The organism is Lysinibacillus sp. FSL M8-0216 (assembly GCF_038595555.1).
Taxonomy (GTDB): Bacteria; Bacillota; Bacilli; order Bacillales_A; family Planococcaceae; genus Lysinibacillus; species Lysinibacillus fusiformis.
On the sequence record NZ_CP152007.1, the window covers coordinates 1,095,243 to 1,210,585 of the forward strand.

General features: G+C 37.9%; 115 protein-coding genes (2 of these 115 cut by a window edge). 110 read left to right on the forward strand and 5 right to left on the reverse strand.

The window, feature by feature from the left end; all coding sequences use genetic code 11:
* The 73 genes from sucD to MKX57_RS05410 all read left to right on the forward strand — a co-directional run.
* Nucleotides 1–389, forward strand: the final stretch of a protein-coding gene (sucD, locus tag MKX57_RS05050) for a succinate--CoA ligase subunit alpha (protein ID WP_008181281.1). The gene continues 514 nt to the left of window position 1, outside the view; only the last 389 of its 903 coding nucleotides appear in the window; the start codon falls outside the window, past its left edge; the stop codon is at nucleotides 387–389.
* 169 nt (nucleotides 390–558) lie between these two features.
* Nucleotides 559–1,455: a DNA-processing protein DprA gene (gene dprA / locus MKX57_RS05055; protein ID WP_089985325.1), complete on the forward strand. Its 897-nt coding sequence runs from the start codon at nucleotides 559–561 to the stop codon at nucleotides 1,453–1,455.
* 91 nt (nucleotides 1,456–1,546) lie between these two features.
* Nucleotides 1,547–3,625, forward strand: coding sequence for a type I DNA topoisomerase (topA, locus tag MKX57_RS05060; protein ID WP_008181277.1), 2,079 nt, complete (start codon nucleotides 1,547–1,549; stop codon nucleotides 3,623–3,625).
* 18 nt (nucleotides 3,626–3,643) lie between these two features.
* Nucleotides 3,644–4,957, forward strand: a complete 1,314-nt coding sequence (gene trmFO / locus MKX57_RS05065; RefSeq protein ID WP_008181275.1) for an FADH(2)-oxidizing methylenetetrahydrofolate--tRNA-(uracil(54)-C(5))-methyltransferase TrmFO — start codon at nucleotides 3,644–3,646, stop codon at nucleotides 4,955–4,957.
* Nucleotides 4,958–5,242: 285 nt separating this feature from the next.
* A complete protein-coding gene (gene xerC / locus MKX57_RS05070; protein ID WP_008181273.1) occupies nucleotides 5,243–6,142 on the forward strand; it encodes a tyrosine recombinase XerC in 900 nt (299 codons plus the stop codon).
* 21 nt (nucleotides 6,143–6,163) lie between these two features.
* Nucleotides 6,164–6,709, forward strand: a complete 546-nt coding sequence (gene hslV / locus MKX57_RS05075; RefSeq protein WP_008181271.1) for an ATP-dependent protease subunit HslV — start codon at nucleotides 6,164–6,166, stop codon at nucleotides 6,707–6,709.
* Nucleotides 6,709–8,109: an ATP-dependent protease ATPase subunit HslU gene (gene hslU / locus MKX57_RS05080; protein WP_008181269.1), complete on the forward strand. Its 1,401-nt coding sequence runs from the start codon at nucleotides 6,709–6,711 to the stop codon at nucleotides 8,107–8,109. The genes hslV and hslU overlap by 1 nt, the downstream gene beginning before the upstream one ends.
* Before the next feature lie 87 nt (nucleotides 8,110–8,196).
* Nucleotides 8,197–8,976, forward strand: a complete 780-nt coding sequence (codY, locus tag MKX57_RS05085) for a GTP-sensing pleiotropic transcriptional regulator CodY (RefSeq protein WP_025113928.1) — start codon at nucleotides 8,197–8,199, stop codon at nucleotides 8,974–8,976.
* Nucleotides 8,977–9,556: 580 nt separating this feature from the next.
* Entirely contained in the window at nucleotides 9,557–9,949 is a 393-nt protein-coding gene (gene flgB, locus MKX57_RS05090) for a flagellar basal body rod protein FlgB (protein ID WP_008180790.1), read from the forward strand.
* Nucleotides 9,950–9,952: 3 nt separating this feature from the next.
* Nucleotides 9,953–10,414, forward strand: a complete 462-nt coding sequence (gene flgC / locus MKX57_RS05095) for a flagellar basal body rod protein FlgC (protein WP_008180788.1) — start codon at nucleotides 9,953–9,955, stop codon at nucleotides 10,412–10,414.
* A 23-nt stretch (nucleotides 10,415–10,437) separates the two neighbouring features.
* On the forward strand, nucleotides 10,438–10,743 hold the full coding sequence (gene fliE, locus MKX57_RS05100) for a flagellar hook-basal body complex protein FliE (protein ID WP_025113930.1): 306 nt from the start codon (nucleotides 10,438–10,440) through the stop codon (nucleotides 10,741–10,743).
* A gap of 119 nt (nucleotides 10,744–10,862) precedes the next feature.
* Complete coding sequence (gene fliF / locus MKX57_RS05105) at nucleotides 10,863–12,458, forward strand: flagellar basal-body MS-ring/collar protein FliF (RefSeq protein ID WP_036123974.1); 1,596 nt, start codon at nucleotides 10,863–10,865, stop codon at nucleotides 12,456–12,458.
* Nucleotides 12,459–12,473: 15 nt separating this feature from the next.
* Nucleotides 12,474–13,487: a flagellar motor switch protein FliG gene (fliG, locus tag MKX57_RS05110; RefSeq protein ID WP_008180783.1), complete on the forward strand. Its 1,014-nt coding sequence runs from the start codon at nucleotides 12,474–12,476 to the stop codon at nucleotides 13,485–13,487.
* Entirely contained in the window at nucleotides 13,480–14,271 is a 792-nt protein-coding gene (fliH, locus tag MKX57_RS05115; protein WP_043990755.1) for a flagellar assembly protein FliH, read from the forward strand. Before fliG ends, fliH begins: the two co-directional genes overlap by 8 nt.
* Nucleotides 14,272–14,276: 5 nt before the next feature.
* The gene (gene fliI, locus MKX57_RS05120) at nucleotides 14,277–15,602 is read left to right on the forward strand and encodes a flagellar protein export ATPase FliI (protein WP_342550826.1); all 1,326 of its coding nucleotides are present in this window, start codon (nucleotides 14,277–14,279) and stop codon (nucleotides 15,600–15,602) included.
* The gene (gene fliJ, locus MKX57_RS05125; RefSeq protein ID WP_089985328.1) at nucleotides 15,603–16,052 is read left to right on the forward strand and encodes a flagellar export protein FliJ; all 450 of its coding nucleotides are present in this window, start codon (nucleotides 15,603–15,605) and stop codon (nucleotides 16,050–16,052) included. It abuts the gene before it with no gap.
* Between the two features lie 4 nt (nucleotides 16,053–16,056).
* The gene (locus tag MKX57_RS05130) at nucleotides 16,057–16,665 is read left to right on the forward strand and encodes a hypothetical protein (RefSeq protein ID WP_008180774.1); all 609 of its coding nucleotides are present in this window, start codon (nucleotides 16,057–16,059) and stop codon (nucleotides 16,663–16,665) included.
* 24 nt (nucleotides 16,666–16,689) lie between these two features.
* Nucleotides 16,690–17,952, forward strand: coding sequence for a flagellar hook-length control protein FliK (locus tag MKX57_RS05135; protein ID WP_089985329.1), 1,263 nt, complete (start codon nucleotides 16,690–16,692; stop codon nucleotides 17,950–17,952).
* 3 nt (nucleotides 17,953–17,955) lie between these two features.
* Nucleotides 17,956–18,642 carry a flagellar hook assembly protein FlgD gene (gene flgD / locus MKX57_RS05140; protein ID WP_043990753.1) on the forward strand — a complete coding sequence of 229 codons (687 nt, stop codon included), beginning with the start codon at nucleotides 17,956–17,958 and terminating at the stop codon, nucleotides 18,640–18,642.
* Between the two features lie 15 nt (nucleotides 18,643–18,657).
* A complete protein-coding gene (locus MKX57_RS05145) occupies nucleotides 18,658–19,026 on the forward strand; it encodes a TIGR02530 family flagellar biosynthesis protein (RefSeq protein WP_008180768.1) in 369 nt (122 codons plus the stop codon).
* An 86-nt stretch (nucleotides 19,027–19,112) separates the two neighbouring features.
* Nucleotides 19,113–20,081, forward strand: coding sequence for a flagellar basal body rod protein FlgG (flgG, locus tag MKX57_RS05150; RefSeq protein ID WP_043990752.1), 969 nt, complete (start codon nucleotides 19,113–19,115; stop codon nucleotides 20,079–20,081).
* Nucleotides 20,082–20,182: 101 nt separating this feature from the next.
* Nucleotides 20,183–20,404 carry a flagellar FlbD family protein gene (locus tag MKX57_RS05155; RefSeq protein ID WP_008180764.1) on the forward strand — a complete coding sequence of 74 codons (222 nt, stop codon included), beginning with the start codon at nucleotides 20,183–20,185 and terminating at the stop codon, nucleotides 20,402–20,404.
* Nucleotides 20,394–20,822 carry a flagellar basal body-associated protein FliL gene (gene fliL, locus MKX57_RS05160; RefSeq protein WP_008180761.1) on the forward strand — a complete coding sequence of 143 codons (429 nt, stop codon included), beginning with the start codon at nucleotides 20,394–20,396 and terminating at the stop codon, nucleotides 20,820–20,822. The genes MKX57_RS05155 and fliL overlap by 11 nt, the downstream gene beginning before the upstream one ends.
* Before the next feature lie 31 nt (nucleotides 20,823–20,853).
* Nucleotides 20,854–21,849: a flagellar motor switch protein FliM gene (fliM, locus tag MKX57_RS05165; RefSeq protein ID WP_008180759.1), complete on the forward strand. Its 996-nt coding sequence runs from the start codon at nucleotides 20,854–20,856 to the stop codon at nucleotides 21,847–21,849.
* A complete protein-coding gene (fliY, locus tag MKX57_RS05170) occupies nucleotides 21,842–23,065 on the forward strand; it encodes a flagellar motor switch phosphatase FliY (RefSeq protein ID WP_008180757.1) in 1,224 nt (407 codons plus the stop codon). The genes fliM and fliY overlap by 8 nt, the downstream gene beginning before the upstream one ends.
* Before the next feature lie 21 nt (nucleotides 23,066–23,086).
* Nucleotides 23,087–23,449 carry a response regulator gene (locus MKX57_RS05175; protein ID WP_008180756.1) on the forward strand — a complete coding sequence of 121 codons (363 nt, stop codon included), beginning with the start codon at nucleotides 23,087–23,089 and terminating at the stop codon, nucleotides 23,447–23,449.
* 10 nt (nucleotides 23,450–23,459) lie between these two features.
* Nucleotides 23,460–24,134: a flagellar biosynthetic protein FliO gene (locus tag MKX57_RS05180; RefSeq protein ID WP_237068723.1), complete on the forward strand. Its 675-nt coding sequence runs from the start codon at nucleotides 23,460–23,462 to the stop codon at nucleotides 24,132–24,134.
* Nucleotides 24,131–24,796 (forward strand): flagellar type III secretion system pore protein FliP, encoded by a 666-nt coding sequence (gene fliP / locus MKX57_RS05185; protein WP_008180752.1) that lies wholly within the window; start codon nucleotides 24,131–24,133, stop codon nucleotides 24,794–24,796. Before MKX57_RS05180 ends, fliP begins: the two co-directional genes overlap by 4 nt.
* Nucleotides 24,797–24,809: 13 nt before the next feature.
* The gene (gene fliQ / locus MKX57_RS05190; protein ID WP_008180750.1) at nucleotides 24,810–25,079 is read left to right on the forward strand and encodes a flagellar biosynthesis protein FliQ; all 270 of its coding nucleotides are present in this window, start codon (nucleotides 24,810–24,812) and stop codon (nucleotides 25,077–25,079) included.
* Between the two features lie 4 nt (nucleotides 25,080–25,083).
* A complete protein-coding gene (fliR, locus tag MKX57_RS05195) occupies nucleotides 25,084–25,857 on the forward strand; it encodes a flagellar biosynthetic protein FliR (RefSeq protein WP_008180748.1) in 774 nt (257 codons plus the stop codon).
* 1 nt (nucleotide 25,858) lies between these two features.
* Entirely contained in the window at nucleotides 25,859–26,947 is a 1,089-nt protein-coding gene (gene flhB, locus MKX57_RS05200; protein WP_036123995.1) for a flagellar biosynthesis protein FlhB, read from the forward strand.
* A 24-nt stretch (nucleotides 26,948–26,971) separates the two neighbouring features.
* Nucleotides 26,972–29,002 carry a flagellar biosynthesis protein FlhA gene (flhA, locus tag MKX57_RS05205; RefSeq protein ID WP_008180742.1) on the forward strand — a complete coding sequence of 677 codons (2,031 nt, stop codon included), beginning with the start codon at nucleotides 26,972–26,974 and terminating at the stop codon, nucleotides 29,000–29,002.
* Entirely contained in the window at nucleotides 29,002–30,198 is a 1,197-nt protein-coding gene (gene flhF / locus MKX57_RS05210; protein ID WP_342550827.1) for a flagellar biosynthesis protein FlhF, read from the forward strand. The genes flhA and flhF overlap by 1 nt, the downstream gene beginning before the upstream one ends.
* On the forward strand, nucleotides 30,195–31,070 hold the full coding sequence (locus tag MKX57_RS05215) for a MinD/ParA family protein (RefSeq protein ID WP_008180739.1): 876 nt from the start codon (nucleotides 30,195–30,197) through the stop codon (nucleotides 31,068–31,070). Before flhF ends, MKX57_RS05215 begins: the two co-directional genes overlap by 4 nt.
* Nucleotides 31,071–32,225 carry a chemotaxis response regulator protein-glutamate methylesterase gene (locus MKX57_RS05220; protein ID WP_008180738.1) on the forward strand — a complete coding sequence of 385 codons (1,155 nt, stop codon included), beginning with the start codon at nucleotides 31,071–31,073 and terminating at the stop codon, nucleotides 32,223–32,225.
* Between the two features lie 15 nt (nucleotides 32,226–32,240).
* A complete protein-coding gene (locus MKX57_RS05225; protein ID WP_008180736.1) occupies nucleotides 32,241–34,313 on the forward strand; it encodes a chemotaxis protein CheA in 2,073 nt (690 codons plus the stop codon).
* A 27-nt stretch (nucleotides 34,314–34,340) separates the two neighbouring features.
* Nucleotides 34,341–34,787 carry a chemotaxis protein CheW gene (locus MKX57_RS05230; RefSeq protein ID WP_008180734.1) on the forward strand — a complete coding sequence of 149 codons (447 nt, stop codon included), beginning with the start codon at nucleotides 34,341–34,343 and terminating at the stop codon, nucleotides 34,785–34,787.
* A gap of 9 nt (nucleotides 34,788–34,796) precedes the next feature.
* Entirely contained in the window at nucleotides 34,797–35,429 is a 633-nt protein-coding gene (locus tag MKX57_RS05235) for a chemotaxis protein CheC (protein WP_008180732.1), read from the forward strand.
* 2 nt (nucleotides 35,430–35,431) lie between these two features.
* The gene (locus MKX57_RS05240; RefSeq protein ID WP_025113952.1) at nucleotides 35,432–35,935 is read left to right on the forward strand and encodes a chemotaxis protein CheD; all 504 of its coding nucleotides are present in this window, start codon (nucleotides 35,432–35,434) and stop codon (nucleotides 35,933–35,935) included.
* Nucleotides 35,935–36,306 carry a hypothetical protein gene (locus MKX57_RS05245; RefSeq protein ID WP_089985334.1) on the forward strand — a complete coding sequence of 124 codons (372 nt, stop codon included), beginning with the start codon at nucleotides 35,935–35,937 and terminating at the stop codon, nucleotides 36,304–36,306. Before MKX57_RS05240 ends, MKX57_RS05245 begins: the two co-directional genes overlap by 1 nt.
* Nucleotides 36,307–36,736: 430 nt before the next feature.
* Nucleotides 36,737–37,135: a nucleoside deaminase gene (locus tag MKX57_RS05250; RefSeq protein WP_089985336.1), complete on the forward strand. Its 399-nt coding sequence runs from the start codon at nucleotides 36,737–36,739 to the stop codon at nucleotides 37,133–37,135.
* A 14-nt stretch (nucleotides 37,136–37,149) separates the two neighbouring features.
* Nucleotides 37,150–38,373, forward strand: coding sequence for an amidohydrolase (locus MKX57_RS05255; RefSeq protein ID WP_089985338.1), 1,224 nt, complete (start codon nucleotides 37,150–37,152; stop codon nucleotides 38,371–38,373).
* A 28-nt stretch (nucleotides 38,374–38,401) separates the two neighbouring features.
* Nucleotides 38,402–39,622 carry an amidohydrolase gene (locus MKX57_RS05260; RefSeq protein ID WP_342551111.1) on the forward strand — a complete coding sequence of 407 codons (1,221 nt, stop codon included), beginning with the start codon at nucleotides 38,402–38,404 and terminating at the stop codon, nucleotides 39,620–39,622.
* Nucleotides 39,623–40,203: 581 nt separating this feature from the next.
* Nucleotides 40,204–40,974 (forward strand): FliA/WhiG family RNA polymerase sigma factor, encoded by a 771-nt coding sequence (locus tag MKX57_RS05265; protein ID WP_008180720.1) that lies wholly within the window; start codon nucleotides 40,204–40,206, stop codon nucleotides 40,972–40,974.
* A gap of 23 nt (nucleotides 40,975–40,997) precedes the next feature.
* Nucleotides 40,998–41,306, forward strand: coding sequence for a hypothetical protein (locus tag MKX57_RS05270; RefSeq protein ID WP_008180718.1), 309 nt, complete (start codon nucleotides 40,998–41,000; stop codon nucleotides 41,304–41,306).
* A gap of 9 nt (nucleotides 41,307–41,315) precedes the next feature.
* Nucleotides 41,316–41,891 carry a hypothetical protein gene (locus tag MKX57_RS05275; protein WP_008180716.1) on the forward strand — a complete coding sequence of 192 codons (576 nt, stop codon included), beginning with the start codon at nucleotides 41,316–41,318 and terminating at the stop codon, nucleotides 41,889–41,891.
* 156 nt (nucleotides 41,892–42,047) lie between these two features.
* Entirely contained in the window at nucleotides 42,048–42,767 is a 720-nt protein-coding gene (gene rpsB, locus MKX57_RS05280; protein WP_004269262.1) for a 30S ribosomal protein S2, read from the forward strand.
* 102 nt (nucleotides 42,768–42,869) lie between these two features.
* A complete protein-coding gene (tsf, locus tag MKX57_RS05285) occupies nucleotides 42,870–43,757 on the forward strand; it encodes a translation elongation factor Ts (protein ID WP_008181406.1) in 888 nt (295 codons plus the stop codon).
* A gap of 214 nt (nucleotides 43,758–43,971) precedes the next feature.
* Nucleotides 43,972–44,697, forward strand: coding sequence for a UMP kinase (gene pyrH, locus MKX57_RS05290; protein ID WP_008181404.1), 726 nt, complete (start codon nucleotides 43,972–43,974; stop codon nucleotides 44,695–44,697).
* The gene (frr, locus tag MKX57_RS05295; protein ID WP_089985339.1) at nucleotides 44,697–45,254 is read left to right on the forward strand and encodes a ribosome recycling factor; all 558 of its coding nucleotides are present in this window, start codon (nucleotides 44,697–44,699) and stop codon (nucleotides 45,252–45,254) included. Before pyrH ends, frr begins: the two co-directional genes overlap by 1 nt.
* 315 nt (nucleotides 45,255–45,569) lie before the next feature.
* Nucleotides 45,570–46,364, forward strand: a complete 795-nt coding sequence (locus MKX57_RS05300; protein WP_008181400.1) for an isoprenyl transferase — start codon at nucleotides 45,570–45,572, stop codon at nucleotides 46,362–46,364.
* Nucleotides 46,361–47,161 (forward strand): phosphatidate cytidylyltransferase, encoded by an 801-nt coding sequence (locus MKX57_RS05305; protein ID WP_008181398.1) that lies wholly within the window; start codon nucleotides 46,361–46,363, stop codon nucleotides 47,159–47,161. The genes MKX57_RS05300 and MKX57_RS05305 overlap by 4 nt, the downstream gene beginning before the upstream one ends.
* A 62-nt stretch (nucleotides 47,162–47,223) precedes the next feature.
* Nucleotides 47,224–48,369, forward strand: coding sequence for a 1-deoxy-D-xylulose-5-phosphate reductoisomerase (gene dxr / locus MKX57_RS05310; protein WP_089985343.1), 1,146 nt, complete (start codon nucleotides 47,224–47,226; stop codon nucleotides 48,367–48,369).
* A gap of 46 nt (nucleotides 48,370–48,415) precedes the next feature.
* A complete protein-coding gene (rseP, locus tag MKX57_RS05315; RefSeq protein ID WP_008181395.1) occupies nucleotides 48,416–49,678 on the forward strand; it encodes an RIP metalloprotease RseP in 1,263 nt (420 codons plus the stop codon).
* A 148-nt stretch (nucleotides 49,679–49,826) separates the two neighbouring features.
* Nucleotides 49,827–51,533, forward strand: coding sequence for a proline--tRNA ligase (locus tag MKX57_RS05320; protein ID WP_342550828.1), 1,707 nt, complete (start codon nucleotides 49,827–49,829; stop codon nucleotides 51,531–51,533).
* 272 nt (nucleotides 51,534–51,805) lie between these two features.
* Entirely contained in the window at nucleotides 51,806–56,137 is a 4,332-nt protein-coding gene (locus MKX57_RS05325) for a PolC-type DNA polymerase III (protein WP_342550829.1), read from the forward strand.
* 340 nt (nucleotides 56,138–56,477) lie between these two features.
* Nucleotides 56,478–56,948, forward strand: a complete 471-nt coding sequence (gene rimP, locus MKX57_RS05330; protein WP_025113965.1) for a ribosome maturation factor RimP — start codon at nucleotides 56,478–56,480, stop codon at nucleotides 56,946–56,948.
* A gap of 30 nt (nucleotides 56,949–56,978) precedes the next feature.
* Nucleotides 56,979–58,118 (forward strand): transcription termination factor NusA, encoded by a 1,140-nt coding sequence (gene nusA / locus MKX57_RS05335; RefSeq protein ID WP_008179001.1) that lies wholly within the window; start codon nucleotides 56,979–56,981, stop codon nucleotides 58,116–58,118.
* 137 nt (nucleotides 58,119–58,255) lie between these two features.
* On the forward strand, nucleotides 58,256–58,534 hold the full coding sequence (locus MKX57_RS05340) for a YlxR family protein (RefSeq protein ID WP_025113966.1): 279 nt from the start codon (nucleotides 58,256–58,258) through the stop codon (nucleotides 58,532–58,534).
* Nucleotides 58,531–58,839 (forward strand): YlxQ family RNA-binding protein, encoded by a 309-nt coding sequence (locus MKX57_RS05345; RefSeq protein ID WP_008178997.1) that lies wholly within the window; start codon nucleotides 58,531–58,533, stop codon nucleotides 58,837–58,839. Before MKX57_RS05340 ends, MKX57_RS05345 begins: the two co-directional genes overlap by 4 nt.
* A 14-nt stretch (nucleotides 58,840–58,853) precedes the next feature.
* Complete coding sequence (infB, locus tag MKX57_RS05350; protein ID WP_144787213.1) at nucleotides 58,854–61,136, forward strand: translation initiation factor IF-2; 2,283 nt, start codon at nucleotides 58,854–58,856, stop codon at nucleotides 61,134–61,136.
* Nucleotides 61,136–61,414: a DUF503 domain-containing protein gene (locus tag MKX57_RS05355; RefSeq protein WP_008178987.1), complete on the forward strand. Its 279-nt coding sequence runs from the start codon at nucleotides 61,136–61,138 to the stop codon at nucleotides 61,412–61,414. Before infB ends, MKX57_RS05355 begins: the two co-directional genes overlap by 1 nt.
* Before the next feature lie 77 nt (nucleotides 61,415–61,491).
* Entirely contained in the window at nucleotides 61,492–61,833 is a 342-nt protein-coding gene (gene rbfA / locus MKX57_RS05360) for a 30S ribosome-binding factor RbfA (RefSeq protein ID WP_008178985.1), read from the forward strand.
* A gap of 122 nt (nucleotides 61,834–61,955) precedes the next feature.
* The gene (gene truB, locus MKX57_RS05365) at nucleotides 61,956–62,867 is read left to right on the forward strand and encodes a tRNA pseudouridine(55) synthase TruB (RefSeq protein ID WP_043990545.1); all 912 of its coding nucleotides are present in this window, start codon (nucleotides 61,956–61,958) and stop codon (nucleotides 62,865–62,867) included.
* A 12-nt stretch (nucleotides 62,868–62,879) separates the two neighbouring features.
* Complete coding sequence (gene ribF, locus MKX57_RS05370) at nucleotides 62,880–63,830, forward strand: riboflavin biosynthesis protein RibF (RefSeq protein WP_342550830.1); 951 nt, start codon at nucleotides 62,880–62,882, stop codon at nucleotides 63,828–63,830.
* A 153-nt stretch (nucleotides 63,831–63,983) separates the two neighbouring features.
* On the forward strand, nucleotides 63,984–64,253 hold the full coding sequence (gene rpsO / locus MKX57_RS05375; RefSeq protein ID WP_008178982.1) for a 30S ribosomal protein S15: 270 nt from the start codon (nucleotides 63,984–63,986) through the stop codon (nucleotides 64,251–64,253).
* A gap of 373 nt (nucleotides 64,254–64,626) precedes the next feature.
* Nucleotides 64,627–65,151 carry a DoxX family protein gene (locus MKX57_RS05380; RefSeq protein ID WP_008178975.1) on the forward strand — a complete coding sequence of 175 codons (525 nt, stop codon included), beginning with the start codon at nucleotides 64,627–64,629 and terminating at the stop codon, nucleotides 65,149–65,151.
* 449 nt (nucleotides 65,152–65,600) lie between these two features.
* On the forward strand, nucleotides 65,601–67,715 hold the full coding sequence (gene pnp / locus MKX57_RS05385; protein WP_008178973.1) for a polyribonucleotide nucleotidyltransferase: 2,115 nt from the start codon (nucleotides 65,601–65,603) through the stop codon (nucleotides 67,713–67,715).
* Nucleotides 67,716–67,797: 82 nt separating this feature from the next.
* Nucleotides 67,798–69,021 (forward strand): pitrilysin family protein, encoded by a 1,224-nt coding sequence (locus tag MKX57_RS05390; RefSeq protein WP_096363736.1) that lies wholly within the window; start codon nucleotides 67,798–67,800, stop codon nucleotides 69,019–69,021.
* 159 nt (nucleotides 69,022–69,180) lie between these two features.
* Entirely contained in the window at nucleotides 69,181–70,179 is a 999-nt protein-coding gene (locus MKX57_RS05395; protein ID WP_239354280.1) for an ABC transporter substrate-binding protein, read from the forward strand.
* Nucleotides 70,180–70,196: 17 nt separating this feature from the next.
* Nucleotides 70,197–71,189, forward strand: a complete 993-nt coding sequence (locus MKX57_RS05400; protein WP_008178967.1) for an iron ABC transporter permease — start codon at nucleotides 70,197–70,199, stop codon at nucleotides 71,187–71,189.
* A complete protein-coding gene (locus MKX57_RS05405; protein ID WP_089985355.1) occupies nucleotides 71,189–71,971 on the forward strand; it encodes an ABC transporter ATP-binding protein in 783 nt (260 codons plus the stop codon). The genes MKX57_RS05400 and MKX57_RS05405 overlap by 1 nt, the downstream gene beginning before the upstream one ends.
* A gap of 10 nt (nucleotides 71,972–71,981) precedes the next feature.
* Nucleotides 71,982–72,476: a heme iron utilization protein gene (locus MKX57_RS05410; RefSeq protein WP_342532315.1), complete on the forward strand. Its 495-nt coding sequence runs from the start codon at nucleotides 71,982–71,984 to the stop codon at nucleotides 72,474–72,476.
* A gap of 33 nt (nucleotides 72,477–72,509) precedes the next feature.
* Here MKX57_RS05410 and MKX57_RS05415 read toward each other — a convergent pair whose 3' ends face one another.
* The 5 genes from MKX57_RS05415 to MKX57_RS05435 are packed head-to-tail and all read right to left on the reverse strand — an operon-like array spanning nucleotide 72,510 to nucleotide 74,984.
* Entirely contained in the window at nucleotides 72,510–73,124 is a 615-nt protein-coding gene (locus MKX57_RS05415; RefSeq protein WP_008178964.1) for an ABC-2 transporter permease, read from the reverse strand.
* Nucleotides 73,125–73,134: 10 nt separating this feature from the next.
* The gene (locus MKX57_RS05420; protein ID WP_090001031.1) at nucleotides 73,135–73,761 is read right to left on the reverse strand and encodes an ABC-2 transporter permease; all 627 of its coding nucleotides are present in this window, start codon (nucleotides 73,759–73,761) and stop codon (nucleotides 73,135–73,137) included.
* Nucleotides 73,762–73,763: 2 nt separating this feature from the next.
* Nucleotides 73,764–74,372: an ABC transporter ATP-binding protein gene (locus MKX57_RS05425; RefSeq protein WP_342532316.1), complete on the reverse strand. Its 609-nt coding sequence runs from the start codon at nucleotides 74,370–74,372 to the stop codon at nucleotides 73,764–73,766.
* Between the two features lie 53 nt (nucleotides 74,373–74,425).
* Nucleotides 74,426–74,605, reverse strand: coding sequence for an ATP-binding cassette domain-containing protein (locus tag MKX57_RS05430; RefSeq protein ID WP_342532317.1), 180 nt, complete (start codon nucleotides 74,603–74,605; stop codon nucleotides 74,426–74,428).
* A 1-nt stretch (nucleotide 74,606) separates the two neighbouring features.
* A complete protein-coding gene (locus MKX57_RS05435; RefSeq protein WP_342532318.1) occupies nucleotides 74,607–74,984 on the reverse strand; it encodes a GntR family transcriptional regulator in 378 nt (125 codons plus the stop codon).
* Between the two features lie 141 nt (nucleotides 74,985–75,125).
* Here MKX57_RS05435 and MKX57_RS05440 point away from each other — a divergent pair, with 141 nt between their 5' ends.
* From MKX57_RS05440 to MKX57_RS05620, 37 genes are all read left to right on the forward strand, one after another.
* Nucleotides 75,126–75,389 carry a hypothetical protein gene (locus MKX57_RS05440; protein WP_004224966.1) on the forward strand — a complete coding sequence of 88 codons (264 nt, stop codon included), beginning with the start codon at nucleotides 75,126–75,128 and terminating at the stop codon, nucleotides 75,387–75,389.
* A 9-nt stretch (nucleotides 75,390–75,398) separates the two neighbouring features.
* A complete protein-coding gene (locus MKX57_RS05445; RefSeq protein ID WP_008178957.1) occupies nucleotides 75,399–76,178 on the forward strand; it encodes an NAD(P)-dependent oxidoreductase in 780 nt (259 codons plus the stop codon).
* The gene (locus MKX57_RS05450) at nucleotides 76,172–76,762 is read left to right on the forward strand and encodes a dipicolinate synthase subunit B (protein ID WP_008178956.1); all 591 of its coding nucleotides are present in this window, start codon (nucleotides 76,172–76,174) and stop codon (nucleotides 76,760–76,762) included. Before MKX57_RS05445 ends, MKX57_RS05450 begins: the two co-directional genes overlap by 7 nt.
* Nucleotides 76,763–76,844: 82 nt before the next feature.
* Nucleotides 76,845–77,882 carry an aspartate-semialdehyde dehydrogenase gene (locus MKX57_RS05455; RefSeq protein ID WP_008178955.1) on the forward strand — a complete coding sequence of 346 codons (1,038 nt, stop codon included), beginning with the start codon at nucleotides 76,845–76,847 and terminating at the stop codon, nucleotides 77,880–77,882.
* 13 nt (nucleotides 77,883–77,895) lie between these two features.
* Complete coding sequence (dapA, locus tag MKX57_RS05460) at nucleotides 77,896–78,795, forward strand: 4-hydroxy-tetrahydrodipicolinate synthase (protein ID WP_008178954.1); 900 nt, start codon at nucleotides 77,896–77,898, stop codon at nucleotides 78,793–78,795.
* An 895-nt stretch (nucleotides 78,796–79,690) separates the two neighbouring features.
* Nucleotides 79,691–81,358, forward strand: coding sequence for a ribonuclease J (locus tag MKX57_RS05465; protein WP_012293318.1), 1,668 nt, complete (start codon nucleotides 79,691–79,693; stop codon nucleotides 81,356–81,358).
* A 153-nt stretch (nucleotides 81,359–81,511) separates the two neighbouring features.
* Nucleotides 81,512–83,806 carry a DNA translocase FtsK gene (locus tag MKX57_RS05470; RefSeq protein WP_090001035.1) on the forward strand — a complete coding sequence of 765 codons (2,295 nt, stop codon included), beginning with the start codon at nucleotides 81,512–81,514 and terminating at the stop codon, nucleotides 83,804–83,806.
* Between the two features lie 188 nt (nucleotides 83,807–83,994).
* Nucleotides 83,995–84,723, forward strand: coding sequence for a GntR family transcriptional regulator (locus MKX57_RS05475; protein ID WP_008178950.1), 729 nt, complete (start codon nucleotides 83,995–83,997; stop codon nucleotides 84,721–84,723).
* Nucleotides 84,724–84,777: 54 nt separating this feature from the next.
* Complete coding sequence (locus MKX57_RS05480; RefSeq protein ID WP_008178948.1) at nucleotides 84,778–85,860, forward strand: BMP family protein; 1,083 nt, start codon at nucleotides 84,778–84,780, stop codon at nucleotides 85,858–85,860.
* Nucleotides 85,861–86,301: 441 nt separating this feature from the next.
* Nucleotides 86,302–87,849 carry an ABC transporter ATP-binding protein gene (locus MKX57_RS05485; protein WP_043990541.1) on the forward strand — a complete coding sequence of 516 codons (1,548 nt, stop codon included), beginning with the start codon at nucleotides 86,302–86,304 and terminating at the stop codon, nucleotides 87,847–87,849.
* On the forward strand, nucleotides 87,849–88,895 hold the full coding sequence (locus tag MKX57_RS05490) for an ABC transporter permease (RefSeq protein WP_008178943.1): 1,047 nt from the start codon (nucleotides 87,849–87,851) through the stop codon (nucleotides 88,893–88,895). Before MKX57_RS05485 ends, MKX57_RS05490 begins: the two co-directional genes overlap by 1 nt.
* Nucleotide 88,896: 1 nt before the next feature.
* Nucleotides 88,897–89,856, forward strand: a complete 960-nt coding sequence (locus MKX57_RS05495) for an ABC transporter permease (protein ID WP_008178940.1) — start codon at nucleotides 88,897–88,899, stop codon at nucleotides 89,854–89,856.
* Nucleotides 89,857–90,030: 174 nt separating this feature from the next.
* Nucleotides 90,031–91,302, forward strand: coding sequence for a pitrilysin family protein (locus tag MKX57_RS05500; RefSeq protein WP_008178938.1), 1,272 nt, complete (start codon nucleotides 90,031–90,033; stop codon nucleotides 91,300–91,302).
* A complete protein-coding gene (locus MKX57_RS05505; RefSeq protein WP_089985365.1) occupies nucleotides 91,299–92,597 on the forward strand; it encodes a pitrilysin family protein in 1,299 nt (432 codons plus the stop codon). The genes MKX57_RS05500 and MKX57_RS05505 overlap by 4 nt, the downstream gene beginning before the upstream one ends.
* A complete protein-coding gene (locus MKX57_RS05510; RefSeq protein ID WP_089985366.1) occupies nucleotides 92,597–93,325 on the forward strand; it encodes an SDR family oxidoreductase in 729 nt (242 codons plus the stop codon). Before MKX57_RS05505 ends, MKX57_RS05510 begins: the two co-directional genes overlap by 1 nt.
* A 44-nt stretch (nucleotides 93,326–93,369) precedes the next feature.
* On the forward strand, nucleotides 93,370–93,627 hold the full coding sequence (locus MKX57_RS05515) for a DUF3243 domain-containing protein (RefSeq protein WP_008178933.1): 258 nt from the start codon (nucleotides 93,370–93,372) through the stop codon (nucleotides 93,625–93,627).
* A gap of 226 nt (nucleotides 93,628–93,853) precedes the next feature.
* Nucleotides 93,854–94,639 (forward strand): DUF3388 domain-containing protein, encoded by a 786-nt coding sequence (locus MKX57_RS05520; protein WP_342551112.1) that lies wholly within the window; start codon nucleotides 93,854–93,856, stop codon nucleotides 94,637–94,639.
* A 16-nt stretch (nucleotides 94,640–94,655) separates the two neighbouring features.
* On the forward strand, nucleotides 94,656–95,585 hold the full coding sequence (locus MKX57_RS05525; protein WP_008178929.1) for a helix-turn-helix domain-containing protein: 930 nt from the start codon (nucleotides 94,656–94,658) through the stop codon (nucleotides 95,583–95,585).
* A gap of 47 nt (nucleotides 95,586–95,632) precedes the next feature.
* Nucleotides 95,633–96,211 carry a CDP-diacylglycerol--glycerol-3-phosphate 3-phosphatidyltransferase gene (gene pgsA / locus MKX57_RS05530; RefSeq protein ID WP_008178927.1) on the forward strand — a complete coding sequence of 193 codons (579 nt, stop codon included), beginning with the start codon at nucleotides 95,633–95,635 and terminating at the stop codon, nucleotides 96,209–96,211.
* A 17-nt stretch (nucleotides 96,212–96,228) separates the two neighbouring features.
* Entirely contained in the window at nucleotides 96,229–97,497 is a 1,269-nt protein-coding gene (locus MKX57_RS05535; RefSeq protein WP_342550831.1) for a competence/damage-inducible protein A, read from the forward strand.
* A 151-nt stretch (nucleotides 97,498–97,648) separates the two neighbouring features.
* The gene (gene recA / locus MKX57_RS05540) at nucleotides 97,649–98,710 is read left to right on the forward strand and encodes a recombinase RecA (protein WP_008178923.1); all 1,062 of its coding nucleotides are present in this window, start codon (nucleotides 97,649–97,651) and stop codon (nucleotides 98,708–98,710) included.
* A 523-nt stretch (nucleotides 98,711–99,233) separates the two neighbouring features.
* A complete protein-coding gene (gene rny, locus MKX57_RS05545; RefSeq protein ID WP_008178918.1) occupies nucleotides 99,234–100,793 on the forward strand; it encodes a ribonuclease Y in 1,560 nt (519 codons plus the stop codon).
* A 146-nt stretch (nucleotides 100,794–100,939) separates the two neighbouring features.
* Nucleotides 100,940–101,704 carry a CpsB/CapC family capsule biosynthesis tyrosine phosphatase gene (locus MKX57_RS05550; RefSeq protein WP_008178916.1) on the forward strand — a complete coding sequence of 255 codons (765 nt, stop codon included), beginning with the start codon at nucleotides 100,940–100,942 and terminating at the stop codon, nucleotides 101,702–101,704.
* A 31-nt stretch (nucleotides 101,705–101,735) separates the two neighbouring features.
* Nucleotides 101,736–102,893, forward strand: coding sequence for an O-antigen ligase family protein (locus tag MKX57_RS05555; RefSeq protein ID WP_089985369.1), 1,158 nt, complete (start codon nucleotides 101,736–101,738; stop codon nucleotides 102,891–102,893).
* A gap of 69 nt (nucleotides 102,894–102,962) precedes the next feature.
* Nucleotides 102,963–103,679, forward strand: a complete 717-nt coding sequence (locus MKX57_RS05560; protein WP_008178912.1) for a Wzz/FepE/Etk N-terminal domain-containing protein — start codon at nucleotides 102,963–102,965, stop codon at nucleotides 103,677–103,679.
* Complete coding sequence (locus tag MKX57_RS05565; protein ID WP_008178910.1) at nucleotides 103,679–104,377, forward strand: CpsD/CapB family tyrosine-protein kinase; 699 nt, start codon at nucleotides 103,679–103,681, stop codon at nucleotides 104,375–104,377. The genes MKX57_RS05560 and MKX57_RS05565 overlap by 1 nt, the downstream gene beginning before the upstream one ends.
* 8 nt (nucleotides 104,378–104,385) lie before the next feature.
* The gene (locus tag MKX57_RS05570) at nucleotides 104,386–105,471 is read left to right on the forward strand and encodes a glycosyltransferase (protein ID WP_089985371.1); all 1,086 of its coding nucleotides are present in this window, start codon (nucleotides 104,386–104,388) and stop codon (nucleotides 105,469–105,471) included.
* Nucleotides 105,472–105,538: 67 nt separating this feature from the next.
* Nucleotides 105,539–106,636, forward strand: coding sequence for a glycosyltransferase (locus MKX57_RS05575; protein ID WP_255250333.1), 1,098 nt, complete (start codon nucleotides 105,539–105,541; stop codon nucleotides 106,634–106,636).
* 15 nt (nucleotides 106,637–106,651) lie between these two features.
* Nucleotides 106,652–108,172: an oligosaccharide flippase family protein gene (locus tag MKX57_RS05580; RefSeq protein WP_342550832.1), complete on the forward strand. Its 1,521-nt coding sequence runs from the start codon at nucleotides 106,652–106,654 to the stop codon at nucleotides 108,170–108,172.
* Entirely contained in the window at nucleotides 108,163–109,152 is a 990-nt protein-coding gene (locus MKX57_RS05585) for a glycosyltransferase (protein WP_008178905.1), read from the forward strand. Before MKX57_RS05580 ends, MKX57_RS05585 begins: the two co-directional genes overlap by 10 nt.
* Before the next feature lie 126 nt (nucleotides 109,153–109,278).
* On the forward strand, nucleotides 109,279–110,076 hold the full coding sequence (locus MKX57_RS05590; RefSeq protein WP_008178904.1) for a TIGR00282 family metallophosphoesterase: 798 nt from the start codon (nucleotides 109,279–109,281) through the stop codon (nucleotides 110,074–110,076).
* Between the two features lie 178 nt (nucleotides 110,077–110,254).
* Complete coding sequence (locus MKX57_RS05595) at nucleotides 110,255–110,521, forward strand: stage V sporulation protein S (RefSeq protein ID WP_008178903.1); 267 nt, start codon at nucleotides 110,255–110,257, stop codon at nucleotides 110,519–110,521.
* A 262-nt stretch (nucleotides 110,522–110,783) separates the two neighbouring features.
* Nucleotides 110,784–112,523, forward strand: coding sequence for a 2-oxoacid:acceptor oxidoreductase subunit alpha (locus MKX57_RS05600; protein ID WP_008178902.1), 1,740 nt, complete (start codon nucleotides 110,784–110,786; stop codon nucleotides 112,521–112,523).
* Complete coding sequence (locus MKX57_RS05605) at nucleotides 112,523–113,389, forward strand: 2-oxoacid:ferredoxin oxidoreductase subunit beta (protein WP_008178901.1); 867 nt, start codon at nucleotides 112,523–112,525, stop codon at nucleotides 113,387–113,389. Before MKX57_RS05600 ends, MKX57_RS05605 begins: the two co-directional genes overlap by 1 nt.
* 206 nt (nucleotides 113,390–113,595) lie before the next feature.
* Nucleotides 113,596–113,973 carry a 2-oxoglutarate ferredoxin oxidoreductase subunit beta gene (locus MKX57_RS05610; protein WP_342532322.1) on the forward strand — a complete coding sequence of 126 codons (378 nt, stop codon included), beginning with the start codon at nucleotides 113,596–113,598 and terminating at the stop codon, nucleotides 113,971–113,973.
* A gap of 231 nt (nucleotides 113,974–114,204) precedes the next feature.
* The gene (locus MKX57_RS05615; protein WP_342550833.1) at nucleotides 114,205–115,293 is read left to right on the forward strand and encodes an extracellular solute-binding protein; all 1,089 of its coding nucleotides are present in this window, start codon (nucleotides 114,205–114,207) and stop codon (nucleotides 115,291–115,293) included.
* Nucleotides 115,283–115,343: the start of an alkaline phosphatase family protein gene (locus MKX57_RS05620; protein ID WP_342532324.1), read on the forward strand. 776 nt of this gene lie beyond the right edge of the window; only the first 61 of its 837 coding nucleotides appear in the window; the start codon lies at nucleotides 115,283–115,285; the stop codon falls past the right edge of the window. Before MKX57_RS05615 ends, MKX57_RS05620 begins: the two co-directional genes overlap by 11 nt.

Sequence of the window (115,343 nt, forward strand, 5' to 3'; positions counted from 1 at the left end):
AAACAACAGCTGTTGGGATCGGTGGAGACCCTGTAAATGGTACTAACTTCATCGATGTTCTTGAAGCGTTTAATAATGACCCAGAAACGTATGCAGTAGTTATGATTGGTGAAATCGGTGGTACAGCTGAGGAAGAAGCAGCTGCATGGATTCAAGCGAATATGACGAAACCTGTCGTTGGCTTTATTGGTGGACAAACTGCACCTCCAGGCAAACGTATGGGGCACGCAGGTGCTATCATTTCTGGTGGTAAAGGAACAGCTGCAGAGAAAATTAAAGCTATGAATGCGGCAGGCATTGAAGTAGCAGAAACACCATCTGTTATTGGTGAAACACTGATTAAAGTAATTAAAGAAAAAGGGCTATACGAAAAGTGTAAAACCCATTAAAATGGAAGATGTAGCACATAGTTGCTACATCTTTTTCCTTATTTATACACTGTTTATCTCCCTTCATTAAACAATTTCCTATTTACTGTATTGAAAATTACATCACGAAGTTGTGTTCAAATCATCATGCGGTCATTTACTTTCTTCTATTATAAAGGAGGTTTATAGAATGATCCTTGCAGTTGATACACAGAGATTACTAGCTTTGCATTATGTATATCCTTTACCTCTTCAAAAACTTCAACGATTATTGTCCCCAGTGAACGTTTTAAACACTTTTGAAGAAGCTCATTATGATGAAATCGCAAATTTTTTACAAATATCGTCACATAAAGCATTGCAAATTTCTCGAAGCTTTCGACAAATTATGACAATCCCATTTGAAGAGGCCTATGCACGGGCCAATATTTTCCCCATACCTTTTTATCATCCTTATTTCCCGGCGCAATTATTTGAAATATCCAGTCCTCCTACTGTATTGTATGTGAAAGGTCAGTATTCCCTGTTAACAAACAAGAAACAGATAGCTATTATAGGCTCTAGGAAGGCTACAGCGTATTCGAAAAGAGCATTAGACCTAATTGTCCCATCACTAGTTCAATGGGGGTATACGGTCGTAAGCGGGCTAGCTAGAGGCGCTGATACAATGGCACATAGGGCAACAATCGATATGGGTGGGCACACAATGGCTGTGCTTGGGCATGGTTTTAATTATCTCTATCCAAAAGAAAACCAAATATTGGCGAAGGAAATGGCTAATCAACAGTTATTAATAACTGAGTATCCTCCATATATGAAACCCGAAAAATGGCATTTCCCAATGCGTAATCGAATCATTAGTGGTTTAGCTCAAGCGTTAGTTGTGACAGAAGCAGCGTTAAAAAGTGGTACGCTTATTACAACAGAACTTGCATTAGAGCAAGGGAAGGATGTATTTGTAGTACCGGGACCTATTGATGCAACACAGTCCAAGGGGACCAATCAATTACTTGTGGATGGAGCAATTCCAGTAATAAATGGTCATCAAATCGTTGAAACACTGGACCTGTTTTCTAACAAAAATTGAAAAAAAGTTGCATTATCTTAAAATCTGTTATACATTTTGCAACAGGTAACTTAAAAATTTAGTAAAAGACCTCGCTAAGGGGGAGACATAGATGGCGGATTATTTAGTGATTGTAGAATCACCAGCAAAAGCAAAAACAATTGAACGTTATTTAGGCAAAAAATATAAGGTGAAAGCATCAGTTGGACATGTACGAGATCTTCCACGTAGCCAAATGGGTGTGAGTGCGGAAAATAACTTTGAACCTAAATACATTACGATTCGTGGTAAAGGACCTGTTTTACAGGAATTAAAATCTGCGGCTAAAAAAGTGAAGAAAGTCTATCTAGCGGCCGATCCAGACCGCGAGGGAGAAGCGATTGCTTGGCACCTTGCGACTGCATTAAATATCGATATTAACTCGGATTGTCGAGTTGTATTTAACGAAATTACGAAAGATGCGATTATTGAGTCTTTTAAAAACCCACGTCCTATTAACATGGATTTAGTAGATGCACAGCAAACAAGACGTATATTAGATAGACTTGTTGGCTATAACATTAGCCCAATTCTTTGGAAAAAGGTGAAGAAGGGTTTATCAGCAGGCCGTGTACAATCAGTAGCGCTGCGCATGATTATTGATCGAGAAAATGAAATTAAAAACTTCCAACCAGAAGAATATTGGACGATTGAAGGTACTTTTGAAAAAGGAAAAAAATCGTTTGATGCACTTTACTATGGAAATGGCAAAGAAAAAATTAAGCTAACAAATGAGGAACAAGTAAAGACCGTTTTAAAAGGTGTTAAAGGGACAAACTTTAATGTTGTTAATGTTTCTAAAAAAGAGCGTAAACGAAATGCTGCACCAGCCTTTACAACTTCTTCGTTACAACAAGAAGCAGCGCGAAAATTAAATTTCCGAGCAAAGAAGACGATGATGCTTGCACAGCAATTATATGAAGGTATTGATATTGGTAAAAAAGAGGGAACAGTCGGTTTAATCACTTATATGCGTACCGATTCCACACGTATTTCTGAAACGGCAAAAACAGAAGCGGTTTCTTTCATCGAGTCAAAGTATGGAAAAGAGTATATTGCAACAGAAATAAAGCAGACGAAAAAGGCTTCAAATGCGCAGGACGCCCATGAGGCAATTCGTCCAACAAGTACGATGAGATCACCAGAGGAATTAAAGGCAGTCCTTAGTCGTGATCAGTTACGTTTATATCGCTTGATTTGGGAGCGCTTTATTGCAAGTCAAATGGCTCCGGCTATACTTGATACTGTGGCGGTAGATCTTCAAAATGGTGATGTTTTATTCCGTGCGAACGGCTCACAAGTTAAATTTGCAGGTTTTATGAAGCTTTATATCGAAGGTACCGACGATCAAACAGAGGAAACGACAAAGCTTTTACCTGAGATGGAAATTGGTGATCAAGTAAAATCGCTTGAAATTGAACCTAAGCAGCATTTTACACAGCCACCACCACGCTATTCAGAGGCGCGACTTGTTAAAACGATGGAAGAATTAGGTATAGGTCGCCCATCCACATATGCACCGACCCTCGATACAATTCAGCGCCGTGGCTATGTTGTGTTAGATGCAAAACGCTTTATGCCAACAGAGCTAGGCGAAATCGTACACCAACTCGTACTAGAATTTTTCCCTGATATCATCAATATCGAATTCACTGCACAAATGGAACAAGATTTAGATGATATTGAAGAAGGTAGTCGTCAATGGAAGAATATTGTGGAAGAGTTTTATAAAGACTTTGAAGTCCATGTTAAACATGCAGACGAGGCAATGGAGAAAGTAGTAATAAAAGATGAGCCAGCTGGAGAAGATTGTGAGCTTTGTGGATCACCAATGGTCTATAAGCTAGGGCGATATGGTAAATTTATGGCTTGCTCGAATTTCCCGGATTGCAGAAATACAAAAGCTATTATGAAACCTATTGGTGTAAAATGTCCATCGTGTGAAACAGGCGAAATTGTGGAGCGTAAAAGTAAAACGAAGCGTCTATTCTACGGTTGTAATCAATATCCGGAATGTGAATTTGTGTCTTGGGACAAACCAATTAGTAGACCATGTCCGAAATGTAGTGCATTATTAGTAGAGAAAAAGATTAAAAAAGGTGTCCAAATTCAATGTACAAAATGTGACTATGAAGAAGCACCAACACAATGATAGGAAGATGGTAAAATCATGACTGAACAAGTAGTAAATGTAATAGGAGCGGGCCTGGCAGGTAGTGAAGCAGCTTGGCAAATAGCAAAACGCGGTGTGAAAGTAAGACTGTATGAAATGCGTCCCGTAAAGCAAACGCCTGCACACCATACAGATAAATTTGCAGAGCTTGTTTGTTCTAACTCGCTACGTGCAAATGGCTTAACAAATGCTGTAGGTGTTATTAAGGAAGAAATGCGTATTTTTGATTCTGTCATTTTAAAGGCAGCAGACCAATGTTCTGTACCAGCTGGAGGAGCATTAGCAGTAGACCGTCATGAGTTTGCAGGTTATGTGACAGAGGCAGTGAAAAATCATCCATTGGTGGAGGTTATTCACGGAGAAGTGACAGAAATTCCTGAAGGTATAACAGTTATTGCTACAGGTCCTTTAACTTCGAAAGCTTTGGCTGAAAAAATTCAAGGTTTAACAGGTCTGGATTATTTATACTTTTATGATGCTGCTGCACCAATTATTGAAAAAGATAGTATAGATATGGATAAGGTTTATTTAAAATCTCGTTATGATAAGGGAGAAGCAGCTTATTTAAACTGCCCAATGACGAAAGAGGAGTTTGATCGTTTCCGTCAAGCATTAATCGAAGCAGAAGTAGTGCCTTTAAAAGAATTCGAGAAAGAAATCTACTTTGAGGGCTGCATGCCAATCGAAGTTATGGCAGCTCGTGGAGAGAAAACAATGCTATTTGGCCCAATGAAGCCAGTCGGACTAGAAGATCCGAAAACAGGGAAACGTCCATATGCCGTAGTACAACTTCGCCAGGATGACGCTGCTGGTACTCTTTATAATATTGTTGGCTTCCAAACACATCTAAAATGGGGTCCTCAAAAAGAAGTATTGCAGCTAATTCCAGGATTAGAGAACGTGGAAATTGTACGTTATGGTGTTATGCACCGAAATACCTTTATTAATTCACCAAAAGTGTTAGAAAAAACATACCAACTTCGTGAACAAAAGAATATTTTCTTTGCCGGTCAAATGACAGGTGTTGAAGGGTATGTTGAATCAGCTGGAAGTGGATTAATAGCTGGAATAAATGCAGCTCGTTTAGCATTGGGACATGAGCCAATCATTTTCCCATTCGAAACGGCGTTAGGAAGTATGGCGCGTTATATAACAGAAGCGCAATCGAAAAACTTCCAGCCAATGAACGTTAACTTTGGTATTTTCCCTGAATTACCACCTGGTCGCCGTTCAAAACCAGAGCGCGCTGAAATGCATGCAACACGCGCAATAAGCACAATTCACAATTTTGTGAATTCACAAACAATTTAATTGCCAAAAGCCTCTAAAAGTTGTTATACTCTTAGAGGCTTTTTCTTTTTGTAGATAAAATGCTTGCTTAGACATGTTTTATTATTTTGTATGGAGATTTTCTCAAAATATAACTAATTACACTTGCTATCTTACAAAGATAGGTATAGTGTCAATATGTATGTTTATTAATGATGGTTTACGATACAAACTTGTAAGAGATGACAAAGAATTATTTATCCGTTATATTACAAGTGTCAGTCATTTGAGAAAATTATTAATAAATTATTGGTGGTGAATCTTTCTATGTTAGTTTCGTCCCAAGATGCACTCGAACAGTTCATGCTTTATATCCAAGTTGAAAAGAACTTCTCTGTTCATACAGTGCGAGAATATGAATCAGACCTGCTGGATTTTTTGGCCTTCTTACAAGGGGAAGGAATTCATGATTTAGCGAGTGTTGAATATATACATGCACGTCTTTATGTAACAAAGTTGTACGACGAAAAAAGAGCAAGGGCTTCTATTTCTAGAAAAATATCCTCAATACGCTCCTTCTTCCGCTTTCTAAATAGACAGTATGGATTTGATGATGGGGCATTTCGTTCTCTTTATCATCCAAAAAAAGAATCTCGTTTACCAAATTTCTTCTATGAAGAAGAATTGATGCAGTTATTTGATGCGAATACCGGGGATGATTTGAAATCATTGAGAAATATGGCTATATTAGAGCTGTTATATGCGACAGGTATTCGTGTAAGTGAGCTGACTTCCATTCAAGTTAAGGATGTAGATTTTCATTATTCCATCATACGAGTTATGGGAAAAGGTCGGAAAGAACGAATTATCCCATTCGGTCAATTTGCGAGTTTAGCAATGCTGGACTACATAGAGCAGGCTCGTCCTAGATTGATGAAAAAGACTAATCATCAGCAATTGTTTGTCAATATGCGAGGTGGGGAACTTACTCCACGAGGGGTACGTCATGTTTTAAACGAAATGATTGACAAGGCCTCACTCCATACGAAAATTTACCCACACATGCTTCGCCATACTTTTGCAACACATTTATTAAACAATGGCGCGGATTTGCGAACGGTGCAGGAGTTATTAGGCCATTCGCATTTATCTTCTACACAGGTTTACACACATGTAACAAAAGAGCACCTACGTCAAACATATATGAATGCTCATCCAAGGGCATAATAGAGTTAAGGAGGAAAGCAGATGGGACAAATTCATGCGACTACGATATTTGCAGTTCATCATAACGGAGGCTGTGCCATGGCTGGTGATGGTCAAGTAACTTTAGGAAATGCAGTTGTGATGAAAGGTACAGCGAAGAAGGTCAGACGTCTGTTTAATGGGCAGGTTCTGGCAGGCTTTGCAGGCTCTGTTGCAGATGCATTTACACTATTTGAGATGTTCGAAGGCAAATTGAATGAATATAACGGTAATTTACAACGTGCTGCAGTAGAGGTTGCCAAGCAATGGCGCGGAGATAAAATGCTGCGCCAATTAGAAGCGATGCTATTAGTCATGGATAAAACAACTTTGCTACTTGTTTCTGGTACTGGTGAAGTCATTGAACCTGATGATGGAATTTTAGCCATTGGTTCTGGTGGGAATTATGCTTTATCAGCGGGTAGAGCATTAAAAAAATATGCAGGTGAAACGATGACTGCTCGTGAAATTGCTGAAGCAGCATTAGAAACAGCTGCTGAAATCTGTGTATTTACGAATCATAATATTATCGTGGAGGCGCTGAGCTAATGACGCAAAAAAATTTAACGCCAAGACAAATTACTGAGCATTTAGATCGTTATATTGTTGGGCAAAATGAAGCTAAGCGAGCTGTAGCCATTGCGTTGCGAAACCGCTATCGTCGTTCATTGCTAAATGAAGATATGAAGGCAGAAGTTATTCCTAAAAATATCTTAATGATTGGGCCAACTGGTGTCGGAAAAACGGAAATTGCCAGAAGAATTGCGAAGCTTACAAATGCACCTTTTGTAAAAGTGGAAGCGACAAAATTTACTGAAGTAGGTTATGTAGGTCGTGATGTTGAATCAATGGTCCGTGACTTAGTAGAAGCTTCTCACCGTCTTGTAAAAGAAGAAATGATGGAATCTGTTAAGGAACAAGCAGAGCAATTAGCAAATGAAGCGATTGTGAAACTTTTAGTCCCGTCATTGCGTAAGAAACAGAGCATGCAAAATCCATTCGAAATGTTATTTGGTGGGAAAGAACAAACTTCAACGGACGATACGTCGTCTGAGGAAACAGAAGTACGCTCTAAACGTGCACAAATTGCTATTGATTTACGAAATGGTAAATTGGAAAATGAATGGATTACGGTTGAGGTAACAGAACAAACTCCATCCATTTTTGATGCATTACAAGGCACGGGAATGGATATGTCCGCCAATAATGGTATGCAAGATATGCTATCTAGCTTAATGCCTAAAAAACAGAAAAAACGCCGTGTGCAGGTAAAGGATGCACGTCGTATTTTAACAATAGAAGAAGCAAATAAGTTGATAGATGCAGATGAAGTGGCACAGGAGTCAATTGTTAGAGCGGAGCAAACTGGTATTATTTTTATTGATGAAATCGATAAAATAGCTAGTAAAGAAGGAAATTCTTCTGCCAATGTATCTCGTGAGGGTGTACAACGAGACATATTACCAATAGTAGAAGGTTCAACTGTAACTACGAAGTATGGTGCTGTGAAAACGGATTACATGCTATTTATAGCTGCAGGAGCGTTCCATATGTCGAAGCCTTCAGATTTGATTCCGGAATTGCAAGGTCGTTTCCCAATTCGTGTAGAGCTTGAAAAATTAACAAAACAAGATTTTGTCCGTATTTTACAAGAACCAGATCAATCGCTCATTTTGCAGTATAAGGCATTGCTAGAAACGGAAGGTGTGGAAATCAATTTCACATCTGATGCCATTGAACGTATTGCGGAAATAGCCACAGAGGTTAATCAGGAAACAGATAATATCGGAGCTCGCCGTTTGCACACGATTTTAGAACGTTTACTAGAAGAGCTGTCGTTTGAAGCAGCTGAAATTGCACCAGCGAGTATACCGATCAACGCAGCTTATGTAGATCAAAAACTCGCAGGTATTGTAAAAAACAAAGATTTGTCACAGTTTATATTGTAAGATAAAGCTGATCAGTATCATTCAGTAGTAAAAAACTTTAGAATATTAAGTGAATACTCTTCGGATTATTTATAGGAGGAACATATAATGAATTTATTAGGAAAAACACGTAAAATTAACTCAATGCTACAAGCTTCTGCTGGTAAGCCTGTAAACTTTAAGGAAATGGCTGATACACTAGGAGATATTATTGATAGTAATGTCTATATTTTAAGCCGTAAAGGTAAATTATTAGGTATTTCAATTCACCAACAAATTGAAAATGAGCGTATGAAAAAAATGTTTGAAGAGAGACAATTCCCTGAAGAATACACACATAGCTTATTTACAATCTCAGAAACATCTTCTAATTTAGATATCCATAACGAACATACTGCTTTCCCTGTGGAAAACAAAGATCTTTTCCAAAACGCATTAACAACAATTGTACCAATCGTTGGTGGTGGTGAACGTTTAGGAACATTAATCCTTGCACGTTTATCTTCTCAATTTGAAGATGATGATTTAATTCTTGCAGAGTATGGCGCAACAGTAGTTGGCATGGAGATTTTACGTGAAAAGTCTGAAGAAATCGAAGAGGAAGCTCGTAGCAAAGCGGTTGTGCAAATGGCCATAAACTCACTTTCTTACAGTGAATTAGAAGCTATTGAGCATATCTTTGAAGAGCTTGATGGTAACGAAGGTTTACTGGTTGCCTCTAAAATTGCAGACCGAGTGGGAATTACACGCTCAGTGATCGTCAATGCATTACGTAAACTGGAGTCAGCGGGTGTTATTGAGTCTCGCTCTCTAGGTATGAAAGGAACTTATATTAAAGTGTTAAATGATAAGTTCTTAAATGCATTAGCTGAAATTAAAATGAAATAATTCTTCTTGAAGAAGATAATGAAGGCGTCTAGGTAAAACTAGGCGCCTTTTTGTATGCATTTCACTAGATATTTAGCGATGTAATTGATTGTTATTTTTTGTATAAATACAAATTTGGAGAATATTGATGTTTTTTGTTTCTTTTATCCTAATGTCGTTCATAAAATTGTCACTACAATTAGCATATAAAAATGAAATATGTGATACTTTAGAATAATGGTGAATAAACTGTTAATTGTCTATATTAGAATATTCAGCCATTTGTCGAACTAGTAAAATGGAACCTTAAATTAATTTCATTTTAAAAGGCGATAAAGCTCATAAAAAGGCAAATTTAATACTAAAATCGTAAACACTGTCGAAATAGTGTAAAATAACTAGATGTTAACCAACCTTTCATGAAGCCTAGAGCTACAAGGGATGCAGAAGTATTGTCCCGGTTGAGACGTTAAAAAAATAGGGCGTATATACTATTAAAAAGTGACAAAAGACAATAGACACTAGGTAGCATCTTAATTACAATTGTATTATTGAATATATTAACAAGTACATAGAATTTAATAAATTGAGGTGAACAGTTTTGAATTTATTTGGAGGAACTATTAGTAGCTTGGAAAATGGACTTTCCTATGCGACTTTGAATCATAAAACAATCGCAAACAATATTGCGAATGTCGATACACCTAATTATAAGGCGAAAAATGTTAGTTTTAAGGATATGTTGGCGGAACAAAAGGATATCTCTATTTCTGCCTATCGAACTGACAATAGACATTATGATTTCACAATTCGACAATCTACACCTGGTGTCAATAATATAGAAAATCTACGATACCGAAATAATGGCAACGCAGTAGATATGGATGCTGAACAGGCAAAATTAGCAGAAAATCAAATTTACTACAATGCTTTAATTGATCGTGTAAACGGGAAATTAAACACATTAAACACAGTTATTAAAGGAGGTAAGTAATAGATGTCTATTTTCCATGGGATGAATACCACTGCCTCAGCTTTAACTGCACAACGCTTACGCATGGATGTTATTTCTTCTAATATGGCAAACATGGATACAACTCGAGCTCGTCAAGTTAATGGGGAGTGGGAGCCATATCGACGGAAGTCCGTAACGTTTACAGCACAAGAAGGACAATTTTCAAAGTTTATGAATGTAGCACTTGGGAAAGACGCCAAAAGCGGTGTTGGTAATGGTGTGAAAGTAACTCGTATTGCAGAAGACCGAGAAACACCTTTCAAACTTGTTTATGACCCAACTCATCCAGATGCAAATGCAGATGGTTATGTCAATTTGCCGAATGTCGACCCATTAAAAGAAATGGTAGATTTAATGTCAGCCACTCGTTCTTACGAGGCAAACGTAACAGTATTTAACGCAAATAAATCTATGCTTACAAAGGCATTAGAGATTGGTAAATAAATAAGAAGAAAGGAAGATACATAATGACAATTTCGTCCGTTTCGCTAATGACACCTACTCAGGTTGTAAATGAAACAAATAAACTTAATACGACACCTTATGAAGCCCAACAAAGCTTCGCGAACTCGTTAAAAGAGGCAATAGCCAAAGTTAATGACCAGCAAATCACATCCGATAATTTTACTCAAAAGCTAATTAAAGGTGAAAATGTGGAATTGCATGAGGTAATGATTGCTTCACAAAAGGCGAGCATTACATTAAACGCAACAATTGAAGTTCGCAATAAGGTGATTGAAGCTTACCAAGAAATAATGCGAATGAGCGTTTAATCTTTTATTGAGGGGGGAGAGCCCCTCTCAATGCAGATTAATGACTACCTAAATGGTGGGCTCTTGAAGTTCGCAAATTATTGATGGCTAGGTTATTCACTATAACCGGAGGATTCATAATGAATGAACGATTGACGAAAATAAAAAACGACACCAGTCAATTTTGGAAAAGTCGAAGTAAAAAGCAAAAAATAGTTATGATTGGCTCCTTGGTAGGCGTCATCGCTCTTGCTGCAATTGTAACGTTTTTCGCTTCAAAAACTACATATGTTCCACTTTATAAAGATTTATCTACAAGAGAAATTGGACAAGTAAAGGAAGCACTGGATTCACAAGGTGTAACATATCAAATTGCGCCAGGCGGAACATCTATTTTAGTGCCTGAGGAGCAAGTTGACTCCTTATTAGTGCAATTAGCATCAGAAGGATATCCACAAACGGGTACGATTGATTACTCATTTGCAAACAGTTCAGGGTTTGGGATGACAGATAACGAATTTAATCTATTAAAAAAAGCAGCCACTGAAACTGAAATTGCTAAGCTTTTTAGAAACCTTGAAGGCGTTAAAGATGCAAAGGTAATGATTACTGTCCCTGAAGAAGGGGTCTTCGTAACAGATGTGAAAGAGGATGCAACTGCATCTATCGTATTAAATACAGATCCAGGATATAAATTTACAGAGCAGCAAATTACAACTATGTATAATTTGGTGTCAAAAAGTATTCCGAATTTAAAAACTGAGAACATCGTAATCTCTAACCAATTCTCAGAGTACTTTGACTTGAATGCAGCCACAACAGATGGAACATCTACAGCAACGGCTGAAGGTCAATTACAAATGAAAAAGTTAGTCGAACGTGATCTACAACGTCAAGTGCAAAATATGCTTGGTACGTTGATGGGCCAAGATAAAGTAATGGTTTCTGTCACTACGGATATTGACTTCAAGAAGGAAAATCGCGAAGAAAATCTTGTGACACCTGTTGATGAAGAGAATATGGAAGGAATTGCCATTAGTGCTCAAAGAATTACTGAGCAATATTCTGGAACAGGGGCGGCAGCCGCTACTGGAACACCTGAAGCTGAAACAACTACTGATAACTTTACTACCTATAATGAAGGTACATCGGGTAACGGTGATTATGAACGTACAGAAGAAACTATTAACAATGACGTGAATCGTATACGTAAAGATATTCAAGAAGCACCTTATAAGGTGCAAGATATTGGAATTCAAGTGATTGTTGAACCACCAACAGCAACAGATGCAGCGTCATTACCAGACGGTGTTCGCGAAGATATTGAGAAAATTTTAAGCACGATCGTTCGTACAACGATTTCTAAAGACGTAGCAGCTGAGCTTACTCAAGAGCAAATTGATGAGAAAGTAGCCGTATCTGTACAGCCTCTATATGGTAAGGCCACACAGGTTGCTGATGAAAAACCAATGATTCCTTGGTGGGTTTGGGTTATTGGCGGTATCTTATTAGCTGTTATTGTATTGTTAGCATTCTTCATTATCCGTTCTCGTAAACGTGCGCAGGAAGAAGAAGAGCTAAGTATCCTAGAAGAACAAGAAGATTTAATGATTGACGATATTAATGAAGAAATTGAAACGGAAGCTACAATGCGTCGTAAGCAGCTAGAAAAAATGGCAAAAGATAAGCCAGACGATTTTGCGAAGTTACTGCGTAGTTGGATTGCTGAAGACTAACTAGGAGGTTCGGCTGTGTCCAAGAAAGATAAGGAATTAACCGGAAAACAAAAGGCCGCTCTCTTGTTAATTTCATTAGGACCTGAAGTTTCAGCTTCAGTCTATAAACATTTAACAGAGGAAGAAATCGAACGTTTAACATTAGAAATTTCAAGTGTTAAAAAAGTAGAATCAAACGTCAAGGAAGAGATTATAGAAGAATTCCACAATATTGCGCTAGCTCAAGACTATATCACGCAAGGTGGTATTGGTTATGCGAAAACAGTATTAGAAAAAGCGCTAGGTGTAGAACAAGCTCAGACGATCATTAATCGTCTGACATCTTCGTTACAAGTGCGACCGTTTGATTTTGCACGGAGAGCTGATCCGGCACAAATTTTTAACTTTATTCAAAATGAACATCCACAAACAATTGCCCTCATTCTTTCTTATTTAGAAGCAGGGCAAGCGGGAGTGATTTTATCTTCATTACCACAGGAAGTACAGGCTGACATTGCAAAACGTATAGCTGTTATGGAATCGACTTCACCAGAAGTAATTAGTGAAATTGAATCGGTGTTAGAGCGTAAATTATCATCTACAGTTACCCAAGATTACACTGAAACTGGTGGTATTGATGCAGTCGTTGAAGTACTGAATGGTGTTGATCGACAAACTGAGAAAACGATCCTTGATGCACTTGAAATTCAAGATCCAGAGCTTGCAGAAGAAATCAAAAAACGCATGTTTGTATTCGAAGATATCGTTACACTCGACAATCGTTCCATTCAACGTGTTATTCGTGATTGTGAGAACGAAGACTTACTGCTTTCAATGAAAGTGTCAAGCGAAGAAGTAAAAGATATTATTTTCCGCAATATGTCTCAACGTATGGCTGAAACATTTAAAGAAGAAATGGAAATTATGGGGCCTGTACGTTTACGTGACGTAGAGGAGGCCCAATCTCGAATTGTTGCTGTTATTCGCCGCCTAGAGGATGCTGGTGAAATCATTATTGCACGTGGTGGAGGAGATGACGTCATTGTCTAGAATCATCCGTTCAATTTACACTCAATCCGATAGCGATAATGTAAAAGAGATACAAATTCGCGATATGTTTGAAGGATTTGATTTGGAAGATGGTGATGATGCTTCATCCCAACATCAATTAACAATAGAAGAAATAATGGCTGAGCGAGATCGTTTGCTTGCAGAGGCTAGAGCTTCTTTACAAGCAGAACGTGAAGCATTTGAGCAAGAAAAGCACATGCACTATCAAGAGATTGAGCATTTGAAGTTAAGTTGGGAAGAAGAAAGACCGAATCGAGTTCAAGAAGCCTATGATGAAGGCTTTGGCCAAGGCTATGAAGACGGTGTGAACAAATCCACTGAAGCAATGGCCGAGTCACTTCAAACTGCGAATGAGGTCATTAATCAAGCAAAAGAAAACGCAAAAAAATATATTGATGATCAAGAAGCTGTGGTGCTAGAGCTTGGTCTAACGACAGCAGAACGAATAATTGGCACATCTTTAGAACGTGATCCCGATCTATTTGTGTCGATTGTTCGTAGAGGCTTAAAAGAAGCTAGAGAGATGAAAGAAATTAAAATTTATGTGTCGCCAACCTATCACGCTTTAATTACTGCTAATCGTGATGAATTAGCGGAAATGTTCCCGGTTGATGTACCATTCATGATTTTTGTTAATGAAGATTTGAACAATGAAACAGATTGCTATATCGAAACAAATCATGGACGTATAGTTGTGAGCATCGATGAGCAATTGAACGAACTAAGATTAAAGCTTCATGAAATATTAGAAAGTAGGGAATGATCTAGATGAAGACGGCTCAATTAATCGAACATATTCCTCATATGCCAACTTTTAAAAAGTTTGGTAGAGTCACTAGAGTTGTCGGCTTGATGATTGAGTCGCAAGGTCCAGATAGTTCCATAGGTGATGTTTGTAAAATTCATGTGGAAACTGTAAACAATGGTCACCAAATCATTTTAGCTGAAGTGGTGGGCTTTAAAGATGAAATTGTTGTTTTAATGCCTTTCACTTCTTTAAGAGAAATATCTATTGGCTGTCTTGTTGAAGGGACGGGGGCTCCACTAGAAGTAAAAGTGGGCCCAGAGCTAATAGGAAAAGTGTTGGATTCAATGGGAAATCCTATTGATGGCACCTTATTACCAAAAGGACTAATGACGGTTCCGACAGAGCAAGATCCGCCAAATCCACTAACACGTCCGCCAATTAATGATAGACTTGAGGTCGGCGTTAAAGCTATCGATGGAATGTTAACGGTTGGTAATGGCCAACGGGTCGGGATATTCGCTGGTTCAGGGGTCGGAAAAAGTACGCTTCTTGGAATGATTGCGAGAAATACGCAGGCAGATTTGAATGTAATTGCGCTGATTGGAGAACGTGGGCGTGAGGTTCGTGAATTTATTGAACGTGATTTAGGTCCTGAAGGTCTAAGTCGCTCTATTGTTGTTGCTGCTACTTCTGACCAACCAGCATTAATGAGGATAAAAGGGGCGTTTACTGCAACAGCAATTGCCGAGTATTTTAGAAATCGTGGATTAAATGTCATGTTGATGATGGACTCTGTAACACGTGTTGCCATGGCTCAACGTGAAATTGGACTGGCTACAGGTGAACCACCAGCACAGAAGGGGTATACACCATCTGTATTTGCGATTTTACCTAAATTATTAGAACGTACAGGTACTAATGAAAAGGGCTCTATCACGGCGTTTTATACGGTCCTAGTAGATGGTGATGATATGAATGAACCAATCGCTGATACGGTGCGAGGGATATTAGATGGTCATATTGTGCTTGATCGAAATTTAGCTAATAAAGGTCAATACCCTGCTATAAACGTTTTAAAAAGTGTTAGTCGTTTAATGAATCATGTAGCAGAGCCAGAGCATAAAAAAGCTGCAGAACGATTAAGAGAACTTTATTATACATACGACAAATCTGAGGATTTAATCAATATTGGCGCTTATAAACGAGGGACGTCTAGAGAAATTGATGAAGCTATTCATTATGAACCGCTTATTACTACTTATCTTAAACAGGGCTATTTGGACAAAGTGACCTTGGAAGAAAGTGTAAATGAGCTAATATCCTTATCGAACGGTGGTGTGAACTAGATGGTCAGCTATGTGTATCGTTTTGAAAAAGTATTAACAATTCGTGAGCAAGAAAAAAACGAAACTGAAATGGCCTATAAAGAATCTGTCCGATCTTTTGAGGAAGTGGCTACGAAGTTATATGACTTGCTTAAAAAGAAAGAAGATTTAATTGCCTTCCAGCAGGATCGTTTAACGGTTGGTTCATCTATTGATGAAATTCATCACTACGCACGTTTTATTGATAGTCTTGAAAAAACAATTGCAGATGTTCAGCAGAAAGTGATACAAGCTCGTGCAAAAATGAATTGGCACGAAGATAAATTATTAGAAAAAAACTTGGAAGTACGTAAATTTGAAAAAATGAGAGAAAAGGATTTTAAGCTTTTCAAACAAGAGCAGGATCGTATAGAAAGCCTTTTTTTAGATGAAATTTCATTATTAACGTATAACAAGAGAGAAATCAGGTGATTTCATGGTGAGAAAAGACAATCGATTGAAAGCGGAATTAGTAGAACAGCCGCCTAAGAAAAAAACGGGAGGCTTTCTAAAGTTTTTTACTTGGATCGTACTGCCACTTATGTTTGTCGTAGCAGTTTTACTTGTTGTGGCTACATTAATGAATACAAATGTTTTTGATTTAGGTAAAAAGGCAATTGGCAGTTTACCTTTTGTTCCGTCAGAAGAACAGCAAGCGAAAGATGCTGTCGTAAACAATGACTCGAAAATAGTTAATTTACAGGCAGAGATTCAAGAAAAAGAAGCAGAAATTACACAGCTGCAAAAAAAGTTAGATACGACAACAACTGAAAAAGAGAAGCTCACGATAGAAAAAGAGCAGCTTCAATTTGAAATTGAAAAATTAAATCGACAGCAAGATGATGTGAAGCGCGATTTCAACGATATTCTATCGACTTTCGATAAAATGTCTCCGAAATCTGCAGCACCTGTATTAATCAATATGAGTGATACAGAAGCACTGCGCATTTTAACCAATTTAAAACCTGATAAACTAGCAGCAATTTTAGAGAAAATGGACGCTAAAGATGCAGCAAAATATACGGAGCTCATGGCTAAACAATAGAGTTCATGAAAGGAGGTGAAAATAGTGGATATAGCGATGATGAAAATGATCACTCAATCAGTACCGACTAAAAATGCGGCAACAAAGCCAACAACAGCAGCTAGTAGTGCTGATGGGAAGATCAACGGAACTTCGAAACAGGATAATTTATCGAAATTCGGCTCTGTTTTTGGACAAGTCCTATCTTCCTCAGCTCAATCAAATCAAACTGCTCAAACTACGCCAAATAATGAGCTAGCTGATTTACAGCAGGTTTTAAACGCTGATTCATTGGAAGAGGTACTCGATTTATTAGGAATCCCCCACGATGATGGTTTGTTAATCCTTCAACTGGGAGAAGACGGTAAAGCAGTGTCTATGGACGAAATGCTGGATCTGGACAATATATTAAATGCATTAGGTATTGATGATGAACAGCTTCAAAAAATAGTCCAGCAGCTATTAGGAGAAGAAAAAGAAGCTAGTGATATTTGGGAGCTATTATCCTTAGTAGATGCCCAAGCGCCAATTCTTCAAGCGCAAATAGGTGCTGCATTACAAGGAGAAGGTCAAGTAACACCAAAAGAAGCAACGCAATTACTTCAAGTGTTAAAGCTAGCACAATTAGTAGGACAGAAATCGGACTTAACAGCTCCACAAGAAAATTTGTTAACAACCGTTAAAAGTCTTTTAACGACATTACAAACCCAAGTAGAAACAATACAAGTAACAACAACCAAATCAACAGGAACATTGTCATTACAAGGCTTCCAGCAAGTCCAAATGACGAAGCAAAGTGAGACAAGTTCTAATGAAATGGTAACACCACAAACGGTGCAAACCAAACCGGATACGTTCCAAGTAACATTACCGACTGCTAAACCTGCACAGTCAGAGGCTTTATTAAAAGAAATGCAAGCCATTATCAATAGAGCTCAAATTTCTAATGCACAGGGGATTACACGATTAACGATTAAGTTGTATCCAGAAAATTTAGGAACCATTCGTATAGAGCTTGTGCAAAATGATGGTGTATTGACAGCTCGTCTACTAGCTTCTACAGCTCATGGACGTGAAATGCTTGATAGTCAAGCACATCAGCTAAAGCAGGCGTTTGTGCAGCAGAACATTCAAGTAGACCGTCTTGATATTGCCCAATCATTACAGGATGCAGATCGTCAGCAACGTGATCAAAACTTCTTTAATAATTTCTTTAGACAACAACAGGATGAAGAACAGCAACAAAAAACTGAGGATGACGATGAAGAGATGTCATTTAGTGACTATTTATTAAACGAGGAGGTGTAATTGATGGCGGATGCAACATCTAAAGCAACCAATACATCCATAACGGACGATCTTTACTATTCTAATTATAGAAAACCAACCAAACAAACTGGGAATAGTGAACTTGGTAAGGATGCCTTTCTTCAACTGTTAATTACCCAATTACAGCATCAGGACCCAACAAATCCTATGAATGACCGAGAATTCATTTCTCAAATGGCGCAGTTTTCTTCTTTAGAACAAATGCAGAACATGACAAAGGCAGTAGAATCATTATTAGCATCACAGCAACAAACACAAATGATGAACTATGCAACCTTTGTTGGTAAAGAAGTCAAATGGCATGAAATTACAGATAAAACAGATGAAAAAGGAGATCCAGTTGTAAATGAAGGATCAGGTGTGATTGAATCCTTGAAATTTGTAGATGGTAGTGTTGTCTTCAAATTAGCAGATGGGAAGGAAATAACGCCTGGTAATATTTCTGGAATTCTTGGCTCTGGAACAAGTTCAAATGGAAATAATCCTGTGCAAGAAACGCCACTTGTTCAGGCGAGTAAATTGATAGGTAAAAAAGTTACATATCAAGATGGCGAGCAGGAACTACAAGGGAGAATCGTCTCTGTTTCCAATAAAGATGGCGTTATTTACTACGTATTAGATAATGATAAAAAACTTACGGATAAAGATTTTACAGTTATTAGCGAATAAAGGTAGGGAAAAGTGATGGATAAATTTTCAATTCATCGTGTACCCTTGCATCCATCTATTCGTGCAACTCAACCTACGTCCATTCATTCACAGCAATCCTTTAAAGCCCATTTACAGGAAGCATCAAAGCAAGAGCTGAAGGTGAGCAAACATGCGCATGAACGTATTATGGAGCGTAAAATTGACATCTCTGAACAAGAATGGCAGGTTGTCTCGGATAAGGTATTTGAAGCTCACTCAAAAGGTGTTAAACAGCCATTAGTCTTGATGGATCAAGCAGCTTTAATTGTCAGTGCTAAAAACGCTACTGTCATTACAGCAATGGATCGCACGGAAGCAAAACAACAATTATTTACAAATATTGATGGCACAATCGTTCTTTAAAGGCTGGACCTTCTTATGAAAGGAAGCCTTCGTGATGCTGATTGATAGAAGCACACAAATAAAAAATGAAGGGAGAACGAAAACTTATGTTACGTTCTATGTATTCAGGTATTTCAGGTCTTAAAAATTTCCAAACAAAGCTAGATGTTATTGGTAACAATATTGCAAATGTTAATACTGTTGGCTTTAAAAAAGGACGTGTTCTTTTTAAAGATTTAATGTCTCAAACACAAGCTGGTGCATCTGCAGCAACAGCTACACGAGGTGGTGTGAATCCACAACAAGTTGGTTTGGGTACACAATTAGCTGCCATTGATACGATTCATGGGGGCGGTTCCTTACAAAGTACAGGACGTGGTCTTGACTTAGCAATTGAGGGTGATGGCTTTTTCATGGTAGCTGATGCAAATGGTGCTCCTGATCCAGATAGTGGTTTCATAGACGAAGAAGGCTTCAACAATACTCTATTTACTCGTAATGGTGTTTTCTATATGGATAGCAATGGCTATTTAGTGAATGCTGACGGTAAATATTTAGTAGGTGTATCTGCTGGAGAGGATATCGTAATGGAAGCTGATGATGATGGTATCAATCCAGATGATGCACCAGTTGCTTCAGGGGATGAAGGCGCAAACTTATTTGATGATGATGGTGTACTAACACCTGATGATGGAACTGTAGGTCCAATTCGTATCCCTACGACTGCTAAAGAGATTAGCATCGGAGCTAATGGCACGATTGAATATGTAGACCTAAATGGTGAGCGCAAATGGGCTGGACAGCTGATTATGGCTAAATTCCCGAACGCTGGTGGTCTTGCTAAGAGTGGTGGGAACTACTATCAACAAACAGCGAACTCTGGTGCTGCATATGGACAAGTAGCAACTGTAGCAGGGATGGGGAAAGTAGTGCCTGGAGCTGTAGAAATGTCGAATGTTGACTTATCTGAAGAGTTTACAGAGATGATTGTTGCTCAACGTGGTTTCCAAGCGAATACTCGTATTATTACAACATCAGATGAAGTGTTACAAGAGCTAGTAAACTTAAAACGTTAATGATTGAATAGTCCTTTCATTCATAACGGACGTTTTAACAAACATATTTTCATATGAGGGAGGGTCGGGCCGGCTCTCATGCTAGACCCGGCCCTAATTCAATGATTGAACTAACACGTCTTAATGGCAAAGCATTTACATTAAATGCTTTATACATAGAAACAGTCGAATCATTTCCAGATACGACTATTACTTTAACAACTGGAACAAAATTAATTGTTTTAGAGAGTGAAGATGAGGTGCGACAAAAGGTAACTGCCTTTTATAACAATATACAAATACTATCCAACCCGCATCTAAGAGGTGAAAAAGATGAAGAATAATAAAATGTTAACAATGATTATTATTTTGCTAGTAGCAGTCATACTGATCGGGGTTATTTTGTTTGTATTGCTTACACAATTTAATAAACCGACAGGAGCTATTGAACCAACCATTGATGAAATTGTAGAGGCAACAGTGGAGATTCCGGAAATCACAACGAATCTTGCAGATAAAAGAGTAGTACGCTTGTCATTAAAAGTTCAAACGACAAGCAAAGATGCTGCTGCAGAATTAACAAAGCGTGTTTTCCAAGTGCAAAACATTGCTATACAAGAACTTTCTGAAATGGAGCAAAAAGATTTAGAAGGTAAGCAAGGAAAGCAAATTTTCCAAAAATCATTAAAAACTAGAGTAAATGAATTGATGCAAGAGGGAGAAGTCCAGGAAGTATATTTTACCTCCTTCATCACTCAATAAAATAGAAACTGCTTGAAATGGAGGTGGGCAAATGGCAGGAGATGTGTTATCTCAATCCGAGATAGATGCGCTGCTTTCCGCTATATCGACTGGGGAAATGTCAGCAGATGACATAAAAAAGGAGGATGAGGGACGCAAGGTTAAAGTTTATGACTTTAAACGAGCGCTTCGATTCTCAAAAGATCAAATCCGAAGTTTGACCCGAATACACGAAAATTTTGCACGACTATTGACAACCTTTTTCTCTGCACAGCTTAGAAGCTATGTGCAAATTACAGTTGCATCAGTAGACCAAATACCATTTGAAGAGTTCGTTCGTTCGATTCCGAATATGACGCTCATTAATGTGTTTGAAGTGCCACCATTAGATGGTAATATATTGATGGAAATAAATCCGAACATTGCCTATTCCATGCTAGATCGTTTAATGGGCGGTAGTGGGGCGAGTCATAGTAATGTAGATAATCTAACAGAAATTGAAACAAAAATTATGACAAACCTTTTTGAACGCTCATTCGACAATTTACGTGAGGCGTGGGAAAATGTAGCGGAAATTGATCCGATTTTAGTGGAGCTTGAAGTTAATCCACAATTTTTACAAATGATTTCACCTAATGAAACAGTAGTTGTCATTTCATTAAATACGATCATTGGTGAAACAAGCGGTATGATCAATATTTGTATTCCGCATGTTGTATTGGAGCCGATTGTTCCCAATCTTTCTGTTCGCTATTGGATGCAAACAAATACAAAAGAAATGTCTCCAGAGCAAACAAAAATGCTTGAAACACGCGTAAAACAAGCAAAATTACCGCTTTCGGTTGAATTAGGGCTAACGGATATCACGATCGAGGATTTCCTTACAATGCAAGTTGGTGATGTTATACAGCTAGAGCAAAAAATTAATGATCCACTTCTATTAAAGGTAGGGACATTACCAAAATTCACTGTTCAACCAGGTAAGCAAGGCAAAAAATTAGCAATCCAGATTATCGACCCTTTGAAAGGAGGAGACGAAGATGAGTGATGAAATGCTCTCCCAAGAAGAAATTGAAGCGCTATTAAGGGGCGAGACGTTGGAAGATAAAAACAGCGGCACTGAAGCTTCTTCAATTGATGAAACAAATGATATACGAGTAGAGGATTACCTTGATTCGTTTGCACAAGATGCACTAGGTGAGGTAGGCAATATTTCCTTTGGGAGCTCTGCCACTGCACTTTCGGCATTATTAGGACAAAAAGTAGATATTACTACCCCAAGTATATCAATGATTAATCGAAATAAATTAGAAGAGGAGTTTCCACATCCTTATGTAGCTGTACAAGTGGAATATACGATTGGCTTAACAGGTATGAATTTACTTGTTATTAAACAATCTGATGCTGCAATTATTGCAGACCTTATGTTAGGTGGCGATGGATTAAATCCGAAACCTGACTTAGGAGAAATTCAGTTAAGTGCTGTTCAAGAGGCCATGAATCAAATGATGGGCTCAGCGGCTACATCTATGTCGACAGTGTTCAACAAAAAAGTGGATATTTCGCCTCCGACAATTGATTTAATGAATATTTCTCAAAATGAAGGTCGAGAAAACATCCCTGAAGATGATTTGCTAGTCAAAGTATCTTTTAGATTAAGAATTGGTAATTTAATTGATTCGAATTTAATGCAATTATTACCGCTTAAATTTAGTCAAAACATCGTAAAATCTCTATTAGGTGAAACTGAATCAATAGAAGAACCTGTGGCTGCAACGATTGCACCTGAGGCACCGCCAATTGCAGCACCACCTGTTCAACAACAAGCGCCTGTTATGCCACCGCCTGCACAGCCTGTTTATCAGCAGCCGGAAGCAACTATGCAGCAACCGGTTTATCAGGAACCACAGCAGTTTGCGCAACCAGCGAGACCTGCACAGCCAGTGAATGTTCAACAAGCACAATTTGCTAGCTTTGATTCAAATGTAATCTCTCAATCTGAAGCTAGAAATTTAAATATGCTACTTGATATTCCATTGCAAGTTACTGTAGAGTTAGGACGTACGAAACGTTCTGTTAAAGAGATTTTAGAACTATCAAGTGGTTCGATTATTGAGTTAGATAAATTAGCAGGGGAGCCTGTTGATATATTAGTTAATAGTCGTTTAATCGCTAAAGGTGAAGTCGTTGTTATTGATGAAAACTTTGGTGTACGTATTACAGATGTTTTAAGTCAAGCAGAGCGTTTAAATAATTTAAGATAGTTTCAATTGGAGGAGTTAACCATGTCTAAAAGAATTTTGATTGTAGACGACGCTGCATTTATGCGTATGATGATCAAGGATATTTTGTCGAAAAATGGATTTGAGGTTGTTGGAGAAGCGGCAGATGGATTACAGGCTGTTGAAAAGTACAATGAATTAAAACCAGATTTAGTAACAATGGATATCACAATGCCAGAAATGGATGGTATTGCGGCTCTTAAAGCAATTAAGGGATCAGATCCAAGTGCAACTGTAATTATGTGTTCAGCAATGGGACAACAAGCAATGGTAATCGATGCAATTCAAGCTGGTGCGAAAGACTTTATTGTTAAGCCTTTCCAAGCAGATCGAGTAATTGAAGCGATCCAAAAAGCGCTAGGATGATTGCATGAAAATGTTAAAATCATTTCGTTTCACGATGATTTTTGCATTTCTTGTATCCTTCCTGTTTTTGTACCCGACACCAACTTCGGTCTATGCAGACTCTGATACGAATAGTGTGACAGATTGCATTAAAGACCCAGAAGCTTGTTATGGAGATACTACCGATCCAGCTGCTAAACAAGAACCAAGTGTATCAGCAGCTGGAGATATATCTGCATGGGAATACATAAAAATGGTTTTAGCGCTTATTTTTGTTGTAGCTTTGTTTTATGGTTTAATGAAGTTTTTAAATAAACGAAATTTAAACTTTCAACGTAATCAACTGATACAAAATTTAGGCGGTTTATCGTTAGGTGCACAAAAATCAGTACAGCTTTTACAAGTAGGGAAAACCATGTATTTAGTGGGGGTCGGTGAAGACGTTCAGCTATTACGTGAAATTACTGATCCTGAAGAAATAGAAGCACTGTTAGCACTTTATAACGAAAGGCAAGAACTTGCAGCAACATCACCGTATATCGCAGAAGTATTTTCTAAGTTTAAGAAAAAAGATAGAGTGAATTTGCAAAATGAACAAAAGCAAGAGACATTTGGCAAACTCTTTGAAAAAAAGATTTCCGAAATTAAACAGGAGCGCAGTGAAGAGATTGAGCGATGGAAGCAAAAGGAGAAGGATGATAAATGAATGATTTAGTCAATATTTTTTCCAATAGCGATCCAACCAACGTCTCAACATCCGTTAAGCTCTTACTACTATTAACCGTTTTATCACTGGCACCAAGTATTTTAATTTTAATGACATCCTTTGCTCGAATTGTCATTGTTTTATCCTTTGTGCGTACAGCACTGGCTACACAACAAATGCCACCTAATCAGGTGATTGTTGGTTTAGCCTTATTTTTAACGTTCTTTATCATGGCACCAACCTTTCAAGAGGTCAATAAAGAGGCTTTGCAACCACTATTTTCTGAAGAAATTGGTTTAGATGAAGCTTATGATCGGGCAAGCTTGCCATTTAAAGAATTTATGAGTAAGCATACAAGACAAAAAGATCTTGACTTGTTTTTATCGTACAATCAAGCAGAAAAACCAGCATCAGTGGAAGAAATCCCACTGACAATGCTTGTGCCAGCATTTGCTTTAAGTGAAATTAAAACAGCATTTCAAATAGGTTTTATGATTTTTATTCCATTCCTAGTGATCGATATGATTGTTGCGAGTACATTAATGTCGATGGGGATGATGATGTTACCGCCAGTAATGATTTCATTGCCATTCAAAATCTTATTGTTTGTTCTGGTCGATGGCTGGTATCTCGTCATGAAATCGCTACTACAAAGTTTTTAGGGGATGATACAGTATGACAGGTGAATTGGTTATTTCCGTTGCAGAACGTGCCATTATGATTATCCTTCTAACAAGCGGTCCGTTATTATTAGTAGCTTTAATCACTGGTTTGGCTGTAAGTATTTTTCAAGCTACCACTTCGATTCAAGAGCAAACTTTGGCATTTGTACCGAAAATTATCGCCGTCTTTGTGGCCATAGTGTTCTTTGGCCCATGGATGTTATCTCAAGTTACTAGCTATGCGAGAGACATTTTTGAGAATTTAACACGTTATATAGGGTGAGTCCATGAATGAATTAATTCCGCATTTAACGGTTTTCTTATTGGTGCTTGTGCGTGTTTCAGCATTTTTTGTTACGGTTCCTTTTTTTTCCTATAGAACCATACCACCACAAGTCAAAATTACTCTCGCACTGGTTTTAGCTTGGATGATGTATTATACAATTGATGTTGAGCCGTTTGCATTCAATGATGAATACATATTATTAGTGATGAAAGAAGCACTTGTTGGGCTGTTACTCGGTCTAGTAGGTTATATAATCATGTCTGCCATTCAAATTGCAGGGAGCTTTATTGATTTTCAAATGGGTTTTGCCATTGCCAATATTATTGATCCGCAAACAGGAGCTCAAAGTCCATTAATCGGTCAGTTTTTTAATATGTTAGCATTCCTTTTATTGTTAGCAATTAATGGCCATCATATGATTCTTGATGGAATTTACTATAGTTATCAGTTTTTGCCTATGGATCAATTCCCTAGTTTTACAAATGAGGGCTTTCCCCAATTTATCATCACAACATTTACAGCTGTTTTTGCTATTGCATTTCAGATGGCTGCACCTGTTGTGGCTACCTTATTTTTAGTCGATTTAGCTTTAGGAATAACTGCGAAAACAGTACCACAATTAAATATATTTGTTGTTGGTTTTCCTATTAAAATAGCCGTTAGTTTTTTAGTGTTATTTACAATGATGGCTGTAATGATTCAAGTCATTCAAAAGTTAATCACTATTATGATTTACGGCATGCGTGATTTAATGGCCATTTTAGGTGGTGGATAATATGAAACTACTACTGAATTTAGATATCCAGTTTTTTTCAGGTGAAAAGACTGAGAAGGCGACGCCAAAGAAACGTCAAGATGCTCGAAAAAAGGGACAAGTTATTAAGAGTCAAGATGTAACTAGTGCCATCGTTATGCTGATGGTCTTTATCTTCTTAATTTTCTTTGCAGGTTCTTTACGGGATGAGCTATTAGCGTTTTTTAGACAAACCTTTATCCATAACATACGCATCGAAACACTAACGATTGATAGTGTGATGCACTTATTTATAGAAACATTAATACAAATGGCTTTCATTATTGTACCGATTATGGCGATAGCAGTTGTTGGAGCACTTGCAGGTAACTTTTTGCAGTTTGGCTTTTTATTTACTTTGGAGCCAATGAAGTTTGATTTGAAAAAGATGGACCCTATCAAAGGGTTGAAAAGGATTTTTTCGGTTAAGGCAATTGTTGAGTTGCTGAAATCGGTGTTAAAGATTGGCTTTATCGGTAGTGTAACGACAATTATTATCTGGACAAACTTGCCAGAAGTTTTAGCTTTATCCTTTAAAAGTCCATGGATGACGCTCATTACTGTCGGAAAGCTAGTCGGCATTATGGGCATAGCAGCATCTTTAGTTTTACTTTGTGTATCCATTTTGGATTGGATGTATCAAAAATTTGATTATGAAAAAAATCTTAAAATGTCTAAGCAAGATATTAAAGATGAATATAAAAATAGTGAGGGTGACCCGCTCATAAAATCGAAAATCAAACAACGTCAGCGCGAAATGGCGATGCGTCGTATGATGTCAGAGATTCCAAGTGCAGATGTGGTAATTACCAACCCTACTCACTATGCGATTGCGCTCAAATATGACGAGGAAAATATGGATGCACCTCGCGTAATTGCAAAGGGTACAGACTTTATCGCTCAAAAAATAAAGCTGATTGCCAAAGAGCATGACGTCATTATGGTGGAAAATAGACCTTTAGCTCGCGCCATGTATGATCAAGTTGAAATTGGTGATCCCGTACCAGAAGAATTTTTCAAAGCAGTAGCAGAAATACTCGCTTATGTTTACCGTATTAAACGTAAAATTTAAAGCTTTTTAGTAGGAGGGACACAAATGAAAGTTCGCGATATTGGGGTTTTAGGTGCGGTTATTTTAATCGTTGCGATGCTCATCATCCCTCTTCCTCCGTGGATGTTAAGTTTCTTAATTGTCATTAATATTACATTAGGATTAATTGTACTGCTAACAGCAATGAGTATGAAGGAAGCATTAGACTTTTCTATTTTTCCTTCGGTTATTTTACTGTTAACCTTATTCCGATTAGGACTGAGTGTTTCCACAACCCGTGCGATCTTAGCAACTGGGGATGCGGGCTCTGTCGTAGAAACATTTGGTGATTTCGTAGTCGGGGGAAATATTCTCGTAGGTTTAGTTGTCTTTTTAATTCTAGTATTAATTCAGTTTATTGTTATTACAAAGGGTGCAGAGCGGGTAGCTGAAGTAGCAGCTCGTTTCACACTTGATGCGATGCCAGGTAAACAAATGAGTATTGATGCTGATTTAAATGCAGGAGTAATTTCCGAAAAGGAAGCACGCGAACGACGTGAAAAAGTAGCCGGTGAAGCGGACTTCTACGGAGCGATGGATGGTGCCACGAAATTCGTAAAAGGGGATGCCATTGCCTCAATGGTCATGGTTATTATCAACTTATTATTCGGAATCATCATCGGGGTAGTACAAATGGGACTCCCATTTGCTGAAGCAGCAACTCATTTTTCTAAGCTAACCGTTGGGGATGGTATAGTTTCGCAAATTCCTGCCTTGCTTATTTCAACAGCAACAGGGATTGTGGTAACTCGCGCCTCTTCTAAAGGAAGTCTTGGTCAAGATATAACAGGACAATTATTTGCTCAAGCAAAGTTACTCTATGTAGCTGGAGGTACCATAGTATTACTAGGGCTATTTACACCAATCCCTAACTGGGTAACACTTCCAATAGGTCTTTCCCTAATTGTTGGGGCTTATATGATGGAACGTAAGAAACCAGAGGATGAAGAGGAATTACTTGAAATTGAAGAAGAAGTGGCAACAGATGGCATGAAGAGCCCTGAAAATGTTGTGAATTTATTAAATGTGGACCCAATCGAATTTGAATTTGGTTATGGATTAATTCCGTTAGTCGATGCTGCTCAAGGTGGGGACTTATTAGATCGTGTCATTATGATTCGTCGACAGTTAGCACTAGAATTAGGAATTGTCATCCCAGTTGTTCGTATTCGAGATAATATTCAGCTTCAACCAAATGAGTATCGAATAAAAATAAAAGGGAACGAAATGGCAAGAGGCGAGCTTTTACTAGATCATTATTTAGCGATGAGCCCAGGTGATGATGATTCTATTGAAGGAATTGATACAGTGGAGCCATCATTTGGATTACCAGCTAAATGGATTACTGAGCAAGTGAAAGAGGATGCTGAAATTTATGGCTACACGGTTGTAGACCCACCAAGCGTGGTATCCACGCATTTAACTGAAATAATCCGTGCGAATGCTCACGAATTATTAGGTCGTCAAGAGACGAAGCAGTTAATAGATCACTTACGTGAAACCCATCCTATTTTAGTAGAAGAGCTGACACCGGCACCTTTATCAACTGGAGAAATCCAAAAGGTTCTTGGTAAACTACTACGAGAAAATGTTTCTGTTCGTAATTTACCCATTATTTTTGAAACGTTAGCAGACTATGCGAAGGTAACTAGCGATACAGATATTTTAACGGAGTATGTTCGTCAATCATTGGCTCGTCAAATTACTGCCCAATATGTGGGGGATAGTTCGGCATTAAAAGTTATTACAGTTTCAGGTAAAGTAGAAAAAATGGTTGCTGATAGTATTCAGCAAACAGATCACGGAAATTATTTAGCAATGGATCCTCAAGATTCTCAAACGGTACTAGAGACGATTGCAGCAGAAATAGAGCGTGTGTCCTTTATGGAACAATCCGCTATTATTTTATGTTCTCCGGCTGTGCGTATGTATTTACGACAACTGACGGAGCGTTATTTCCCGCAGATTCCAGTTCTTTCATATAATGAATTGGATGCTTCTATTGAAATTCAAAGTGTTGGGGTGGTGAATGTTTAATGAAAATGAAAAAATATTATGCATCCTCCATACCAGAGGCTATGAAGCAAGTGCGTGCAGAACTAGGTGAGGACGCTGTTATTTTGAATTCTAAAGTAGTCATCACGAAGAAATTTTTCGGTATGATTAAACAGAAAAGATTTGAGGTAGTTGCAGGAGTAGATGGAGTGGAGCCAAATCAAGTGGCTCCAGTACCAAAGCCCGTAGCATTACCTAACGCGACTAAGGAAAATGCGAGACTACAAGATATTACAAATGCGATTCAAGTGAAAATTCACCAAGATCAATCATCACATGATGTAGTTAAACATGAGGACACTGGCATTTCTGAAGAATTGAGGAAGGAAATTGCAGATTTAAAATCTTTAATGCAATCGATGCATAAAAAGACTACCCAAGCTCAATATCCCGATGAACTCTTCCCCTTCATTGAATACTTAAGACAGCAAGAGCTAAATGAAGAGCTCATCACAACGATAGGTGATGAGCTTTTTATGCATTTCAAAGAAGCGACAGAAATCAATTTCTCACAATGTAAAATGGTCACGAAAAATTTACTACGTAAGAGACTAGAAAGCCTACCTATCGGAGGATTGTCCTATGAAAGAAAATATATCAACGTATTAGGTCCTACAGGCGTGGGTAAAACAACGACGATCGCCAAAATGGCAGCTAGGGCAGTTTTAGAAAAGAAGAAGAAGATCGGATTTATTACGACAGATACGTACCGAATCGCAGCCATTGAACAGCTAAAAACGTATGCGGGCCTTTTACAGGCACCTGTTGAAATTGCTTACAACGCAACAGATTTCGAACAAGCTATCCAAAGATTATCGCATTTAGACTTAGTATTTATCGATACAGCTGGTCGAAATTATAAAGAGGTCAAGTATGTAGATGATCTCCAACGTCTCATAAAATTTGATGATCAAGCAGAATCCTATTTAGTACTCGCGATGACTACAAAAGAAAAGGATATGGCGAACATTATCGACCAATTTAATCAGCTACCAATTGAAAAATTTATCTTCACGAAAATTGATGAAACAAATTCTATTGGCACAATGCTCAATTTAATGATTAAATATAATAAAGGACTTGCTTACTATACGAATGGTCAAGAAGTACCAGAAGATATTGAAGAAGCTGATTTAGAAGCAGTGCTTAATTTGTTTTTTCAAGGTGAAGAGAAATGAGAGACCAAGCTGAAACATTACGCTTGAAAATGATGAGACAGCAAGGCGATTTAGGTCGAGCAATTGCGGTGGTCAGTGGCAAAGGCGGGGTTGGAAAAAGTAACTTCACGATGAATTTTGCCTTGTCTTTGGCCCAAAAGGGAAAAAAAGTTGTCATTGTAGATATGGATATTGGGATGGGAAATATCCATATTTTAATTGGGAAAAATGCTTCCAATAGTTTGAAAGATTACCTAGAAGGAAATAAACTACTAGATGAGGTAATATTTGAGGGACCCCATGGTTTAAGGTATATATCAGGTGGGTCGGGTATGACAAATATTTTTAATTGGTCAGAGATGATGTTTGAACAGCTTATTCATGCATTTGAACAGCTTCAGAAAAACTATGATTATATTTTATTTGATATGGGGGCGGGTGCGACAAATTGGTCGCTAGATTTACTCACATCAGTAGACGAAATTATCGTTATTTCAACGGCAGAGCCGACCGCAATTACGGATGCCTATTCGATGATGAAATATATTCATATGCGGGATGCTGATAAGCAATTTTATGTCCTTTGTAACCGTGCATTTAGTAAAGAAGAAGGCATCGAAACAAACGAGCGTTTAAAGTTAGCCATGAAACGTTTTTTAGACAAAGAAGTCACGATACTCGGTTCATTACCCGAAGATTCGATTGTGCGGAAGGCTGTGCGTGAGCAAGTCCCATTTTCACTTGCTTATCCAGACGCACTGATTTCTAAAACATTACAACTCATAGTGATTCGTTTTATGGAGCATCGTGTGGAGGAAATACATGCACATGATCAGACAGCAAAGAAATTTTTAACGAAACTAAGAAGTATTTTTTCGAAAGGGCGTGATTAATTGGACTTTTTACATAAAAGCAAGCTATTAGTTGTGGATGATTCTGCTTTTATGAGAAAGCTAATTAGTGACTTTTTTGTTGGCAACTCGAAGGTGGAAGTAGTTGGAACTGCACGTAATGGAAAAGATGCAATCAAAAAGATACAATCATTGAAGCCATCAGTTGTGACAATGGATATTGAGATGCCTGAAATGAATGGGCTAGATGCATTAAAAGAAATAATGATACAATGTCCAGTTCCTGTAATCATGCTCTCTAGTACCACTCAGCGTGGAACAGAAAATGCTATAGCAGCTATTGAAAGTGGCGCTGTAGATTTTGTCGCAAAGCCAAGCGGAACAATATCTCTTGATTTACATAAAATCCAAAGTGAGCTTGTCCATAAAGTAGAGCAAGCTGCAATGGTGCCAATATCCAAATTGAAAAAACCTTCTGGTAGTAAACGACAACAAGATTCAGTGACAAAAGTGAGTACCGTAATAAAGGATTTACAACAACATGGTCAAATACCGATTCCTGTGACTGCTACTGCTACTAAAGTAGCTGTAACAAAGGCGCAAACAGAATGGAATAAAGCAGGTAAAAAGATTGTGCTAATAGGTACATCTACAGGAGGACCTCGTGCGCTTCAGGAGGTCATTACAAAAATTCCTAAGTCTATTCAAGCCCCTATTCTCATTGTTCAGCATATGCCTGCTGGATTTACGAAATCACTCGCTACTCGTCTAGATCAGCTAAGTGAAATTGTTGTGAAGGAGGCTGAACAAGGCGATATTTTACAAAATGGGGTAGCCTATATTGCCCCAGGTGGCTATCACTTAAAGCTTAGGAAAGTAGGGACAACTTTTGGTATTGTTCTTGATAATCAAGAAGCACCAAGGTCAGGCCATAGACCATCTGTAGATGTGATGTTTGAAGATGTTAGTCAATATAAGGATTTTGATAAAGTAGCAGTGATTATGACAGGTATGGGGCATGATGGTTCAAATGGACTGAAAGCACTGAAAAAGACCGGTAATGTCATGGCCATAGCTGAGTCAGCAGAAACTTGCATTGTATATGGTATGCCAAAAGCAGCGGTAGAAACGCAACTAATTGATGAAGTTGCCGATGTAGATGATATAGCACTAACAATAATGAAATATTTGCCTTAAAAGGGGTGTCCTCTTATGGAAGTCAATCAATATTTAGAGATGTTTATCGAAGAAAGTAAAGAGCATTTACAAGCATGTAGTGAACATTTATTAGAATTAGAAAAAAATCCAGATGATTTGGCAATTGTTGGGGAAATATTCCGATCTGCCCATACTTTAAAAGGTATGTCTGCCACAATGGGTTTTGAAGATTTAGCCGATTTAACACATAAAATGGAAAATGTGTTAGATGCGATTCGTAATGAAAAAATCCACGTAACACCAGAAATTTTAGATGTGGTCTTTGAATCTGTTGACCATCTGGAAGAAATGGTTATGGATATTGCGAATGGTGGAGATGGCAAGCGTGATGTGTCAGCAACAGTCGCTCAACTTAAGCGCATAGAATTAGGTGAGGAAGCAGTACCTCAGGTGGCTGCAACCGTTGCAGAACCAGCAGCTGTGGAAAGTGTTTTAGAATATGATAGCTTTGAACAAACAGTTATCGCACAATCATCTGAACAAGGTTTCCAGGCCTATGAAATTTCAGTGAAATTACGAGAAGATTGTCTTTTAAAGGCTGCACGTGTATTTATGGTCTTCGAGATTTTAGAAAAAGACGGCGAAGTTATTAAATCGAGCCCATCTGTTGAAAAGCTAGAAGACGAACAATTTGATCAACAGTTTTATGTAGCCTATGTGACAAAAGAATCAGCAGAAGATATGCAGAAAAAGATCATGAAAGTTTCTGAGGTTGAAGAAGTTGTTGTCACAACAATAGACCAAAAGAAATTTAGTGAAAGAGAGTATGAATCACAGCAAGAAGTAGCTGCAACTGCATCGGCTGTAGCGGAAGTAGAGTCTACACCTGCTACTGTACCTTCTAAGCCTGAACCAGCCGCACAGCCTGCAAAAACAGCCGCACCTGCAAAGGCTGAAAAAAATCATGCGCCTGTTGGGAATAAAACGATTCGTGTCAATATTGAACGTCTTGATATTTTAATGAACTTGTTTGAAGAACTTGTTATTGACCGTGGTCGTTTACAATCTATTGCCACAGAAGTAAATCATGGTGAGCTAAACGAAACTGTGGAGCGAATGAGCCGTGTAATGGGTGACCTGCAAACTATCATTTTAACAATGCGCATGGTGCCAGTTGAAACAGTGTTCAACCGCTTCCCAAAAATGATTCGTCAGCTATCACGAGATTTAAATAAGAAAATTAATCTTGAAATCATTGGTGCTGAAACAGAACTAGATCGTACAGTTATCGATGAAATTGGTGATCCACTTGTTCACTTAATCCGAAATTCTGTGGACCATGGCATTGAAAATCCAACATCTCGTCGTGCAAAAGGCAAACCAGAAGAAGGAACGGTTGTCCTACGTGCTTACCATAGTGGAAACTATGTCTTTATTGAAATAGAAGACGATGGTGCAGGAATTAATCGTGATAAAGTACTAGCGAAAGCTATTGCAAAAGGCATTGTGACACAAGAACAGTCTTATTCAATGTCTGATAATCAAATCAATGAGCTTATTTTAGCTTCAGGCTTCTCGACTGCAGATGTCATTTCGGATGTATCTGGCCGTGGAGTAGGGTTAGATGTTGTTAAAACAACAATTGAATCACTTGGTGGTAATATTTCAATTGAATCCACACAAGATGTTGGTTCCATCTTCTCTATCCAATTACCACTAACATTATCGATTATTTCTGTGATGCTCGTGGAAATTGAAAAGGAAATTTATGCAATTCCATTATCATCTATTATTGAAACATCTATTATCCGTTCATCGGAGATTATGAATGCGCATAATCAAAAAGTAATCGACTTCCGTGGCAAGGTTGTACCATTGGTATTCTTAGAGGAAATCTTTGAAGTACCTCGTAAAGAGTCGCAAGATGAAGAATTCCATTCAGTAGTGATTGTTCGTAAAGGTGAAAAACTTGCTGGTTTAGTGGTAGATTCCTTCATCGGACAACAAGAAATTGTCTTGAAGTCTTTAGGAAATTACTTAACAAATATTTTTGCTATTTCAGGTGCAACTATTTTAGGAAATGGTAAAGTAGCCTTAATTGTAGATTGTAACGCATTAATAAAATAAGGTGAATGAATAAGAGAGGTGTAAAAGATGACAAACGCAGTGGAACAAGAAAGTATTAAAGTAATTGTATTTCAACTAGCGAATAAAGAATATGCTATTCCGGTGTCCCATGTTCAAGGTATAGAAAAGCTAATGCATATTACGCGCGTACCGAAAACGGCAAAATATGTAAAAGGTGTTATCAATCTTCGTGGTGTCGTAACGCCAATTGTGGATTTACGTGAACGTTTTGAATTACCTATTTCAGAACATGAGGAAACAACTCGCATTATCATTATCTCACTAGAAGATATGGAAGTAGGCTTTGTTGTTGATTCAGCAAACGATGTAATTGATATTCCTGCAAGTGCGATTGAACCACAACCAGAAGTTGTTGGCTCCCTTGAGGAAGAATTTATTTCAGGTGTTGCTAAAGTAGAAAAACGATTATTAATCTTATTACATTTAGAAAAAGTATTAAATCCACTAAAGTAGGGATCGATCATGACATTTAATCAAAAGATTACCTCGCTACATTTAGATGTATTAAAGGAAATTGGCAATATTGGTGCTGCGCATGCCGCGACAGCACTTTCCAATTTACTTGGGAAAAAAATTGATATGCGTGTCCCAAAGGTAGAAATGGTGTCCTTTAACGATATGATGGAATTGGCTGGGGGATCAGAAAATGTAGTTGTTGGTATTTACCTTCGCATTGAGGGTGATGCAGAAGGAAGTATGTTCTTTATACTACCTATTGAACAGGCAAACCGTTTTATCCGTCGTCTCATTTATGATGAAACATTTGATTTTAAAAAACGACCTGTTTCTGAACTAGGATTATCAGCTATGCAAGAAATGGGAAATATTTTATCAGGTTCCTATTTATCTGCCTTATCGGACTTTACTAATTTGAAAATTTATCCAACTGTACCGGGGCTAAGCGTTGATATGTTTGGTGCAATCATAAGTATTGGTTTAATAGAATTATCACATGTAAGTGATAATGTCATTGTTATAAATACATCCATTTTTGAAGAAGGTGTAGAAGACCATGAAACTGTGAGAGGTCATTTCTTCCTATTACCAGATCCCGACTCATTTGATGCTATTTTTAAAGCATTAGGGGTTTCCTAATGATGCTAAGCAGTAGTAGTGGGCAAGTGGTTAAAGTAGGAATTGCACAAATGGATGTAGTAAAGCTACCTAACACGATTCGAACTTCTGGTCTGGGTTCTTGTGTTGGCGTTATTTTATATGATGAGTCAAAAAAAATTGCTGGTTTAATCCATGTGATGTTACCAGATTCAAGCTTGGGAAGATCTGAGTCAATCAATGTAGCAAAATTTGCGGATTCTGGAATAGCAGCAATGATTGATCTATTAAAATTAGAGGGCGTTCAAAAGTTTAAACTAAAGGCAAAAATTGCTGGGGGCGCACAGATGTTTCAATTTACTTCGGATAAAGATTCGATGCGCATCGGTCCTCGTAATGTAGAAGCTGTCAAAAATGAATTGAAAAGGCATGGAATTCCTTTAGTAGCCGAGGATACTGGTGGAAACAGTGGTAGAACGATAGAATTTAATCCTGCCACATCGTCATTACATATTCGAACAGTTAACCAAGGAGTGAGCGAAATCTAATGTTTGGTTCCATATTTTATAATCTATGGGGAGCATTAATGGCTTTTACTATTTATTTTTTTAGTACATTTCTAAAGCCCTACACGCCCCTTCGTATCATTATCGGATCTTTTGTTACAGCAATCATTGTATTCCTTGTCATGTATATTGTACGTTTTTTAATAGCATACATTTTGTATACGCCAGAGGTAGATGAGGAAGCAGTTGAAGGTGAACTAGCAGAAAATGAACAAACTACTCCTGAAGGCACGAATCAAGAAGCAGCTTCGGCTCATTCAACCGTTGAATTTCAAGATGAGAACTCAGAGGAGATTGCACAAGTGGTTCGAACGATGATGAATCGAGAACAGGAACAACAAGTGAATGCTTAAAACAGAGAGTCGCTAGGAGCGGCTCTTTTTTATTTTGCCATTCAAGAAACTTTAGTATAGGGAAAACTTAAGTGAAATTTACTTTTTTTATATTATTCATATAATAGTCTTCATGTTAGCATATTTGTATAAAGGAAAAGTAAAGAAGGAACTCTTTTATGTGAAATTAAAGTGGGAAACCTAGATTCATTATTAATGTCTCATAGAATTGGTTAAAAAGACTGAATCTTCTGGCTATGATACGGTGATGCCACAACGCTAAGTCTAGAAGGCTCGTAATGATTGCTGAAATGACTAGTCTATAAGAGCAAAAGTTAGTATAGGCACAACTCAGGATAAGGAGGTTAAAAGCATTTGGCTACTGGACATCATTCAGTTTATATTACAGCTATTAACGTGATATATCTGCTTTTACTAGGAGGAATAGAATATGAATCAACACGAATTTATGAGAAAAGCGCTTGATTTAGCAAATGAAAATGCACTATCAGAACATGGAGCACCATTCGGAGCGCTTGTAGTAAAAAATGGGCAAATTATTAGTTCGGGTGTTAATGAGGTAGCCAAAACAAATGATTTGACGAATCACGCAGAAATGCAAGCGATTCGCCAAGCTTGCCATACTTTGCAAACAATTAATCTCGAAGGCTGTGAAATGTATGCAAGTACAGAACCTTGTCCGATGTGTTTAAGTGCCATCTATTATGCCAAATTAACAACAGTCTATTATTTTCATGCTAGCAATACTTGCCAAGACTATGTCTATCATCAACTGTCCTTACCACATATAGAGAGGGATATTCAGATGGTTCAGCTTGAAGAAAAATAAAGGAGGTTCATATAATGACACCATTAGCATATTGGCTCATTAACGTACGACTAGAAACAGGTTTACATTACAATCATACTACTGTAATTGGAACACAAACCGAGCTTTTTAATGTACAAATTGAAAAGGGGATAATACAGCAAATTAAACGTGGAAATCAACCACTAGAGACGGATTTACCTCAATTGGATGCTCAAGGCTACCTCATGCTACCATCTTTTAGGGATATGCATATTCATCTTGATAAAACATATTTTGGTGGGCCATGGAAGGCACCTACCATTCCAACAGAGGGTCTTATAACTAGATTAAAAGAGGAAGAATTACTCCTTCCTAGTTTATTACCTGTAACAGAGGAAAGAGCAAAAAAACTAATAGATCTACTATTAAATGCAGGCTCCACACATATTCGTACGCATTGTAATATTGACCCGTTTATCGGTTTGAAAAATTTAGAGGCGGTCTTAAGAGTAAAAGAGGCTTACAAAGATAAAGTTGCTATGGAGATTGTAGCATTCCCGCAGCATGGGCTATTACGTAGTGATTCGGTTTCTTTAGTAAGAGAAGCATTGCGTAACGGGGCATCTCTCGTAGGAGGTGTTGATCCAGCAACAATCGATGAAAATATTGAGAAATCATTACAAACCGTGATGGAATTAGCGGTAGACGCAAATGCAGATGTAGATCTTCATATTCATGATCCTGGCCATCTCGGCATTTTTACGTTTAAACGACTAGCAGCGTTAACAGAGGCAGCTGGTTGGCAAGGGAGAGTGACAATTAGTCATGCCATGGCTTTTGCAGATATTCCTACTAGTGAAGCGAGTGAAGTAGCAGAATTACTTGCACATCTTGGCATAGCTATTACTTCTACTGTGCCAATTGAGCACACTATCCCTATTCCTCTCTTAGATCATAAAGGGGTAAACATATCACTTGGCGATGATAGTATTACGGACCATTGGTCACCATTCGGGAAAGGGGATAGTCTAGAAAAAGCAGGAACACTTGCAGAACGATTTGGTTTAAGTGATGAGCGTTCACTTGGTCAAAGCCTAAAATACATTACAGGTGGTATTACACCTCTAAATAAGGATGGTCATCAAATATGGCCGAATGTTGGAGATGAAGCAAATATTGTTTTTGTTGAAGCAACTTGTTCGGCAGAAGCTGTGGCTAGAAGGGCGAAAAGAGTGGCAGTGCTCTTTAAAGGAAAAATAGTTTCTGGTGAACTTTAAAATTGAAAATAGAAAGGATACATTTAAAATGCATGCTACTTTTTGGTTAACCAATGTACGACTTGAAACAGGCTATCATGTTGAAAATGGTATGGTTGCACAGACAAGAACCGCCTGCTCACATCTCCTCATTAAGGATGGGAAAATTTCAGATATTGTTTCGGCAGAAATGCAATTGAATGATCATTTCCCTAAAAAAGATATGAAGCAACTATTAGCGCTACCGTCTTTCATCGAAAAACATTGTCATTTGGATAAAACACTTTTAGGCGATCAGTGGCTTGCTGTCACACCTGTGAACAATATTTTTGAACGTCTGGAAATAGAAAAAAAGGTTCTTCCTACTTTACATACCACTACACAACAACGCGCAGAAGAGTTGCTTTCACGTTATGTACAGTCTGGGGTTACCCATGTTCGTACCCATGTGGATTTGTATCCCGAGGTGGGCTTAAAAAATTTAGAGGAAGTTCAAATGGCTTTACAAACTTTTGAAGGAAGGTTGTCATATGAAATCGTAGCCTTTCCGCAGCACGGACTATTGCGAACGAAGGCGACAAATATAATAAGAGAAGCCCTTCGCATGGGCGTAGGCTTAGTAGGTGGTGTTGATCCAGCTACTGTGGATGGCGATATTGAGGCATCCTTACAACAAATGGTGGAGCTCGCTGTGGAGGGAAATGCTGGGGTTGATTTGCATTTACATGACCCGGATCAATTAGGTACCTTTACAATGAGAAGATTAGCTCAATTAACGAAGGAGGCTGGTCTGCAAGGTAAAGTGGCGATAAGCCATGCATTCGGACTTGGTGATGTTTCACGAGCTGAAGCAGAAGAAATGGCTGACATATTAAGAGATGCAGGGATTACGATAGTGACTAGTGTACCTATTCGCAGAAAATTTCCTCCAGTTGGATTATTACATAGCAAAGGGGTACCGGTTGCAATTGGTTGTGATAATATTTTTGATGTTTGGTCACCATTTGGGAACGGAGATCTGTTAGAAAGAGCAGGCCGTTTAGCTAATAGTTCAGGGTGGAGAGATGAATATTCATTAGCGCAAACCTTGCCGTTTATTACAGGTGGGAAAACGCCGTTGAATCAAGCAGGTGAACAAATCTGGCCAAAGGTTGGAGATAGTGCCAATCTAGTTTTAGTGGATGCTTCTTGCGCTGCTGAAGCAATCGCCCGCAAAGGTCAACGTAAGGCAACCATCTTTAATGGTAAAATGGTTTTTAGTTCGATTTAAAGCAATATCTTCAAGAGGGTGGTACTGTTTGACTTCGGTCAAATAGCCATCCTTTTTTAGGCTAAAAAAGGTGGAGAAAATAAGGCCAGATTTGAACTAGTATCATTTAGTTCGATAGGAGATGATTTGAATTTCTGTGGACAAATGGTGAGAATGCTACTTTGTTGGGTGTATTTATACCTAGTAACCTCGGTGAAGAAAGAGCAAAAGGGCGCTATATAAGATTCATAATTCCTACAAAAAAACCTAACAAAATTAAAAAGTAAAAGCTTAATAATTTAGACATATTTTAAAACTGTATCCTAGGTTAATGTATAGCTAGGGTACAGTTTTAATTTGTTTGTACAAAATAAAGAGAGACGAACAGAAACAAATGAAATTATAGTCGATTTTTGTTATAATAGTAGGAAAGATGGCAATAGTTTATCCATTTTTTTACTCTGTTAGGTACTAGTAAGAGTAACCCGGATATAGATTTTTAAAAAAACTATGGAGAAATCCTGATGAAAGAAAAGTTTTATGAGCGCAAGTAGTCAGTAGCAAACGGGCGCGTAAAGGCGTTTTTTAGAGAGGTGGATTTCATGACACAACCAATTCTGAACGATGAGCAAAAACTGTGGAATCGCTGGATACATGAGCGTGATCCAGATGCTGGTGATTTACTCATAAAAAAATATATTTCTTTAGTATCTTACCATGTTCAACGTATTAGTGCGGGATTACCAAAGAGTGTATCGCGAGACGATTTAACGAGCTTAGGTATGATAGGACTTTTTGATGCATTAAATAAATTTGATATTAATAGAGATTTGAAATTCGATACATATGCTTCATTTAGAGTAAGGGGAGCCATTATAGATGGGCTTCGTAAGGAAGATTGGCTACCACGCTCAGCGCGAGAAAAAGCCAAAAAATTAGATGCTCAGATTGAGCAATTAGAGCAAAAATATATGCGTCATGTGACACCTGAGGAACTTGCGAAGCATATGGAAGTACCTGTGGAAGACGTTTATCAGACAGTACAAGAGCATTTTTTTTCCAATGTTCTTTCCATTAATGAACAACAAGACCAAGAAGAGGTAGATGGAAAGTCGTTTGTCATTCGAGATGATACGACAAAAACTCCTGAACAATCGGTGGTTAAATCTGAATTACTAGATGATTTAGCAGAAAATATTCAGAAGCTAAATGAAAAGGAACAGTTGGTTCTAAGTTTATTTTACACGGAGGAACTGACGCTGACTGAAATTGGTGAAATGCTTGAATTATCGACATCACGTATTTCGCAAATCCATTCCAAAGCGCTTTTAAAATTACGTAAATTATTATCTAGCGAAATGATGAATGCGTAAATATCCTTGAGGGAGAGATTCCGATGAGTTTAAAAGGGGTTGAATTGCAAATTGCGATTCCTAAAACATTTGAAGCTGGGAAAATGGCTGATCAAGTACAGCAACAAGCTTTAGCTCAACAAGCACATGCTAATGAAGCGTTAAAAAAGGAAATAGAGCGCAAGCAAAAAATTGTAAATACATCAGAAGGTATGGATGAAATAAGTGAGGATGAAGATGCAGGTGGCGAATACTTAACGGATCCTTACAAAAAGAAGAAAAAGCAACAGGATCAACAAGAAAAACAGGCACAACATCCGTTTAAAGGCAATTTCGTGGATTTTAGTGGATAGGAGCTTATAATGACAACCATACTAATAGCGGTACTATTCTTTTTACAGCTACTTACATTTTACTTCCTTATTATTTTAAATACTAAGTTAGCAAAATTTAAGGATTTAGAAAAGAAGCAAGAACGCTTAATGAGCGAAATGGACGATACCATTAGTGTCTATTTAACAGAAATGAAAGATGAAAACGACCGTCTTATTAAGGAGCTACAAAATGTCTCATCATCAGACATAGCGGCGACTCGCGTTCAACAAACCGTAAGCAATGAGCCTCAACAGGAGCAGGCTACTTCGCCCTCAGAGCAAGTGCTGAAAAATGACAGTCCATTAAGCTTAGATAAAGATGCTCGTATCTATGTACCTAAAAATATAGTAGCCAATGCTTATTCGCGTCAGCAACAGACAACGGCAACAGCAGCATCCTCACCAACGCCTTTGAAAGTAGAGCAAAAGGAGCAGGTTAAAGAGCTTACAATAGAGCAACAGGCATTAAATTTAGCAAAGCAGGGTAAATCAACAGAAGAAATAGCGAAACAGCTGCAAAAGGGAAAAACAGAAATCGAGCTTTTACTGAAATTTCATCACTAAATTGTTGCTAACCGGCAAAAGCTATGATATAGTTGCAAATGGTGTTATTACTACACACGCATTTTGATGTAGTAAGTGGTGCTCTAAGATTAGGGTAGCTTGTTGCAAAAGATAAATGCGGAGGATAAAAACCAAACATACTAGGAGGAAATTCACATGTCAGTAATTTCTATGAAACAATTACTTGAAGCTGGTGTACATTTCGGTCACCAAACTCGTCGTTGGAACCCAAAAATGAAGAAATATATCTTCGTAGAACGTAACGGGATCTACATCATCGACTTACAAAAAACTGTTAAAAAATTAGAGGAAGCTTATGACTTCATGCGTCAAGTTGGTCAAGACGGTGGTAAAGTTCTTTTCGTTGGTACGAAAAAACAAGCACAAGAAGCGATCAAAGATGAAGCTGAACGTTCAGGCAACTACTACATCAACCAACGTTGGTTAGGTGGTACTCTTACTAACTTCGGTACAATTCAAAAACGTGTTGCACGTATGAAACAAATCGAAAAAATGGAAGAAGAAGGTACATTCGAAGTTCTTCCTAAAAAAGAAGTAATCCAACTTAAAAAAGAACACGAACGTCTAATCAAATTCTTAGGCGGTATCCGTGATATGCACGATCTTCCAGACGTAATGTTCGTGGTTGACCCACGTAAAGAACGTATTGCGGTTGCTGAAGCTCGTAAATTAAACATCCCTCTAGTAGGTATCGTTGATACAAACTGTGATCCAGATGAAATCGACTACGTAATCCCTGCTAATGATGATGCTATTCGCGCTGTTAAACTTTTAACTGCTAAAATGGCTGACGCTTTAATCGAGTCAAAACAAGGTGAAGAAGAAGCTCCAGCTGTAGAAGCTGCTGCTGAGTAATTCACGTTTACAAAAAGGTGATAAGTGGCTCAAAACCCTTATCACCTTTTTTAGAACCTATCATTAAAACTATGTTCAAACAATTTGAGGAGGAAACACTAAATGGCAAACATTACTGCACAATTAGTAAAAGAATTACGTGAAAAAACTGGCGCTGGTATGATGGATTGTAAAAAAGCGCTAGTACAAACTGATGGTAATCTAGAAGCTGCAATCGATTTCCTACGTGAAAAAGGTCTTTCTTCAGCTGCTAAAAAAGCTGACCGTATCGCGGCAGAAGGTACAACTTATATTTTAGAACAAGGTAACGAAGCAATCATCATTGAAGTTAACGCTGAAACTGACTTCGTTGCAAAAAACGACAAATTCCAAGTATTAGTTTCATCTTTAGCAGAGCAATTACTTACTGCTAAACCAGCATCAGTTGAAGCTGCATTAGAGCTTACAAATGCTGATGGCGTAAAAATTGAAGATCAAATTTCTACAGCTGTAGCAACAATTGGTGAAAAAATCACACTTCGTCGTTTTGAAATCAAAACAAAAACTGATGCAGATTCATTCGGCGCTTACTTACACATGGGCGGCCGCATTGGAGTATTAGTAACTTTAGAAGGTTCTACTGATGCATCAGCAGCTAAAGATGTTGCAATGCACATTGCTGCTATCAACCCAACTTACGTTTCTCGCGATGAAGTTTCTGCTGAAGAAGTTGAACGTGAGCGTAAAGTATTAACTGAGCAAGCTCTTAACGAAGGTAAACCAGAAAACATCGTTGCTAAAATGGTTGAAGGTCGTCTTGGTAAATATTTCGAAGATGTTTGCCTACTTGATCAATCATTCGTTAAAAACTCTGATCAAAAAGTACGTGATTTCGTAGCTTCTACTGGTGGTTCAGTAAACGGCTTTGTACGTTACGCTGTTGGTGAAGGTATCGAAAAACGTGAAGATAACTTTGCAGAAGAAGTAATGAGCCAAGTTAAAGGTAACTAATTTAGCGGGCATTTGATCCTAATCAAATAATATCTAGATTTTCTAGACAAAAAATGGGGAACACAACATAGCGTGTTCCCTATTTTTCCGAAATAAAGAAAATAGTAATAGAATTTTCTATTCTGCCTTATTCACAACTAGCAATTATTGTTAGATATACTATAATGGAAAAGGGAATAGAGATTTTTTAAATAAAGTCTTACGGAGGTTTACAATGAGTGTACCGCAATATAAACGAGTAGTTATTAAACTAAGTGGTGAAGCGTTAGCTGGAGAAGCGGGCTTCGGTTTATCACCAAAAATAATCAAGTCTGTTGCAGAAGAAGTAAAAGAAGTAGTGGATCTTGATGTAGAAGTTGCTGTTGTTGTAGGTGGCGGTAATATATGGCGTGGAAAAATAGGTAGTGAAATGGGGATGGATCGTGCTGCAGCTGACTATATGGGCATGCTTGCAACAGTCATGAACTCCCTAGCGTTACAAGATGCTCTTGAAAAATTAGGCATTGAAACACGTGTTCAATCTTCTATCGTGATGACTCAAGTAGCGGAGCCATACATTCGTCGTAAAGCAGTTAGACATCTTGAGAAAAAGCGTGTCGTTATCTTTGCAGCAGGGACAGGTAATCCGTTCTTCTCAACTGATACGACGGCGGCATTACGTGCAGCAGAAATTGATGCAGATGCGATTTTAATGGCTAAAAACAATGTTGATGGCGTTTATTCAGCAGATCCAAAAGTGGATCAAACAGCCGTTAAATATGATACACTCACATACTTAGACGTTATTCAACAAGGCTTACAAGTAATGGATTCAACAGCTTCTACCCTATGTATGGATAACGATATTCCACTAATTGTTTTCTCAATTACGGAACAAGGCAACATTAAACGTGCTGTACTAGGTGAAAAAATCGGAACAGTTGTTAGGAGGAATGCATAATGGCAAAACAAGTATTAGAACAAGCAAAAGATAAAATGAACAAAACAATTGCAGCTTTTACACGTGAACTATCTTCAATTCGTGCAGGTCGTGCAAACGCATCATTACTAGATCGTATTATGGTTGATTATTATGGAGCTCCAACACCAATCAATCAACTTGCAGGTGTTTCTGTACCAGAAGCTCGTTTATTAGTGATTACACCTTACGATAAAACAATTTTAGGTGAAATTGAAAAAGCAATTATGAGATCTGATATCGGTATTACACCAACAAATGATGGCTCTATCATTCGCTTAATGATCCCCGCTCTTACTGAAGAGCGTCGTAAAGATTTAGTGAAGCAAGTGAAAAAAGAAGCAGAAGACGCAAAAATTGCTGTACGTAATGTACGTCGTGATGCGAATGATGATTTGAAAAAACTTGAAAAAGCTGGCGAAATCACAGAAGACGATCTACGTGGCTATGGTGATGATATTCAAAAATTAACAGATGAATTCATTGTCAAAGTGGATCAAGTAACGAAAGATAAAGAAAAAGAAATTTTAGAGGTGTAAAACAAAGGTTTTACATGTTTATGATGGAACTTTTTGATGAGATGAAGGCGTCCTATACTTTACAGGACGTCTTTTCTCTTTACCGTTCGAATATGAGCTGAATCATAGAGAAAAGCATAGATGAAATATACAATGTTATGCATCACATAAATATTGATTAATTTTTTAACAAACTTATTCTTTAAGAATGTGTATAGTTCTAAAATACGCTAGTACATACATAGTCAATTTAGAGGGGAAAAAAAAGACAAAAAGCGCTTTTGTTTGTTATGATAGGTTAGTATACGTCCGATTAGTTGTAGTGGGGGAGTTAGCATGTTTAAAAAGCTATTAGGTAAACAAATAAATATGGATACACTATCATTGGAGGAGCGTGTGGCCCTAACTAAAAGCGAGCCGATTCCTGCCCATGTAGCGATTATTATGGACGGAAATGGACGTTGGGCAAAAAAACGAGCTATGCCACGTGTTGCTGGTCATCATGAGGGAATGAAGACAGTACGTAAGGTCACGAGATTTGCGTCTGATTTAGGCATAAAGGTATTAACCGTATATGCATTTTCCACTGAAAACTGGAAACGCCCAAAACCTGAAGTAGATTTTCTCATGCGGCTACCAGTCGAGTTTTTAGGTTCCTTTTTACCCGAGATGATGGAACGTAATGTACGTGTCGAAATGATTGGAGATCCATCTTTATTACCTGCCCATACACAAAAAGCGTTGTATGAGGCAATGGAAGAAACGAAGCATAATACAGGCCTTATTTTAAATTTTGCGCTGAATTATGGAAGTCGTTCTGAGATGGTTAATGCCATGAAAATGATGCTTCAAAAAGTGCAGGACGGTCAATTAACAATGCAAGACCTAACAGAAGAATGCTTAACGTCTCATTTAATGACGGCCCATTTGCCTGAACCGGATTTATTAATTCGTACAAGTGGTGAAGTACGCTTAAGTAACTTTATGCTTTGGCAGCTTGCCTATACGGAATTTTGGTTTACAGATACATTATGGCCAGATTTTAGTGAGGAAACCTTACTGGAAGCGGTGGAAAACTATCAAAAGCGTAATCGCCGTTATGGTGGGTTGAAGGGAGAAGAAACAACTTGAAACAACGAATTATTACCGCAATAATTGCAGCAGCACTTTTCATTCCATTCGTTATTTATGGAAAAGTACCATTTGCCATACTTGTGTTAGCAATGGCTATTGTCGGTTTTTATGAAATACTAAAGATGAAAGGTATTTCGATTTTTTCTGTGCCTGGCTTCTTAGGGCTTGTCACTTTAATTTTACTTGTCATACCGAACGACTGGAGTGAAAAGGTTGTAGATTTAATAGGCTATTCGTCTAATCTAATGGTAGTCTATGGTCTAATGATGTTACTCCTGATTTACGTCGTTTTAGTAAAAAATAAAATAACTTTTGATGAAGTTGGTTTTATTTTATTAGGTGCATTTTATGTGGGCTTAGGGTTCCATTACCTAATTGAAACAAGGAACGTAGGCTTAGAGTACGTTGTCTATTGTTTATTAGTCGTTTGGACAACGGATTCAGGTGCTTATTTTGTCGGAAGAAAATTTGGTAAGAATAAGTTATGGCCTGAAATCTCACCTAAGAAAACGATTGAAGGCTTCATCGGTGGAATTGTCATTGCCGTCATTTTCGCTGTCTGTATGCAACTCATTTACCCATTCGAAGATGGTTATATATCACTTGTAGTCGTAACAATTTTCGCCTCCATTATTGGTCAGATGGGCGACTTAGTAGAATCTGCTATTAAGCGTCATTTTGATGTAAAGGATTCAGGTAATATTTTACCAGGGCATGGCGGGATATTAGATCGTTTCGATAGTCTATTGTTCGTCGTGCCTTTGCTTCATTTTTTAAATTTGTTTGGTAATTAATCCGAACTTTTAAGGACATCTATTCATACATTTGCTTAGATAGAAAAAGGGGACAATGTGTTGTGAAAAAGATTAGTTTATTAGGTGCAACTGGTTCAATCGGTTGGCAAACCTACGATATTTTAAAAGAACAACGTGAAGCTTTTCAATTAGTAGCTTTCTCTTCAGGGAAAAATATAAAGAAAACACGAGAGATGATTGATAACTTAAAGCCCGAATTGGTTTCTGTGCAGCTAGAAGAAGATGCGCTGCTGCTTGCTAAGGAGTATCCGACAATTCACTTTACATTTGGCGCAAAAGGCTTAGTGGAGGTTGCTACACATCCAGATTCGACGATTCTTGTCAATGCAGTGCTCGGAAGTGTTGGGCTGGAATCTACTTTAGCAGCCATTCGAATGGGCAAAACAATTGCTATTGCTAATAAAGAAACACTTGTGACAGCCGGGCATTTAGTGATGGCTGAAGCGAAAAAATATAACGCAACTATTCTGCCTGTTGATAGTGAGCATTCAGCTATCTTCCAATCGATGAATGGTGAAGACCCAAAATATATTGAACGTTTAATTATTACTGCTTCAGGTGGCAGCTTCCGTGATAAAACAAGGGACCAATTAAAACATGTGACTGTCGCTGACGCACTGAATCACCCGAATTGGTCGATGGGCGCAAAGATTACAATAGATTCTGCAACAATGATGAATAAAGGTTTAGAAGTGATTGAAGCGCATGTTTTATTTGATATGCCATACGAAAAAATTGATGTACTTTTGCATAGAGAAAGTATTATTCACTCTCTAGTTGAGTATCATGATACTAGTGTGATTGCTCAATTAGGTACACCAGATATGCGCGTTCCTATCCAATATGCTTTAAGTTATCCTGATCGAATCCCGTTACATAATGGTCAGCGACTGAATTTAGCGCAAATTGGTCAGTTACATTTTCAAGAAATGGACTTTGAACGTTATCCAGCATTGCGATTAGCATATGAGGCTGGCCGTACTGGTGGTACCATTTTAACAGCAATGAATGCAGCGAACGAAGCAGCAGTTGCAGCTTTTTTACAAGGGAAAATAACATTCCTTCAAATCGATGAGACAATTGAACGTGTGATGCAAGCACACCAAAACATTGCAATACCAGATTTACAAACGATTTTACAGGTGGACAGTGAAACAAGAAAAATAGTGTTAGACATGGTAAAATAACGAGAGCAATGTATCGTTAACTAATCGCTTTTAAAGGTGGGGTATTATGCAAACAGCCATTGCATTTATTTTAATATTTGGTTTGCTCGTCTTCTTCCATGAACTTGGACACTTCTTATTCGCCAAACGAGCAGGTATTCTAGTACGTGAATTTGCCATTGGAATGGGACCCAAAATATATGGGAGAACGCATGGAGAAACAATGTATACTGTTCGTTTATTGCCTATCGGGGGATATGTACGAATGGCTGGCGAAGATATGGATGGCACTGAATTACAGCCAGGATATCGAATAGGGCTTGTTGTCAATGAAGATAATGTTGTTAAAAAAATCATTTTCAATCAAAATAATAAGCAATTACCAGATTTATTATTTTTAGAAGTTGAACGTGCTGATTTAGAAAAAGATTTGTTTGTAGAGGGCTATGATGAAGAAGAACGATTAGTTCGTTATCAAGTAGCGAGAGATTGTGTCCTTGTGGAAAATGGACGAGAGCTTGTCATTGCACCTCATGATCGTCAATTTAATTCTAAAACGGTTGGCCAACGAGCGATGACTATTTTTGCAGGACCATTTTTTAACTTTATTCTAGCTTTCGTGATTTATTTAGTTATTGGATTAATTCACGGAGTTCCAACATATGAGCCAGTTATCTCTGAAGTAGTAGAAAATAATCCAGCTGCGGAGGCTGGGATGCTTGCAGGTGATAGAGTTACAGCCATTGATGGACAAGCTGTTGAAAAGTGGCAGGATTTAGCTGCAATTATTCAGGATCATCCAAACGAAGAGATTATGGTGACCGTAGATCGAGATGGACAATCTATCAACTTAAATATGACTGTTAAGGAAGTCCAGCAGGATGGAGAAAAGTATGGCCAAATTGGTGTGCTTTACGATAGCCCGAGAGAATTTAATCCACTAAAGGCTGTTGTCTATGGGGCACAAGAAACCTATAATATGACTGTCAAAATATTTGAGCTTCTAGGTATGTTGATTACTGGTAAGTTTACAATAGACGCTTTATCTGGTCCTGTAGGTATTTATAAAGCAACCGAGCAAGTAGCTCAGTACGGTATTATGAACCTAATGAATTGGGCTGCAATGTTAAGTATAAATCTAGGAATTATGAACTTACTTCCATTACCTGCTTTAGATGGTGGTCGCTTATTATTCTTTGGTTTTGAAGCTTTACGAGGGAAACCAATTGACCGTCAAAAAGAAGGAATTGTTCATTTTGTAGGAATTGTTCTACTAATGATTTTAATGGTAGTTGTCACATGGAATGATATACAGAGATTTTTCTTTTAATAAATGACTAGCAAATTCTAGCTTTACAATTAAAAGGAATTTTATTTATAGCTTTGGGCGCAATTTCTACGAAACATTGCGCTCAAAGCTAAATTTGTTTATGCTATTGAGAGTATAAATTTATCTATTAAAAAAGGTGGAACACTGAATGAAGCAAAGTAAAACATTTATCCCAACGTTACGTGAAGTACCTGCTGATGCTGAGGTAAAGTCACATAAGCAATTACTACGTGCAGGGTTTATTCGTCAAAATACAAGTGGGGTATACTCGTATTTACCGCTTGCAAAACGTGTGTTATCAAAAATTGAAACAATTATTCGAGAAGAGATGGAGGCCATCAATTCGATTGAGCTATTAATGCCATCTCTACAATCTGCTGAGCTTTGGCAAGAGTCAGGTCGCTGGGAAAAATACGGTCCAGAATTAATGCGCTTGAAAGACCGTCATGACCGTGATTTTGCATTGGGGCCAACACATGAAGAAGTAATTACAACTTTAGTACGTGATGAAATTAAATCTTATAAAAAATTACCGTTAACACTTTATCAAATTCAAACGAAATTCCGTGATGAAAAACGTCCACGCTTTGGTTTACTACGAGGAAGAGAATTTATTATGAAAGATGCGTATTCCTTCCATGCATCTCGTGAAAGTTTAGATGAAACATATGATGATATGTACCGTGCTTATTCTAATATTTTCTCACGTCTTGGCTTAAACTATCGCGCTGTTATCGCTGATGCAGGTTCTATCGGCGGAAAAGGTACACATGAGTTCATGGTACTTTCTGAAATTGGAGAAGATACAATTGCCTACTCAGATACATCTGACTATGCAGCAAATATTGAAATGGCTGAAGTCATTGCAGATTACCAGACATCTGATGAAGCATTAAAAGAAGTTGAAAAAGTAGCGACACCAGATCAAAAAACAATTGAGGAAGTTTCAGCATTCCTACAAGTAAAACCTGCTAATGTTATAAAGTCTCTTGTCTTTGATGTAGATGGAGAGCTTGTAGTTGTTCTTGCGCGTGGAGATCATGAAATCAATGATATTAAATTGAAAAATGCTCTTGAAGCGGGTTCTGTAGAGCTTGCAAGTGAAGTAGCGATTCGTGAGCTATTAGGTTGTGGTGTTGGCTCCATTGGACCAGTGAAGTTACCGGTAGATGTAAAAGTAGTAGCTGATCATGCGATTAAATCTATTCGTAATGGTATTGCAGGTGCGAATGAAGATGGATTCCATCTAGTAAATGTTAATCCTGAGCGTGATTTTGCTGTGAATGACTACTTAGATATTCGTTTTATTCAAGAGGGTGATCCTTCTCCAGATGGACAAGGTACGATTAAATTCGCGGAAGGCATCGAGGTTGGTCATATTTTCAAACTAGGTACTACATATTCTGCTAAAATGAATGGTACTTTCTTAGACGAGCTAGGGAAATCCCAACCATTTATTATGGGTTGCTATGGTATTGGTGTTTCTCGTATTCTAGCTGCGGTAGCTGAGCATTTCCAAGATGAAAATGGCTTCACATGGCCAACGCAATTAGCACCGTACGATATCCATGTTGTTCCTGTGAATACTAAAGATGAAGCGCAAGTAGCTTTAGCAGATGAGCTTTACGGCTTATTAAAATCATATCGCTATGATGTACTACTAGATGACCGTGCCGAGCGTGCCGGCGTTAAGTTTGCGGACGCTGATTTAATTGGTTTACCTGTTCGCGTAACGGTTGGTAAAAAAGCAATAGAAGGTATTGTGGAAGTGAAGTTCCGACAAACTGGGGAAACATTTGAATGGAAAAAAGAAGAAGTGATTGACCACTTAAATGAATTTTTCCGTAAAAATTAATAACCTCTTATGGTTGGTTTTAAATGGAAGTGAATGCTTCTAATAGAGGCTTTCATGTAATTTTGATAAAATAGGAATAAATAAATTCGCGACAATTCTGCGGGACGGTGAGCCAAGCAAAGAAAAACAGATAGTCTAGACTCTCTGTTAAGCTTGAAGAGCGCCCGCAGTGAGGGAGCGAATTTTTTTCTGGCATTCTTGTCCTATGTTGAAGATGAATTAGAAAAGAGGCTTATACGGAATGCCTCCTTCTGAAAGTAGGTGTCGATAGATTGGAACAGCAACAAGAGGCAAGAACGAGATTTCGGATGCTTTTGCAGCAACTAGAGTTAACAGATGATGTGTACATGTCATTTTTTGAAGAAGGTGAGTTATCACGGCTAACAGTCCATAAAAAGGATAGACTATGGCATTTTACTATTCAATTACGTGATATACTGCCATTTCCGCTTTACCAGCTTTTCCGTACCCATTTAACAGATAAATTTTCAGCAATCGCACAGGTTTATACAACCATTGAGACACAAGAGAAAAGTGTAACAGAGGAACTTGTCCAAGCTTATTGGCTAAATGTTGTTGAGCAAATTGATGAGATGGCACCAACATTGAAAAATTGCCTTATCTCTCAAGTGCCGATGTGGAATGGTCAGAAAATCACATTAGCCTGTATGCAGGAAATGGAATTCATGATGTTAAAAACGAAGTATTCCGACAAGCTAGCAGAAAGCTATTGTCAATTCGGTTTTCCAAAAATGGCGATAGATTTTCTGCTTCAAGAACAAACGGAAGAAATGATTGCTGCTCAGGAAGCGTTTATGGAACAAAAGCGCATGGAAGAAGCAGCTCTATCTCAGCAAGCGATGCAGGATTTCCAAAAACGAGAGCAAGAGAAGAAGGACAATCCAGCTATTGCGAACCTTGGTGATCGTCCATTCCAGCTTGGTATGCTTATTAAAGACGATGAAATTATGGAAATAAAACGCATTGTTGAAGAGGAACGCCGTGTAATTGTTGAGGGCTTTGTCTTTGATGCAGAAATTAAAGTACTGAAAAGTGGACGCTCTTTATTACAAATTAAAATTACCGACTATACGGACTCTATCATCGTCAAAATGTTCTCACGTGATAATGACGATGCTGAACTGATGCAGCACCTAAAAAAGGGAATGTGGGTTAAAGTTCGAGGCTCCGTCCAAACAGATACATTTATTCGTGATTTAATCGTCATGGCTAATGATATTAATGAAATAAAAAAAGAAACACGTCAGGATCTAGCACCAGAGGGTGAAAAGCGAGTAGAGCTACATTTGCATACACCAATGAGCCAAATGGACGCTGTGACGCCCGTTGATCGCCTAGTTGCACAGGCAGCAAAATGGGGTCATCCAGCAGTAGCTATTACAGATCATGCTGTTGTACAATCCTTCCCTGAAGCATATGCAGCAGGGAAAAAGCATGGTATTAAAGTAATTTATGGCTTGGAGGCTAATTTAGTTGATGATGGTGTCCCTATAGCTTATGCACCAGAGCACCGCTTATTAGAAGAAGCCACTTATGTTGTCTTTGACGTGGAAACGACAGGGTTATCAACTGCTTACGATACAATTATTGAGCTGGCGGCAGTAAAAATTAAAGATGGCCAAGTCATTGATAAATATGAAAGCTTTGCAAACCCACATCATCCGCTTTCAGCAACGACTATTGAATTAACAGGTATTACGGATGATATGGTTCGTCATGCACCAGAAGTAGAGCAAGTTATAAAAGAGTTTCATGCATTTATTGGTGATGGGATTGTTGTTGCTCATAATGCGTCATTTGATATTGGTTTCTTGTATACGGGCTATAAAAAATTTGGTCTTGAAGGAACAACACATCCAGTCATTGATACATTAGAGCTAGCTAGATTGCTGTACCCAACAATGAAAAATCACCGTTTAAATACACTTTGTAAAAAATTCAATATTGAATTAACACAACATCACCGAGCGATATACGATACAGAGGCGACAGGCTATTTACTATTACAATTATTAAAAGATGCCGATGAATTAGTCATTAAATACCATGATGATTTTAATAAGCATATTGGTGGTGGGGACGCCTATAAAAAAGGTCGACCCATGCATTGTACTATTTTAGCTGTTGATAATGCGGGCTTAAAGAATTTATTTAAAATTGTTTCACATGCCCATACAAAAACATTCTATCGAGTTCCTCGTGTGACAAGAGCTGTTCTAGAGCAATATCGAGAAGGTTTACTAGTCGGTTCTGGTTGTAGTAATGGTGAATTATTTGAAACGATGATGAATAAATCACCTGAGGAAGCTGAACAAGTGGCTAAATTCTATGATTATATTGAGGTGCAACCGAAAGCAGTATATGCACCATTAATTGAACGTAATGTCGTGCGTGATGAATGGACATTAGAGGATATCATAAGAAAGCTTGTTAAGTTAGGGAAGAAGCTCGATAAACCAGTTGTGGCAACGGGAAATGTTCATTATTTGGATCCGACAGATGCTATGTTTAGACAAATACTCGTTGGTTCTCAAGGTGGTGCAAACATCTTAAATCGATCCAAACTACCTGAGGTGCATTTTAGAACAACGGATGAAATGCTAAAAGAATTTGATTTCTTAGGACCAGATCTGGCTAAAGAAGTTGTTGTGACGAATGCACAAAAAGTAGCTGACAGCATTGGAGATGTTAAGCCGATTAAGGATGATTTATATACGCCCAAAATTGAAGGCTCTGATGATGAAGTAACCAATTTAACGTATGAAATGGCTCATCATATTTACGGTGAGGAGCTACCCGAAATTGTAAAAGCTCGAATTGAAAAAGAACTAAAATCTATATTAGGACATGGTTTTGGTGTAATTTATTTAATTTCTGCGAAGCTGGTGAAGAAATCTTTAGCTGACGGTTATTTAGTAGGTTCTCGTGGTTCCGTGGGCTCTTCATTAGTCGCAACCTTTATGGAAATTACGGAGGTTAACCCATTGCCTCCGCATTATGTTTGCCCAAATTGTAAGCATTCTGAGTTTTTTGATGATGGTTCGGTTAGCTCAGGCTTTGACTTACCGAATAAAGACTGCTCAGAATGTGGAACACCTTATAAAAAAGATGGACAAGATATTCCATTCGAAACCTTCCTTGGCTTTAAAGGGGATAAGGTACCCGATATCGATTTAAACTTTTCTGGTGAATACCAGCCGAAGGCCCATAATTATACCAAGGTATTATTTGGTGAGGATTATGTGTACCGTGCAGGAACAATCGGTACGGTGGCGGAGAAAACAGCATATGGTTATGTCAAAGGCTATGCGAATGATCACAACTTGCATTTCCGCGGAGCTGAAGTGGATCGTTTAGTGCAAGGATGTACAGGGGTCAAGCGAACTAGTGGGCAACACCCAGGGGGAATTATCGTAGTACCTGATTATATGGATATTTTTGATTTCTCTCCAGTACAGTTCCCAGCAGATGCTCAGGATGCAGAATGGCGTACAACCCATTTCGACTTCCACTCGATTCATGATAATATTTTGAAACTAGATATACTTGGACACGATGATCCGACGGTTATTAGAATGCTACAGGATTTATCAGGAATAGATCCAAAAACGATTCCTACTGATGATCCTGTCGTCATGCAAATTTTTAGTTCACCTGAAACGTTAGGTGTCACTGAAAAACAAATTGGCTGTAAGACGGGAACATTAGGTATTCCTGAATTCGGTACTCGCTTCGTACGACAAATGTTAGAGGATACAAAGCCTTCTACATTCTCAGAGCTTGTGCAAATTTCCGGATTATCTCATGGAACAGACGTATGGCTAGGTAACGCACAAGAATTAATTCATAACGGGACATGTGTCTTGAAAGAAGTAATTGGTTGTCGTGACGATATTATGGTGTATTTAATTTACCAAGGTCTAGAGCCATCGTTAGCATTTAAAATCATGGAGTCTGTACGTAAAGGGAAAGGCTTATCAGAGGAATTTGAAGCAGAGATGCTCGCCAATAAAGTACCAGGATGGTATATCGAGTCATGTAAAAAGATAAAATATATGTTCCCGAAAGCCCATGCTGCCGCATACGTATTAATGGCGGTTCGTATTGCTTGGTTTAAGGTCCATTTTCCAATCCTATACTATGCAGCATATTTCACGGTACGTGCAGATGACTTTGATTTAATTGCTATGGTTCAAGGTTCACAAATGATTCGTGCCCGTATTGACGAAATCAATTTAAAAGGTCTAGATGCCTCTACAAAAGAGAAGAACTTATTAACGGTAATGGAGCTAGCACTAGAAATGTGTGAACGAGGAATGAGCTTCCAGAAAGTTGACTTGTACCGTTCGCAGGCAAGTGAATTTGTCATTGAAGGCAATACATTAATTCCACCTTTTGATGCAATCCCAGGACTTGGTACGAACGTAGCCAAAACGATAGTGGCTGCTCGAGAAGATGGAGAGTTTTTATCAAAGGAGGATTTACAGCAACGAGGCCGTGTTTCGAAGACACTAATCGAATACATGGATCAGCTGGGCTGTTTAGAAGGCATGCCTGATGCTAATCAGTTATCTCTCTTTTAAAATGGAATGAGCTGGATTCATTCAAAGTTTAATCTGTAAAACCATTGCCAATTTCAAAATCCTGTCACAATATGGTTATCTTTAATGAAGGAAATTTGCATTATACCAAGAACTATGCTATTCTAATGGTAATAATTTGTTGATATTTTTCCAGCAAAAGAGTGGGGCTTACCCGCTCTTTTCTGTTGTTATACCGTAGCAAACAAATTTTGACTAACAGCAGGTAAGACCGTAAAATTTCACCAAAGCAACTGGTGGAATTTCTGTTTTATTATGGTTCATTCCACTACGAATACTGTAATGAATGGTTGACACGCTAGAATAGATACAGGAGGAAATAATGAGCAAAGTACCATCTTTAATTGAAGAGCTCGCTAAACCAATAGTAGATGAGTTAAATCTGGAGTTAGTGGATATTGAGTTCGTAAAAGAAGGGCGTAACTGGTTTTTACGCGTCTATGTTGATACACCAGAAGGTAGCATCGACATTGACCAATGTGCTCAAGTAAGCGAACGACTAAGTTTGTTATTGGATGAAAAAGATCCAATTACACAAAACTATTATTTAGAAGTTTCATCACCTGGAGCGGAGCGTCCCTTAAAAAAGGATGCTGATTTTGAAAAGGCAATTGGTAAGTTTATTTATGTAAAAACCTATAAGCCCATAAACGACATGAAGGAATTCCAAGGCTACTTAACATCCTACGATGAACATACATTAGTGATGGAAGTGCGCATTAAAACGCGTAAAATTACAGTAACAATAGAACAAGAAAAAATCGCATTGGCACGATTAGCCATCGATTTTTAAGCATAATGCATATTTAGGAGTGAAAACAAAATGAGTAGTGATTTGTTAGATGCGCTGAATGCGCTAGAAGAACAAAAAGGAATTTCAAGAGATGTGTTAATTGAAGCAATTGAGGCGGCATTAGTCACAGCTTACAAACGCAACTTCAACCAAGCACAAAATGTTCGAGTGGACTTAAATTTAGATAAGGGCTCTATCCGCGTGTTTTCACGTAAAGATGTTGTGGAAGAAGTAGAAGACGATCGTCTACAAATTTCTTTAGAGGACGCAAAGGTTATTAACCCAGCTTATCAATTAGAAGATATCGTGGAACAAGAAGTAACGCCACGTAACTTCGGCCGTATTGCTGCTCAAACAGCTAAACAGGTAGTAACACAACGCGTACGTGAAGCGGAACGTGGTTTAATCTACGAGCAATATGTCGATCGTGAAGATGATATCGTAACAGGTGTTGTGGAACGTTTAGATGCGCGAAATATTTATGTAGGTTTAGGTAAAGTAGAGGCTGCATTGCCAGTCAATGAGCAAATCCAGGGCGAAACCTATCGTCCGCATGATCGCATCAAAGTATATATTACAAAAGTTGAACGTACAACACGCGGTCCACAAGTGATTGTATCTCGAACACATCCAGGATTATTACGCCGATTATTTGAGATGGAAGTACCTGAAATTTATGAAGGAATTGTAGAGATTAAATCGATTGCTCGTGAAGCAGGAGATCGCTCAAAAATTTCTGTCTATGCACATAACGAAGAAGTAGATCCAGTAGGTTCTTGTGTTGGTGCAAAAGGTGCACGTGTACAAACAATTGTTAACGAATTAAACGGCGAAAAAATCGATATCGTAGAATGGTCAGAAGATCCTGTTGTATTCGTTGCCAATGCACTTAGCCCATCAAAAGTTTTAGATGTTCAAGTAAACGAAGAAGAAAAATCCACAACGGTTGTTGTACCAGACTATCAATTATCGCTAGCTATTGGTAAACGTGGCCAAAATGCACGTTTAGCTGCGAAACTTACTGGCTGGAAAATTGATATTAAGAGTGAGACAGATGCTCGTGAATTAGGTATCTATCCATCTGCTACAAGCACTTTCGTACCTGCTGAAGATGAAGAAAGTGATTTTGATGAAGTGGCAGTAGATTTATATCAAGACGACGAAGAATAAGTAAGAAAGCCCGTGTGACGAGTTACCTGACAGTATTCAGTGGGCCCCCCTACGCCGACTGAATACTGTCAGAGCGTCAAGTAGAGCACGACTTGTCCACCTCTTACGACAAGCTTCAGAGAGGAATGGTGATTCTTATGGCTGTTAACAAAAAAATACCTCTTCGTAAATGCGTAGCAACTGGAGAAATGCTGGCAAAGAAAGAAATGATACGTGTTGTTCGTTCAAAAGAGGGCGAAGTAAGTGTAGATATCTCCGGGAAAAAACCTGGGCGTGGTGCCTATGTCTCTAAATCAGAGAAGGCAATTGATATCGCTCGTAAGAAAAATGTATTGGGGCACCAACTTGATGTGAAAATTCCTGAAGAAATTTACGAGGAGCTTATTTTGCTAATTCGTAGGGAGTCAATTTTATGATTAATCAAGCAATATTTAATTTGCTTGGAATTGCGGCAAGAGCCCGTAAAGTGATTTCAGGAGAAGAGTTAGTAGTAAAGGAAGTCCGGAATGGCAATGCTAAGTTAGTACTGCTTGCAAACGATGCTTCTAAAAACTCAAGTAAGAAAATTCAAGATAAGTGCACGTACTACAACGTTGAGTATCATGTAATTGGAGATCGTTACGATCTAGGACATGCTACAGGTAAGGAGGCCCGAGTGGCTTTAGCGATTACCGATAAAGGTTTTGCAAGTAAATTGTCTAGTCTACTCAACGAAAAATAATCGGGGGTGAGCAGATGACCAAAATCAGAGTTCATGAATATGCGAAACAAGTGAATAAAACGAGTAAAGAGGTTATTGAAGCACTTAGTAAATTAAATGTGAGTGTAACTAATCATATGTCTATGTTAGAGAAAGACATCGTGTCAAAGTTAAACCAAACATTTAAAGCAACACCTGAGAAAAATGTAGGAAAACAAGCAACTCAAAACATATCACAAAAACCTCAATCGAATGGTCAACAAAACCATTCGGTGAAAAAGCAAGAAGGTCAAAGGCAGCAATCTGCTACTTCTAAGCCTAAAGCAAATAATCAGCAACACACACAGCAACACTCAAATTCGTCTAACGAAAAATCTAAGAATGCAAAAGGTAATCAAAACAGAAATATGACACAAAATAATAATAATAACAATAATAATAATAATCGTAGAGGTGGCGGTGGTTACAACCAACGTCCAAAACCAGGGATTCATGGAGGCAAACGTCGCCATCCAAAAACGCATCAACCATCAATACCGCTTAAACAAAAGGAACTTCCAGAAAAAATTACTTTTGTTGAATCATTATCAGTAGCAGAATTAGCAAAAAAATTACACCGTGAGCCATCTGAAATTATCAAAAAATTATTCATGCTTGGGGTAATGGCAACAATTAACCAAGAATTAGATAAGGATGCAATTGAATTAATTTGCGCAGACTATGGTGTAGAAGTGGAAGAAGAGATTCGTGTAGATATTACGGACTTAGAAACACACTTCGAGCAAACAGAAGAAGTAAATGAAGCTGAATTATCAGAGCGTCCGCCAGTTGTGACAATCATGGGTCACGTTGACCACGGTAAAACAACATTATTAGATTCTATTCGTAATACTAAAGTGACTGCAGGTGAAGCTGGGGGTATTACGCAGCATATCGGTGCCTACCAAGTAACAGAAGGTGACAAGAAAATCACTTTTCTTGATACACCAGGACACGCTGCTTTCACAACAATGCGTGCACGTGGTGCAAAAATAACGGATTTAACAATTTTAGTAGTAGCTGCTGATGATGGTGTAATGCCACAAACGGTAGAAGCAATCAATCACGCAAAAGCAGCAGAAGTACCAATTATTGTAGCTGTGAATAAAATGGATAAACCATCTGCAAATCCAGATCGTGTGATGCAAGAATTAACTGAACATGGCTTAGTTCCTGAAGCATGGGGTGGCGAAACGATTTTCGTACCAATTTCAGCATTAAAAGGTGAAGGCATTGACACATTACTAGAAATGATTTTACTTGTTGCAGAAGTAGGTGAGCTAAAAGCAAATCCTGACCGTTTAGCTCTTGGAACAGTAATTGAAGCTCAGCTAGACAAAGGACGCGGTTCAGTTGCTACGCTGTTAGTGCAAGACGGTACATTAAAAGTGGGTGACCCAATCGTTGTCGGTCATACATTTGGTCGAGTTCGTGCAATGGTGAATGATAAAGGCCGTCGTGTGAAAGAAGCTGGACCATCAACACCAGTAGAAATTACAGGTTTAAATGATGTACCTCAAGCAGGGGACCGTTTTGTTGTCTTTGAAGATGAAAAAACAGCTCGTCAAGTTGGGGAAACTCGTGCGATGTCAGCTATCCAAGCACAACGTTCTGAAAAACAACGTGTAACGCTTGATAACTTATTTGAGCAAATGAGCCAAGGCGAAATGAAAGAGCTGAACTTAATCGTTAAGGCAGACGTACAAGGTACTGTAGAAGCAATGGCTGCTTCATTAATGAAAATTGATGTAGAAGGCGTAAATGTGAAAATTATTCACACTGGTGCAGGTGCCATTACGGAATCTGATATTTCTCTTGCTGCCGCTTCCAATGCTATTGTTATTGGTTTCAATGTACGTCCAGATGTCAATGCAAAACGTGCTGCAGAAGAAGAAGGCGTAGATATTCGTTTACACCGTATCATTTACAAAGTAATTGAAGAGATTGAGCAAGCAATGAAAGGTATGCTTGATCCTGAATTTGAAGAAAAAATTATTGGTCAAGCAGAAGTTCGCCAAACAATTAAAGTATCAAAAGTTGGTACAATTGCTGGTTCGTATATAACTGAAGGAAAAGTAACACGTGATTCAGGCGTTCGTGTAATTCGCGATAACGTAGTTATTTTTGAAGGTGAATTAGATACGCTTAAGCGTTTCAAAGACGAAGTAAAAGAAGTAGCAAGAGGATACGAATGTGGTATTACGATTACAAACTTCAACGATATTAGAGAAGGCGACATTATTGAAGCCTACATTATGGAAGAAGTTAAACGAGTATAATGATTGTATACGCAGAGGTTGAATTTATCATTCAAACTGCCCATTCGTTAAAAGAAAAACGTGCTGTCTTACAGCGTATGATTACCCGCACTAAGCAGAAGTTTAATGTTTCTATTGCGGAAATTGACCATCAAAACGTATGGCAGCGCACCAAATTAGCACTTGTAGCTGTTTCTTCATCGAAAGAGGCAGCTGAACGGGAAATTAATCACGCGCTCCACTATTTAGAGTCAAATCCGTCATGGGAACAGCTTAATGTGTGGCGAGACTATTTATAAGGAATAGTAGGTAGTTGAGATAGCTAAGTAGCATAAAAAGATCAACTATCTGTACATCGAAATAGAGGTGACAAATTATGTCTCTACGTTCAAACCGTGTTGCTGAGCAAATGAAAAAAGAGCTTGGTGATATTCTTGGCCGTAAAATTAAAGATCCGCGTGTTGGTTTTGTTACTGTTACAGGTGTTGAGGTAACGGGTGATTTACAGCAAGCGACTATTTATATTACATCTTTAGGCAATGAACGTGAACGCGAGGAAACGATTAAAGCTTTAGTAAAAGCTTCCGGTTTCATTCGATCAGAAATTGGTTCACGTATTCGTTTACGACGCACACCAGAATTAATCTTTGAATTCGATTCATCGATTGAGTACGGAAACCGTATTGATACATTGCTAAGAGGTTTACACAAAGAATAAGCTGAAAAAGTCTGCCACTTGCATGTTCATGCAGGCAGGCTTTTTATCTTCATAAAGAAGATTTTTGATCTGGTAATAATGCAAGGTAAATTTTATTTTAAAGGCAATTTGGGAGGATGTATATGAACGGTATTTTACCGCTTTGGAAAGAAAGAGGCATGACAAGCCATGATTGTGTCTTTAAGCTGCGTAAAATTTTACGTACAAAAAAGGTTGGGCATACAGGAACTTTGGATCCAGGTGTGGAAGGTGTACTACCAATTTGTATTGGCCAAGCCACTCGAATTGCAGAATATTTAACAGATGCAGGGAAAACCTATGAAGCTATTATTTCCATTGGTCGCACAACGACAACGGAGGATGCAGAGGGCGAAACGGTTGCAGAGGATCATTCAGTTAAGAAGGTTTCTCGTGAGCAGTTGCAAGAGGTTTTAGCTTCATTAACAGGTGTTATTGAGCAAACTCCACCAATGTTTTCAGCGGTCAAGGTAAATGGTAAACGTCTCTATGAATATGCTCGAAAAGGTGAAACAGTTGAAAGACCTACTCGTCAAGTTACCATTTATGCTTTAGAGCTTCTCGATGACCATGAATCCTACGAGGGGCAGGAGATAACATTCCCAGTTCGTATCGATTGTAGTAAAGGGACTTATATTCGTACATTAGCTGTCCAAATTGGGGAGGCTCTTGGTTATCCAGCGCATATGAAAGAGCTCGTACGTACTGCTTCAGGTACCTTTACGCGCGATAACTGTTTTACGCTAGCACAGGTTGCGGAGCTTATGGATGCAGAGCAGGTGACTACTTGTATTTTACCTGTCGAGTATGCATTAACAGACTATCCATATATTGAGATTACCTCTGCCATTGAAAAAGAAATTTTCAATGGACAGGTGCTTCCAGCAGATACATTGTTAAAGATACATGATAAAATTGTCTTTGGAATCAATGGAAAGGCAGTTGCGGTTTATCAAGCTCACCCTACAAAGGCAGGTTTGATGAAACCACACAAGATGTTTCCGACGATAGAGTAGGAGGATTTTTCAATGGAGGTCATTCATTTAAAATACCCACATCAATTACAGCAAAGAGAAAGCATGCAGCCCTATTCATTAGCGCTTGGCTTTTTCGATGGTGTACATAGAGGGCATCAGGCTGTTATCAAGGCGGCAAAGCAAGAGGGAGAGAAGCGTCAAATTCCAAGCGCAGTAATGACATTTGACCCGCATCCATCATTAGTCCTTGGAGGGCGTAACGAAAAGGTTTTTTATATTACCCTCTTACAGCAGAAATTGCAGCTTTTTGAAGAACAAGGCGTGGATACAGTATTTGTTGTTCATTTCACATCTGATTTTGCTAAGCTATCTCCAGCCGCATTTATTGATACATTTATTCGTGGATTAAATATTCAACATGTGACAGCTGGCTTCGATTATTCATTTGGGGCATTTGGTAAAGGGACAATGGAAGATATGCGTGCATTAAGCAATGGTGATTATGGTGTGACAATTGTTGAGAAGAGAACGGATGATGTGGAGAAAATCAGCTCAACCCGTATTCGCCTACTTTTACAAGAGGGTGATATGGAAGCAGCGAGAACATTATTAGGACGACCATTTGAAATTAACGGAATGGTTGTACATGGTGATAAACGTGGTCGAACAATTGGCTTCCCAACTGCAAATGTCCAAGCTTTAGAAGGTACTTTTATTCCGGCAAGTGGGGTCTATGCTGTTCGTCTGCTAGTCCAAAATGCTTGGTATGATGGTGTCTGCAATGTAGGCTACAAACCAACGTTTAAAGATCCAAACGATAAGCAATTGTCCATTGAGGTTCATATTTTAAATTTTGATAAGAATATTTATGGCGAAGAAGTACATGTAGCTTGGTATAAACGTATTCGAAGCGAAAGAAAATTTGACGGTATTGATGCTTTAAAAACGCAAATCGAAAAAGATAAACAAGAAGCTATACAATATTTTAACGATCTACAATAGAGTCAACTAAGTAATGGTTTATACTTGCTTGACCCAATCATTTATGGTAACATTCATAAGTGCATAATGCTCAACCTTAGCTCGGTATATCGAAGACTCCAACGTTTACTGTGCTAGTGGGGATAAATAATTTTTCTTAGGAGGTCCATACAAATGGCTATTACAAAAGAACGTAAAAACGAAATTATCGCTGAGTACCGTACTCACGAAAGTGACACTGGTTCACCAGAAGTACAAGTTGCAGTATTAACAGCAGAAATCAATGCTCTAAATACTCACTTACGTACACACAAAAAAGATTTCCACTCTGAGCGTGGTCTTCTTAAAATGGTAGGTCGTCGTCGTCACTTATTAAAATATCTTCGTGAAACTGACGTACAACGTTACCGTGAACTAATCAACCGTTTAGGCTTACGTCGCTAATTACAGCGGGCTGTAGACAAACTTATGTTTTGTCTACAGTCTTTTTTTATTGAAAAATGCAAATGACCTTTTAGGGTAGCTCACTTCTCATCTCCATTTTTATTTTGTTCGATAATAAGCCATAACTTTTTTACGCTCCGGTGAACGAGCTAGAAAAAACATGTTCTAACCAATAAAAGGGTGATATATTCTAATCACATTTCGCAACCAAATTCAACCAGTCCTATGTGAATCTAGCTTTATTGTCCAATCGAGTTGAATCAAGAACGAATTGAATAGTAATCGTTTTTATTTAGCCATGAATGGCCTTTAACAGATTACTTCAGCTTGTGAAATGTGAAAACAAAATTTTATGGTGAGAAGGTGCAGTTGGATGTTTAACAAAATATTAAGAGAGAATAATATTGTTGCAGGGATTTTGACAATTATTCGCATCTATCTAGGTTGGCATTGGCTAACAGCCGGTTGGGGAAAATTGATGAATGGATTTGATGCATCCGGTTTTTTAGCAAATGCAATAGCAAATCCAGTAACTGGCGGCGAGGAGTTAGCATATCCACTATATGTAAAGTTTATTGAAACATTTGCTTTACCCAATGCTGAAATTATTAATTTCCTTATTCCTTGGGGAGAGTTTTTAGTTGGCCTAGGATTAATACTTGGATGTTTAACAACGTATGCTGCATTTTTTGGGATGGTTATGAACTTTGCATTTTTAATGGCAGGTACTATATCAAGTAATCCTTGGGATATTTTACTCGCTATCTTTATAGCAGCAGCTGGTTTCAATGCCGGTAAGTTTGGATTGGATCGTTTCGTCATTCCAGCTATCAGCAATAAGATTCAAACAGCAAAAAACAAAGATAAAATAGCTAGACCGCTGTCTAAAACTACATAATTTACATAAAAGAGACATGAAATGCCCCGTGAATGCTAGTTTGACGGGGCATTTATTTTAATTTTTCTCTCTTGACACACTTAAACTTTACTACATACTTAACTTTCTTTATACTAGTAGGATGTTGTATGACAAGTACCGTGGTATAATAAATCTATTGTGTATAGCCTGCACTTGAAATAATAATGTGAAGAAGCATTTATATCTATTTACATACATTACTTTTCGTCAGGAAGGATCAATTTAAGTCAATTCCATATAACAAAAGTATAAAAATGTTTTTTCAATAAAATATAGAAATAAATCTTAAATAAATTGGCAATAACTGAATTTAAATGTATGATTATTTCAAGAAATATTTTTGAGCATAGAACAAGCATTTTTGGTACACTTACAATTAGTACATACAGACGAAGTAAGTGTTTTTATAATAGAGAGGGGTTCATTGAATGAACGAAAAGAAAGTCTATTCCTACGAATGGGCTGGCCGTCCACTTGTAATTGAAGTAGGACAGTTAGCAAAACAAGCAAACGGAGCTGTATTAGTACGCTATGGCGATACTTCCGTATTATCTACAGCCACAATGTCAAAATCACCAAAACCACTTGATTTCTTCCCATTAACAGTAAATTATGAAGAACGTCTATATGCTGCAGGTAAAATTCCTGGCGGCTTTATTAAGCGTGAAGGGCGTCCATCTGAGAAAGCTATATTGGCGAGCCGTTTAATCGACCGTCCAATCCGTCCGATGTTCCCAGATGGTTTCCGTAACGAAGTTCAAGTGATCTCTATGGTTATGTCAAATGATTCTGACTGTACGTCTGAAATGGCAGCAATGGTTGGTTCTTCATTAGCTTTGGCTATTTCTGACATTCCATTTGATGGACCGATCGCAGGTGTACAAGTTGGTTATATTAACGGGGAGTTCATTGTGAATCCAACAGTGGAACAATCGAACCAATCGACAATTCATTTATCTGTAGCAGGGAACAAGGACGCTATCAACATGGTTGAAGCTGGCGCACTTGAAGTTCCAGAAGAAGTGATGTTAGAAGCGATTATGTTTGGACATGAAGAAATTAAAAAAATTATCGCATTCCAAGAGCAAATTGTGGCTGAGGTAGGAAAAGAAAAGAAACCAGTTACATTATTTGAAATTGATGAAGCAATCCAAGCGGATATAAAGGCTGCTTGTGAGACGGATATGCATGATGCTATTCAAACTGCTGAGAAACATGCTCGTGACGAAGCGATTCAAGCTGTAAAAGATCGTATTATTGCTTCCTATGAAGAGCAAGAAGCAGATGATGATACGATGAAGCAGGTTTATACAATACTTGATAAGATGGTAAAAGATGAAGTACGTCGTCAGATCACTGAAGATAAAATTCGTCCAGATGGTCGTAAACTAGACGAGATTCGACAACTTTCCTCTGAAACAGGAATATTACAACGTACTCACGGTTCAGGTCTATTTACACGTGGACAAACTCAAGCACTTTCTATCTGTACGTTAGGTGCGCTTGGTGATGTACAAATTATTGACGGTTTAGGTGTCGAAGAATCAAAACGCTTCATGCACCACTATAATTTCCCTCAATTCTCGGTTGGTGAGACAGGACCAATTCGTGGACCAGGTCGTCGTGAAATTGGTCATGGAGCTTTAGGAGAACGTGCACTGGAAGCAGTTATTCCTGATGAGTCTGTTTTCCCATATACAATTCGTTGTGTATCAGAAGTACTTGAATCAAATGGTTCAACATCTCAAGCCTCTATTTGTGCATCTACATTAGCTATGATGGATGCTGGTGTTCCTTTAAAAGCACCAGTTGCAGGTATTGCAATGGGCCTTATTAAAAAAGGTGAACATTATTCTATTTTAACAGATATTCAAGGTATGGAAGATCATCTAGGTGATATGGACTTTAAAGTGGCTGGTACAGCTAAAGGTGTAACAGCTCTACAAATGGACATTAAAATCGATGGCCTATCACGCAATATTTTAGAAGAAGCATTGACACAAGCTAAAGTAGGTCGTATGCATATTTTAGAATCAATGCTTGCGACACTTGCAGAGCCACGTACACAATTATCTGAATTTGCACCAAAAATCGTGATTGTTAAAATCAATCCAGATAAAATTCGCGATGTTATTGGACCTGGCGGAAAACAAATTAATAAAATTATTGAAGAAACGGGCGTTAAGATTGATACAGAACAAGATGGTACAATCTATATTTCTTCTGCTAATGAAGAAATGAATGCACGCGCAAAACAAATTATTGAAGATATCGTACGTGAAGCTAAAGTAGGGGAATACTACTTATCGACAGTGAAGCGTATTGAAAAATTCGGTGCGTTTTGTGAAATCTTCCCAGGTAAAGATGGCTTGCTTCACATTTCTGAAATTCAGGAGGAACGTACAAAGCAAGTGGAAGACGTCTTAAAACTTGGCGATCAATTACTAGTAAAAGTAATTGAAATTGACAAACAAGGTCGTGTGAATTTATCTCGTAAAGTAGTACTACAAGAGGAAAAAGAACGCGCTGAACAACAAAAATAATAAAGATAAAAGGCTGCGTCTAATGCGCAGCCTTTTTAAATAGTTTATCATCATAAAGAAATATATAGTTGGGGGAGATTTTTTGGTTCAAGTACATACATGTCAGAATGGTGTTCGTATTGTGTCGGAGCAAATTAACCATGTAAGATCTGTTGCTTTAGGTATTTTTGTAAATGCGGGTTCACGCTATGAACTACCTGAAGAGAACGGTATTACACATTTTATAGAGCATATGTTGTTTAAAGGAACACCAAGTCGTTCAGCTCGTCAAATTGCGGAAGAATTTGATCGGATAGGTGGAGAATTAAATGCTTTCACATCTAAGGAAAATACGTGTTATTATGCAAAAGTTTTAGATCATCATGCAGAGCTAGCAGTCTCTATTTTGGCTGATATGTTTTTTAATTCTACATTTGCAGAAGAAGAACTAGAAAAAGAACGACAAGTCGTATTAGAGGAAATTTTAATGAGCGAAGATGCTCCGGATGATGATGTGCATGAAAAGCTGTGGAGTGTTATGTATCCCAATGATGCACTGGGCCGTCCGATATTGGGCAGTGCAGCTACATTAAAGACATTTACTGCAGAGGCGATTCGCCATTATATGGACAAACATTACGGTCCAGAGTCAGTGGTGATTTCCATTGCGGGCAATATTTCACCTCAACTCATGGCAACGATTGAACAATTATTTGGACAATATCAGCCTTCCACAGTTGCGATTGCGCCTGTGCTGACAAATCCTTCATTTCATCCTGGAGAAATTTCGAAAATCCGAGATACTGAGCAAGCACATTTAGCTATATCCTATCCGGCTATTGGTGTAAAGGACCCTGATATGTATAGCTTTATTGCGTTAAATAATATTATTGGTGGTAATATGAGCTCACGATTGTTTCAAGAGGTGCGTGAAGAAAGAGGTCTAGCTTATTCTATTTTCTCTTACCAATCCTGTTATGCAGATGTTGGGGCATTCACCATTTATGGCAGTACTAGCCGTCAGCAATTATCACAGCTACAACATACTATTGATGCTACTTTACTCGATATTGTCGCAGGTGGTGTCACAGAAGAAGAGCTTGATAATGCAAAAGAGCAGCTGAAAGGTAGCTTTGTTCTAGGGTTGGAGGGAACTGGCGCACGTATGAATCGAAATGGTACGAGTGAGCTTGTTCATCGTAAACATCGTACAGTAGACGAGGTACTGGCGTCTATAGAGGCTGTATCCATGGACTCAGTGGATCGATTGATTGCTAAAATTTTGAAAGCAGAGCCGGCCATTTCAATTATTGGACCAAGCGAATAAAATACCTCATCGTATAGTCTTAAAGGAGGTGTCTCAAATGATTATTGAGACACCTCCTTTTTATTTATATTATCAATTAGGCATTGTAATTATCAATTAACTTTGGTAGTATAATTGATATTGAAAATCATTTTCATTTACACGGAGGAAATAGTAGATATGAAAAAATGGCTATATGTTAGTACATTCGCATTATCATTAGCACTGGTTGGCTGTGCAGACCAAGAAGAGAAAGTTGCAGACAAAGAAATTCAAAAGGAAGAAGTAGCAAAGCAAGATGAAGCTGCTGATACTTCGACAGTCAAAAAAGAGGAATTTCAAGATGGTGTTGATGAAGAAGCCTTTCAGAAGGCATTAGCAAGCTTTCCTACAACCGTTCCAGAAAAAATTGTGACGACATCAGTTCCTTTAACAGAAATGCTACATCTTTTGGAGATCACACCAGTGGGAGTACCAACATCGACAAATCCGATACCATCAGACTTTGATTCGATTACAAAAATTGGTTCACCTATGTCACCAGATTTAGAAGTTATTTCGAGTTTACAAACAGATTTGATTCTTGGCGCTTCTTCTCTACAAAGCTCATTAGATCAAGCACTACAGGGAATGAATCTTCCAACAGCTTATTTACCAACAGATTCGTATGATGACTTAAAATTAAGTTTTAAGGTGCTAGGTACATACTTTGATAAGGAAGACAAAGTAAATGAAATCTTGCAAAATCTTGTAGCAAAAGAAAAAGAGCTGGAAGAGCAAGCACAAGGAAAAGAACTACCATCTGTTATGCTGGTTATCGGAACATCTGATTCCTTTATGGTAATGAACGACAAATCCTATTTAGGAAGCTTAGTCGAAAGATTGGGAGCAGATAATATTGCGAAATCAGTATTAAAAGCAGAATCTACTTATTCACCAATGAATTTAGAAGATATTGTTGTAGCAGATCCAGATATTGTGTTTGTCTTAGCGTCTGGCGATCATGGAGCGAATGAAGATAAATTTAAACAAGAGATTGAAAAAAATAGTGCTTGGCAACAATTATCAGCATACAAAAATGACAAAATCTATATGCTTGATTACAGTATTTTCGGTGTCACATCTATTACAAATGCTGAGACAGCACTAACAACAATTGCAGATTATTTCTATAAATAAGTTCGTGAGGTAGAGGTATGATTCTTACAGCAAGAAGTCGCATGATTATTATCACGACATTTGTGGTAACCATATTAGCCGCAGTAATAGCAATAGGATTAGGTAGTGTCCATATTTCTATACCTGATATTTTATCGACCCTTATCAATGGTCGTGGTCAAGAGGGTGTGTATACAACGATTATATGGGATATCCGCCTTCCCCGCGTGTTACTAGCTTTAATTATTGGCGCAAGTATAGCTATATCAGGGGCTTTACTACAGGCAGTCATGGGAAATCCATTAGCAGATCCGGGTTTAACAGGGGTAACAAGTGGTGCTGCAGCATTTGTATTGATAATCCTTTTAGCAAATCCAGAATTAACTCATTTAATTCCTATCGCCGCCTTTGTTGGTGGTTTAATTGCCGCAGCAATTGTCTATGCACTCGCCTGGAGACGGACAGGCATTACCCCAATCACCATTATTTTATCAGGGGTTGCAGTAAATGCTTTATGTGGGGGCGTCATTGGATTTTTGTCGATTTTATATAGTGATCGTCTACCATCGGCAGTACAATGGATGAATGGTAGTCTCGCTGCAAAAGGAAATGCATCGCTGCATATGATTTATTTGTACGCCATTATAGGCTGGATACTATCCATATTTGCGATTCGCAAAGCTAACATTATCCGTTTGGGCGATCAGGTCGCTACTAATTTAGGGGAAAGTGTAACACGTATTCGTATTATGCTATCAATATTAGCTGTCTTTTTAGCAGCGATATCTGTTGCTGCAGTGGGAATGATCAGCTTTGTTGGATTAATTGTACCTCATATGGCGAGATTATTAGTTGGTTCTGATTATAAATACATGTTGCCTATGAGTATGGCCTTGGGGGCGATTGTTTTATTGGTTGCCGATACGGGCGGACGTACATTATTTGCACCACTTGATATTCCGGCGGGTATTTTAATGGCGGTAATCGGTGGACCTTACTTCTTATACTTAATGAGAAAGAGGGCGTTTTAATGTTAAAAATTGAACAGCTATCCATCAGCTATGAACAAAAGGAAGTTGTCCATAATTTTTCATTTGAAGTGGAACAAGGCGAGATTCTATCGATTATTGGACCGAATGGCTCTGGTAAATCAACGATATTAAAGGCGATTGCACGGATGCAGCCGTACAGTGATGGGAATATCCTGTTTGAAGGAGAAAATATGCGTCGACTATCCTCAAAGGAAATTGCACGCAAAATGTGTATGCTGAGTCAGCAAAACCAAGCACCGAGCGATATTTCTGTCAAAAGTTTAGTGGCCTATGGTCGATATCCGCATAAAAAGTGGTTTGAACGCCTGAATGCAGAGGATGAGGCAATTATTGATTGGGCATTGGAAAAAACCTATCTCTCCCAATATAAAGAAAAACCAATAGCCGCTTTGTCTGGTGGTGAGGCACAGCGAGCATGGATTGCGATGGCTTTGGCACAACGGCCACAAGTCTTATTATTGGATGAGCCCACGACCTTTTTAGATATTGCTCATCAGCATGAAGTGCTAGAATTAGTACGGGAGCTTAATCGTGATATGGGTATGACAGTTGTGATGGTGCTTCATGATTTGAACCAAGCCTCTAGTTACAGCGATAAAATCGTCGTTGTAAAGGATGGTAACCGAGCACAAATAGGGACACCGGATGAAGTTATGACTGAACAAATGATCCAACAAATATATCGTATGGAAGCTGAAATTCAATATGTATCTTGGGATAATGCTCCGAGAATTCAATTAAAAAATACGGTAAGAGTATAGGGGGAATAATATGCCAAAAGCAGTTGATATTGAACAAGTAAAACAAGATTATGAAAACTTTATACAAAGTAAAAAAAACTGTGTGTTAAGCTTCGTGAATGGGGAAGGTAAGCCTTTTAGTAGTACTACGCCTTTTGTGCGACTCAACGGAAAGTTTTATGTTTATATTAGCCAAGTAGCAGAGCATTACCAACTCATGGATCAATCTGAAGTGGTTGATTTAATATGTGTAGCAGATGAGGCCGTAACAGCCAATCCATTTGCTCCAGAGCGAGCACGTTGGCAATGTAGGCCGAAAAAATTAGGTAATGAAGGTCATGAGGATATATTTGCGACATTCGATCAACTGTTTAATGCAAAAATGATGGAGTTGTTGCGCTCACTTGATTTTTCTTTATTCGAACTAACACCAATAGAGGGGCGTTATGTTGTTGGATTTGGGAAAGCCTTTACGATTGATATTGCCAATGATACATTAATTCATGTAGTTGTAGATAAAAAATAGGTTGCCTTAAGGGCAGCCTATTTTTTTTGACTGTTAAAATATTTCTCGTGTCATCAATAAATGAAGACATTTTTGAAAAACTAACCAGCTACTAAAGATACTTATAAGCGTAGGGATTAACAAGACGAAAAGATTCCCTCCTACTAGTGATAAATAAAAATGAACAACTGAATTAAGAGCTATAATTAGCACTGTAGCTGTAAGCATCCGTAAAGATCGCATTTTCTCCGTTTCCTCGAGCTGTTGAATATAAAATTGACTAGAAAGAAGAAAAAAAGAGCTACTGATAAAACCAAAATACATGGCAAAATGCCCAATAAAATTTGTAGACGCTTCAGTCTGTGAAAAGTACAAGGGTGCAATTAAAATAAAGAGACTTGCAACAAAGGCATAGCAAAAAAGGAAATCCGACTGTAATTGGACTTTCTTTGAAAGAGGCAAGCTATTAACATAAACTTCCCATTTTACTTGACGATCCCCTTTATATAAATTTTCAACGAGGCTAGCGGAAACAACTACAACAAATAGACAAATGGATGGGCTATCTAAATAAGGCAAGCGTATGAAATAAAGAACGAAACAGATAGTGATTGCAAAAAGGATAGTCCATCTTTGTACGATAAATCTTTGTACTAATAAGGCACGCATGGAATCACCCCTAGAATTCTTTTCGTTTATAGATTTCTGTAGAAATGAGTGAGGATAGCCACAGTAACAGAAGTCCAGCGAAAGGTGTAAAATAGATTAATTGCTTTAAATCTAAAAATGTCATAATCATTGTGGGTATATCCCCTTTAAACATCCCCATTAAAAAGCCAGGGATAAGACAAAGTGCAATCAGAACCATTCTTCCTTTTAGAGAGCCATATTTAATATAAATAGGTAAAAAAACGGCTAAAAGACAAAGGGCCGATGTTACAATCATCATAAACGTGAGGAAAAATTGAGCAGTCATCTCATTACTGCTCAATTGATGAATAAGAAAAATGATTGGTAGAGCAATGACAAGACCGATTAGCATTAATAACACGCTTAGTAAGTATTTACTAAGCACAATATCAGCTTTCGTAATTGGAAAGGTATTAGCGTACTTATCCCAGTTGCATTGTTCATCATACGCAAGGGCAGTAATGGCTTGAATGGTAACAATAAAAACAATAACAGCTAAAAGCATAGAAGTTTCTCGCATAAGAATAGCCATAATAAGGAGAAAAAGTATGACAAATAATTGTGACTTCATTTGACGCTGAATGGTCATAAAATCTTTTACTAGTAAACCAATCATAATCAAACACACCCTTTCACGAAAAATAGCATAATATCTTCGATAGAGGGTCTTTCAAGTTTAAAAATCTCATTTACTTCCTTTTTAAGTACTAATGCCTCGATTCCAAATACGCCATTGCGCTTTCTTATAATCGCATGCTCAGGTAATTCGTTTACCTCCTCAAGACTTCCTTTGAAAATGCCATACTCATATAAAAGGGCATCTTTACTTTCACTCAATAAAATTTCTCCATTATGAATAAGGGTGATATGGTCGGCTATTTTTTCTAAATCACTTGTAATATGGGAAGAAAAAAGAATACTGTGTGTTTCATCCTGCATAAATGCTAAAAATAAATCTAAAATTTCATCGCGAATAATGGGGTCCAAACCACTTGTTGGTTCATCTAAAATTAAGAGCTTCGGATGATGGGACAATGCTAATGCAATTGATAGCTTCATCCTCATGCCTCGCGATAGTTCCTTGATTTTTTTCTTCTTTGGTACGTTAAATTGAGCTAATCGTTCGAAGTAATAGTCTGTATCCCATGTTTTAAATACCTTTTTCATAATTTTGTCGAGCTGAGTAGCAGTCAGCGTTTCGGGTACGTGTAATTCGTCAAAAACCACGCCAATGTCCTTTTTTATCGATTGCTCATGTTCGACATGATCTTTATTAAAAGTTATATATCGCCGTATTCTTTTTTTACTAAATTAAGCATGCATTTAATCGTTGTCGATTTTCCAGCTCCATTTTCTCCAACAAAGCCCATTACTGTTCCTTGAGGTACTGAAAAACTTACATCTTTTAGTGAAAAACCTTCAAATCCTTTATGTAAGTCATGAATTTCAATAGCATTCATCTTAATGATCCCCCTCTAACATTAAAGTGACTAAATCTTGTAATTCTTCATTTGATAGACCAGCTGTTTTCGCTAATTTTACGGCTTTCAGTACATGTTCCTCTACTTGTCGCAAGAGCTCCTCACGCAGGAAATCCTGGTTACGTTCCGTTACAAAGCTTCCCTTCCCAGCGACTGTTTCAATAAAGCCATCCCGTTCTAAATCGGCATAGGCTCGTTTAGTAGTCATTACGCTTATTTTTAAATCTTTAGCTAAAGCACGAATGGATGGTAGGTCATCACCTGCTTGCAATTTATTAGCTAGAATGGCTTCTTTGAGCTGGATGGTGATTTGCTCATATATGGGCTTATCACTGGCATTGCTTAAATGGATATGCAAAATCCTCACCTCTTATAACTGTATATATACACTATATACACCTTGGAGCGGAAATGCAATATATTCCTACTTTTGGTAGGGGGCACGATTTACAAAAACTCGGCATATATTGAGGTAACGGCTCAAGGAGGGAGATGAGGAATGCTACTATCTGAGATGGTGGATAAAGAGTTAATTCAAATTGAGGGTGGTGTACATTTTGGCATCCTGGCTCATACAGAATGCCTATTAGATGTGCAAACAGGAAAAATACATGGTTTTGAGATTGTCAAAGATAAATTACCTTTCCAAAAAAAGAAAATGAAGGTTAGTGAAATGATACCTTGGCACGAAATTATATTAATTGGTGAAGATCGAATTTTATTTAACAAGACATCTACAGTACAGTCAGAATATTTACAGTGAGGTGAGCTTTTGGAAAACGAAAAATGGCTCGTTATCGGTGAGGACTCCAGATTAAAAGAACTAGCAACAATGTTAAGAAGTCCATCGAGAACAGTGTTTTATAAAAGAACGACAGTTTGGAACGAGGAGTTAAATAAACTTGTTTTAGAATTTCAACCAAATAAAATTATTCTACCTATCCTGCCTTTAAAAATAGAAGTAGAACAGCTATATGGTATATCACAGGTTAAATTCTATACAGGTCGTTTAACGATGCACTGGAAGCATCTGCTAGAAAAAAATGAATCCCTTTGCTATTTGCAACAAGAATCGTTTATTTGGCAAAATGCTAGATTAACAGCAGAGGGGTTTATCGCCACGTTTTACGGACTCGAGCAAAAATGTATTTACGGACAAAACTTTACAATCGCAGGTTTCGGACGTATCGCAAAAATGCTCGCTTCTTTACTAGTTAAAATGGGGGCAAATGTTCATATTGTTGCACGTTCGGTTGTACAAGTGAGTGAAGCTAAAGCATATGGCTATAAAGCTACGGACTTAGATGATCGTTTATGGTCAATTAATGAAGGTACATTTATTAATACCATTCCAGCTAAATGGATTACAGAATCGTTTAAAGATCATGTTCCAGCAGTTTTATATGATTTAGCCTCAGAGCCAGGCTGTTTGGATATAGATGCTGAGCAACTGCAAACATATGTACTGTTGCCATCATTGCCTGGGAAATACTTTGCACATGATGCTGCTGAAATTCTGTGCAAGGCCATAGAGGAGGAAGAAAATTGTTAACGGGGAAACGAATTGGCCTAGGTATTACAGCCTCTCATTGTACGTATGAAGATGTCATACCTAAAATTCAAAATTTTATGGATGTTGGTGCAACAGTTATACCAATCATTACCCATTCCGTTTTACATGCAGCTACACGCTTTGGTACAGGGGAGGAATGGATTGCAAAAATAGAAGCTTTAACTGGAGAAAAAGTTATTTCTTCTATAAAAGAAGCGGAGCCATTTGGTCCATCCAATCCACTGGATGCAATGGTAATCGCTCCAATGACAGGTAATAGTATTAGTAAGTTTGCCAATGCGGCCACAGATAGCCCTGTTCTTATGGCAGCAAAGGCAACTTTACGTAATGGATCACCTGTAGTGTTAGGAATTTCAACAAATGATGCACTGGGCTTAAATGGAATAAATATAATGAAGTTGTTAAATGCCAAAAATATTTATTTTATCCCATTTGGTCAGGACTCTCCTCACTCCAAACCAAATTCTCTAATTGCTGATTTTGACCAAATGGTAGATACTGTTCATGCAGCAATTACGCAGAAAAAGCAATTACAACCGCTGTTGATACAATATTTCAAATAAATCATAGATTACACACAATTTTCAGTATTTTTGTGATACAATAGCACACATTATGGAACTTGTATTCAAGGAGAGATGACAGATGACAAAGCAGTTAACAGTTGCGGTTGTTGGAGCAACAGGAGCAGTAGGATCAAAAATGATGGAGCAATTAATCAAACGTAAATTTCCAATAGGGAACATTAAATTTCTAGCATCTGCACGTTCAGCAGGAAAATCAATCGAGTTTAATGGTCAAACATATACAATTGAAGAAGCGACACCTGAAGCTTTTGAAGGCGTCAATGTCGCTTTATTCTCAGCTGGTGGTTCAGTATCAGCTGTGCTTGCACCCGAAGCAGCAAAGCGTGGTGCGGTAGTTATTGACAATACGAGCCATTTCCGAATGGATCCAGAGGTACCACTTGTTGTACCTGAAGTGAATCGAGGCGATCTGGCGAAGCATAAAGGGATTATTGCAAATCCAAACTGCTCGACAATTCAAATGGTAGCTGCACTTGAGCCAATTCGTAAAGCATTTGGATTAACAAAAGTGCTTGTTTCAACGTATCAGGCGGTTTCAGGTGCAGGTATTTCTGCTATTGAAGAATTAAAAACACAAAGCGCAAACTGGGAAGCCGGTAGGGATGTAGAAGCAAATATTTTACCATCTGGTAGTGATAAGCGCCATTACCCAATCGCTCGTAATGTCATTCCACAAATTGATAAATTCACAGATAACGGATTTACATACGAAGAAATGAAAATGATTAATGAGACGAAAAAAATTATGCATGCACCAGGGCTAAAAGTTGCTGCTACTTGCGTTCGTGTGCCGGTCGTTTCAGGTCACTCAGAGTCTGTTTATATTGAGGTAGAGAAAGAAACATCAATCCAAGAGATTTTTGACGTATTACGCAATGCACCAGGTTTAGTATTACAAGATGATATTGCAACACAAACTTACCCAATGCCTATTTATGCAGAAGGGGAAGACGCTACTTTTGTAGGACGTATCCGTCAAGATTTAGACAACAAAAAAGGATTCCATCTATGGATCGTTTCTGACAATCTATTAAAAGGCGCTGCATTAAACTCTATCCAAATTGCAGAAGCAATGCTTGAGGATAACTTACTATAAGAGGGGTGTAAGGATGAATTTAGGTCGAATTGGAACGGCTATGATTACGCCGTTTAAAGATGATGGCACGATAAATTATCCAGAATTAGAACGTATTATTAATCATTTGATCGACAATGGTACAGATTGTATTGTTGCTTGTGGTACGACTTCTGAAAATCCAACAATGTCTACTGAAGAAAAAATAGAGGTTGTTCGTTTTACAGTAGAAAAGGTAGCTGGTCGTGTGCCAGTTATTGCTGGTACAGGGGACAATGAAACAGCATACTCTATAGCCATGACCCATAAAGCAGAAGAAAATGGAGCAGATGGCATCATGCTTGTAGCTCCTTACTACAATAAACCAAATCAACGTGGGATCTTTGCTCACTTTGAAACGATTGCTAAACAAACGAGTCTACCAGTTATGCTCTATAATGTCCCTGGGCGTACTGGTGTGAATGTGGCCTATGAAACTTCTGTTGCATTAAGTAAGATTCCTAACATTGCTTGGATTAAAGAAGCAAGCGGCAATTTGGATCAGATGGGTGATGTTATTGAAAATGTTGATCCAGATGATGATTTCTTAGTGTATAGCGGAGATGATGGCCTAACATTGCCACTAATGGCGATTGGCGGGGCAGGCATTATTTCCGTCGCTGCTCATGTAGTAGGCAATGATATGCAATTAATGATTAAAGCGTTTGAAGAAGGAAATCATAAGCTAGCAGCTAAAATTCACCGAGCATTATTACCTCTTGTACGCGCGCTGTTCGCTCAACCAAACCCTTCACCTATTAAATATGCAATGACAAAACTAGGCTTTGATACACTCAATGTTCGCTTGCCAATGATGGAAATGACCGATGAAGAGAAGGCTAACTTTGATAACATTTGGGATACGTATCAAGAAAAAGCGAGAAGTTTTAGATAAATAAAAACGAGGCAGATCATTCAAATCAGTCTCGCGGACTGTAGACGAACTCAATGAATTTTGAGTTGGCTACAGTCTTTTTTCTTTTACCATAAGATAAAAAAAGTAAAGCCGTTGATTTCCACTATGTGCGGGGTCGATCTGCTTCCCTCACTTTGTTGCTGCTTTGCTTTCGCACAGAAAATATCCGCTCAGTCCAGAATCTCGACTTTCCCGCAATTCACTCCACTCAATTTCTACATAAAGAACTTCTTATTCATTTAAAGTTATGAGGTGGTCAACCATGATGACGGAAAATCAAATCAATGAACGTGAACAATTTGAACTAGCTTAATTGCTTGTACGCTAGGAATATGCCCCTTCGATTGATCAATGAATTCCCAAAGATCATTTCGTGCGAAAACTAAAAGCTGCTATAGATTTTTTATTTAGATATCCTCTAAAAAATTGTCCATGCAGGCGATGCTTGCTTTGGCTGCCATGAATTTAAAGAAACTGGCTATTTGGACATGGCAAGTAACTTAATAGAGCAACTTTGCTCGAAGCGTATGTGGATATCGGCAGTGATTTACCAAATATTGAAAGTGCAAGAGGAAGAAAAGTATAGAGAGTGAACTTCTCGATGGACTTTTTCAACAGTCTGCGAGGCTGATCATTCAAATCGGCTTCCTTTTTATTTCAGAAATCCATAACTTCTCATCCTCAAAAATACTTTAATGACTCTATTTCGATAAGGATTCCAATATCTGTATTTCCATCTGCTAGCAATAAGGAAAAGATAAGAAAATATATTTCTGTTGTGAAACATGTATTTTTAATTTGTGCAAAAGCTTAGCAAACCGTATAATAAATGTTAAGTGGTTGCTGTTCGGGATATTTTTTAGGAGGAAATAAATTGACAAAAAAGAAAAATGAACTGATTCGAATCATCCCTCTTGGGGGTGTGGGCGAAATTGGAAAAGCAATGTACGTAGTAGAAATTGATGAAGAGCTATTTGTAGTAGATAGCGGCTTAATGTTCCCAGAGGACGAGATGCTAGGCATCGATATCGTGATCCCTGACATTACGTACTTAGAAGAAAATAAAGAGCGTGTGAAAGGTATATTCTTAACACACGGACATGAAGATGCAATTGGCTCGATTGCCTATGTATTGCAAAAAATAAAGGCACCAGTGTACGGCTCAAAATTAACAATTGCTCTAGCAAAGGAACATTTGAAAGAATTACCTGCACCACATCAGGTAAAGTTTTTTGAAGTAACAAACCGTAGTCGTATGAATTTCAACTCAACGTATGTAACATTCTTCCACACAACACATAGTATTCCCGATTCGTTAGGGGTAGTGTTCCATACATCTGAAGGCGCGATTGTTCATACAGGAGAGTTCAAATTCGATCAATCAGCGACAGGTAAATTTAAACCTGATTTAGCAAAAATGGCCCAGTTAGGGGAAGACGGCGTCTTTATTCTATTATCTGAGTCTTGCGAAGCTGAACGACCAGGTTATACAACATCGGAAATTGTCATTGAAGAACAATTATCAAAAACATTCCATTCAGCACCAGGTCGTATTTTAGTAGCTGTTTATGCATCGAATTTTATCCGAATTCAACAAGTATTTGCTCAAGCTCAAAAATCATTCCGTAAAGTAGTGATTGTCGGGAAGCCATTAGAGAAGGCTGTAGATTTAGGTGTACAGCTTGGCTATTTAACAGTCGAAGAAGATACGATTATTCCAATTTCAGAAATGCAAAAATATCAAGACGATGAAATTATCATTATTACAACAGGCAATAAAGGGGAGCCTTTAGATGCTCTAGAAAAAATCGTACGTAAGCATCACCGTGACATTAAAATTAAGCAAGGTGATACAGTTTTAATTACATTTACACCTTCTCCTGGTATGGAAGTGCAAATGGCTAATACGATGAACTCCATTTCTAAAGCAGGGGCTGAAATTCTAACTTCTAGCAAAAATGTGCACGTATCAGGTCATGGTAGTCAAGAAGATTTAAAGCTTATGTTAAATTTAATGCAGCCAAAGTATTTTATTCCTGTTCAAGGGGAATATCGTATGCTGATTGCCCACTCTAAATTAGCTCAACAGCTAGGCATGCAAAAATCCCAAATATTTATCGCTGATAAAGGGGATATTGTTGAATATAAAAATAATAAGATGCGCATGAGTGGACGTGTACAAGCTGGTAACGTCTTAATTGATGGGATCGGTGTTGGCGATGTGGGGAATATTGTTCTTCGTGATCGTAAATTATTATCACAGGATGGTATTTTCATTGTGGTCGTGACCTTAAATCGTGCCCAAAAGAAAATTGCATCTGGTCCAGAAATTTTATCACGCGGCTTTGTATATGTTCGTGAATCAGAAGAGTTAATGGTTGAGGCATCGGACATCGCAAGGACTGTCATTGAAAAATATGTAGGGAAAGATACATTTGAATGGACGAATATTAAGCAAGAAATTCGTGACACTTTAAATACGTACCTATTCCAGAAAACAAAGCGTCGTCCAATGATTATCCCAATTATTATGGAATATTAATACAAATGACTCATCGTCAAGGCTTTGAGGAAAAGTAAATGGAAAAGGATTTTCTCCCAATTGCGGTGGAAAATCCTTTTTTTGAAATGTTCGAGTTCTACATGGTATGATTCGCTACATATATAAAATGGATTGCAGAAGAAGGTGATAGAAATGGCGGTTAGTAAAAGAAAAAAGGCTACTAAAAGCAAAGCAACAACAGAAAAAAAAGAAATGTCTCCACTTATGTATGAAATTCTAGGACTGCTCTTAATTGCGCTTGCGGTCATCATGATTTTTGAATATGGTATGATCGGGCGTACGCTACAAACATTCGCAATGTTTCTATTAGGAAATTTACATTTTGCGGTTCCATTTATGCTAATATTTGTTGCGTTATTAATGATGATTGGTCGAAAAAAAGTCGGTATGAAAGACCGCTTAATTCTAGGTATGCTCCTCATTATTATGAGCTTAACCATCTTTAGTCATGGCATATTATTTGAACAATTATCAAAATCAGGTGGCTTATTATCTGATTCGGTTCTCCGTGAATCATGGCGAATTCTCATCAATACCGAGGGGATTATTCATCGCAGTAATGCACTAGGTGGTGGAATGATTGGTGCTCTTTTATTTAGTGGTCTTCACGTTCTATTTGAAGCATCAGGGGCAAGAGTCGTTGCTTGGGTTATTTTCTTTATCGGCTTGATTTTGGTTACTGGAAAAGCATTAGTGCCATATTTGGCAGAGAAAATGCCAGATTTATTTGGTAAATGGAAAAAGAAACATCGAGATAAGAAAAAAAATGCACCTAAAAAGCCAAGCAATCGTCGTTCTAGAGCAGAAAGTGTGGACGAGATTGCAGCGGTCAATCAAACTACGGATATGCCTGAGCAAGAAGAAGAAGAAATACATCATGAGCCTATTATTTCTGCATTTACCCAAAATGTATCTCAGGAAAGAACTATATTTGATCAGACAGAAATAGTGGACAATGAACACGATGAAGCTATGGATGAGGTCCATATTCAAGGGACAGATACTGTAGAAAATGCAGACTACCAGCTTCCATCTTATAATCTATTACAATTACCACCACAACATGACCAAAGTGGAGAATATTCCGTCATCCAGGCGAACGCCAAAAAGCTTGAACAAACATTGCAAAGCTTTGGCGTAAAGGCAAAGGTCACACAAGTTCATTTAGGACCAGCCGTTACAAAATATGAAATCTTACCTGATATTGGTGTCAAGGTAAGTAAAATTGTCAATCTGCAAGATGATCTAGCATTAGCGCTGGCTGCCAAGGATATTCGTATGGAGGCACCAATCCCTGGGAAATCCGCCATTGGTATTGAAGTGCCAAATAGTGAGGTAGCCATTGTTACTTTACGAGAGGTATTAGAATCGAAGGATGGCGCTAAGCCAGAAGCATTGTTGCAGGTAGCATTTGGACGAGATATTACGGGACAAGCAGTGCTAGCAGAGCTCAATAAAATGCCGCATTTACTAGTAGCGGGTTCAACGGGTAGTGGGAAAAGTGTCTGTATAAATGGCATAGTAGTATCCATACTAATGCGTACAAAACCACATGAAGTAAAGCTTATGATGATTGACCCGAAAATGGTGGAGTTAAACGTTTATAACGGTATTCCCCATTTATTGGCGCCTGTTGTGACCGATGCACGAAAAGCTTCTCAAGCCTTGAAAAAAGTTGTTTCTGAAATGGAACGTCGATATGACCTGTTTTCACATACTGGAACACGAAATATTGAAGGCTATAATAATCATGTACAAAAGGTCAATGAACAGACAGATGAAAAGCATCCTAAGCTACCTTATATTGTAGTCATTGTAGATGAGTTAGCAGATTTGATGATGGTCGCATCTAGTGATGTGGAGGATTCAATTACCCGTTTAGCCCAAATGGCACGTGCAGCAGGAATCCATTTGATTATTGCAACGCAAAGACCAAGTGTAGATGTTTTAACAGGTGTCATTAAAGCTAATATTCCATCCCGAATTGCTTTTGCAGTTTCTTCAGCTATTGATTCGAGAACGATTTTAGATATGGGTGGAGCAGAACGATTACTTGGTCGCGGAGATATGTTATTTTTACCAGCCGGTGCATCGAAACCAAAACGGGTACAAGGAGCCTTTTTATCGGATCAAGAGGTTGAGGCTGTTGTGAATTTTGTTATAGAACAGCAAAAGGCTCAGTATCAAGAGGAGATGATTCCTACTGAAGAAGAAACGATTTTAGAGGAAACCGATGAATTATATGACGAAGCTGTACAATTAGTGGTAAGTATGCAAACAGCATCTGTCTCCATGCTTCAGCGTCGCTTCCGAATAGGATATTCAAGGGCAGCACGTATTGTTGATCAGATGGAACAACGCGGTATTGTCGGGCCTCCTGAGGGCAGTAAACCTCGTCAGGTGCTTATTCATCAATACGACAATTAAACATTAAGTGGATGGTCCTTTCTGTATATTTGTCCATTTATTTGCAACGAATTTGAAGAAAGAATGAATTCTATAACAGATTTTATTTAAAACTGTTTATTTCATTCTGCAAAAATGTTATATTTATGAACGATTAGTAGGAATGTTGTACATCAGATGTCTGATCTCTGATTTTGGTGGTGATATATGTGACTATTAAAGCAGATCATCGTCATCTCTATCTTCAAGTAATCGATCGTTTAAAATCTGACATTGAGGCTGGCATTTTTAAAGAAAATGAAAAGCTGCCTTCAGAATTTGAATTATCGAAATCACTCGGAGTCAGTCGAGCAACACTTAGAGAGGCACTTCGACTGTTGGAAGAGGAAAATGTGATTGTGCGCCGACACGGGGTTGGGACTTTTGTCAACCCTAAGCCGTTGTTTACATCAGGCATCGAGCATTTATCGAGCATTTCTTCTATGATCGAGGCAGCGGGTATGGAGCCTGGTTCGCGTTTTTTAAAAGCGGCCGAGCACATCCCTTCTGAGGAAGATTTAAAACGCTTCCAATGTGATGGCGACGATAAAATACTCACAATTGAACGTGTCAGAACAGCGGACGGTGAGCCCGTAGTTTACTGTATAGACAAGCTACCCGCAAGCTTCCTGCCTACTGACTTTGTCGAAAAAAAAGAAGTTTCACTGTTCTCTGCTCTTGAGCAATCTGGAAAAATCCATGTGGCCTATGCGGTTACGTACATTGATCCAGTTGGGTATCATGAACAAGCTTCACCGATTTTAAACTGTGGACGTGAAACAGCTCTTTTAGTGTTAAAGCAGTTGCATTACGATGACCATGATCAAGTAGTGCTCTATTCAAAAAATTATTTCCGAGCTGATAAATTCAGCTTCCATGTAGTTCGTAAACGGGTGTAGAACATTTCTAAATTTTTTTCCTGCTAATTACAATACCTTTGGGGGGTTAATTAAATGAAAAAACGTAAATTTGGTTTAGTATTAACATCAGTATTAGCGGCAAGTGCAATTTTAGGTGCTTGTGGTACAAAAGACGAAAAGCCTGCAAAAGAAAATGATAACGCTTCAGGTGGAGAAACATCAGAAGAATCATTTTCAGTAGCAATGGTTACTGACGTAGGTGGCGTTGATGACAAATCATTCAACCAATCTGCATGGGAAGGTGTTCAAGCTTACGGAAAAGAACACGGTCTTAAAAAAGGTGATGGTGGTTTCGACTACCTACAATCAGCTTCAGATGCTGACTATGAAACAAACTTAAACAACTTAGTGCGTCGTGACTTTAACTTAGTTTATGGTATCGGTTTCATGATGGCTGATGCAATCGATGCAGTAGCAGCTGAAAATCCAGACAATCACTTTGCGTTGATTGATGCTGAAGTGAAAGCAGACAACGTAGTAAACGTACTGTTCAAAGAGCAAGAAGGTGCTTTCTTAGCTGGTGTTGCTGCAGCTAAAATGTCTAAATCAGGTAAAATCGGCTTCGTAGGTGGCGTAGATATTCCAGTTATTAACCGCTTCCACGCTGGTTTTGTTGAAGGCGCTAAAGCAGTAAATCCAGATATCGACATCCAAGTAAAATACACTGGTGCATTTGATAAAGCAGATCTAGGAAAAATCACTGCTAACAGCATGTACTCTTCAGGTGTAGATGTCATCTTCCACGCTGCTGGTGCAACTGGTAATGGTGTATTCTCTGAAGCAAAAGAACGTAAAGCAAAAGATCCGAATGCAGATGTATGGGTTATCGGTGTAGATGCTGACCAATACGAAGAAGGTAAAGTAGACGATAAAACAAACGTAACTTTAACTTCTATGTTAAAAGGAGTTAACACAGCAGTAGTAGATATTTCAAACAGAGCGAAAAAAGGTGACTTCCCTGGTGGAGAAACACTTGTTTATGGTTTAGCTGAAGATGGAGTTAAACTTGCGGATTCTCGCGGTGCAATTCCAGAAGATGTACAAAAAGTAATCGATGAATATAAAGAAAAAATTGCTAAGGGTGAAATCGAAGTTCCAGAAAAAGTGGAAAAATAATTCATCTTTTGATCATCATAAGGGACTTTTAAGAAGGACCTTATGATGATTTTTCAATCTATCGTTATATTTAGATTATTCGCAATTCTCTATTTAACTAGATTTATATGAACCTTTTAGAGGTAGTATTAAGATTTTGATAATGATGGTAACAAGTTAATAGAAGAAAGGTTTCTAACGATGACCTTTCCTGTATTAATTTAGCAAAACACCTACCTCTATAGGTGGGATTATATCAGTAAATAAAAGATAGCCTTTGGTAACGAAAGCGGTCTAAAGAATTAGAGAACTGTAGCAAAAAAGCTCTAACGGTCATCTAGTTTATGTATATTTCGAATACTGGATGTATTGCTAATCTGTGCCATCAGTCATAGTAGAGGCAGATACTAAACGCTAAGGCGAAATTACTTTATAAAAGTGCCTATTAAGGGAGTGACAATATTGGAATATGTGATTGAAATGCTAGGAATCCGGAAAGAATTCGGTAATTTCGTGGCGAATAATAATATCACCCTCCAACTGAAACAAGGCGAAATCCATGCATTGCTTGGAGAGAATGGTGCGGGTAAATCGACTTTGATGAACGTCCTTTTTGGTTTGTATCAACCAGAGGGTGGCGAAATTCGCGTTCGTGGGAATGCTGTAAAAATTACAAACCCAAATGTTGCCAATGATTTAGGGATTGGTATGGTGCATCAGCACTTTATGTTGGTAGAGAATTTTACAGTAACAGAAAATATTATTTTAGGCTCCGAGCCAACTAAAATGGGTATTGTCAATATAAAAGATGCATCTAAAAAAGTACAAGCCCTTTCTGAGAAATATGGCTTGGATGTAGATCCTAATGCCAAAATTGAAGATATCACTGTTGGTATGCAACAACGTGTTGAAATATTAAAAACATTATACCGTGGTGCAGAAATTTTAATTTTTGATGAACCAACAGCCTCTTTAACACCACAAGAGATTACGGAATTAATTCAAATTATGCGTCGTCTTATTGCTGAGGGGAAATCTATTATTTTGATTACCCACAAGCTAAAAGAAATTATGGAAGTGTCCGATCGTGTAACAATTATCCGTAAAGGTGAAGGAATTGGCACTGTTGTAACCGCTGACACAAATCCTGATCAGCTAGCTGAAATGATGGTTGGCCGACAAGTTGAATTTAAAACAGAAAAAACGGATGCGAATCCAACTGATGAAGTACTTGCTATCCATGACTTAGTCGTAACGGATTACCGTAATATTGATAAGGTAAAAGGTCTGAACTTAAAGGTTCGCAAGGGTGAAATCGTCGGTATAGCAGGTATAGATGGAAATGGTCAATCAGAATTGATCGAGGCGATTACAGGTCTTCGTAAAATTAAAAGTGGTACTGTTGAACTGAATGGTAAAAATATTACAAATTTGAAGCCTCGTAGTATAACAGAAGAAGGCGTTGGGCATATTCCGCAAGACCGTCATAAGCATGGTTTAGTACTAGATTTCCCGATTGGTCATAATATTGCGCTACAAACGTATTACCAATCTCCTATAGCTAAAGGCTTTGTAATGGACTATAAAAAAGTGTCGGAGAAAGCCAATCAAATTATTAAAGAATACGACGTACGTACAGGTAATGGTGAAATGACACCTGCTCGTGCATTATCTGGTGGTAACCAACAAAAGGCTATTATTGGTCGTGAAATTGATCGTAATCCAGATTTATTAATTGCCGCTCTACCAACACGAGGTCTTGACGTAGGGGCGATTGAATTTATTCACTCGCGTCTTATTGAGCAACGTGATAAAGGGAAAGCTGTTCTGTTAATTTCCTTTGAATTAGATGAGGTTATGAATGTATCGGATCGCATTGCCGTTATTTATGATGGTCAAATTGTGGACGAATTAAATCCTAAAGAAACAACAGAACAAGAGCTTGGATTATTAATGGCAGGTCAAAGTAAAAAAAATAACAAGCATGATGCGAAGGAGGGGAACGACTAATGTCAAATCGTGTCATTAATATACTCGTTCCTATCATCTCTATCATTATCGGTTTAATTGTAGGGGCTATCGTCATGATAGTCAGTGGCTATGACCCAGTACAAGGTTATATCGCTCTTTGGACAGGTATTTTTGGAGATTCATATTCAATAGGGAACACAATTCGTCAAATTACACCATATATATTAGCAGGACTTGCAGTAGCATTCGCCTTCCGTACAGGGCTGTTTAATATTGGTGTTGAAGGTCAGCTTATTTTAGGTTGGTTAGCAGCAGCTTGGGTAGGTTATGCATTTGAGCTACCTAAAGTTATACACTTACCTTTGGCGTTACTTGCAGCAGCAGCAGCAGGTGCATTTTGGGCCTTTATTGCAGGTTTCTTAAAAGCGAAATTTAAAGTGCATGAAGTAATTGCGACAATTATGCTTAACTATACTGCGTTATATATTGCAAACGCGGTCATTAAAAAATTGTCAGATGGTAGCTTTAAAACAGAACGTATCCATGAATCAGCTTCATTACGTTCTCCGTTTTTAAGAGAGCTTACAGACAACTCAAGTCTTCACTATGGGATCATTGTTGCACTATTAATGGTTGTTGTTATGTGGTTCATTTTAGAAAAAACAACGCGTGGATATGAGCTGAAAGCTGTAGGGTTCAACAAAAACGCTGCAGATTATGCTGGTATGAGCGTTAACAAAAACATTATTTTAGCCATGACTATTTCAGGTATGTTTGCAGGTCTTGGCGGAGCGATGGAAGCTCTAGGTACATTCCAAAACGCATCCATTAAACCTGGCTTCACTGGAATTGGTTTCGATGGTATCGCCGTAGCCTTACTTGGTGCAAATACACCGCTTGGCGTAGTATTCGGGGCATCACTCTTTGGTTCATTAAAATATGGTGCTTTAAATATGCCAAATGCTGCTGGTATACCGGAAGAAATTGTATCGATTATCATCGCGTTAATTATCTTCTTCGTAGCATCAGGCTATATTATTCGAGTAGGCTTACAGAAGCTGAGCAAGAAAAAGGAGGGACAATAACATGAGCTTTTTAGAAATGTTATATTTCATCATCCCTTCAGCGATTCTATATGCAACACCCTTGATTTTTACAGCCATCGGTGGGGTATTCTCTGAACGCTCTGGTGTTGTCAACATCGGGCTAGAGGGCTTAATGATTGTTGGTGCTTTTGTTGGTATATTTATCAATTTAGAATTTGCTTCATCATTAGGTGCGGCAACTGTTTGGGTAGCAATGCTAGCGGCTGTTGTAATTGGTGCGATTTTCTCACTTTTCCATGCCGTTGCTTCTATTTCATTCCGTGCCGATCAAACAGTATCAGGGGTAGCTATTAACTTATTAGGCTTAGCTGCTACTGTATTCTTAGTAAAAATGATTTATGATAAAGGTCAAACAGATATGATTGACCAACCGATTCGCCGTTTTGGTATTCCTTATTTAGAGGACATTCCATTCTTTGGCCGTTTATTGTTCCATGATGTTTACAGTACGTCTATTCTGGCGTTTGTGGTAGCATTTGGTGCTTGGTTTATTATTTATAAAACACCATTTGGCTTACGCCTTCGCGCTGTAGGTGAACACCCAATGGCGGCAGATACAATGGGAATTAACGTCAATAAAATGCGTTATATTGCTGTTATGATTTCTGGAGCTCTAGGTGGACTTGGTGGTGCTGTCTATGCACAAACAATTACGCACGACTTCTCACATGCGACAATTGCTGGTCAAGGTTTCATGGCGATTGCTGCCATGATTTTCGGGAAATGGCATCCAATTGGCGCGCTAGGTGCAGCCCTATTCTTCGGTTTAGCACAAACATTAAGTATTGCAGGGAACCAAATTCCATTCATTGAAAATGTTCCAGCCGTTTATCTACAAATCTTACCGTATGTATTAACAATCCTTGCTTTAGCAGGCTTTATTGGTAAAGCGAATGCTCCTAAGGCAAGTGGTCAACCATATATTAAAGGTAAGCGTTAAAATAAGTCATGATCAAAGACTGAGTGAAATATGCTCAGTCTTTTTTTCATGTTGAATTCATATAATTTATAATTTTTCCCATACATACTTTGGATTCTTTTTGCAATTATAGACAGTAGACATGTATAGTATGTGTAGTACATCGTTATATTAAGAAGGATAGGAGGGTTTCATATGTTTAAAACTATACCTTTTGCCAAAGGTGTCAATTTGCATATCCGACAAACGACCCAATTTAAAACCGTAAATTTTTCAATTAAATGGAGAAGAGCATTAACAGCTAAAAGTGCATCGGAACGTACTGTGTTAACCAATGTACTGCAGCATAGTAATGCTAAATATAAAACAACTGCTGCTTTCAGAAGCTTCTTAGATGATCTATATGGCACTGTTTTATATTTTGATACGTCTAAACGAGGTAATGAACATACAGTGCTTATGAATGTGGAGACGGTAAATGATCATTATTTAGCAAATACAAGTGTGTTAAATGACATGCTTGGTTTATTGCACACGGCTATTTTTGAGCCAAATTTAGAAAATGGAGTTTTTAAGGAATCCATTGTGGAACGTGAAAAGAAGACAGTTATACAACGTATTGAATCTATTTTTGATGATAAATCTCGCTTTGCACAATTCCGCTTACAACAAATCCTAAGACCAAACGAACCAGCATCTATTTCGGCAAATGGTAGTGTTGAGGAAATTCAAAAAATTACCCCTTCCTCCTTATTTGAGGCTTATCAATCGATGCTAGCTAACGATAAAATAGATATTTATGTTGCTGGGGATATTAATGAAGAGGAAATTGTAGCGAAATTAAAAAAAGCGCTACCATTTAATGATCGTACACCTGAGGAAGTACCAGCTGTTCTTCCGCAACAACATCCTCAAAACGATTATGTTCGAGAACAGCATGAGATGAAGCAAGGGAAGCTTCACATTGGCTTTAGTACGCCAGTAAGATTTGGTAGTCCGGACTTTGCTAAAATGCAGATTTTTAATGGTATTTTCGGCGGCTATCCACACGCTAAATTGTTTATGAATGTTCGTGAAAAAGAAAGTTTGGCTTATTATGCTTCTAGCTCCTATGCTTCTCATTATGGTCTCGTATTTGTAGTTTCTGGTATCGAGGCTAAAAATGAGGAAAAGGCGTTATCACTAATTAAAGAACAGCTTGCGACATTGCAATCTGGCAACATTACTGATTTAGAGCTAGAACAAACAAAAGCAATGCTCACGAATCAATTAAAAGAGTCCTTGGATTCTGCCCGTGGACAAATTGAAATTTTTGATCAATATAAAGATTTACCAGAGGAATTCTCTGTGGAATCTTGGGCTAATAAGTGGAAAGCTGTGACGAAGGAAGATGTTATGGATATGGCGAAGCAAGTGCAGCTTGAAGCGGTCTATTTCTTATGTGGAAAGGAGCAAGCCGCACAATGAAAACAATTGAATTTAAGCAATTAGATGAAACTCTTTATTATGAAAAGCTTGAAAATGGATTAGATGTATATATCTTGCCGAAAAAAGGTTTTTCTAAAACATTTGTTACATTTACAACGAAGTACGGTTCTATTGATCGCACTTTTGTACCAATAGGTCAAACAGAAAGCATTACTGTGCCAGATGGAATTGCTCACTTCTTAGAGCATAAAATGTTCGAAAAAGAAGATGGCGACGTCTTCCAAAAGTTCAGTGAATATGGAGCTTCAGCTAACGCCTTTACATCATTTACGCGTACGGCATACTTATTCTCTTCAACTGATAATATTTACAAAAGTACCGAAACATTATTGAATTTTGTGCAAGAGCCTTACTTTACGGAAGCGACTGTCAACAAAGAAAAAGGAATTATTGGGCAAGAAATTACCATGTATGATGATCAACCAGATTGGCGCCTATATTTTGGCACGATTGAAAATATGTATCATCATCACCCAGTAAAAATTGATATTGCTGGTACAATTGAATCGATTGATGGCATTACGGCCGATCATTTATATACGTGCTACAATACATTTTATCACCCATCTAATATGCTATTATTTGTGATTGGTGCAGTGGACCCTGAGGAAATGATGACTTTTATTCGTGATAATCAAAGAAAAAAGGAGTTCTCAGAACCGGTATCCATTCAACGTTTCTTTGATGAAGAACCAACAGAGGTAGCGATAAATGAACGGACATTAAACATGGATGTACAAAAGCCTAAAGTTTATGTTGGATTGAAGGCAAAAGAAACCAATTTGTCAGGGCGAGAAATGTTAAAGCATGAGCTATCTGTTCAAATTGCACTAGAACTTATTTTTGGACGTACATCTAATTTTTATGAACGTGTTTACGAGGAAGGTTTAATTGATGAAACGTATGCATTTGATTTTACATTAGAAAATGGTTTTGGATTTGCTATGATCGGTTCTGATTCATCAGAGCCTGATAAATTAACTTCTGCAATAAAAGAAGAATTGGCTAAATTTGAAGGGAAATCACACTTTGAAGGTGCTGATTTAGAACGTATTAAACGTAAAAAAATTGGTTTCTTCTTACGCGCTTTGAATTCTATTGAGTTTATCGCCAATCAATTTACTCGTTACTCCTTTAATGACATGAATTTATTTGATGTTGTCCCGGTTCTTGAGGAATTAACAGTTGATGATTTATATAAAGCATTTGCCTCAGTACAAGGTGAATCTCAACAAACCGTGTTTAAAATTTTACCAAGTAAGCAGGATGCCTAGTGAAAAAGTTTGCTCTTGTACTAGGTGCTTCAGGTGAGATTGGTCACGCTATTTGTCATAGCTTAGCAGAAGAAGGCTGGTCCATCTATTTACATTATTCAACTAATAAAAATGCTGCAGAAACTTTATGTCATACACTTTTTAAAACTTTCCCTGCGCAAGAATTTATGCTTGTACAGGGGGATTTTTCAATTGAAACAGGAGCAGAAATGGTAGCCGCACAGATTTTTAATGTGCAGGCTATTATTTTCGCAAATGGACAAGCGCATTATTCGCTGCTAGAGGATACAACAGTAAAAGATATGGACGCACTATGGCGAGTCCATGTTCAAAATCCGATGAGGCTGACCGCTTTACTATCTGAAAAGCTTCGTCAGCATGATGTCAGCTATGTTTTATTTATAGGCTCTATATGGGGCGAAGCTGGGTCAGCTGGTGAGGCGCTGTACGCAACGGTAAAAGGAGCACAACATGCATTTGTTAAATCCTATGCAAAGGAAGCGGCATTATCTCGTATTCGAGTAAATGCCATTGCTCCTGGCTTCATTAATACATCCATGAACAGTCATTTAAGTAAAGATGAGCTTAATTATATATTGGAGGATATCCCTTTAGGGTCAATTGGGCAAACAAAAGACGTAGCTGAGATGGTTCGCTTTTATTTATCTGGGAAAGCCGATTATGTAACTGGACAAATCATTCGATTAAATGGTGGCTGGTACATATAATATTCTTTTTTACACATACTACATGTGTAAAGGAGGAGGAACATATGACCATTTTAGAAAACTGGCAAAAATGGACATCGTTTTTAGGACAAAACGTTATGCAAGCTGAATCAAGTGGTATGCCTAAGAAAATGATTCAAGCAGCTGCTGTCCAAATTGGTGAATATTTAGCTTCAAATGTAGATCCTAAAAACGAGCAAGAGCGAGTGCTATCAGATTTATGGGGCGTTGCCTCTGAAGATGAAAAGCATGCTTTGGCGAATTGTGTCGTTAAGCTTGTCCAAAATAAGCACGTGCAATAAAAAAAGAGGAGAGCTTATCTCCTCTTTTTTCTATATAAAAAATTTATTTTTTAGTGAAAACGGGAACGTATGTAAGCCTTATTTCTATGCATTCAAAAAAATTAGTAAGTTTTTAAAAATAACGCCGTAATTCCATGTATTCTAACTTTCCATTACATAAAAAATCAGCTATGATGGAACTTATAAAGGATTTTTTACGTTAACTAATAGGAAGGGAACGAGTGTGTTGAGCGATTGGTACTTTGAATATGAGATTCAGGTGAATCGCCCTGGATTATTAGGAGATATTGCTTCACTTTTAGGGATGCTACGTGTCAATATTATTTCAATTAATGGTGTCGATGAGAATCGACGTGGTATGTTAGTGCATACAGACAATGATGAGGCAATTGAACGTTTTCGTACAATTGTTTCGACAATGGAACATATTAACGTGACCAAATTTCGACAACCGAAACTTCGAGACCGCTTAGCTATTAGACACGGTCGTTATATTCCTCGAGATGCAGATGAAAAAAACACTTTCCACTTTGTAAGAGATGAACTTGGTATTTTAGTCGATTTTATGGCCGAACTCTTTAAAAAAGAGGGACATAAGCTGATTGGTATTCGTGGCATGCCACGCGTTGGTAAAACGGAGTCTATAGTAGCAGCAAGTGTTTGTGCCAATAAAAAGTGGATTTTTCTATCATCCACAATGATAAAACAAACCGTTCGTAATAAACTAGTGGGGGATGAATTTAGTCGTAATAATATTTTTATTTTAGATGGTATTGTGACTCGTCGCTCTTCTGATGAGCGACATCTACAATTAGTGCGTGAAATGATGAATATGCCATGCATTAAAGTTGTAGAGCATCCTGATATGTTTGTTCAGCATTCCGAATATAAAATAGAGGATTTTGATTATATTATTGAATTACGTCATCACACAGATGAAGAAATTACTTATGAAATAATGGAAAAAAATCATATGTCCGAATCCGATTCATTTGGTGGATTTAATTTTTAATTTGATGTTAAAGTAGGTGTTATTAGTGGCAGAATTAGGGACTCGACTGAAAGAGGCGAGACTGTCTAAAGGCTACAGCTTAGACGATTTACAAGAAATAACGAAAATTCAAAAGCGTTATTTAGTAGGAATTGAAGAGGGCAATTATTCCATTATGCCTGGCTCGTTTTATGTACGAGCTTTTATTAAACAATATGCAGATGCTGTTGGTTTAAATGCGGAAGAAATTTTAGAGACTTATAAAAAAGAACTACCGAGTACTCCAAATGATCAAGTAAGTCAATCCATAACGAATAGTCCAAGCAGAAGAAAGGTCACAAAAGGCCCTTCCAATAAAATGATGGAGGCAATGCCAAAAATCATTGTTGGGTTATTTATTGTTGTGATCATCGTGGTAATATGGGTGCTATGGCAATCCAAAAACAGTCCAGGGACAAGCGAGGGCAACACAACATCCCCTGAAATTGAATATGATACAAATGCCAAGCCTATCGATAGTGCCAAAGATAAGAAAGAAAAAGAAGAAAAAGATGCTCTGAAAAATGACCAAAAAGATACAGACTCTAAAGAAGAAACACCAACTGATGAAGATCAAACTGATCAAACTGAAGAGATCAAGCAAACCATTTCCGCAGGTACTGTTGAAGCAGATGGAGAAACAACTTCTTACACGTTAACAGGTACAGATACATTGAAACTTAAAATCGAAGTTTCAGGTCCTACATTTGTTGGTATTCGTAATCAGCAGCAACAAGAATTATTAACGGATACTCGTGTTTATAATGCTGGTGAAGTGGTAGAATTCGACGCGACGACTGAAAATTATGTTCGTATCCGTCTTGGTAATTCTACGCAAGCTAAAATCTATATTAATGACGAGCTTCTCACGTATGCACAGCAAGTTGTAACTCAAAATATCGTCATCAATTTCAATAAAGAACAGTAGTCATCATGTGATGACTACTTTCTTTCATCATGAAAGGTGTTAGAAAAATGAACATACCAAATAAAATTACCATCTCACGAATCTTACTTATTCCATTTTTTGTCATTGTTATGATGTTTGATTTTGGCTGGGGAACATTGACTCTATTTGGGGCAGAGATGCCAATCCATCATTTTATAGGTGCACTTATTTTTATTTTAGCTTCGACAACTGATTGGGTAGATGGTTATTATGCACGTAAGTATAATCTTGTGACTACATTTGGGAAATTTTTAGATCCCTTAGCTGATAAATTACTTGTGTCAGCAGCCTTCATTTTAATGGTAGAGCTTGATATGGCACCAGCCTGGGTGATCATCATTATTATTAGCCGTGAATTCGCTGTTACGGGTTTACGCCTTATTTTAGCAGGTGGCGGAGAGGTCGTTGCCGCCAATCAGCTTGGCAAAATTAAAACTTGGGCACAAATTGTAGCAATCGCTGCGGCTCTTTTACACAACACAATTTTTATACTCATTGGTATTCCTTTTGATATGATTATGCTATATGTAGCATTGTTCTTTACGCTATGGTCTGGGTGGGATTACTTCTACCTTAATCGACGTGTTTTACTTGAGTCTAAATAAGAAAGGTCTTGTGAATCATGAATGCTGAAATTCTTGCGGTTGGCTCAGAGCTATTATTAGGTCAAATTACGAATACGAATGCGAGATTTATCTCGAACCAGTTATCCGAGCTAGGCATTAATGTTTTTTACCATACAGTAGTTGGTGATAATGCAAAACGTTTAGAACAAGCTATTGAAGTGGCAGAATCTCGTGCAGATTTAATTATATTTTCGGGAGGACTAGGACCTACGAAAGATGATTTAACAAAAGAAACAATTGCACGCCATCTCGGTGTTTCTCTAGAATTTGATGAAGTTGCATTAACATATATTGAGCAGTTTTTTGCCAAGCGAGGACGTCCTATGACGGAGAATAACCGGAAACAGGCTTTAATTCTAGCTGGAAGCGAAATATTAGCCAATTATCACGGAATGGCACCTGGTATGATTTTTAAAAATAATAATCGTACGTATATTTTACTCCCAGGGCCACCAAAAGAGCTTGAGCCTATGTTTCAATTTGAGGCGAAACCTAAGCTTGCTGCGATGCTTAATGATGGAGGGATCATTGCCTCTCATGTGATGCGTTTTTATGGGATTGGTGAGGCCGAACTTGAAGTCCAGGTACAGGATATTTTAGATGCCCAAACAAATCCAACTGTCGCTCCACTTGCGTCGGATGGTGAGGTAACATTACGCGTAACAGCTAAAGCAGAAACCGAACAGCAAGCCCAACAACTTATTGCCGCCAAAGTAGCAGAGATACAAGCCCTTGTTGGTGACTATCAATATGGTGTGGATGATGACTCACTTGTTTCAAAGACAGTTGAAATGCTAGTAGACAATAATCTAACTATTTCTGCTGCGGAAAGTTTAACGGCAGGGTTGTTTCAATCAGAGCTTGCGGAAATTCCAGGGGTAGGGAACGCACTCATTGGTGGTGTAGTGACCTATGCGGCAGAAGCAAAAGTAAAGCATCTTGGTATTTCACAAGAATTAATAGATACACACGGCGTTGTGAGCGGTGAATGTGCTGCTGCAATGGCAAGTGCAATTCGAAAACAATTTGGGACAAATATCGGCATTGGGTTAACAGGAGAAGCAGGGCCTACAGCACATGACCATCAGCCAGTAGGAACGGTTTGGATTGGTATTGCCATCAATGATGAGGAGCCACTTACATACTTACTTCATTTATCTGGTATGCGTAATACAAATCGACTCCGTGCAGTGAAATTTACATGCCATTATTTAATGCAGCGTTTGGAAGAACGCGGCTATACAAACGATATTAATATAGAGTGAAAAATAGGAATTTGGGTAGAGGAAAACTATCCAAATTTTTATTTTGTAGAAAAAACGAATAAATGTTCGCTTTTTTCTTGCGTGTTTTCTCAAAAACAAGTATAGTAGAGATAGACAAAAACAGTGAACAGTTTTCGAAGGAGGAAAATGAATGAGTGATCGTAAAGCAGCCTTAGAACAGGCTTTAAAACAAATTGAAAAGAATTTTGGTAAAGGTTCAATCATGAAACTCGGTGAAAAAACCGACTTAGAAATTGCGACATCCTCAAGTGGATCATTAGCACTTGACGCGGCATTAGGCGTAGGTGGCTATCCACGTGGACGTATTATTGAAGTATATGGTCCTGAATCATCAGGTAAAACAACAGTTGCTTTACATGCTATTGCTGAAGTACAAGCAAGAGGTGGACAAGCAGCATTTATCGATGCAGAACATGCATTGGACCCAATCTATGCTCAAAAATTGGGTGTCAACATTGATGAGTTATTATTATCACAGCCAGATACAGGGGAACAAGCACTTGAAATCGCAGAAGCACTAGTTCGTAGTGGTGCAATTGATATCATTGTTATTGACTCCGTTGCTGCTTTAGTGCCAAAAGCTGAAATTGAAGGGGATATGGGTGATTCTCATGTCGGCTTACAAGCCCGCTTAATGTCACAGGCATTACGTAAACTTTCAGGTTCTATTAACAAATCAAAAACGATTGCTATTTTCATTAACCAAATTCGTGAAAAAATCGGGGTAATGTTCGGAAATCCGGAAACAACACCAGGTGGTCGTGCCCTTAAATTCTACAGTTCTGTACGTTTAGAAGTTCGCCGTGCAGAAGCTATTAAGCAAGGTAATGATATTGTTGGTAACCGTACGAAAATTAAAATTGTGAAAAATAAAGTAGCGCCGCCTTTCCGTACAGCTGAAGTTGATATTATGTATGGAGAAGGAATTTCTAAAGAAGGCGAAACAGTTGATTTAGGTGTAGAATTAGACATCGTGCAAAAAAGTGGATCTTGGTATGCATATGGCGATGAGCGTCTAGGTCAAGGACGAGAAAATGCAAAACAATATTTAAAAGAAAACACTGCTGTTTTGGAAGAAATCTCAAACAAAATTCGATCTTCTTATGGTATTGCTGCTAATTCTTATACAATTGCTGCACATGAAGAAGACGAGATGGATGAAGAATTAATGTCACTTCTTGATGAAGAATAATCAAACGATTGCATTGTTCCCAATTTATTACGGGAACAATGCTTTTTTTGTCTATAATCTAAAATTTTTACACATAATAAGATAGAAGCTATATGCCTCAGAAATTATTTCTTATGTACTGGGTTAATGTAAAAGGTGTAAAAGGAGAATTTTTTCCTAGTATAAAAGTAACAGGGAAAAAATTCACTGAATGGATAGGACTTACTTTTTTTCTTCTCAAAGGGCGAACAGGTGCCCGACTATCCTTGACAGAGCTGATGGCTAGCTATACAATTAAATATGTATAATTTCTGAATTATGACTTTAAATAGGCAGTACATTTTATCTTCATTTAGCAAAAGTTTTATAGTTACATGTCCTTTTCGAAGGATGTCAAAACGCCTACTGAATGCAGATAATACCTTTGGCCAATTAAACAAGTTTTGTATGAAGACTAACAAATTATTGCGCAATTTGCCAAGGCGACATAGATGTATGCGCCGACTGAAACTGTAATACCCAAATAGCAAGAGGAGGTGTTCATATGGATGGAATTACTATCATCTCCGCTTTGCTTGGACTCATCGTTGGTGCCGCTGTTAGCTATATCTACATGAAAAAAGTGAATGACTCAAAAATCACTGGTGCTAAACATGTCGCTGAAACAATCGTTGAAGAAGGAAAACGAGAAGCGGAGGCATTAAAGAAAGAAGCACTACTTGAAGCCAAAGATGAAACTCACAAATTTCGTACTGAAGCCGAAAATGACATTCGTGAACGTCGTTTAGAACTTCAAAAACAAGAGAACCGTTTATTGCAAAGAGAAGAGAATCTTGATCGCAAGGATGATGCTCTAAATAAGAGAGAAGCAAGCTTAGAGCGTAAAGAACAAGCTCTAGCTGAAAGACAACAGCATATTGAACAGATGGAGAGCAAAGTGGACGAGCTCGTTGCATCACAAAAAACAGAGCTAGAACGTATTTCTGCTTTAACTAGAGAAGAAGCAAAATCAATTATCTTAAATGAAGTAGAAAAAGAGCTAGCAACTGATATAGCTGTGATGACAAAGGAAGCTGAAACACGTGCAAAAGAAGACTCAGATAAAAAGGCGCGTGAAATCTTATCATTGGCACTACAACGATTTGCAGCAGATCATGTAGCTGAAACAACCGTATCTGTTGTAAACTTGCCAAATGATGAAATGAAAGGTCGAATCATTGGTCGTGAGGGCCGTAATATTCGTACATTGGAAACGTTAACAGGCATTGATTTAATTATTGATGATACTCCAGAAGCGGTTATTTTATCAGGCTTTGATCCAATCCGTCGTGAAACGGCTCGACTTGCACTTGAAAAACTTGTACAGGATGGCCGCATTCACCCAGCACGTATTGAAGAAATGGTGGAAAAATCTCGCCGTGAAGTGGACGAACAAATCCGCGAAACTGGTGAGCAAACTACATTTGAAATTGGCATTCATAACTTACATCCAGATTTAATGAAAATTTTAGGCCGCATGAAATATCGTACAAGCTATGGACAAAACGTCCTAAAACATTCAATTGAAGTCGCGCATTTGGCAGGTTTACTGGCAGCTGAATTAGGTGAAGATGTGGCGTTAGCTCGTCGCGCAGGCCTATTACATGATATTGGTAAAGCCATTGACCATGAAGTAGAAGGTAGCCATGTTGAGATTGGCGTGGAATTAGCAACAAAATACAAAGAACATCCAGTCGTTATTAATAGTATTGCTTCGCATCATGGTGATACAGAAGCAACGTCTGTGATCGCGGTATTAGTCGCGGCAGCTGACGCTTTGTCAGCAGCTCGTCCAGGTGCACGAAGTGAAACACTTGAAAACTATATCCGCAGACTTGAAAAATTAGAGGAAATTTCAGAAAGCTATGATGGCGTAGAGAAATCTTATGCAATTCAAGCTGGACGTGAAATCCGAATAATCGTACAACCTGAAAAAATTGATGATTTAGCTTCTCATCGTCTTGCTCGTGATATTCGCAAACGTATTGAGGAAGAATTAGATTATCCAGGTCATATAAAAGTAACAGTCATTCGCGAAACTCGTGCCGTTGAGTACGCGAAATAATATTGAAAGTTAGAGGTTTCTCTAGATTCATATCTAGAGAGCCTCTTTTTTAATTTAGCCAGAGTCATGTTTGAGGAGCATCCATCATAAAAAAGAAAAAGGCTAGATTTTCTGCAGATGGATTAAAGAGGAAAGTTGTGATCAAAATGATAGATCTTCATGCCCATATATTATTTGATGTGGATGATGGGCCAAAAGACAAAACAGAATCCTTAAACATGTTGGAGCAAGCTGCACGTGAGGGGATAACAGATATTGTCTGTACCTCACATGCTATGCATCCACAATATCATGTCCAATATAGCAAGGTTCAAGCGCTAGTACATGATTTACAACAGCTACTGCTACAAAACCAAATTCCAATCACCCTCCACACAGGACACGAAGTTCGTTTAAATGATGAGCTTTTGGCACATCTTCAGCAGAAGCACCTCCATACATTAGCCCACACTAACTATATTCTATTAGAACTTCCTTCAAATACGATTCCTGCCTATACGAAAGAGATGATTAGACATTTAAAATGTGCTGGATATACACCAATTTTGGCACACCCTGAACGAAATCTTGCCATTAGAGAAAATCCAAAAAGACTCGATGTCCTTATCCAAGAAGGTGCGTTTACACAAATAACGACAGGTAGTTTAACAGGTTTGTTTGGTAAGGAGGTACAGCGTTTATCATTAGCTTTAGTAAGAGCAAATTACATTCATACGATAGGCTCTGACACCCATAATGTAAGTACAAGAAAATTCTGCTACCAAGAGGCACTCCAATATCTAGAGAAAAAGAATGAAATAGAGATGGTTGAGCGGCTCCTCATGAATAATGCAAATGTTTTAGCTAACAAGCCTATCATGCGATTTGAACTAGAGGATCTTGTCGTGAAGAAGCGATGGCTTATATTTTAATCTCCTATGTAGAAATGAGTGTGAGTATAATATGAAACTATTTATCACATTAGTGTTTAGCGCACTTATTTTTATGAGCCTTATGCAGCCCGTCGATGGTATTTACCATAAAGTATCTTTAATTATTAGCTTTTTCATTATTATAATCTCTATACTTCAGCATAAAAAAATTAGTATTCACAATGTACAAGCTAGTGTTTTTTTTAGTATGTATACGTTTTTTTGTGTCATTGCAGCTGGGGTAAACCAAGATATGAATTTATTAAAGAATAGTCTTCAATTATTTTGCATGTTTTTAGCCGTTTCTATTTTCTTTAATGATCTTGTGAAAGAGCATGTTATACAGATTGTTGTGAATAGTGTTTTACTAGCCTACGTCCCATTTATTTGTTTATGTTTCCTACAAGCACGCTATATGTTTGGGGGCTTTGCAGGTGTATTTGAAAATCCCAATACAATGGGGTTTTCTATGATTGGATTAATGGTTGCCGTACTTATAAGGCTATATCAGCTAACCATGAAAATTTTACATGAGCGACAACAGCCAAAATTAATTTTATTATTTGTTTTTTATGCGACCATTTATTTAATATGCTTATATATTATACTACTTTCAAATGCTCGTACTTCATTGTTAACCGCTGCACTAGTGACGATTGTAGTGATTGTTTCCAGTATTAAAAACTTGAATAAAACCTTTGTGCCATTCCTAAAGTTTAGTGCTCTTTTTGCGGCCACCGTTTTAGTTGTATTCATAGCCTTTATGAAAATGGATAGGATGCAAGATGCCATACAAAGTATTGTATTGAAAATGGAAAAAAAATCTACGAACATAACAGATGGTCGTCTTGAAATTTGGCAATATGTTTTTGAGCATGTTCAATTTTGGGGACATGGTGTGGAATCATTATGGTCTATAGGAGTATCTCATGCTCATAATACATTGATTAATATTTTACAGGAGGCAGGTTTACTGGCATTGGTTAGCTATTGCTGCTTTTTGCTAGCCATTGCCAAAGGCTATCGTCACATGAATGACCAGCTTGCCGTTTTGATGGCGTTAATTATAGTTGCGATGCTAGGGGTTTCCACATTTGAAATTCTTTATTTTAACGTGCTCCATATTCTTGCGTTTGTTGTCAGTGGTAGCTTGAGAGATACGGGCAAAAAGACAATATTGACCGAATAAGCGCTAGGCTTGTTTAATATACTTAATTAGCATTGCCGTTATCTGCCTATATTAGGAGGGATCCATTTTGTGAATGAAGAAATGACAATCCAAAGTCTAGTAAAAGTATTGCAAAAGCGCTGGTTCCTCATCCTAATACTGATGATGCTGTCGATCGGCATTGCCGTGTTCATTAGCTATTTTCTTCAAACGCCTATTTATGAGGCAGAAACTCAATTATTGGTCAATCAAAAAAGCTACGAGAATCAGCAACTAATAGGGGCACAGAATGTGGATACGGACCTTCGTTTAATAAATACGTACAATGTCATTATTAAAAGTCCTGTTATTTTAACAAAGGTCATCGATGTCCTGGCACTAGATACATCTCCAGAAACTTTAATGAAGCAAATTGAGGTCTCAAGCGCCAATAATTCCCAAGTAGTTAATATTCGAGTACAGGATGAGAATGAAGCAAGGGCTGTGAAGATAGCCAATACGATTGCAGAGATTTTTAAAGAGGAAATTCCTGTTTTAATGCATGTGGACAATATTAATATTCTCTTTATTGCCCAATCCAGTGAACATCCAGTACCGGTGAAACCAAATAAATTGCTGAACCTCCTAATAGCAGCTATTAGTGGTTTCAGTTTAGCACTCGTACTCGCCTATTTTTTAGAAACGCTTGATAGGACTATTAAAACAGAGCAGGATATCGAGGAAATATTATCATTACCAGTGATTGGAGTAGTCAGTAATATAGAATTACTCCATAGTAAAAAATCAAGAGCTAGGGGGTCCTCCTAATGCTGTTCAAAAGAAAAACAAAACGAATCCCAATGGCTCGCAAGCTGATTACCGTTTCTGATATAATGTCCATTCCCTCAGAGCAATATCGTACCATTCGCGCGAATATTAAATTTTCACAACCCAATCAAGATGTCAAAACTATTCTAGTAACCTCCTCTATAGCTGGTGAAGGAAAATCGACAAATGCCGCGAATATCGGAGTTGTATTTTCACAGGAAGGGAAACGTGTCCTCATTATTGATGCTGATATGCGTAAGCCTACACTTCATCATACATTTTATCTTGATAATATATTTGGCTTATCATCTGTGTTATCACGCCAAGCAACTTTACAAGAGGTGATTCAAGAAACCTTTGTAGAAGGTGTGGATATTATTTCGAGTGGTGCTATTCCTCCTAATCCAACAGAATTATTAGCCTCTGAAACAATGACCTTCTTGCTGCACGAAGTGAAAGAACAATACGATATTGTGATGATTGATGCCCCACCATTGCTTTTTTTATCGGATGCACAAATTTTATCGAATAAATGTGATGGTACTCTTTTAGTTGTTAATACGGGGACTGTAGGAAAAGCAGCTGTCGTAAAGTCAAAATCCATCTTAACCATTTCCAAGGCCAATATATTAGGTGTCATCTTGAATAATTATAAAATGAAGGGCAGTACGTACGAGCAGTATTATGGAAAGGAATAAAATGGAGAATGACAGTGAAAAAGATTTTGCATATTATCCCCACCACTGATTTTGGTGGTATAACGACCATGATCGTAGATACTTGGTTGAATGTTAATAAATCGTTGTATCATTTTGATTTTGTGTCATTTAATAAAGGTACTTACCATGATATTCTCTTACAGCAAGGTTCGAAAATATTTTACGAAACGTATATTACGGAGCAAGGCCCACTTTCATATATGCGGAACATTTACCAGATCATCAAACAATATCAATATGATGCCGTTCATGATCATACAGGCTACCGTGCAGTTTTTACCATGCTAGCAGCTCGTTTGGCTGGTGTATCATGCCGTGTATTACATAGCCATACGAATGTTGCTGAAGAATGGAACAATAAAGCTCTGTTAGCCTTGCTGAAAAGACTGAGTGTTGGAAATGCAACAAGACTGGTAGCGTGTAGTCAAAAAGCGGGTGAGTTTTGCTTTGATAAAAAATCCTATGAGATTGTCGCTAATCCAATCGATATGCAGAAGATAGAGCGTTTATCGTCAGCGGAGAAAAAGAGTTTAGCAGAAGGTCTAGGGATTCAAGATGGAGATTTAGTCATAGGGCATATTGGTCGTTTTGTACCTGTGAAAAATCATCCGTTTTTAATTGAGCTTGCTGCTACATTAAAGCAAAAAGGAATTCCATTCAAATTACTTTTGATAGGGGATGGCCCTTTAGAGCAGGAAGTTCGTCATCTCGTCAAGCAACGAAACGTAGAGGATTGTGTTCGATTTTTAGGCCCACGTGCGGATATTATTAAGCTCCTTCAGCTCATGGATAAGTTTATTTTACCTTCTCATTTTGAGGGCTTTGGCATTGTATTATTAGAAGCTCAAATTTGTGGTACACCAGCCATCGTTTCTTCCACACTGCCAAAAGAGGTCGATCTGAATGTTGGATTACTACAATATTTAGATCTACAGGGAGAGGTCGATCATTGGCTGCAAGCTATTTCGGAAAATAATGAAAAGATAGATCCGCAAATTATTAGAAAGAGTCTTAAAAATAAAGGTCTTGATGCACAAGAAATAGCAACTAGATTATGTGCTCTTTACACTTAGCTAGCAAATTAATTCAAAGGATGAGACTATCCAAAAGAAAATTAAAATTACTCATATCATCACTACGATAGGTCTTGGTGGAGCAGAAGCGATGCTGTATCGTCTCTTACAAAACGTCGATAGGGACTTATATGAGATAGAGGTTATTTGTCTAACAGAGATGGGAACTTATGGTGAGTTTATCGAACAGCAATTAAACATCAACGTAACTATATGTGATATGCGAAGGAGTATGGGTAGTGCCTTTATTCAATGTTATAAACGATGTCGAGAGAGTGATATTATTCAAACTTGGATGTATCATGCTAATTTTCTTGGATACATTCTTTCAAAATTACTGAAAAAGAAATTAATTTGGGGTATCCATCATAGTAATTTAAATAAGTATGACAATAAACGAAGGACAATTTTTATTGCAAAGCTTTGTGCTAAATTGTCTAAACATGTAGATGCTATTATTTCTTGTGGTCCAAAGGTGAAAGAAATCCATGAAGCGATTGGGTACAAAAATAAGCAACACCGAATTATTGTGAATGGTGTAAATACTGATTTTTATAAGCCTAGTAAAAAGCGCGAATATTATATGGAACGATTCAACATCCTGAACCAACCTATTTTATTGCATGTTGGTAGATGGGACCCTTTAAAGGATTATGAAAATTTGCTGGCAAGTTTGAAGCGATTAAGGCAGAAACGACAAGATTTTTATATATTTTTAGTAGGCTATGAAATAGATGGCTCCAATGAGGTATTGCGGCAAATGATTGAGAACGCGCAATTAGAGCCATTCACTTTCCTATTAGGTAGTAGAGACGATATTCCACAATTAATGGCAGCAGCAGATCTATTCATTTTATCCTCCTCAGGGGAGGGGCTACCGAATGTGTTGGTAGAGGCACTTGCCAGTGGCACTTGCTGTGTGACTACAAATGTGGGGGATTGTGAATATTTAGTTGGGGGTTACGGGGAGGTTGTACCACCCAAAGATGCAATAGCTTTATCGCAGGCCATCAATAGGGCATTAAATTACGATTCAAAGCAATATGAACAAAAAGCTAGTCTTGGTCGTGCACATGTTTTAGCAAATTTTGAAATTAAGCATGTTGTGGCGCAATATCAATCTCTATATCCAGCTATTATTGATAGGAAAGACAATCCTTACTAACAGAAAGGTGTGCTCATGAAAGAAATTAAGATGGGAGCCATTCTTTCGTATCTGATAATCGGTTGCACGATGATTTCTTCCCTTCTTTTTACCCCTTTTATGATTTCGCTTCTTGGACAGGAAGAATTTGGATTATATTCCTTAATGATTGTCCTTGTTGGCTATCTTTCTATTTTAGATTTAGGGTTGGGCAATGCGATTGTACGCTATATTGCTAGAAATAGAGCAATAGCAGATAAGGCATTAGAAGCATCATTAAATGGATTTTTTTTGAAATTATTTATGGGTATTGGCTTTCTTACATTATTGATAGGCTTTTTCCTATTTTCACAAGTACATATTATTTTTGGACAAAGCTTATCTGGAGACCAATTAGCCAAAGCCAAAGTAATGGGCTATATCATGACGATTAGTGTAGCGGTGCAATTTCCACTAGGTGTTTTTACTTCCATCTTACAAGCATATGAAAAATTTATTTTTATTAAATTAACAACATTACTACAGGTGATTGTACAGCCTTTGACAATGTTGTTTTTTCTGTTACAGGGAACCGATGCGGTAACATTAATCTATATTATTGCTATTTATAATATTCTCTTTTTAGTGTTGGATGCCGTTTATTGTATCAAAGTCTTATCCATCCGATTTACATTTACTTTAAAAAACATAAAGCTTATAAAGGAAATTTTTATCTATTCTTTTTTCATTTTCATTACAGTCATTGTCGATAAAATCTATTGGCAAACGGATCAAGTACTATTAGGCATATTCAAAGGGACTGAGGATGTGGCAGTTTATGCGGTAGCTATGCAAATAGTGCTCATATTTATGTCACTTGCGTTAGCCATAAGCGGTTTATTTCTACCTCGTATTTCTATGCTTGTCACAAAAGAAGATGGCTTATTAGAAATTAACCAATTATTCATTAAAGTGGGCGCCATTCAGTTTTTAGTAGTTGGCTATATACTAGGCGGTTTTTTTCTGTTTGGAAAAGAATTTTTATTACTGTGGTTAGGCAAGGATTTTATGGCCATCTATGCCATTGTTCTTATTATTATGGTGCCATTCAGTATTGATCTCATACAAAATTTAGGTATTAATGTGTTGAAGGCGAAGAATCTTTTTAAATTTAGAACCATTTTGTTAATGATAGTGGCGGTCGTCAATATCATTGTATCCATACCGGCTATCTATTTTTATGGAAAAATGGGCACAGCAATTATTACAGCATGTTCTTTATTTATTGGAAATGTAGTAATCATGAATATTTATTACTATAAAAAAATTGGTTTAGATATTTTGGGTTTTTGGCGAACAATTAGCAGGCTCGTTTTAGCATTTATAATGGCTATTTGCTGTAGTCAGCTTTTATGGGATTTAACGAAACCTCCCATTACTTGGGTCTCTATCATCCTTTATATTTGTTATTATACTGTTCTGGCTGGTGGGAGCCTTTTCTTTATTGGCATGACAAAAGAGCACAGAAGAAAGTGGATAGAGTTATTACGTAAAGGAGGGGCAAAATTTTGGTCTTAGTAAGTGTGATTGTCCCTGTTTATAATGCCGAGAATTATTTGAACAAATGTCTTACGAGTATTTGTCATCAAAGTTTAAAGGACATTGAAATTATTACGATTAATGATGGTAGCGAAGATCAATCATTGACGGTTTTACAAAATTTCGCACAGGTGGATGCTCGAATAACTGTTTTAGATACTGACAATGGTGGTGTGAGTAAGGCAAGAAATTTAGGGATGGAACAAGCCAAGGGACAATATATTACTTTTGTTGATGCGGATGATTGGCTAGAGCTAACTATGCTGGAAGAACTATTTCTCGCCTGTAGACTGACAGGTAGCAATATTGTTAAATGCGATTTATTTTGGCAGGAGGAAATAGGAAGTAGGCAGCTATATTATCCCTCAAAGACATACTTTACTTATAGCGCAACCGCTTGTTTAAATAAATTATTTACAGAAATAGGCGAAAAGCATTTTGGTTTTGCCAGCTGTAAACTATATAAAAAATCCTTTATAGATTTGCATAAACTAAAATTTGATGAAACGATGAATTTTGCAGAAGACACAGTGTTTCTAACGAGAGCTGTTATAAAGAATCAATCCATCTGCTATGTCCCAAAACAGCTTTATTACTATAATGTAGGCAATCAAAATTCCCTCACAAGTAGAGCTATGAGCAATGTAAGAAATAATTATGATTTGTTGTATAAAAAGCTTTCTGAGGAATTACAGAGTGGAGAGGTTTATGAGAAAGTAAAAAATAGCTTTTTAAATTACCAATTTGAAGGGCTCCTTGTTATTCTTCATCAATGCCCAGCTAAACCACAGGCCATTAAAAATGCCCTTCAATCCTTTTTACAAGCGTATCCAGAAGTATTGAAGGTGAAGCTAATGAACCGTAAACTACAACAATTTATTTTTTTAAAGCTCATAAAAATGAATTGGCTTACTTTATCCTCAACATTAATTTACATGAAGGTGAAAAGAGCAAAGTGATATAATGCCCAGATATTTATTTTATTTTGCTTAATCCTCCACCTAGCGTTACAATTAATGATGTTATTCAAGGTACGTAAAGTCTGTTTTTTAGAGACGTAATGGAAAGAAAGAGTGGTTGAAAAAATGAAAGTTTTATTTATTGGCGATATTGTTGGTTCAATTGGTCGGGATGCAGTAGAGAAATATTTACCTCGCTTAAAAAAGAAATATAATGTTGATGTTGTCATTGCCAACGGTGAAAATGCTGCGGCAGGACGCGGAATTACACATAATATTTATAATGACCTGCTACAAATGGGTGTAGACGTTATTACGATGGGTAATCATACATGGGATAATAAAGATATATTTGATTTTATTGATGATGCTGATTATTTAATACGTCCAGCAAATTTTTCAGAAGAAGCACCAGGTAAAGGCATGGTGCAAATTTCTAAAAATGGTGTGACATTATCTGTCATTAATTTACATGGTCGTGTATTTTTACCACCTCATGAGGACCCATTTGCGATGGCAGAAAAATTGATTGAAGAAGCTCGTCAAACATCACCGCTTGTATTTGTAGATTTCCATGCGGAGGCAACTAGTGAAAAGATCGCTCTTGGCTGGCACTTAGATGGAAAGGCTTCTGCAGTTGTTGGGACGCATACACATGTGCAAACAGCAGATGCACGCATTTATCCTAATGGAACAGCTTATATTACGGATGTAGGTATGACAGGTCCATATGATGAGATTTTAGGGATGACGAAGGAAAGTGTTATTTATAAATTCCAAACAAATATGCCATCTCGTTTTGAAGTACCGAAAAAAGGCCGAGAAGTATTGAGTGGTTTCTTTGTAGAGATTGATAATCAAACAGGGAAGGCTAAAACCTGTGAACGCATTTATATAAATGAAGATTATCCATTCCAAGGATAAAAAAGTCGAAGAATGTTGATTTACAGCGCTTTTACCGAGGAAACAGGATTCTTTGTGAAACTAGTCTATTTCCGTTTTGCGAAGCATAAAATGTGCTACGGACAATAACTTGAGGTCCAAAAAGGGGGACATGAGTTGTTGAGCGTAAACACTATTCGCGAAACGGGGAGGAATAATTGTGGATTCATTAAAAGTATCATCACGCTCTAATCCAAATTCAGTTGCAGGTGCATTAGTCGCGGTAATCAGAGAAAAAGGGCAAGCAGAAATGCAAGCAGTTGGGGCAGGTGCACTTAACCAAGCCGTGAAAGCAGTGGCCATCGCACGCGGATTTGTAGCGCCAAGTGGCACAGATTTAATTTGCGCGCCGGCGTTTGCCGATATTTTAATTGCTGGTGAAGAACGTACAGCCTTGAAGCTGCTAGTGGAAAAACGTAATCGATAAAAAAGTGTAATAAGTAAAATGCCTAGTCACATAATAAAGTGACGGGCATTTTTTCGTTTTCCTGTTTACATATGATAGATGTCACTTGAAATAGGCGCGTTATTTTGCTTGGATTTGAAAATTACAACTTTATGAACAGGATTTTCAGTCAAAGGTCTGATTTTCGCCTAAATCGTTGAGAAACAATAGTGCAGAAGGTTTCTTCGTGTTAAACTTATGAAGGAAAAATAATAGTACACATTGGATTTAAGGAGTTGTTGACATGTTACATCAGCTTTCATGGAAAGTCGGTGGGCAACAGGGTGAAGGGATTGAGAGTACAGGTGAAATCTTCTCAATGGCAATGAATCGTTTAGGGTATTTCCTATACGGTTATCGTCACTTCTCTTCTCGAATTAAAGGTGGCCATACGAATAATAAAATTACAGTTCGTCCAACAGAAGTACGTGCAATTGCGGATGATTTAGATATTTTAGTGGCGTTCGATCAGGAAACAATCGATGTCAATTATAAAGAACTTACAGAAAATGGTATTATTTTAGCGGATGCCAAATTTGATCCTGTTAAACCAGAAGATTCAAAGGCACCATTATTTGTTGTACCGTTTACGGAAATAGCAGCAGAGCTTGGGACGTCTTTGATGAAAAACATGGTAGCAATCGGAGCAACAGCGTCATTGCTAAATCTAGAAGATGCCGTGTTCCAAAATGTTGTCGATGATATTTTTGGGAAAAAGGGCGAAGAGGTCGTTCAAAAAAATATGGAAGCCATTACTCGTGGTCGTCAAATCATGAATGAGCTGTTAGGTGATCGTGTAGGTGCATGGGAAATTTCTCCTGCAGATGGCAAGCGTCGTATGTTTATGATTGGTAACGATGCAGTGGCGCTTGGTGCATTAGCTGCTGGGACACGCTTTATGGCAGCCTACCCAATTACGCCTGCTTCAGAAATTATGGAATACTTAATTAAAAAGTTACCGAAATTTGGTGGGACAGTTATTCAAACAGAGGATGAGATTGCCGCAGCAACAATGGCGATTGGCGCTAACTTTGGTGGTGTTCGTTCCTTTACAGCATCAGCTGGACCTGGTCTTTCACTGATGATGGAAGCAATTGGTCTTTCAGGTATGACAGAGCAGCCATTAGTGGTCGTTGATACACAACGTGGAGGTCCTTCAACTGGGCTACCAACAAAGCAAGAACAATCGGACTTAATGGCAATGCTTTACGGAACACATGGAGAAATCCCTAAAGTAGTTATTGCACCTTCTACAATGGAGGAAGCATTCTTTGATACAATCCAAGCATTTAATATTGCAGAGGAATTGCAATTACCAGTTATCTTAATGACAGATTTACAATTATCGCTAGGGAAACAATCTGTAGAACCATTTGATTACAGTAAGATTGAAATTCGTCGCGGTAAAATTGTGATTGATGATCTTGAAGAAGCCACTGATAAAGCCTACTTCAAACGTTATGAAGATACTGAAGATGGGGTTTCACCTCGAGTATTACCTGGTACATTACATGGTATTCATCACGTTACTGGTGTTGAGCATGATGAAACAGGAAAGCCATCTGAAGCAACAGGTAATCGTCAAGCACAAATGGATAAACGTTTCCGTAAATTAGAAAGTTTGAAATTTGATAACCCTGTATTTGTAAATGCACCACATGAGGAAGCCGAGATTTTATTAGTAGGCTTTAACTCAACAAGAGGAGCTATCGAAGAAGTGCAAGAACGACTAAATGCTCAAGGTATGAAAGTGAATCATGCACATATTCGTTTAGTTCACCCATTCCCATCTGCGGAAATGGCACCTCTTGTAGCACAGGCGAAAAAAGTGATCGTTGTAGAAAATAACTATACAGGTCAATTAGCTAATATTATGAAAATGAACATAGGTGGTCACGATAAAATCGCGACAATCACTAAATATAATGGTACACCATTCTTGCCAGGTGAATTAGAAAATCGTGTAAAGGAGTTGACTCGCTAATGGCAACATTTAAGGATTTTCGTAATGCAGTAAAGCCAAACTGGTGCCCAGGTTGTGGAGACTTCTCTGTACAGGCAGCTATTCAACGTGCTGCTGCCAATGTTGGAATTGAACCAAATGAACTTGCAGTAATTTCTGGAATCGGTTGTTCAGGTCGTATTTCAGGTTATATCAATTCTTATGGATTCCATGGTATTCATGGTCGTGCACTTCCCATTGCACAAGGATTAAAAATGGCCAATCGTGATTTACATGTTATTGCTTCTGGTGGCGACGGCGATGGATTTGCGATCGGTATGGGGCATACGATTCATGCAATCCGTCGAAATATTGATATTACGTATATTGTCATGGATAACCAAATTTACGGCTTAACAAAGGGCCAAACATCTCCACGTTCTGCTGCTGGATTCATCACTAAATCCACACCAGGTGGAGCAATTGAGCCATCGTTAAAACCTTTAGAAGTTGCATTAACAAGTGGTGCTACATTTGTGGCACAAGGCTTCTCAACAGATATTAAAGAATTGACGGCTTTAATTGAAGCAGGGATCAACCATAAAGGCTTCTCATTCATCAATGTCTTTTCACCTTGTGTCACATATAACAAAGTGAACACATACGATTGGTTTAAAGAGAATTTAACAAAATTAGCGGATGTTGAAGGTTATGATCACTCAGATCGTGGTATGGCGATGCGTACAGTGATGGAAAATGAGGGCTTAGTAACAGGAATTATTTATCATGATACAGAAACAGCATCTTATCAAGAGAAAGTACCTGGCTACTCCGAGTTACCATTAACAGATATCGATATTAAAATGAGTGAAAATGATTTCAATGAGCTAGTAAAAGAATTTATGTAAAATGATAGAGTCAAAGCATTTGGACTGGTAATAGTCCAAATGCTTTTTTTGTTGCATGAATGTATTGCATGTAGAGTTAGAAAACAGCAGTAATGATACAAAAATATGTGAATTCATATTCAAGTTGTGAAACTAAAACAAATACAAGGGGCTAGTAGAGGTAAAAATCTCCCCGAAAATGCTACAATAAAAGAAAAAAAGAGGCGATGCACGTGAATAACGTCATTGATTTTATTGCAAAGAAAAAAGAACGTGAAGAAAGGCAGCGTGCGCAGGATTTAGAGCGTTATGTGGCGACACACTGCAATTTCGAACAACCAGAAAATATTGATGCACTCGTTGAGGGCAAACTGATAGAAGTCAAAGACCACTCGTTATTTCTGGGCTTTCTGTCTATTTTAAAGGATGAGCATATAGAGCCGATGACTATATTTCAGGATGTCTTTACTTTAGAACCCGCTCGTTTTGAAATGTCTTACAATATGAGATGGTGGTCTGTTGTTCAACTAGCGTTTACATTTTTAACAATTTTAAAGGAAAATGAGCCGCATACATATGCTGATTTTTTAGGTCTCTCCAAATAATCTAAGTATGTGTACGTCTGGTCAATCACACGTACACATACAACACCCCCTATGTTCTTCAATTAATTTTTAATTCTCTATAGATCATTCTATTCATTCATAGATATTTATAATTTCTCAATAATTTTTACTAAATATTTTAACGACCTCCATACTTGCTTAATGTTTGTTTTATACCATTACAGGTGTAAGCAAATAAAAATAAACAAAAACAAATGGAGGGTCCAACACATGGCAATTCAAAAGTTGTGGAAAAAAGGCTTAATTGGTGCACTAGCTATTTCCATGTTGGCAGCTTGTTCAGACAGTTCATCAGGTGCAAACGAGGTAAATGAAGATGTAACGCTTGAAGAAATTACGACAAAAGCAAAGGAACAGGGAACTGTCAATTCTGTTGGTATGCCTGATACATGGGCGAACTGGGTGGAAACTTGGGAGGAGCTAGGAACTGAATATAGCATTAAACACAAAGATACAGATATGTCGAGTGCTGAAGAGCTAGCGAAGTTTGAAGCGGAGAAAGATGATGCTACAGCAGATATCGGTGATGTAGGGATTGCTTTTGGTCCAATTGCCAAGGACAAGGGTCTAACGTTACCATACAAAACTTCTTACTGGGATGAGATACCTAATTGGGCTAAAGACGATGAAGGCCATTGGATCGTAGGCTATACTGGAACTATTTCATTTTTAACAGATAAAAATAATGTAAAAGATGCCCCTAAATCGTGGGAGGATTTAAAAAATGGCGATTATACAGTCAGCATTGGGGATGCATTAACAGCTAACCAAGCACAGTTTGCTATTTTAGCAGCTGCTATGGCATTTGGTGGGGATGAATCCAATATTCAACCTGGGATTGATTTTTTTGCTGAGTTAGCGAAGCAAGGTAGATTACAGGGTGATCCATCGGTCGCAAACTTAGAAAAAGGAGAAATTGATGTCGCGATCTTATGGGATTTCAATGCCTTAGGCTATCGTCACCAAATTGATGAGGACCGTTTTGAGGTAGTGATACCAAATGAGGGATCTGTTACTTCAGGCTATGCAACGATCATTAACAAGTATGCGAAAAACCCACATGCGGCCATGCTAGCACGTGAATATATTTTATCTGATGCAGGTCAAGAAAATTTAGCAAAAGGCTATGCAAGACCAATTCGAGATAAAGTAGACCTACCACAGGATGTTAAAGATTTATTATTACCAGCTGATATGTATAACAATGCTCAGCCAGTAAACGATCAAAAGCAATGGGAAGAAACAACGAAGCAAATTCCACAATTATTTCAGGAGCAGGTGTTAATCCATGCAAAATAAGAAACTAGTTCTTATTGTCGTTGATGCACTACGCTTTGATACTGCTTGTA

Coding starts and splice junctions, on each gene's coding strand:
- MKX57_RS05155 (WP_008180764.1), top strand. CDS start 20,183: ATGATTGAACTAACACGTCTTAATGGCAAAGCATTTACATTAAATGCT.
- rseP (WP_008181395.1), top strand. CDS start 48,416: ATGCAAACAGCCATTGCATTTATTTTAATATTTGGTTTGCTCGTCTTC.
- MKX57_RS05395 (WP_239354280.1), top strand. CDS start 69,181: ATGAAAAAATGGCTATATGTTAGTACATTCGCATTATCATTAGCACTG.
- fliL (WP_008180761.1), top strand. CDS start 20,394: ATGAAGAATAATAAAATGTTAACAATGATTATTATTTTGCTAGTAGCA.
- dapA (WP_008178954.1), top strand. CDS start 77,896: ATGAATTTAGGTCGAATTGGAACGGCTATGATTACGCCGTTTAAAGAT.
- hslV (WP_008181271.1), top strand. CDS start 6,164: ATGGGACAAATTCATGCGACTACGATATTTGCAGTTCATCATAACGGA.
- pgsA (WP_008178927.1), top strand. CDS start 95,633: ATGAACATACCAAATAAAATTACCATCTCACGAATCTTACTTATTCCA.
- MKX57_RS05245 (WP_089985334.1), top strand. CDS start 35,935: ATGTTTGGTTCCATATTTTATAATCTATGGGGAGCATTAATGGCTTTT.
- MKX57_RS05355 (WP_008178987.1), top strand. CDS start 61,136: ATGATTGTATACGCAGAGGTTGAATTTATCATTCAAACTGCCCATTCG.
- MKX57_RS05320 (WP_342550828.1), top strand. CDS start 49,827: ATGAAGCAAAGTAAAACATTTATCCCAACGTTACGTGAAGTACCTGCT.
- MKX57_RS05565 (WP_008178910.1), top strand. CDS start 103,679: ATGCTGTTCAAAAGAAAAACAAAACGAATCCCAATGGCTCGCAAGCTG.
- MKX57_RS05145 (WP_008180768.1), top strand. CDS start 18,658: ATGGATAAATTTTCAATTCATCGTGTACCCTTGCATCCATCTATTCGT.
- flgD (WP_043990753.1), top strand. CDS start 17,956: ATGGCGGATGCAACATCTAAAGCAACCAATACATCCATAACGGACGAT.
- infB (WP_144787213.1), top strand. CDS start 58,854: ATGACCAAAATCAGAGTTCATGAATATGCGAAACAAGTGAATAAAACG.
- hslU (WP_008181269.1), top strand. CDS start 6,709: ATGACGCAAAAAAATTTAACGCCAAGACAAATTACTGAGCATTTAGAT.
- MKX57_RS05455 (WP_008178955.1), top strand. CDS start 76,845: ATGACAAAGCAGTTAACAGTTGCGGTTGTTGGAGCAACAGGAGCAGTA.
- MKX57_RS05615 (WP_342550833.1), top strand. CDS start 114,205: ATGGCAATTCAAAAGTTGTGGAAAAAAGGCTTAATTGGTGCACTAGCT.
- MKX57_RS05505 (WP_089985365.1), top strand. CDS start 91,299: ATGAAAACAATTGAATTTAAGCAATTAGATGAAACTCTTTATTATGAA.
- MKX57_RS05515 (WP_008178933.1), top strand. CDS start 93,370: ATGACCATTTTAGAAAACTGGCAAAAATGGACATCGTTTTTAGGACAA.
- MKX57_RS05400 (WP_008178967.1), top strand. CDS start 70,197: ATGATTCTTACAGCAAGAAGTCGCATGATTATTATCACGACATTTGTG.
- MKX57_RS05550 (WP_008178916.1), top strand. CDS start 100,940: ATGATAGATCTTCATGCCCATATATTATTTGATGTGGATGATGGGCCA.
- MKX57_RS05240 (WP_025113952.1), top strand. CDS start 35,432: ATGCTAAGCAGTAGTAGTGGGCAAGTGGTTAAAGTAGGAATTGCACAA.
- MKX57_RS05275 (WP_008180716.1), top strand. CDS start 41,316: ATGACAACCATACTAATAGCGGTACTATTCTTTTTACAGCTACTTACA.
- MKX57_RS05230 (WP_008180734.1), top strand. CDS start 34,341: ATGACAAACGCAGTGGAACAAGAAAGTATTAAAGTAATTGTATTTCAA.
- MKX57_RS05180 (WP_237068723.1), top strand. CDS start 23,460: ATGTTAAAATCATTTCGTTTCACGATGATTTTTGCATTTCTTGTATCC.
- fliE (WP_025113930.1), top strand. CDS start 10,438: ATGACAATTTCGTCCGTTTCGCTAATGACACCTACTCAGGTTGTAAAT.
- fliJ (WP_089985328.1), top strand. CDS start 15,603: ATGGTCAGCTATGTGTATCGTTTTGAAAAAGTATTAACAATTCGTGAG.
- recA (WP_008178923.1), top strand. CDS start 97,649: ATGAGTGATCGTAAAGCAGCCTTAGAACAGGCTTTAAAACAAATTGAA.
- MKX57_RS05225 (WP_008180736.1), top strand. CDS start 32,241: ATGGAAGTCAATCAATATTTAGAGATGTTTATCGAAGAAAGTAAAGAG.
- MKX57_RS05270 (WP_008180718.1), top strand. CDS start 40,998: ATGAGTTTAAAAGGGGTTGAATTGCAAATTGCGATTCCTAAAACATTT.
- MKX57_RS05500 (WP_008178938.1), top strand. CDS start 90,031: ATGTTTAAAACTATACCTTTTGCCAAAGGTGTCAATTTGCATATCCGA.
- MKX57_RS05255 (WP_089985338.1), top strand. CDS start 37,150: ATGACACCATTAGCATATTGGCTCATTAACGTACGACTAGAAACAGGT.
- rpsO (WP_008178982.1), top strand. CDS start 63,984: ATGGCTATTACAAAAGAACGTAAAAACGAAATTATCGCTGAGTACCGT.
- MKX57_RS05570 (WP_089985371.1), top strand. CDS start 104,386: ATGACAGTGAAAAAGATTTTGCATATTATCCCCACCACTGATTTTGGT.
- flhA (WP_008180742.1), top strand. CDS start 26,972: ATGAAAGTTCGCGATATTGGGGTTTTAGGTGCGGTTATTTTAATCGTT.
- truB (WP_043990545.1), top strand. CDS start 61,956: ATGAACGGTATTTTACCGCTTTGGAAAGAAAGAGGCATGACAAGCCAT.
- rny (WP_008178918.1), top strand. CDS start 99,234: ATGGATGGAATTACTATCATCTCCGCTTTGCTTGGACTCATCGTTGGT.
- frr (WP_089985339.1), top strand. CDS start 44,697: ATGGCAAAACAAGTATTAGAACAAGCAAAAGATAAAATGAACAAAACA.
- flgG (WP_043990752.1), top strand. CDS start 19,113: ATGTTACGTTCTATGTATTCAGGTATTTCAGGTCTTAAAAATTTCCAA.
- tsf (WP_008181406.1), top strand. CDS start 42,870: ATGGCAAACATTACTGCACAATTAGTAAAAGAATTACGTGAAAAAACT.
- pyrH (WP_008181404.1), top strand. CDS start 43,972: ATGAGTGTACCGCAATATAAACGAGTAGTTATTAAACTAAGTGGTGAA.
- fliI (WP_342550826.1), top strand. CDS start 14,277: ATGAAGACGGCTCAATTAATCGAACATATTCCTCATATGCCAACTTTT.
- MKX57_RS05420 (WP_090001031.1), bottom strand. CDS start 73,761: ATGATTGGTTTACTAGTAAAAGATTTTATGACCATTCAGCGTCAAATG.
- MKX57_RS05480 (WP_008178948.1), top strand. CDS start 84,778: ATGAAAAAACGTAAATTTGGTTTAGTATTAACATCAGTATTAGCGGCA.
- MKX57_RS05300 (WP_008181400.1), top strand. CDS start 45,570: ATGTTTAAAAAGCTATTAGGTAAACAAATAAATATGGATACACTATCA.
- MKX57_RS05340 (WP_025113966.1), top strand. CDS start 58,256: ATGGCTGTTAACAAAAAAATACCTCTTCGTAAATGCGTAGCAACTGGA.
- rbfA (WP_008178985.1), top strand. CDS start 61,492: ATGTCTCTACGTTCAAACCGTGTTGCTGAGCAAATGAAAAAAGAGCTT.
- MKX57_RS05415 (WP_008178964.1), bottom strand. CDS start 73,124: ATGCGTGCCTTATTAGTACAAAGATTTATCGTACAAAGATGGACTATC.
- fliM (WP_008180759.1), top strand. CDS start 20,854: ATGGCAGGAGATGTGTTATCTCAATCCGAGATAGATGCGCTGCTTTCC.
- MKX57_RS05490 (WP_008178943.1), top strand. CDS start 87,849: ATGTCAAATCGTGTCATTAATATACTCGTTCCTATCATCTCTATCATT.
- fliQ (WP_008180750.1), top strand. CDS start 24,810: ATGACAGGTGAATTGGTTATTTCCGTTGCAGAACGTGCCATTATGATT.
- MKX57_RS05470 (WP_090001035.1), top strand. CDS start 81,512: ATGGCGGTTAGTAAAAGAAAAAAGGCTACTAAAAGCAAAGCAACAACA.
- MKX57_RS05555 (WP_089985369.1), top strand. CDS start 101,736: ATGAAACTATTTATCACATTAGTGTTTAGCGCACTTATTTTTATGAGC.
- MKX57_RS05265 (WP_008180720.1), top strand. CDS start 40,204: ATGACACAACCAATTCTGAACGATGAGCAAAAACTGTGGAATCGCTGG.
- ribF (WP_342550830.1), top strand. CDS start 62,880: ATGGAGGTCATTCATTTAAAATACCCACATCAATTACAGCAAAGAGAA.
- MKX57_RS05215 (WP_008180739.1), top strand. CDS start 30,195: ATGAGAGACCAAGCTGAAACATTACGCTTGAAAATGATGAGACAGCAA.
- flhB (WP_036123995.1), top strand. CDS start 25,859: ATGAAACTACTACTGAATTTAGATATCCAGTTTTTTTCAGGTGAAAAG.
- fliF (WP_036123974.1), top strand. CDS start 10,863: ATGAATGAACGATTGACGAAAATAAAAAACGACACCAGTCAATTTTGG.
- MKX57_RS05260 (WP_342551111.1), top strand. CDS start 38,402: ATGCATGCTACTTTTTGGTTAACCAATGTACGACTTGAAACAGGCTAT.
- MKX57_RS05345 (WP_008178997.1), top strand. CDS start 58,531: ATGATTAATCAAGCAATATTTAATTTGCTTGGAATTGCGGCAAGAGCC.
- MKX57_RS05605 (WP_008178901.1), top strand. CDS start 112,523: ATGGCAACATTTAAGGATTTTCGTAATGCAGTAAAGCCAAACTGGTGC.
- MKX57_RS05430 (WP_342532317.1), bottom strand. CDS start 74,605: ATGAATGCTATTGAAATTCATGACTTACATAAAGGATTTGAAGGTTTT.
- MKX57_RS05410 (WP_342532315.1), top strand. CDS start 71,982: ATGCCAAAAGCAGTTGATATTGAACAAGTAAAACAAGATTATGAAAAC.
- flgC (WP_008180788.1), top strand. CDS start 9,953: ATGTCTATTTTCCATGGGATGAATACCACTGCCTCAGCTTTAACTGCA.
- fliY (WP_008180757.1), top strand. CDS start 21,842: ATGAGTGATGAAATGCTCTCCCAAGAAGAAATTGAAGCGCTATTAAGG.
- MKX57_RS05590 (WP_008178904.1), top strand. CDS start 109,279: ATGAAAGTTTTATTTATTGGCGATATTGTTGGTTCAATTGGTCGGGAT.
- MKX57_RS05600 (WP_008178902.1), top strand. CDS start 110,784: ATGTTACATCAGCTTTCATGGAAAGTCGGTGGGCAACAGGGTGAAGGG.
- nusA (WP_008179001.1), top strand. CDS start 56,979: ATGAGTAGTGATTTGTTAGATGCGCTGAATGCGCTAGAAGAACAAAAA.
- rpsB (WP_004269262.1), top strand. CDS start 42,048: ATGTCAGTAATTTCTATGAAACAATTACTTGAAGCTGGTGTACATTTC.
- dprA (WP_089985325.1), top strand. CDS start 559: ATGATCCTTGCAGTTGATACACAGAGATTACTAGCTTTGCATTATGTA.
- MKX57_RS05250 (WP_089985336.1), top strand. CDS start 36,737: ATGAATCAACACGAATTTATGAGAAAAGCGCTTGATTTAGCAAATGAA.
- codY (WP_025113928.1), top strand. CDS start 8,197: ATGAATTTATTAGGAAAAACACGTAAAATTAACTCAATGCTACAAGCT.
- fliP (WP_008180752.1), top strand. CDS start 24,131: ATGAATGATTTAGTCAATATTTTTTCCAATAGCGATCCAACCAACGTC.
- pnp (WP_008178973.1), top strand. CDS start 65,601: ATGAACGAAAAGAAAGTCTATTCCTACGAATGGGCTGGCCGTCCACTT.
- MKX57_RS05610 (WP_342532322.1), top strand. CDS start 113,596: ATGCACGTGAATAACGTCATTGATTTTATTGCAAAGAAAAAAGAACGT.
- MKX57_RS05535 (WP_342550831.1), top strand. CDS start 96,229: ATGAATGCTGAAATTCTTGCGGTTGGCTCAGAGCTATTATTAGGTCAA.
- xerC (WP_008181273.1), top strand. CDS start 5,243: ATGTTAGTTTCGTCCCAAGATGCACTCGAACAGTTCATGCTTTATATC.
- MKX57_RS05495 (WP_008178940.1), top strand. CDS start 88,897: ATGAGCTTTTTAGAAATGTTATATTTCATCATCCCTTCAGCGATTCTA.
- trmFO (WP_008181275.1), top strand. CDS start 3,644: ATGACTGAACAAGTAGTAAATGTAATAGGAGCGGGCCTGGCAGGTAGT.
- MKX57_RS05440 (WP_004224966.1), top strand. CDS start 75,126: ATGCTACTATCTGAGATGGTGGATAAAGAGTTAATTCAAATTGAGGGT.
- MKX57_RS05380 (WP_008178975.1), top strand. CDS start 64,627: ATGTTTAACAAAATATTAAGAGAGAATAATATTGTTGCAGGGATTTTG.
- flhF (WP_342550827.1), top strand. CDS start 29,002: ATGAAAATGAAAAAATATTATGCATCCTCCATACCAGAGGCTATGAAG.
- fliR (WP_008180748.1), top strand. CDS start 25,084: ATGAATGAATTAATTCCGCATTTAACGGTTTTCTTATTGGTGCTTGTG.
- topA (WP_008181277.1), top strand. CDS start 1,547: ATGGCGGATTATTTAGTGATTGTAGAATCACCAGCAAAAGCAAAAACA.
- rimP (WP_025113965.1), top strand. CDS start 56,478: ATGAGCAAAGTACCATCTTTAATTGAAGAGCTCGCTAAACCAATAGTA.
- MKX57_RS05235 (WP_008180732.1), top strand. CDS start 34,797: ATGACATTTAATCAAAAGATTACCTCGCTACATTTAGATGTATTAAAG.
- MKX57_RS05580 (WP_342550832.1), top strand. CDS start 106,652: ATGAAAGAAATTAAGATGGGAGCCATTCTTTCGTATCTGATAATCGGT.
- MKX57_RS05175 (WP_008180756.1), top strand. CDS start 23,087: ATGTCTAAAAGAATTTTGATTGTAGACGACGCTGCATTTATGCGTATG.
- MKX57_RS05130 (WP_008180774.1), top strand. CDS start 16,057: ATGGTGAGAAAAGACAATCGATTGAAAGCGGAATTAGTAGAACAGCCG.
- MKX57_RS05405 (WP_089985355.1), top strand. CDS start 71,189: ATGTTAAAAATTGAACAGCTATCCATCAGCTATGAACAAAAGGAAGTT.